At 73.6% G+C, this 100082-nt stretch carries 90 protein-coding genes, 2 tRNA genes and 2 riboswitches (1 of these 94 only partly in view); of the genes, 29 read left to right on the top strand and 63 right to left on the bottom strand.

Annotated elements, in window-relative coordinates:
• Positions 1-215: 215 nt before the first annotated feature.
• From infB to rimP, 4 genes are all read right to left on the bottom strand, one after another.
• Positions 216-3083, bottom strand: a complete 2868-nt coding sequence (infB, locus tag ACP7CD_RS08970; protein ID WP_031282722.1) for a translation initiation factor IF-2 — start codon at positions 3081-3083, stop codon at positions 216-218.
• Positions 3084-3287: 204 nt separating this feature from the next.
• Positions 3288-3638 (bottom strand): YlxR family protein, encoded by a 351-nt coding sequence (locus ACP7CD_RS08965; RefSeq protein ID WP_081615740.1) that lies wholly within the window; start codon positions 3636-3638, stop codon positions 3288-3290.
• Between the two features lie 196 nt (positions 3639-3834).
• Positions 3835-4815: a transcription termination factor NusA gene (gene nusA, locus ACP7CD_RS08960; protein ID WP_109222389.1), complete on the bottom strand. Its 981-nt coding sequence runs from the start codon at positions 4813-4815 to the stop codon at positions 3835-3837.
• 191 nt (positions 4816-5006) lie between these two features.
• The gene (gene rimP, locus ACP7CD_RS08955) at positions 5007-5522 is read right to left on the bottom strand and encodes a ribosome maturation factor RimP (protein WP_095651572.1); all 516 of its coding nucleotides are present in this window, start codon (positions 5520-5522) and stop codon (positions 5007-5009) included.
• Positions 5523-5622: 100 nt separating this feature from the next.
• On the opposite strand from rimP, the gene ACP7CD_RS08950 reads away from it, so the two are divergent.
• Complete coding sequence (locus ACP7CD_RS08950; RefSeq protein WP_426120028.1) at positions 5623-6648, top strand: hypothetical protein; 1026 nt, start codon at positions 5623-5625, stop codon at positions 6646-6648.
• Between the two features lie 21 nt (positions 6649-6669).
• On the opposite strand, the gene ACP7CD_RS08945 is transcribed toward ACP7CD_RS08950, so the two are convergent.
• From ACP7CD_RS08945 to rpsB, 18 genes are all read right to left on the bottom strand, one after another.
• Positions 6670-7437 (bottom strand): TSUP family transporter, encoded by a 768-nt coding sequence (locus tag ACP7CD_RS08945; protein WP_031282729.1) that lies wholly within the window; start codon positions 7435-7437, stop codon positions 6670-6672.
• A 49-nt stretch (positions 7438-7486) separates the two neighbouring features.
• Complete coding sequence (locus ACP7CD_RS08940) at positions 7487-9286, bottom strand: proline--tRNA ligase (RefSeq protein WP_115162536.1); 1800 nt, start codon at positions 9284-9286, stop codon at positions 7487-7489.
• A 148-nt stretch (positions 9287-9434) separates the two neighbouring features.
• Positions 9435-10289: a DUF4081 domain-containing GNAT family N-acetyltransferase gene (locus tag ACP7CD_RS08935; RefSeq protein ID WP_232035318.1), complete on the bottom strand. Its 855-nt coding sequence runs from the start codon at positions 10287-10289 to the stop codon at positions 9435-9437.
• An 18-nt stretch (positions 10290-10307) separates the two neighbouring features.
• Entirely contained in the window at positions 10308-11474 is a 1167-nt protein-coding gene (gene ispG / locus ACP7CD_RS08930; protein ID WP_017832938.1) for a flavodoxin-dependent (E)-4-hydroxy-3-methylbut-2-enyl-diphosphate synthase, read from the bottom strand.
• Positions 11475-11651: 177 nt separating this feature from the next.
• Positions 11652-12986 (bottom strand): M50 family metallopeptidase, encoded by a 1335-nt coding sequence (locus tag ACP7CD_RS08925; protein ID WP_035929719.1) that lies wholly within the window; start codon positions 12984-12986, stop codon positions 11652-11654.
• A gap of 198 nt (positions 12987-13184) precedes the next feature.
• Positions 13185-13784 carry a methionine ABC transporter permease gene (locus ACP7CD_RS08920; protein WP_081615817.1) on the bottom strand — a complete coding sequence of 200 codons (600 nt, stop codon included), beginning with the start codon at positions 13782-13784 and terminating at the stop codon, positions 13185-13187.
• A gap of 56 nt (positions 13785-13840) precedes the next feature.
• A complete protein-coding gene (locus ACP7CD_RS08915; protein WP_017834140.1) occupies positions 13841-14920 on the bottom strand; it encodes a methionine ABC transporter ATP-binding protein in 1080 nt (359 codons plus the stop codon).
• Positions 14917-15810: a MetQ/NlpA family ABC transporter substrate-binding protein gene (locus ACP7CD_RS08910; RefSeq protein ID WP_109268701.1), complete on the bottom strand. Its 894-nt coding sequence runs from the start codon at positions 15808-15810 to the stop codon at positions 14917-14919. The genes ACP7CD_RS08915 and ACP7CD_RS08910 overlap by 4 nt, the downstream gene beginning before the upstream one ends.
• Before the next feature lie 100 nt (positions 15811-15910).
• Positions 15911-16027: riboswitch (SAM riboswitch) on the bottom strand.
• Between the two features lie 44 nt (positions 16028-16071).
• Complete coding sequence (dxr, locus tag ACP7CD_RS08905; protein WP_232035319.1) at positions 16072-17346, bottom strand: 1-deoxy-D-xylulose-5-phosphate reductoisomerase; 1275 nt, start codon at positions 17344-17346, stop codon at positions 16072-16074.
• Positions 17347-17477: 131 nt separating this feature from the next.
• Positions 17478-17750 (bottom strand): GlsB/YeaQ/YmgE family stress response membrane protein, encoded by a 273-nt coding sequence (locus tag ACP7CD_RS08900; protein WP_017834137.1) that lies wholly within the window; start codon positions 17748-17750, stop codon positions 17478-17480.
• 223 nt (positions 17751-17973) lie between these two features.
• Complete coding sequence (locus ACP7CD_RS08895) at positions 17974-19605, bottom strand: solute symporter family protein (RefSeq protein ID WP_109222385.1); 1632 nt, start codon at positions 19603-19605, stop codon at positions 17974-17976.
• Positions 19606-19608: 3 nt separating this feature from the next.
• Positions 19609-19989 (bottom strand): DUF485 domain-containing protein, encoded by a 381-nt coding sequence (locus ACP7CD_RS08890; protein ID WP_017834135.1) that lies wholly within the window; start codon positions 19987-19989, stop codon positions 19609-19611.
• 164 nt (positions 19990-20153) lie between these two features.
• The gene (locus ACP7CD_RS08885; RefSeq protein ID WP_095651366.1) at positions 20154-20762 is read right to left on the bottom strand and encodes a DivIVA domain-containing protein; all 609 of its coding nucleotides are present in this window, start codon (positions 20760-20762) and stop codon (positions 20154-20156) included.
• Positions 20763-20787: 25 nt separating this feature from the next.
• Positions 20788-21744 (bottom strand): phosphatidate cytidylyltransferase, encoded by a 957-nt coding sequence (locus ACP7CD_RS08880; RefSeq protein ID WP_017834133.1) that lies wholly within the window; start codon positions 21742-21744, stop codon positions 20788-20790.
• Positions 21744-22301: a ribosome recycling factor gene (gene frr / locus ACP7CD_RS08875; protein WP_017834132.1), complete on the bottom strand. Its 558-nt coding sequence runs from the start codon at positions 22299-22301 to the stop codon at positions 21744-21746. The genes ACP7CD_RS08880 and frr overlap by 1 nt, the downstream gene beginning before the upstream one ends.
• A gap of 126 nt (positions 22302-22427) precedes the next feature.
• Complete coding sequence (pyrH, locus tag ACP7CD_RS08870) at positions 22428-23201, bottom strand: UMP kinase (RefSeq protein WP_017834131.1); 774 nt, start codon at positions 23199-23201, stop codon at positions 22428-22430.
• 232 nt (positions 23202-23433) lie between these two features.
• A complete protein-coding gene (gene tsf / locus ACP7CD_RS08865) occupies positions 23434-24264 on the bottom strand; it encodes a translation elongation factor Ts (RefSeq protein ID WP_017834130.1) in 831 nt (276 codons plus the stop codon).
• Between the two features lie 110 nt (positions 24265-24374).
• Positions 24375-25283, bottom strand: coding sequence for a 30S ribosomal protein S2 (gene rpsB, locus ACP7CD_RS08860; protein WP_109222382.1), 909 nt, complete (start codon positions 25281-25283; stop codon positions 24375-24377).
• A gap of 440 nt (positions 25284-25723) precedes the next feature.
• On the opposite strand from rpsB, the gene ACP7CD_RS08855 reads away from it, so the two are divergent.
• Positions 25724-26302 (top strand): M23 family metallopeptidase, encoded by a 579-nt coding sequence (locus ACP7CD_RS08855; RefSeq protein ID WP_081994350.1) that lies wholly within the window; start codon positions 25724-25726, stop codon positions 26300-26302.
• On the opposite strand, the gene ACP7CD_RS08850 is transcribed toward ACP7CD_RS08855, so the two are convergent.
• From ACP7CD_RS08850 to ACP7CD_RS08820, 7 genes are all read right to left on the bottom strand, one after another.
• Positions 26284-26532, bottom strand: coding sequence for a hypothetical protein (locus ACP7CD_RS08850; RefSeq protein ID WP_426120027.1), 249 nt, complete (start codon positions 26530-26532; stop codon positions 26284-26286). The genes ACP7CD_RS08855 and ACP7CD_RS08850 overlap by 19 nt on opposite strands.
• A gap of 139 nt (positions 26533-26671) precedes the next feature.
• A tRNA-Ile gene (locus tag ACP7CD_RS08845) sits at positions 26672-26745 on the bottom strand.
• Between the two features lie 33 nt (positions 26746-26778).
• Positions 26779-28074, bottom strand: coding sequence for a glycosyltransferase (locus tag ACP7CD_RS08840; RefSeq protein ID WP_126346415.1), 1296 nt, complete (start codon positions 28072-28074; stop codon positions 26779-26781).
• The gene (locus tag ACP7CD_RS08835) at positions 28071-29063 is read right to left on the bottom strand and encodes a DMT family transporter (RefSeq protein ID WP_232035321.1); all 993 of its coding nucleotides are present in this window, start codon (positions 29061-29063) and stop codon (positions 28071-28073) included. The genes ACP7CD_RS08840 and ACP7CD_RS08835 overlap by 4 nt, the downstream gene beginning before the upstream one ends.
• A gap of 166 nt (positions 29064-29229) precedes the next feature.
• Positions 29230-30087: a phage holin family protein gene (locus ACP7CD_RS08830; protein ID WP_017834120.1), complete on the bottom strand. Its 858-nt coding sequence runs from the start codon at positions 30085-30087 to the stop codon at positions 29230-29232.
• Between the two features lie 168 nt (positions 30088-30255).
• Complete coding sequence (locus ACP7CD_RS08825; protein WP_426120026.1) at positions 30256-30690, bottom strand: hypothetical protein; 435 nt, start codon at positions 30688-30690, stop codon at positions 30256-30258.
• Positions 30691-30783: 93 nt separating this feature from the next.
• Positions 30784-32073 carry a heparan-alpha-glucosaminide N-acetyltransferase domain-containing protein gene (locus tag ACP7CD_RS08820; RefSeq protein WP_109268699.1) on the bottom strand — a complete coding sequence of 430 codons (1290 nt, stop codon included), beginning with the start codon at positions 32071-32073 and terminating at the stop codon, positions 30784-30786.
• Between the two features lie 296 nt (positions 32074-32369).
• Between ACP7CD_RS08820 and ACP7CD_RS08815 the strand changes: the two genes are divergently transcribed.
• Together ACP7CD_RS08815 and ACP7CD_RS08810 are read left to right on the top strand one after the other, a co-directional pair.
• Positions 32370-32633, top strand: coding sequence for a hypothetical protein (locus ACP7CD_RS08815; protein ID WP_035926354.1), 264 nt, complete (start codon positions 32370-32372; stop codon positions 32631-32633).
• 305 nt (positions 32634-32938) lie between these two features.
• The gene (locus tag ACP7CD_RS08810; protein WP_095651362.1) at positions 32939-33658 is read left to right on the top strand and encodes a hypothetical protein; all 720 of its coding nucleotides are present in this window, start codon (positions 32939-32941) and stop codon (positions 33656-33658) included.
• A 345-nt stretch (positions 33659-34003) separates the two neighbouring features.
• Here ACP7CD_RS08810 and ACP7CD_RS08805 read toward each other — a convergent pair.
• The 9 genes from ACP7CD_RS08805 to ACP7CD_RS08765 all read right to left on the bottom strand — a co-directional run bounded on the left by ACP7CD_RS08805 (position 34004) and on the right by ACP7CD_RS08765 (position 43962).
• Positions 34004-34076, bottom strand: a tRNA-Asn gene (locus ACP7CD_RS08805).
• A 79-nt stretch (positions 34077-34155) separates the two neighbouring features.
• The gene (dnaG, locus tag ACP7CD_RS08800; RefSeq protein ID WP_035926361.1) at positions 34156-36036 is read right to left on the bottom strand and encodes a DNA primase; all 1881 of its coding nucleotides are present in this window, start codon (positions 36034-36036) and stop codon (positions 34156-34158) included.
• 105 nt (positions 36037-36141) lie between these two features.
• Positions 36142-37470 (bottom strand): MFS transporter, encoded by a 1329-nt coding sequence (locus ACP7CD_RS08795; protein ID WP_197723074.1) that lies wholly within the window; start codon positions 37468-37470, stop codon positions 36142-36144.
• A gap of 115 nt (positions 37471-37585) precedes the next feature.
• The gene (locus ACP7CD_RS08790; protein WP_017834111.1) at positions 37586-38917 is read right to left on the bottom strand and encodes a deoxyguanosinetriphosphate triphosphohydrolase; all 1332 of its coding nucleotides are present in this window, start codon (positions 38915-38917) and stop codon (positions 37586-37588) included.
• 30 nt (positions 38918-38947) lie between these two features.
• A complete protein-coding gene (gene dusB / locus ACP7CD_RS08785; protein WP_426120025.1) occupies positions 38948-40126 on the bottom strand; it encodes a tRNA dihydrouridine synthase DusB in 1179 nt (392 codons plus the stop codon).
• A 79-nt stretch (positions 40127-40205) separates the two neighbouring features.
• Positions 40206-40946, bottom strand: a complete 741-nt coding sequence (locus ACP7CD_RS08780) for a maleylpyruvate isomerase family mycothiol-dependent enzyme (protein ID WP_035926368.1) — start codon at positions 40944-40946, stop codon at positions 40206-40208.
• 24 nt (positions 40947-40970) lie between these two features.
• Complete coding sequence (locus tag ACP7CD_RS08775; protein ID WP_095651359.1) at positions 40971-41798, bottom strand: fumarylacetoacetate hydrolase family protein; 828 nt, start codon at positions 41796-41798, stop codon at positions 40971-40973.
• A gap of 116 nt (positions 41799-41914) precedes the next feature.
• A complete protein-coding gene (locus ACP7CD_RS08770) occupies positions 41915-43015 on the bottom strand; it encodes a cupin domain-containing protein (protein WP_095651358.1) in 1101 nt (366 codons plus the stop codon).
• 143 nt (positions 43016-43158) lie between these two features.
• On the bottom strand, positions 43159-43962 hold the full coding sequence (locus tag ACP7CD_RS08765; RefSeq protein WP_031283171.1) for an IclR family transcriptional regulator: 804 nt from the start codon (positions 43960-43962) through the stop codon (positions 43159-43161).
• Positions 43963-44120: 158 nt separating this feature from the next.
• Here ACP7CD_RS08765 and ACP7CD_RS08760 point away from each other — a divergent pair, with 158 nt between their 5' ends.
• Positions 44121-45428, top strand: a complete 1308-nt coding sequence (locus ACP7CD_RS08760) for an MFS transporter (protein WP_241975692.1) — start codon at positions 44121-44123, stop codon at positions 45426-45428.
• Positions 45429-45462: 34 nt separating this feature from the next.
• Positions 45463-46749, top strand: a complete 1287-nt coding sequence (locus tag ACP7CD_RS08755; RefSeq protein ID WP_336650017.1) for an FAD-dependent monooxygenase — start codon at positions 45463-45465, stop codon at positions 46747-46749.
• A 36-nt stretch (positions 46750-46785) separates the two neighbouring features.
• Here the strand turns inward: ACP7CD_RS08755 and ACP7CD_RS08750 are convergent, their stop codons facing one another.
• Together ACP7CD_RS08750 and ACP7CD_RS08745 are read right to left on the bottom strand one after the other, a co-directional pair.
• Entirely contained in the window at positions 46786-47766 is a 981-nt protein-coding gene (locus tag ACP7CD_RS08750) for a GNAT family N-acetyltransferase (protein WP_336650018.1), read from the bottom strand.
• Entirely contained in the window at positions 47766-49148 is a 1383-nt protein-coding gene (locus ACP7CD_RS08745; protein WP_017833819.1) for a glycine--tRNA ligase, read from the bottom strand. Before ACP7CD_RS08745 ends, ACP7CD_RS08750 begins: the two co-directional genes overlap by 1 nt.
• A 196-nt stretch (positions 49149-49344) precedes the next feature.
• Here ACP7CD_RS08745 and ACP7CD_RS08740 point away from each other — a divergent pair, with 196 nt between their 5' ends.
• Complete coding sequence (locus ACP7CD_RS08740) at positions 49345-49587, top strand: RNA-binding S4 domain-containing protein (RefSeq protein WP_035926391.1); 243 nt, start codon at positions 49345-49347, stop codon at positions 49585-49587.
• Here the strand turns inward: ACP7CD_RS08740 and ACP7CD_RS08735 are convergent.
• Entirely contained in the window at positions 49571-50257 is a 687-nt protein-coding gene (locus ACP7CD_RS08735) for an alpha/beta hydrolase (RefSeq protein WP_109268694.1), read from the bottom strand. The two genes, ACP7CD_RS08740 and ACP7CD_RS08735, sit on opposite strands and share 17 nt — an antisense overlap.
• 81 nt (positions 50258-50338) lie before the next feature.
• Here ACP7CD_RS08735 and ACP7CD_RS08730 point away from each other — a divergent pair, with 81 nt between their 5' ends.
• Entirely contained in the window at positions 50339-51220 is an 882-nt protein-coding gene (locus ACP7CD_RS08730) for an SGNH/GDSL hydrolase family protein (protein ID WP_017833822.1), read from the top strand.
• 34 nt (positions 51221-51254) lie between these two features.
• Here ACP7CD_RS08730 and metX read toward each other — a convergent pair whose 3' ends face one another.
• Together metX and ACP7CD_RS08720 are read right to left on the bottom strand one after the other, a co-directional pair.
• Positions 51255-52439, bottom strand: a complete 1185-nt coding sequence (gene metX / locus ACP7CD_RS08725) for a homoserine O-acetyltransferase MetX (RefSeq protein WP_109243392.1) — start codon at positions 52437-52439, stop codon at positions 51255-51257.
• A complete protein-coding gene (locus tag ACP7CD_RS08720; RefSeq protein ID WP_426120024.1) occupies positions 52436-53842 on the bottom strand; it encodes a bifunctional o-acetylhomoserine/o-acetylserine sulfhydrylase in 1407 nt (468 codons plus the stop codon). The genes metX and ACP7CD_RS08720 overlap by 4 nt, the downstream gene beginning before the upstream one ends.
• Before the next feature lie 76 nt (positions 53843-53918).
• A riboswitch (SAM riboswitch) is annotated at positions 53919-54034 on the bottom strand.
• Positions 54035-54176: 142 nt separating this feature from the next.
• Between ACP7CD_RS08720 and ACP7CD_RS08715 the strand changes: the two genes are divergently transcribed.
• Positions 54177-54815, top strand: a complete 639-nt coding sequence (locus ACP7CD_RS08715) for a VOC family protein (RefSeq protein ID WP_031283179.1) — start codon at positions 54177-54179, stop codon at positions 54813-54815.
• A 23-nt stretch (positions 54816-54838) separates the two neighbouring features.
• Here the strand turns inward: ACP7CD_RS08715 and ACP7CD_RS08710 are convergent, their stop codons facing one another.
• Positions 54839-55618 carry a CPBP family intramembrane glutamic endopeptidase gene (locus ACP7CD_RS08710; RefSeq protein WP_052132890.1) on the bottom strand — a complete coding sequence of 260 codons (780 nt, stop codon included), beginning with the start codon at positions 55616-55618 and terminating at the stop codon, positions 54839-54841.
• A 182-nt stretch (positions 55619-55800) separates the two neighbouring features.
• Here ACP7CD_RS08710 and ACP7CD_RS08705 point away from each other — a divergent pair, with 182 nt between their 5' ends.
• Positions 55801-56130 (top strand): glycosyltransferase family 2 protein, encoded by a 330-nt coding sequence (locus ACP7CD_RS08705; RefSeq protein ID WP_426120023.1) that lies wholly within the window; start codon positions 55801-55803, stop codon positions 56128-56130.
• 53 nt (positions 56131-56183) lie between these two features.
• Here ACP7CD_RS08705 and ACP7CD_RS08700 read toward each other — a convergent pair whose 3' ends face one another.
• Positions 56184-56459: a hypothetical protein gene (locus ACP7CD_RS08700; RefSeq protein WP_426120022.1), complete on the bottom strand. Its 276-nt coding sequence runs from the start codon at positions 56457-56459 to the stop codon at positions 56184-56186.
• A gap of 235 nt (positions 56460-56694) precedes the next feature.
• Here ACP7CD_RS08700 and ACP7CD_RS08695 point away from each other — a divergent pair, with 235 nt between their 5' ends.
• Entirely contained in the window at positions 56695-56949 is a 255-nt protein-coding gene (locus tag ACP7CD_RS08695) for a hypothetical protein (RefSeq protein ID WP_426120021.1), read from the top strand.
• A gap of 378 nt (positions 56950-57327) precedes the next feature.
• Entirely contained in the window at positions 57328-59499 is a 2172-nt protein-coding gene (locus ACP7CD_RS08690; protein ID WP_426120020.1) for a S9 family peptidase, read from the top strand.
• Between the two features lie 118 nt (positions 59500-59617).
• On the opposite strand, the gene ACP7CD_RS08685 is transcribed toward ACP7CD_RS08690, so the two are convergent.
• From ACP7CD_RS08685 to gatC, 4 genes are all read right to left on the bottom strand, one after another.
• Positions 59618-60730: an NAD(P)/FAD-dependent oxidoreductase gene (locus ACP7CD_RS08685; protein ID WP_426120019.1), complete on the bottom strand. Its 1113-nt coding sequence runs from the start codon at positions 60728-60730 to the stop codon at positions 59618-59620.
• A 153-nt stretch (positions 60731-60883) separates the two neighbouring features.
• Complete coding sequence (gene gatB / locus ACP7CD_RS08680; protein WP_017833829.1) at positions 60884-62398, bottom strand: Asp-tRNA(Asn)/Glu-tRNA(Gln) amidotransferase subunit GatB; 1515 nt, start codon at positions 62396-62398, stop codon at positions 60884-60886.
• Positions 62398-64044, bottom strand: coding sequence for an Asp-tRNA(Asn)/Glu-tRNA(Gln) amidotransferase subunit GatA (gene gatA / locus ACP7CD_RS08675; protein ID WP_426120018.1), 1647 nt, complete (start codon positions 64042-64044; stop codon positions 62398-62400). The genes gatB and gatA overlap by 1 nt, the downstream gene beginning before the upstream one ends.
• Before the next feature lie 4 nt (positions 64045-64048).
• Positions 64049-64345 carry an Asp-tRNA(Asn)/Glu-tRNA(Gln) amidotransferase subunit GatC gene (gene gatC / locus ACP7CD_RS08670; RefSeq protein ID WP_017833831.1) on the bottom strand — a complete coding sequence of 99 codons (297 nt, stop codon included), beginning with the start codon at positions 64343-64345 and terminating at the stop codon, positions 64049-64051.
• 138 nt (positions 64346-64483) lie between these two features.
• Here gatC and ACP7CD_RS08665 point away from each other — a divergent pair, with 138 nt between their 5' ends.
• A complete protein-coding gene (locus ACP7CD_RS08665) occupies positions 64484-65050 on the top strand; it encodes a hypothetical protein (RefSeq protein ID WP_017833832.1) in 567 nt (188 codons plus the stop codon).
• Positions 65051-65172: 122 nt separating this feature from the next.
• Here the strand turns inward: ACP7CD_RS08665 and ACP7CD_RS08660 are convergent, their stop codons facing one another.
• The 6 genes from ACP7CD_RS08660 to ACP7CD_RS08635 all read right to left on the bottom strand — a co-directional run bounded on the left by ACP7CD_RS08660 (position 65173) and on the right by ACP7CD_RS08635 (position 73331).
• Positions 65173-65886, bottom strand: a complete 714-nt coding sequence (locus tag ACP7CD_RS08660; RefSeq protein ID WP_035926415.1) for a transglycosylase family protein — start codon at positions 65884-65886, stop codon at positions 65173-65175.
• A gap of 455 nt (positions 65887-66341) precedes the next feature.
• Positions 66342-67181, bottom strand: coding sequence for an inositol monophosphatase family protein (locus tag ACP7CD_RS08655; protein WP_426120017.1), 840 nt, complete (start codon positions 67179-67181; stop codon positions 66342-66344).
• 2 nt (positions 67182-67183) lie between these two features.
• A complete protein-coding gene (ligA, locus tag ACP7CD_RS08650; RefSeq protein WP_426120016.1) occupies positions 67184-69478 on the bottom strand; it encodes an NAD-dependent DNA ligase LigA in 2295 nt (764 codons plus the stop codon).
• A gap of 57 nt (positions 69479-69535) precedes the next feature.
• Positions 69536-70522 carry a MaoC family dehydratase gene (locus ACP7CD_RS08645; RefSeq protein ID WP_426120031.1) on the bottom strand — a complete coding sequence of 329 codons (987 nt, stop codon included), beginning with the start codon at positions 70520-70522 and terminating at the stop codon, positions 69536-69538.
• A gap of 2 nt (positions 70523-70524) precedes the next feature.
• Positions 70525-71907 carry a 3-oxoacyl-ACP reductase gene (locus tag ACP7CD_RS08640; RefSeq protein WP_426120015.1) on the bottom strand — a complete coding sequence of 461 codons (1383 nt, stop codon included), beginning with the start codon at positions 71905-71907 and terminating at the stop codon, positions 70525-70527.
• A gap of 50 nt (positions 71908-71957) precedes the next feature.
• The gene (locus tag ACP7CD_RS08635; protein ID WP_115162514.1) at positions 71958-73331 is read right to left on the bottom strand and encodes an acetyl-CoA C-acetyltransferase; all 1374 of its coding nucleotides are present in this window, start codon (positions 73329-73331) and stop codon (positions 71958-71960) included.
• A 69-nt stretch (positions 73332-73400) separates the two neighbouring features.
• On the opposite strand from ACP7CD_RS08635, the gene ACP7CD_RS08630 reads away from it, so the two are divergent.
• The gene (locus ACP7CD_RS08630; RefSeq protein WP_017833839.1) at positions 73401-74174 is read left to right on the top strand and encodes a TetR/AcrR family transcriptional regulator; all 774 of its coding nucleotides are present in this window, start codon (positions 73401-73403) and stop codon (positions 74172-74174) included.
• 88 nt (positions 74175-74262) lie between these two features.
• Entirely contained in the window at positions 74263-76644 is a 2382-nt protein-coding gene (locus ACP7CD_RS08625) for an acyl-CoA dehydrogenase (protein WP_426120014.1), read from the top strand.
• Between the two features lie 153 nt (positions 76645-76797).
• Here the strand turns inward: ACP7CD_RS08625 and ACP7CD_RS08620 are convergent, their stop codons facing one another.
• The 7 genes from ACP7CD_RS08620 to ACP7CD_RS08590 all read right to left on the bottom strand — a co-directional run bounded on the left by ACP7CD_RS08620 (position 76798) and on the right by ACP7CD_RS08590 (position 82444).
• Entirely contained in the window at positions 76798-77295 is a 498-nt protein-coding gene (locus ACP7CD_RS08620) for an SRPBCC family protein (RefSeq protein WP_426120013.1), read from the bottom strand.
• A 1-nt stretch (position 77296) separates the two neighbouring features.
• Positions 77297-77671 carry an ArsR/SmtB family transcription factor gene (locus tag ACP7CD_RS08615; protein WP_035926432.1) on the bottom strand — a complete coding sequence of 125 codons (375 nt, stop codon included), beginning with the start codon at positions 77669-77671 and terminating at the stop codon, positions 77297-77299.
• An 86-nt stretch (positions 77672-77757) separates the two neighbouring features.
• Positions 77758-78732, bottom strand: a complete 975-nt coding sequence (locus tag ACP7CD_RS08610) for a hypothetical protein (RefSeq protein ID WP_426120012.1) — start codon at positions 78730-78732, stop codon at positions 77758-77760.
• A 90-nt stretch (positions 78733-78822) separates the two neighbouring features.
• On the bottom strand, positions 78823-79719 hold the full coding sequence (locus ACP7CD_RS08605) for a PP2C family protein-serine/threonine phosphatase (RefSeq protein WP_017833844.1): 897 nt from the start codon (positions 79717-79719) through the stop codon (positions 78823-78825).
• Positions 79716-80873, bottom strand: coding sequence for an adenylate/guanylate cyclase domain-containing protein (locus ACP7CD_RS08600; protein WP_017833845.1), 1158 nt, complete (start codon positions 80871-80873; stop codon positions 79716-79718). Before ACP7CD_RS08600 ends, ACP7CD_RS08605 begins: the two co-directional genes overlap by 4 nt.
• A 3-nt stretch (positions 80874-80876) precedes the next feature.
• Positions 80877-81557 carry a hypothetical protein gene (locus ACP7CD_RS08595; RefSeq protein WP_251356160.1) on the bottom strand — a complete coding sequence of 227 codons (681 nt, stop codon included), beginning with the start codon at positions 81555-81557 and terminating at the stop codon, positions 80877-80879.
• 2 nt (positions 81558-81559) lie between these two features.
• Positions 81560-82444 carry a biotin--[acetyl-CoA-carboxylase] ligase gene (locus tag ACP7CD_RS08590; protein ID WP_426120011.1) on the bottom strand — a complete coding sequence of 295 codons (885 nt, stop codon included), beginning with the start codon at positions 82442-82444 and terminating at the stop codon, positions 81560-81562.
• Between the two features lie 199 nt (positions 82445-82643).
• Here ACP7CD_RS08590 and ACP7CD_RS08585 point away from each other — a divergent pair, with 199 nt between their 5' ends.
• From ACP7CD_RS08585 to ACP7CD_RS08575, 3 genes are all read left to right on the top strand, one after another.
• A complete protein-coding gene (locus ACP7CD_RS08585; RefSeq protein WP_035926444.1) occupies positions 82644-82946 on the top strand; it encodes a YciI family protein in 303 nt (100 codons plus the stop codon).
• Positions 82947-83104: 158 nt separating this feature from the next.
• Positions 83105-84688 carry an acyl-CoA carboxylase subunit beta gene (locus ACP7CD_RS08580; protein ID WP_017833849.1) on the top strand — a complete coding sequence of 528 codons (1584 nt, stop codon included), beginning with the start codon at positions 83105-83107 and terminating at the stop codon, positions 84686-84688.
• A complete protein-coding gene (locus ACP7CD_RS08575) occupies positions 84685-84915 on the top strand; it encodes an acyl-CoA carboxylase subunit epsilon (protein WP_109243380.1) in 231 nt (76 codons plus the stop codon). The genes ACP7CD_RS08580 and ACP7CD_RS08575 overlap by 4 nt, the downstream gene beginning before the upstream one ends.
• Before the next feature lie 47 nt (positions 84916-84962).
• On the opposite strand, the gene ACP7CD_RS08570 is transcribed toward ACP7CD_RS08575, so the two are convergent.
• Positions 84963-86216: a CynX/NimT family MFS transporter gene (locus ACP7CD_RS08570; protein WP_426120010.1), complete on the bottom strand. Its 1254-nt coding sequence runs from the start codon at positions 86214-86216 to the stop codon at positions 84963-84965.
• Between the two features lie 41 nt (positions 86217-86257).
• On the opposite strand from ACP7CD_RS08570, the gene ACP7CD_RS08565 reads away from it, so the two are divergent.
• The 11 genes from ACP7CD_RS08565 to ACP7CD_RS08515 all read left to right on the top strand — a co-directional run.
• On the top strand, positions 86258-87994 hold the full coding sequence (locus tag ACP7CD_RS08565) for a DUF885 domain-containing protein (RefSeq protein ID WP_426120009.1): 1737 nt from the start codon (positions 86258-86260) through the stop codon (positions 87992-87994).
• A gap of 112 nt (positions 87995-88106) precedes the next feature.
• Complete coding sequence (locus ACP7CD_RS08560; protein WP_426120008.1) at positions 88107-89465, top strand: dicarboxylate/amino acid:cation symporter; 1359 nt, start codon at positions 88107-88109, stop codon at positions 89463-89465.
• A 157-nt stretch (positions 89466-89622) separates the two neighbouring features.
• Positions 89623-90831, top strand: a complete 1209-nt coding sequence (locus ACP7CD_RS08555) for a transcriptional regulator (protein ID WP_426120007.1) — start codon at positions 89623-89625, stop codon at positions 90829-90831.
• Positions 90832-90973: 142 nt separating this feature from the next.
• Entirely contained in the window at positions 90974-92521 is a 1548-nt protein-coding gene (exaC, locus tag ACP7CD_RS08550) for an acetaldehyde dehydrogenase ExaC (RefSeq protein ID WP_095651396.1), read from the top strand.
• 53 nt (positions 92522-92574) lie between these two features.
• Positions 92575-93648: an alcohol dehydrogenase AdhP gene (adhP, locus tag ACP7CD_RS08545; protein WP_426120005.1), complete on the top strand. Its 1074-nt coding sequence runs from the start codon at positions 92575-92577 to the stop codon at positions 93646-93648.
• 154 nt (positions 93649-93802) lie between these two features.
• Positions 93803-94438, top strand: a complete 636-nt coding sequence (locus ACP7CD_RS08540) for a Maf family protein (protein ID WP_426120003.1) — start codon at positions 93803-93805, stop codon at positions 94436-94438.
• 143 nt (positions 94439-94581) lie between these two features.
• Positions 94582-96375 carry an acetyl/propionyl/methylcrotonyl-CoA carboxylase subunit alpha gene (locus tag ACP7CD_RS08535; RefSeq protein ID WP_426120001.1) on the top strand — a complete coding sequence of 598 codons (1794 nt, stop codon included), beginning with the start codon at positions 94582-94584 and terminating at the stop codon, positions 96373-96375.
• A gap of 19 nt (positions 96376-96394) precedes the next feature.
• Positions 96395-97225 carry a thioesterase II family protein gene (locus ACP7CD_RS08530; protein WP_426119999.1) on the top strand — a complete coding sequence of 277 codons (831 nt, stop codon included), beginning with the start codon at positions 96395-96397 and terminating at the stop codon, positions 97223-97225.
• A gap of 10 nt (positions 97226-97235) precedes the next feature.
• Complete coding sequence (locus tag ACP7CD_RS08525; RefSeq protein ID WP_426119997.1) at positions 97236-97943, top strand: 4'-phosphopantetheinyl transferase family protein; 708 nt, start codon at positions 97236-97238, stop codon at positions 97941-97943.
• 767 nt (positions 97944-98710) lie between these two features.
• Positions 98711-99784, top strand: a complete 1074-nt coding sequence (gene sbnA / locus ACP7CD_RS08520; RefSeq protein WP_426119995.1) for a 2,3-diaminopropionate biosynthesis protein SbnA — start codon at positions 98711-98713, stop codon at positions 99782-99784.
• Positions 99709-100082, top strand: the beginning of a protein-coding gene (locus tag ACP7CD_RS08515; protein WP_426119993.1) for a Pls/PosA family non-ribosomal peptide synthetase. Its footprint extends 2797 nt past the window's final position; 374 of the gene's 3171 nt are visible here — the first part of the coding sequence; it begins with the start codon at positions 99709-99711; its stop codon lies off the right edge, out of view. The genes sbnA and ACP7CD_RS08515 overlap by 76 nt, the downstream gene beginning before the upstream one ends.

The raw sequence follows: 100082 nt of genomic DNA, 5'->3' as shown, positions 1-100082 counted from the left end.
GGGGGGGGGGGGGGGGGGGGGGGGGGGGGGGGGGGGGGGGGGGGGGGGGGGGGGGGGGGGGGGGGGGGGGGGGGGGGGGGGGGGGGGGGGGGGGGGGGGGGGGGGGGGGGGGGGGGGGGCGGGGGGGGGGGGGGGGGGCGGGGGGGGGGGGGGGCGCCCCCCCCCCCCCCCCCGCCGCGGGTGTCCCGCGCGCGGGGCGCGGGACTCGGGACGGGTCAGGCGCGCGGCTTCTCGCGCATCTCCCACGTCTCGATGAGGTCGCCCTCGTGGATGTCGTTGAAGGAGCCGAGCCCGATACCGCACTCGTAGCCCTCGCGGACCTCGGTCGCGTCGTCCTTGAACCGGCGCAGCGAGTCGATGGTGAGGTTGTCCGCCACGACGCTGCCGTCCCGGACGAGCCGGGCCTTGGAGTTGCGTCGGATGGTGCCCTTGGTGATGTAGGCACCGGCGATGTTGCCCCACTTGGAGGAGCGGTACACCTCGCGGATCTCGGCGGTGCCGAGCTCCACCTCCTCGTACTCCGGCTTGAGCATGCCCTTGAGCGCGCTCTCGACCTCGTCGATGGCGTTGTAGATCACCGAGTAGAACTTCATCTCGACGCCCTCGCGGTCGGCCAGCTCCGTCACGCGCTCGGCGGGACGGACGTTGAAGCCGATGATGATCGCGTTGTCCACGGTCGCCAGGTTGACGTCGTTCTGGGTGATCGCGCCGACGCCGCGGTGGATGACCCGCAGCTGGACCTCCTCGCCCACGTCGATCTTGAGCAGCGAGTCCTCGAGCGCCTCCACGGCACCGGACACGTCGCCCTTGATGATGAGGTTGAGCGTGTCGATCTTGCCGGCGGCCACGGCCTCGTCGAAGGACTCGAGCGTGATCCGCTTGCGGCGCTTGGCGAGCAGGGCGTTGCGGTCCGCCGCCTGGCGCTTCTCGGCGATCTGGCGTGCGGTGCGCTCCTCCGGGGTGGAGAGGAACGTGTCGCCCGCCCGGGGCACCGAGTCGAGGCCCAGCACCTGCACGGGACGCGAGGGACCCGCCTCCTCGACGGACTGCCCGTTCTCGTCGAACATGGCGCGCACCCGGCCGTACGCGGCACCGGCGACGATCGCGTCGCCGACGTGCAGCGTGCCGGACTGGACGAGCACGGTCGAGACCGCACCGCGGCCCTTGTCCAGGTTCGCCTCGATGGCCACGCCGCGGGCGTCCTTGTTCGGGTTCGCCGAGAGCTCGAGCGCGCCGTCCGCGGTCAGCACGATCGCGTCCAGCAGGTCGTCGATGTTGAGGTTCTGGCGCGCGGAGACGTCGACGAACATGGTGTCGCCGCCGTACTCCTCGGGGACCAGGCCGTACTCGGTGAGCTGGCCGCGGATCTTCTCCGGGTTCGCGTCGGGCTTGTCGATCTTGTTCACCGCGACCACGATCGGCACGCCGGCGGCCTGGGCGTGGTTGAGCGCCTCGACCGTCTGCGGCATGACGCCGTCGTCCGCGGCGACCACGAGCACGGCGATGTCCGTCACCTGGGCACCACGGGCACGCATGGCGGTGAACGCCTCGTGGCCCGGGGTGTCGATGAACGTGATCTGCCGCTCCTGGCCGTCGACCTCGGTGTCGATCTGGTAGGCGCCGATGTGCTGGGTGATGCCACCGGCCTCCCCCTCGATCACCTTCGTGTTGCGGATCGCGTCGAGCAGGCGGGTCTTGCCGTGGTCGACGTGGCCCATGACGGTGACGACCGGCGGGCGCGCCTCCAGGACGTCCTCGCCCTCGGCCGCGGCCTCGGCCTCCAGGTCGATGTCGAAGGACTCGAAGAGCTCGCGCTCCTCGTCCTCCGGGGAGACGACCTGGATCCGGTACCCGAGCTCCGCGCCCAGCAGCTGGAAGGTCTCCTCGTCGAGGGACTGCGTCTGCGTGGCCATCTCGCCGAGGTGGATGAGCACCGTGACGAGGGAGGCCGGGTTCGCGTTGATCTTCTCGGCGAAGTCCGTGAGGGACGCGCCGCGCCGCAGGCGGACGACCGTGGTGCCGTCGCCGTGGGGCACGGAGACGCCGCCGACGGACGGGGCCTTCATCTGCTCGAGCTCCTGGCGCTTCGCCCGCTTCGACTTGCGCTGCTTGCCGCGGGCACCGCCGCGCCCGAAGGCGCCCTGGGTGCCGCCGCGGCCGCCGCGGCCGGGGCCGCCGCCGGGACGGGAGAACCCGCCCCCGCCGCCGCCGGGACCGCCGCGGCGGGGACCTGCGCCGCCGCCGGCCGGCCGGGAGCCGATCGGGGCCACGCCGGTGGTGTGCCCGGGCATCATGTTCGGGCTGGGGCGTGCGCCGCCGGGGCGGGGACCGCCCTGGGGCCGCGGGCCGCCCTGGCCCTGCGGACGGGGACCGCCCTGACCCTGGCCCTGCGGGCGGGGACCGCCCTGGCCCTGGCCCTGGGGACGCGGTCCGCCCTGGCGCTCGGGACGGCCCGAGCGCATGCCCTGCTGGGCGGCGAACGGGTTGTTGCCCGGACGCGGACCCGCCGGGCGGGGAGCACCGGGGCGCGGCGCGGCCGAGCCCGGACGGGGCGCGGTGCCACCGGGACGCGGCGCGGCCGAGCCCGGACGGGGCGCTCCGCTGCGGCCCATGCCCTGCTGGCTGGCGAACGGGTTGTTGCCCGGGCGCGGGCCCGGAGCGGGGGTCCTGGCGCCCGGGGCCGCCGGGCGCTGCGGCGCGGACCGCTCCGGGGTCGAGGACGGCTCGGCGGAGCGCTGCTCGGGCGCCTTCTCGGCCGGCCGCTGCTCGGCGGCCTTCTCGGGCGCGCGCTCCGGCGCCTTCTCGGCGGGCTTGGCGGCCGCCGGGCCCGGGGCGGGCGCGGAGGTGCCGGGCCGGGACGAGGCGCCGGGCTTGGACGCGGGCTTGCCGGCGGGCGCCGGGGCCGCCGGGGCGGACTTCTCCGCCCGGCCGGCGAGGGCGGAGCGCAGCTTCTTGGCGACGGGCGGCTCGACGGTCGAGGACGCGCCTCGGACGAACTCACCCAGGGTCTGAAGCGTGGAAATCGCTTCCTTGGACGTTATTCCGAGCTCTTTCGCGAGCTCGTGAACGCGGGGCTTGGCCACTTCTCTCCTGTCTCGGTCCGCACCGAAACAGGCACGAACCACTTATTTTCCGTTGAGGCTCCCGGAGCATCGGCCGTCGAGGACGGCGCGGGGTCGCGGGAGGCCGTTGGCAGAGCACAACGAAGCACTCATCGCTGGGCACTCATCGGTTTTCCATCGGTTCTCTGACTCGCTTTCCAGTTCTTCACCCGCGAACGGACGTGGTCACCGGTCCGGTCGGACCGCGCGGGCTGCCGTCCGGGGACGGCTGTGGTCGGCACTCGTGCGTCCGGTCGCCGGGGCTGCCCCCGTGGACAGCAGGGCGTCCAGTGCGGGGGCGACCGCCTCCGTGTCCACGACCGCCCGGAACGCGCGCCGGAAGGCGCGCCGGCGCAGGGCCGAGTCCAGGCACTCGTGGGAGGGGTGGAGCCAGGCTCCGCGACCGCCGAGGCGGCCGTCCCGGTCGACCACGGCCCGGAGGCCGCTGTCGGTCGGTTCGGTCACCACACGTACGAGCTGGTCAGGGTGTTCGGTGGTCCGGCATCCGATGCACGTGCGACGGGAGTCTGCACTCACTCGCTCGGTACTCCTCGTCTCGCGCCGGGACGTCGGGGACGTCCCGTGCGGGCCGGGAGCGGGCGCCGGACAGGGACCACCAACGATCTGACCGCTGTCCAGTCTATCCCGGGGACCGCCCTGGGCCGAAACCGGGGGCGCGCGGGATCCCGGGGACCGCCCCGGGGCGGGGGCGCCGGTCCCGCCGCGGCGGGGCTCAGCGGCGCTCGGCGGCCTTCGACTCGGGCACGATGTCGATCTTCCAGCCCGTGAGCTTGGCGGCCAGGCGGGCGTTCTGGCCCTCCTTGCCGATGGCCAGGGACAGCTGGGTGTCGGGGACCACGGCGCGGGACGAGCGGGCCCGCTCGTCGAGCACGCTCACCCGGGTCACCTTGGCCGGGGACAGGGCGTTGGCGATGCAGCGGGCGGGGTCGTCCGACCAGTCGACGATGTCGATCTTCTCGTCGTGCAGCTCGTTCATCACGGCGCGCACGCGGGAGCCCATCTCCCCGATGCAGGCGCCCTTGGCGTTGATCCCGGACTGGGTGGCGCGCACGGCGATCTTGGTGCGGTGGCCGGCCTCGCGGGCGATCGCCATGATCTCCACGGAGCCGTCGGCGATCTCCGGCACCTCCATCTCGAACAGGCGGCGCACCAGGTCCGGGTGGGACCGGGACAGCGTGATGGACGGGCCCTTCATGCCGCGCTTGACCTCCACGACGAAGGCGCGGATGCGCGCGCCGTGCGGGTACTTCTCGCCGGGGGCCTGCTCGTGCGGGGGCAGCACGCCCTCCACGGTGCCGAGGTCGACCTGGACCATGTGGGGGTTGTGCCCCTGCTGGATCTGCCCGGAGACGATCTCTCCCTCCCGGCCCTTGAAGTGGCCCAGGACGGCGTCGTCCTCGACGTCGCGCAGCCGCTGGAGGATGACCTGGCGGGCCGTGGAGGCGGCGATCCGCCCGAAGCCGGCCGGGGTGTCGTCGAACTCCCCGACCGCCTCGCCGTCCTCGTCCAGCTCGGGCGCCCAGATGGTGACGTGGCCGGTCCGGCGCTCGATCTCGGCGCGCGCTCCCGGCAGCGCGCCGGCGGTCTTGTGGTACGCCAGCAGGAGGGCCTGCTCGATGGTGGGGATGAGCAGGTCCACGGGGATGTCGCGCTCACGCTCCAGCAGTCGGAGGGTGCTCATATCGATGTCCATGTCCGGCCTTCCTCACCTGACGGCCCCGGGGACGGCGCAGCGCACCGTCGGGGATGACGGGGCGCCGCCACGGGTCGTGCTCGCGCACTCGTCGTCGCACTCGGTTGTCGTCGCACTGCGGACCGCGGCGCCGGTGGGCGCCGCGGCGTCAACGGCACATCTTACACTCGTGCCGAGTGTGGCCGGGTCCGTCAGTCCGTGAACTCGACCTCCACCCTGGCCCGGCGCACGGCTTCGAAGGCCCAGCGCTCCGGGTCGAGCAGTCGGGCCGGCATCCCCTTCTTCACCTGGTGGCTGCGCTGCAGGACCACGCCGTCCTGGCCGACCTCGAGCAGGCGGGCCGTGAACTTCTCGCCCTCCACCGGGGTGACCCGCACCAGCCGGCCGATCGAGCGGCGCCAGTGCCGCGGGGCCGCGAGCTCCCTCGTGGCCCCCGGGGAGGACACCTCCAGCTCGTAGGCCGAGCCCGGCACGGGGTCCGTGCGGTCGAGGAGCTCGGACACGGCCCGGGAGACCGCGGCGATCCGGTCGATGTCCACGCTGTCGGTGCTGTCCTCCGGCAGGTCCACGAGCACCTGCAGCACGAGCCCGGTGCCGGCGGGCTTCAGGGCGACGTGCTCCAGGACGAGCCCCGACTCCTCGACCGCGGGGCCGATCAGCTCGGCCAGCCGCTGGTCGTCGGGTCCGGGGGTGCTCTGCTCGCTCACGGGGTCTCCTCGTGCTGTCGGGACGTCGGGGTCGGTCCTGGAGATCCTATGATGAACGCGGCCCTCCGCCGTCCCCCGCCGCGTCCCCCAGGAGCCCCCGGTGACCGATCCCCGCACGCCCGTCCCCCGGGTGCTCCCGCTGGTGCTGGGGGTCCTGCTCGCCACCGGGGCGGCCGGGGCGTGGTGGCTGGACTCCGCCCGGCCGGTGCCCCCGGACGAGGTCGCGCGCGCCGAGGCGTGGCGGGGAACCGAGGCGCTGCTCGCGGCGCCCGCCCCGGCGCCCGCCGCCGCGTGGGCGGACGTGCGCGCCGACCTGGCCCGGCAGCTCGAGGCCCTCGGTCCCGCGCCCGACGACCGCACGAGCGCCGCCGCCCGGGCCGGGCGCCCCTCCCCCGCCGGCGGCACCGGCGGCGTCAGCACCGGCGATGCCGGGGACGCCGCGGAACCGGGCGCCACGGCGTCCGCCGTGCTGCGGACGACGGCGACGGCCCTCGCCGGGGACGCCCTGGCCGCCGAGGACCCCGCACTGGCGCGGGTGCTCGCCGCGGCGGCGGTCTCGCGGGCCACGGCGGCCCGGCAGCTCGCGGCCCCGCAGGGCCCGGCGCCGCAGGTCCCGGCTCCGGCCGGCGCCGACCTGTGCGACGCCGCCGGGGACCCGGCCCCCGGCCGGACGACCGCTCCCGGGGCCGTCCTGTGGTCGGCGCTGGACCGCGCCGGCTACGCCTTCGAGGCGCTGGCCGCCCGCACCGGGACGGCCGCGGACGCCGCCGCCCCTGACGTTGCCGCCCCGGCCGGTGCCGTCCCCGCCGAGCTGACGGCCCGGGCGCGGGCGGACGTCGAGGAGCTCCTGGGGTCCCCGTCCGCCCGGCGGGTGCTCGCGGCGGACCCGGGGCTGCCGGCGGGCGCCTACGTCCTGCCCGAGGACGTGCGGGAGCACCCCGGCCGGGTCGCGGACACGGCGGCGCGGGACGTGCAGGATGCCGCCGCGCACGTGCTGGCCCGCGGGGACGCCGGCGACCGGTGCTGGGCGCTCGTGGCGCTCGAGCGCGCGACCGGGCTGCGCGCCGCGCTCACGGGGGAGGTCGACGCCCTGCCCGGCGTGGTCCGGGACGACCCGCCGCGGTGACCTCCCGCCCGGTGGGGCGGCTCAGGCTCCCCGCAGCACGTCGACGCCCAGCTTGAGGATGAGCAGCGAGACCACGGTGAGGAACACCACCCGGATGAAGCGGCTACCGCGGGCCACCGCGGTGCGCGCCCCGAGGTAGCCGCCCAGCATGTTGGACAGCCCCAGGACGAGACCCAGGCCCCACAGCACCGACCCGTGGCCGAAGAAGAACACGAGCGCGCCCACGTTGGTCGCGAGATTGACGATCTTCGCCTTGGCGCTGGCGGCCAGGAAGCTGTAGCCCAGCAGCGTGATCATGGCGATGACCAGGAACGAGCCGGTGCCCGGGCCCATCACGCCGTCATAGAAGCCGATGACGGTGCCGATCACCATCGCGGTGCCGTAGTGCCGCGCCCCGCTGTGGCGCAGCTCGGTGAGCTGCCCCACGGTGGGCCGGGCCACGGTGAACAGGAGCACGGCCACCAGCGCGGCGAGGATGATCGGGCGGAACACCGCCTCGGGCAGGGACGCGGCCAGCGCCGCCCCGCCGAAGCTGCCGAGAAGCGCGACGCCGGCCATGGGCAGGGCGGTGCGCAGGTCGGGGGACGTGCGCCGGTAGAAGGTCAGCGCGCTCGTCGCGGTGCCGAACACGGAGCCCATCTTGTTGGTGGCCAGGGCCTGGACGGGGCTGATCCCCGGGACCATCAGCACCACGGGCAGCTGCAGCAGGCCGCCGCCGCCGACCACGGCGTCGACGAAGCCCGCGGCGAGTCCGGCCGCCACCAGCAGGGCGACGACGCCGGGGTCCATCTGCTCCAGGCCCGAGGCCCCGAGCCAGGCGCCGAGCCCCTGCACGGGATCAGCCGCGCACGGCGGCGGCGACCACGGCGGCGACGCCGTCCCGGGGCACGTCCTCGTTGCTGCCGCTCGCGCGGTCCTTGAGCTCGAGGACGCCGTCCTTGAGGCCGCGGCCGACCACCAGCACGGTGGGCACGCCGAGCAGCTCGGCGTCGCCGAACTTCACGCCCGGGGAGACCTTGGGCCGGTCGTCGAAGAGGACCTCGAGCCCCTCCGCCTCGAGCTCGGCCACGACCTTCTCGGCCTCCTCCAGCACCTCGGGGCCCTTGCCGGTGGCGACCACGTGGACGTCCGCAGGGGCGACCTGGCGCGGCCAGAGCAGCCCCTTGTCGTCGTGGTAGGCCTCGGCGAGGGCGGCCACCGCCCGGGTGACCCCGATCCCGTAGGAGCCCATGGTCACGGTGACGAGCTTGCCGTTGCGGTCGAGCACCTTCAGCCCCAGCGCCTCCGCGTACTTGCGGCCCAGCTGGAAGATGTGCCCCATCTCGATGCCGCGGGCCGCCTCGAGCGGACCGGAGCCGTCCGGCGCGGGATCGCCGGCCCGCACCTCGGCGCACTCCAGGACGCCGTCCCAGGCGAAGTCGCGCCCGGCCGTGAGGTCGTAGACGTGCTGGCCGGCCACGTTCGCCCCGGTCACCCACCGGGTGCCGCGGACCACGCGCGGGTCCACGAAGAAGGGGATGCCGGTCGAGGACTTCTCGCCGAGCACGGCCTGGTCCGGGGACAGCCCCGGCCCGATGTAGCCCTTGACCAGCAGCGGGCAGGCGCGCAGGTCCTCGTCGCCGGCCTGCTCCACCAGCACCTCGCCGGAGACGTCCAGGGCGGCGCCGATGCCGGCCTCGATGCGCTTGAGGTCCACGGCGCGGTCGCCGGGCAGGCCGACCGCCACGAGCCGCCTGGCGCCGTCGGGCAGGACGACGGCGAGCACCACGTTCTTGAGGGTGTCGCCGGCGGTCCAGGGTCCCTCGGCGCGCGGGTGCAGCTCGTTCGAGCGCTGCACGAGCGTGTCGATCGTGGGGCTGTCCGGGGTCTCGAGCACCCGTGCCTCGGGGGCCCCGGCGGGATCGGTCTCCGCGGGCACCACGGTGGTCACCGCCTCGACGTTGGCCGCGTAGCCACCGGGCGAGCGCACGAACGTGTCCTCGCCGATGACCGTGGGGTGCAGGAACTCCTCGGAGCGGGAGCCGCCCATGGCCCCGGACTGGGCCGAGACGGCGACCACGGGCAGGCCGAGGCGCTCGAAGATCCGGACGTAGGCCTCGCGGTGCCTGGCGTAGGACTCGTCGAGACCGGCGTCGTCGACGTCGAAGGAGTAGGAGTCCTTCATGACGAACTCGCGCCCGCGCAGGAGACCGGCGCGGGGGCGGGCCTCGTCCCGGTACTTCGCCTGGATCTGGTAGAGGGTGACGGGGAGGTCCTTGTAGGAGGAGTACAGGTCCTTGACGAGCAGCGTGAACATCTCCTCGTGCGTGGGCGCGAGCAGGTAGTCGGCGTCCTTGCGGTCCTTCAGGCGGAAGAGGTTCTCCCCGTACTCCGTCCAGCGGTTCGTGACCTCGTAGGGCTCGCGCGGCAGCAGCGCCGGGAAGTGCACCTCCTGGGCGCCGATCGCATCCATCTCCTCGCGCACCACCTGCTCGACCTTCCCGAGCACCCGCAGGCCCATCGGCAGCCAGGTGTAGATGCCCGGGGCGGCCCGGCGGATGTAGCCGGCGCGGACGAGCAGCTTGTGGCTGTCCACCTCGGCGTCGACCGGGTCTTCGCGGAGGGTTCGCAGGAACAGGGAGGAGAGTCGCAGCGCCACGAGGGCTCCGTTTCTCCCGGGGAGCGCGGCGTGGTGCGGCCGGGCCCGGGCGTCGAGAGGGTGGGCGGCGCCGACGGCGCCGCTGATTCCGGTCAAATCTACACCCCCCGCCCGGGCCGGCCGCACCGGGATCGGCGGCCCCGGGCGCTCAGAGCAGGACGGTGGCGAAGGTCCCGACCCGCTCGAAGCCGACCCGCCGGTAGGTGGCGAGGGCCCGGACGTTGTAGTCGTTGACGTAGAGGCTGACCACCGGGGTGCGCCGGCGGGCGAGGCGCACGGCCGCCGCCATGCAGGGCGCTGCCAGCCCCCGGCCGCGGTGCGCCGGGTCCACCCACACGCCCTGCACCTGCGCCACGCCGCGGGCCACCGAGCCGAGGTCGGCCTTGAACACCACGCGGCCCCCCTCGTCGGTCAGCACGAGGCAGCGCCCCGCCTCGACGAGCGCGGAGACCCGGTCCCGGTACCCGCGGTCGCCGCCCGTGTACGGGGAGTACCCGACCTCCTCCTCGAACATGGCGGCGCTCGCCGGGAGCACGGCGGGCAGGTCCTCGGGGCGTGCCACGCGCACGCCGGGGTGCGGGGCGGGCGCGGGGTCCCGGTCGATGGCCAGCAGGGGCTGGACGGGGCGCAGGTCGAAGGGCCGGGGCCACGAGCGCTCCACCCGGGACCACAGCCCGAGGACCAGCTCGGCGGGCCCGAACAGCGAGGCGTGCCGGGACCCGCCCCGCCGCAGGTGCCCTCCGACGAGGTCCAGGCCCGGGCCGTCCAGGGACACGGGCACCACGTTCGTGCCCACCCAGCACGCGCCGGTCAGCTCACCGTCCGGCCCGGCGGTGCCGACCACGGGCGGGATCCGCGAGCCTCTGCTCCCGCGGTACGACTCGACGTGGGCGGCCACGAAGGCGTGGGCGACGGGGTCCGCCTCGAGCAGCCGGTCCAGCTGGGCCGGATCGACCTCCCCCGCCGGCACCAGCCGCGGCGCCGTCCTCCGCTGCGTCCTCACCCGCCCGTCACCGGCCCGTCAGCTGACGCTCACGACGGGGCTGCCCGCCGTGGTCTCCCCGTTCTCGTCCGTCTCCATCTCGGCGGCGATGCGGTTGGCCTCCTCGATCAGCGTCTCCACGATGAGGTCCTCGGGGACGGTCTTCACGACCTCGCCCTTGACGAAGATCTGGCCCTTGCCGTTGCCGGAGGCCACGCCGAGGTCGGCCTCGCGGGCCTCGCCGGGGCCGTTGACGACGCAGCCCATCACGGCCACCCGCAGCGGGACGGTGAGCCCCTCGAGGCCCGCCGTCACCTCGTCCGCGAGCGTGTAGACGTCGACCTGCGCGCGGCCGCAGGAGGGGCAGGAGACGATCTCGAGCTTGCGCGGGCGCAGGCCCAGGGACTGCAGGATCTGGTTGCCGACCTTGACCTCCTCGACCGGCGGCGCCGAGAGGGAGACCCGGATGGTGTCCCCGATGCCCTGGGACAGCAGGGCGCCGAAGGCCGTGGCGGACTTGATGGTGCCCTGGAAGGCGGGGCCCGCCTCGGTCACGCCGAGGTGCAGGGGCCAGTCGCCGCGCTCGGCGAGCAGCTGGTAGGCCCGGACCATGGTGACGGGGTCGTTGTGCTTGACGGAGATCTTGAAGTCGTGGAAGTCGTGCTCCTCGAACAGGGACGCCTCCCACACGGCGGACTCGACGAGCGCCTCGGGCGTGGCCTTGCCGTACCTGTCCATGATCCGCTGGTCGAGGGAGCCGGCGTTCACGCCGATCCGGATGGACACCCCGGCGGCCTTGGCCTCGCGGGCGATCTGGCCGACCTGGTCGTCGAACTTGCGGATGTTGCCCGGGTTGACGCGCACGGCCGCGCACCCGGCCTCGATGGCCGCGTAGACGTACTTCGGCTGGAAGTGGATGTCGGCGATCACCGGGATCGGGGACTTCATGGCGATGATCGGCAGGGCGTCGGCGTCGTCCTGGGACGGGCACGCCACCCGGACGATGTCGCACCCGGTGGCGTTGAGCTCCGCGATCTGCTGCAGGGTGGCGTTGATGTCCGTGGTGGGGGTGGTCGTCATGGACTGCACGCTCACCGGCGAGTCGGAGCCGACGCCCACGGACCCGACCCGGATCTGCCGGGTCTTCCGGCGCGGGGAGAGGACGGGCTGGGGCGCGGCGGGCATGCCGAGGCTGACCGGGGTCAAGGAGTTCCTCCGAGGAATCGAGGGCAGGAGCTGGAGCGGTGGCGCCGGGACCCGCTGGCCGGGCCCGTCACCGGTTCCCATTGTGCCCCATGCTCCGGGGCGGCCCCCGGTGCCGGGGTGCGATTCCTCCCACGCCGAACGCCCGCCGGCCCCGGGGGCGCGCCGGCCGGCCCGGGCTCAGAACAGCCGGACCGGTTTGACGATGTCTGCGTAGATCAGCAGCACGGACATCCCGATCATCAGCACGGCCACCGCGTAGGTCACCGGCAGCAGCCGGGCGGGGTCGAAGGGGCCAGGGTCGCGGCGGCCGAGCAGCCGGGCGCTCCCCCGGCGCAGCGCCTCCCACAGCGCCCCGGCGACGTGCCCGCCGTCGAGCGGCAGCAGCGGCAGCAGGTTGAAGACGAACAGGGCCAGGTTGACGGAGCCGACCAGGCCCACGAGGGAGGCGGCCTTGTCCCGCAGCGCGATCTCCTCGTGCGCGGCGATCTCCCCCGAGATCCGGCCGACCCCCACCACGGAGATCGGCCCGTCCGGGTCCCGGGGCGCGTCGGAGAACGCCGCCTCCCCCACCTCGTAGATCCGCTGCGGCAGGTGCAGGACCACCCCGGCGATCTGCTGCAGCCCGTCCAGCACCGCCCCGGGCACCGCGGTCAGCGGCTGCCGGACGGGCTCGCTCGTGGGGCTGATGCCGATGAACCCGACCTCCTCGTAGCGGGGGGCGCCGTCCTCGCCGGTCACGGCGGCGCCGGAGTCGTCCAGCACGGGGCGCGAGGAGAGGATGGGGGTCAGCGCCGCGGACACGGTCCGGCCGTCCCGCTCGACCACCACCGGGATCCGTTCGCCGGCCCGGTCCCGGATCCGGGCGGTGAGCTCGTCCCAGGAGCCGACCGGGGCGCCGTCGACGGCCGTGACGACGTCCCCGGGGCGCAGCCCGGCGGCGTTCGCGGGGGCCTGGGGGTCCTCCGGCCGGCACTCGGTCTGCCCGGCGGCCTGGCGCTCCGCGGCCACCACGCACTCGGACACCCACGCGACCGTCGTGGTGGGCGTCGCCGTCCCGAAGCCGGAGAGCAGGACGGCCAGGCACAGGGTCCCGAGCAGGAGGTTCATCACCGGGCCGCCGAGCATGATCACGATCCGCTTCCACACGGGCAGCCGGTAGAACACGCGGTCCTCGTCCCCGGGGAGGAGCTGGTCCGCAGCGCCGCCGCGGGCCTCGGCCGCCATCTGCTGGAACACGCCGGTGCTCGAGGCGCGGGCCGTCGAGCCCGCGCGCGCCGGCGGGTACATCCCCACCATGGAGATGTAGCCGCCCAGCGGGACCGCCTTGAGCCCGTACTCCGTCTCGCCGCGCCGGCGGGAGAGCACGGTGCGCCCGAAGCCGACCATGTACTGCGTGACGCGCACGCCGAAGAGCTTGGCCGGCACGAGGTGGCCGATCTCGTGGAGGGCGATGGAGACCGCGATGGCCGCGGCGGCCAGCAGCACGCCCACGAGGAACAGCACGACACCCATCCGTCGGACCTCCCGGGATCGTCGAGGGACCCCGGCGGGCGCCGGGGACGTCGGGGCCGTGCGCTCGGCACGGCGAGGACCAGTCTGCACCACGATCCTGGACGTCGGGCACCGGGCGCACCACAGGGCACGACGACGGCCGGCGCCCTCCCGGGAGGGAGGCGCACCGGCCGTCGGAGGGCTGCGGGGCGGGGCGCCTCAGCGGCGCAGGATCCGGCGGGCCAGCCGGTTGCCCACCACCTGCACGAGCTGGACCAGGACCACGATGACGGCGACCGCCGCCCACGTGACCTCGTCGTTGAACCGCTGGTAGCCCAGGCGCAGGGCGAAGTCGCCCAGGCCGCCGGCGCCGATGGCACCGGCCATCGCCGACATGTCCGTGATGCCGATGACCAGGAACGTGTAGCCGAGCACCAGGGGGCCCAGCGCCTCGGGCAGGATCACCGTGGTGATGATCCGGCCGCGGGAGACGCCCATGGAGCGGGCCGCCTCCACGACCCCGGGGTCCACGCTCATGAGGTTCTGCTCGACGATGCGCGCCACCGCGAACATGGCCCCGATGGTCATCGCGAAGATCGCGGCGTTGGGCCCCAGCCGGGTCCCGACGACCCCCTGGGTCACCGGTCCCAGCGCGGCCAGCAGGATGATGAACGGGATCGGCCGGACGAAGTTCACCACGAGGTTGAGGCCCTCGTGCACCGCCCGGTTCTCCAGGATGTTGCCCCGGCGGGTGACGTAGAGGCCGACGCCCACGAGCAGACCGAGCAGGCCGGCGAGCAGCAGCGTGACCGCCACCATGTAGAGGGTCTCCCCGAGCGCGGACAGCAGCTCGGGTCCCAGGACGGACCAGTCGTTCACGCGGCCACCTCTCTCAGGGTCGTGATGCGGGACATCTCGTCGACCACGGCCTGCACGGCCGCGTCCGCACCGGTCAGCTCGAAGGTCAGGGACCCGAACGACTGCTCCTGGAGCACGCTGATCCCGCCGTAGGCGATGGTGAAGCGGACCCCGCGGGCGGCGCCGTCCGAGAGCACCCCGCCGATGTCCACGCCGTCGCCGACGTCCACGATCACCAGGCGCCCCCGGTGGGCGCGGCGCAGCCGCTCGACCTCACGGGCGTCGGGCACCGAGTGCAGGACGGAGGAGACGAAGCGGCGGGCGGTCTCGGTGCGGGGCCGGGCGAAGATGTCCACGGTGGAGCCGTGCTCCACGACCTTCCCGTCCTGCATCACGGCCACGCGGTCGGCGATCGCGCGGACCACGTCCATCTCGTGGGTGATGATCACGATCGTGATCCCGAGCTCCCGGTTGACCCGCTGCAGCACCTGCAGCACCTCCTGCGTGGTCTCCGGGTCGAGGGCGCTCGTCGACTCGTCGGCCAGGAGCAGCTTCGGGCTGGTCGCCAGCGCGCGGGCGATGCCCACGCGCTGCTTCTGCCCCCCGGAGAGCTGCTCCGGGTAGTTGCCGGCGCGGGCGGCGAGGCCCACGAACTCGAGCAGCTCGGCCACCCGCGCCCGGCGCTTCTCCTTCGGCCAGCCGGCCCGCTTGAGCGGGTACTCGACATTGCCGGCGACGGTGCGGGAGGTGAAGAGGTTGAACTGCTGGAAGATCATCCCGATCTCCTGCCGCACGGGCGCCAGCTCGGTCTCGCGCCGGCCGGCCACCTCGAAGCCCTCCACGGTCAGGGAGCCCGAGGACACGGGCTCGAGCCCGTTGATCAGGCGCACGAGGGTGGACTTGCCCGCCCCGGAGTAGCCGATCACGCCGAAGATCTCGCCGCGGCGGACGTCGAGGGTGACGTCGTCGACCGCGAGCACCTCGCGCGCCGCCCGCCCCGAGCCGGTGCGGAAGGTCTTGGAGACGTTGCGGAAGGAGACGAGCACCTCGTCCGGGCGCCCGGGTGCGGGCGGCCCGGCGGGGACCGCCGCGCTCACTGCTCCTGGTCCTTCAGCTCCTGCTGGTAGCGCGCGGTCAGCTCCTGGAGCTCCTCCGGCTCCAGCTGCAGCGGCACGGCGGTGTCCTTGGTCTCCTCCATCTCGGCGTCGAGCACGGCCTGCTCGTGGTAGAGGTCCGCGACCTGCCGGAGGGTCTCGTCGTCGGCGAGCTCCTCCGTGGTGGTGAAGAGGTTGACGTAGGCGCGGGAGCCCTCGGACTCGGGGTCGTCCTGGGCGAGCGCGGACTGCGGGTCGATGTCGGCCCGCGAGAGGAAGTCGTTGTTGATGACCGAGCCGGCCACCGAGTCGAGCGAGAGCACCGTCTGCTCCGCGGAGACCGGGGTGACGCGCACCGTGGAGGCCTCGGTGTCGACGTCGAGCTCGGTGGGGATGAGGGTGTCGCTGGTCAGCTCCACGAGACCTGCGGCCTCGAGCACGAGCAGGGCCCGGGAGAGGTTCACGGCGTCGTTGGGCACCGCGATCTCGTCGCCCTCCTGGAACTGCTCCACGGAGTCGTACTGGTTGGAGTACAGGCCCAGCGGGTAGATCGAGGTCGAGCCGATCGGGGTGATGGAGCCGCCGGCCGCGTTGTTGTAGTCGGCGAGGAACGGGACGTGCTGGAACCAGGTCATCTCCACGTCACCGGACTCGGTGGCGGGGTTCGGCTGGTTGTAGTCGGAGAAGTCGACGTACTCGACGGTGATGCCCTGCTCCTCGGCCACCCTCTGGAGGGCGTCGTGGGTCGGGTCGGTGCCCACCACGCCGATGGTGACCTTGTCGTCGGCGAGCACGCCCTCGCCGGAGGACTCCCCGGCGGAGCCGCCGCAGGCGGTGAGGGCGAGGCCGAGGGTCGTGGCCAGGGCGAGGAAGGGGAGGCGCTGCGATCGCATGTGGTGCCTTTCCGTGGGTCCGGGGTGTCGGAGGTCTCCACCGGGGCCAACGGGTCCGGCGGCCACGGTCGAGGGCGCGCCGGAGGGCGCGTGCGCGGTCGGACCGTACTTGCCGCCGGCCGTCGTCGGCCGGTGCCGGATGGTTCACCTGGGGCACCCCACTACGGGAGAGGGTTGCCGCCCAGCAAGCCAGGGCTGCACGCTGGGACTCGTCATCCGCCTGACAGACTAGCACGTGCGGCGGGGCCGGGCCCGGCCCGGTCAGCGGGCGAGGACCTCGCGGGCCCGCCGGCGGGCCCAGCGCTCGGCCGCCAGCACGGCCTCGAGCTCCAGCGGGCCGTCGTCGTCGTGCTCGCCCAGCACCGCCTCGACGGTGTCCACGATGGCGGGGAACCGGATCCGGCCGTCGTGGAAGGCGTGCACCGCCTCCTCGTTGGCCGCGTTGAACACGGCGGGGAAGGTCCCGCCCCGCTCCCCCGCCGCCTTGAGGAGCTCGACGGCGGGGAACGCCACCGGGTCGAGGGGCTCGAAGGTCCACTCCGTGGCGCGCGTCCAGTCGCACGGCAGGGCGGCCCCGGGCACCCGGTGCGGCCAGGCCAGGCCGAGGGCGATGGGAAGGCGCATGTCCGGGGGCGAGGCCTGGGCGAGGGTGGAGCCGTCCACGAACTGGACCATGGAGTGCACGACCGACTGGGGGTGGACCACCACGTCGATGCGCTCGAGGGGGACGTCGAAGAGCAGGTGGGCCTCGAGCACCTCGAGGGCCTTGTTCACCATGGTCGCCGAGTTGGTCGTCACCATCAGGCCCATGTCCCACGTCGGGTGGCGCAGCGCGTCCCGGGGCGTGACCGTCTCGAGCTCCGCCCGGGACCGGCCGCGGAAGGGCCCGCCGGAGGCCGTCAGCACGAGCCGGTCCACCTCCCCGGCGGTGCCGCCGCGCAGCGCCTGCGCCAGCGCGGAGTGCTCGGAGTCCACGGGGATCAGGGCGTCCGGGTCCCCGGTGGCCGCGGCGGCGGCCTTGACGAGGGCGCCGCCGGCGATCAGGGACTCCTTGTTCGCCAGGGCGAGCCGGTGCCCGGCCCGCAGCGCCGCCAGCGTGGGGGCGAGGCCGATGGAGCCGGTGATCCCGTTGAGCACGAGGTCGGCGTCGGGGTGGGCGGCGGCCGCGGACGCGGCGTCGGGCCCGTGCACGACGTCCGGGCGGTATCCCCCGGCCCCGGCGGACGCGGCCCCGTCCGCGATGAGGCCGGCCAGCCGGGCGGCGTCCTGGGCGGTGCCGCTGGTCGCCACGAGCGCGGCGCGGGTCTCGAGGGCCTGCTCGGCGAGGAGCTCGAGGTGCCGTGCTCCGGCGGCGAGGGCGACCACGGTGAACGGGTCCGCGCCCTCGAGCTCGCGGGCGGCCCGCACGACGTCGAGCGCCTGGGTGCCGATCGAGCCCGTCGAGCCGAGGACGCTGATCCGGCGGGGGCCGGCGGCGGCCAGGGCGCGCAGCTCGGGTGTCGGGCGGGTGCGGGGCGAGGTGGCGGGGGGCGTCATGGCCCCAGTATCCCCCAGCGCCACTCCTCGGTGCGGTGCCCGCAGGGGGTGCCTGCGGACGGCCCGGAACGGGCCGAGGCCCCGTCCACCGGGAGCGGTGGACGGGGCCTCGGCGACCGACGGGGGTGGGGTCAGCGCGTGGCGCGACCCTTGCGGCCGGAGACCGCGCCCCAGATGAAGAGCACGATGAGGGCTCCCACGACGGCGGTGATGATGGTGCCGATGTCGAACGCGGACTCCAGGTCCCCGATGCCGATCAGCGAGCCGAGGAAGCCTCCGAGGAGGGCCCCCACGATGCCGAGGACGATCGTGACGATGATGCCGCCACCCTGGCTGCCCGGCATGATGAGCTTGGCGAGGGCGCCGGCGATGAGGCCGAGGATGATCCAGCTGATGATTCCCATGATGGCTCCTTATCCGTCCCGGGAGGGACTTTTATTGTACGCAACCGGCGAGTATCCCTGGAATACCCTGAGGTTGCTTCTGCGCCTCACCCTAGCCGACGGTCAGCCGCCTGTCTGTTCCCGTTAGCCAATCGACGCGTTCCTCCCGGACGCGGACCGGCCCGCCGGAAGCCGGGGCTTCGGGCGGGCCGGTGGATCCTCCCAGGTGGGAGCGGGGAATCCGTCAGTGGGCGACGGGCTTCTCGGCGCCGATGCCTGTGAGGGAGCGCACCTCCATCTCGGACTGCTTGATCGGGTCCTCGAGACGGCGCTCCGTCATGGAACCGATGAAGCCGAGCAGGAAGGAGGCCGGGATCGAGACGATGCCCGGGTTCTGCAGCGGGAACCACGCGAAGTCGGCCGTCGGGATCATCGACGTCTCGGTGCCGGACATGACCGGGGAGAAGACGATGAGGCCCACCGAGATGATCAGGCCGCCGTACATGGACCAGACCGCCCCCCGGGTGGTGAAGCGCCGCCAGTACAGGGAGTACAGGATGGTCGGCAGGTTCGCCGAGGCCGCGACCGCGAAGGCGAGCGCCACGAGGAACGCGACGTTCTGGCCCTGGGCGCCGATGCCGCCCGCGATGGAGACGAGACCGATGACCACCACCGTGGTCTTCGCCACCTTCAGCTCCTTGCGGGGATCGGAGTTCCCCTTCTTGATCACGCTGGTGTAGATGTCGTGGGCGAACGAGGCCGAGGCCGTGATGGCCAGGCCGGCGACGACCGCGAGGATCGTGGCGAAGGCCACCGCCGCGATGATGCCCATCAGCAGGGACCCGCCGAGCTCGAACGCCAGCAGCGGGGCCGCGGAGTTCACGCCGCCGGGTGCCGCCTGGATCCGCTCGGCGCCGATGAGGGCCGCCGCGCCGAAGCCCAGGATGAGGGTGAAGAGGTAGAACAGGCCGATCAGCGAGATGGCCCAGACCACGGAGGTGCGCGCCTCCTTGGCCGTGGGCACCGTGTAGAAGCGCATGAGCACGTGGGGCAGGCCCGCCGCGCCGAAGACGAGGGCCAGGCCCAGGGAGATGAAGTCCAGCTTGCTGGTCTCGCTCACGCCGTACTTCAGGCCCGGCTCGAGGATGGCCGGGTTGCCGGAGACGGCGACCGCGTCACCGAGCAGGGAGGAGAAGTTGAAGCCGTAGAGCGCCAGGATCCAGACGGTCATGACCGCCACGCCGGAGACCAGGAGCACCGCCTTGATGATCTGCACGTAGGTGGTGCCCTTCATCCCGCCCACGAGGACGTAGACGATCATGAGCACGCCCACGACCACGATGACCAGCGACTGCCCGACCCGCGAGCTGATGCCCAGCAGCAGCGACACCAAGGCGCCCGCCCCGGCCATCTGGGCCAGCAGGTAGAACGCGGACACGGCGAGGGTGGAGATGGACGCCGCGACGCGCACGGGGCGCTGGCGCAGGCGGAAGGACAGGACGTCCGCCATCGTGAACTTGCCGGTGTTGCGCAGCAGCTCGGCGATCAGCAGGAGCGCCACGAGCCAGGCCACGAGGAAGCCGATGGAGTAGAGGAACCCGTCGTAGCCCTGGAGGGCGATCGCGCCCACGATGCCCAGGAAGGACGCCGCCGAGAGGTAGTCGCCCGCGATGGCCAGGCCGTTCTGGGTGCCGCTGAAGCCACGGCCGCCGGCGTAGTAGTCGGCCGCCGTGGACGTGGACTTCGAGGCGCGGAGGACGATGACCATCGTGACGACGACGAACGCGCCGAAGATGGAGATGTTGATCCAGGGCGTGCCGACCGTCTCCGTGGTGGCGGCCGTCATGGGCGCGAGCGCGGTGTGCAGCTGGTGCATCGGTCAGTTCTCCTGTCCGTGGACGCCGCCGGTGGTGCCGAGGCTGGGCTCGAGACGCTCCCGGATGGCCGTGGCCTTCGGGTCCAGCTTGCGGTTGGCGAAGGACACGTAGGCCCCTGTGATGGCAAAGGTCGTGACGAACTGGAGCAGTCCCAGGACGACGCCGAGGTTGACGTTGCCGATGACCTGGATGGCGAACAGCTGCGGCGCGTACATGGCGAGCACCACGTACAGCAGGTACCAGACCAGGAAGGCGACGGCGAGCGGGAAGACGAAGCCGCGATGGGTCTTCCGCAGCTCCTGGAACTCTGGCGACCGCTGGGCCGCGGGGAAATCGATGTCGGCGACGAGGTCGTCGGCGTCGATGGGTGGCTGGGTGGACATGGGCTACCTCCTCATGTGATGTGGCCCACACTAAGCCGTTGTATGCACAGGAGCAAGGCGTGACACCCAAAAGTTGCTTTTCAGGGGTCGGGATGAACACGGAACGGCGTTTCTGGACGAGGCCCAGTCCAGCATGTATACACAGAGGCTTCGGAGAGCCTGTTTCAGCGAGAGGCCAGGAGCAGCTGGACGGCGCGGTCCAGGAAGGCGTCCACCTGCTGCTCCTCGTAGCTGCGCTCCCCCTGCGCGGGCGGGAACACGGCCCGGCGCAGCTCGGCCGGCGCGAGGTCCGCGGCGCCCTCCAGCCGGGCGCCCAGGCGCTCGCAGAGGACGTCCACGTGGGCCGCGGAGTAGCCCTGGGCCCGCGGCCGGGAGGGGCGCCGGAAGCGCTGCGTGCGCGGCCGGTCGAGACGGTTCCGGAGCAGCCGGGTCAGGGCGTCGACGTGCTCCTGCCAGGCCTCGGGGCCCCGGTCGCGCAGGCACTGCTCGCGCTCGGCCGCGGCCAGCGCGTCCTCGGCCGCGTCCAGCAGCCCGTCGACGGCCTCCGGCCGGTAACCGCCCCGCGCGTCGGCGAAGACGGCGGCGCGCACCTGAGTGCTCAGCACGGCCCCGGACCGGTGCGCCGGTCCGGGGCCGGGCGGCGCGTCCTGCAGGGCCGCGTGCACGCCGGCCAGGAGCTCGTCCACCTGGACGACGTCGTAGCCGCGCTCGGCCTCGGTGCACCGCGGGATGCGGGCGGTGGCCGGCCGGGCTCCGGGGCGGTCGGGAGGCATGGGCTGCGGGTCCTGGACGCCGGGCTCAGGCGCTCGCGGCGAAGAGCTCGAAGAGCAGGTACCCGGCGGGGACGGCGAAGAGGATGGAGTCGATCCGGTCCATCACGCCCCCGTGGCCGGGCAGGAGGGTGCCCATGTCCTTGATCCCCAGCTCGCGCTTGACCATGGACTCGGAGAAGTCGCCGAGGGTGGCGGCGAGCACGAGCACCGCGGCGAGCACGGCGCCCTCCCACCAGGCGTGGTCGAGCAGCAGCACGGCGCACAGGACGCCGATCAGCACCGAGCCGCCCAGCGACCCGGCGAAGCCCTCCCAGGACTTCTTGGGGCTGATCCGCGGCGCCATGGGGTGGCGGCCCCAGACCACGCCCACGGCGTAGCCGCACGTGTCCGAGCCGACGGCCAGCAGGATGACCGTGAGCACCTTCAGGGGGCCCGCCTCGGTGTGGTAGAGCAGCAGGGCGATGCTCAGCAGGAAGCCCACCCAGACCAGGGCGAACACGGAGCCCATGATGGACAGGATCATGCCGTCCCGGCCCCCCAGGGCCCGCCAGACGATCACGAGCGTCAGCCCCACGATCACGGCCATCATCAGCGCCTCGCCGCCACCGGCGAACGCGGCGACCGGCATCAGCACGCCCGCGGTCACCGCCGGGACGCGCGGGATGACGATGCCTCGGTAGCGCAGGGACCGGCCGACCTCCCAGACGCCGATCCCCGCCGCCGTCCCGGCGAAGAGCGCCAAGACGAGGGGCTGGACGAACAGCCCGACGAGCAGGGTCCCGATGAGCACCACGGCGACGCCCACGGCGGCCGGCAGGTTCCGGCCGGCGCGGGAGGGGGCGGTGTGCCGGCGCCCCGGCGTGCCGGGGGTCGTCGCGGCGCCGGCCCGGACGGGCGCCGGCCGGGCACGCGGGGAGAAGGCCCCCCCGGCGGTTCCCGGGGAAGCCTTCGTCTCCTGGTGCGGTCGCGGCTGGTCCGGCATCAGACCTGCAGCAGCTCCGCTTCCTTGTTCTTGAGCATCTCATCGATCTGGTCGATGTGCTTCTTGGTCGCGGCGTCGAGGTCCTTCTCGGCGCGCTTGCCCTCGTCCTCGCCGATGTCGCCGTCCTTGACGGCCTTCTCGATCTGGTCCTTGGCGTGCCGGCGGATGTTGCGCACGGAGACGCGCGCCTCCTCGGCCTTGTGCCCGACGACCTTGACGTACTCCTTGCGCCGCTCCTGCGTCAGCTCCGGCATGACCACGCGGATGACGTTGCCGTCGTTGGCGGGGTTCGCCCCGATGTCCGAGTTGCGCAGCGCCTTCTCGATGTCGTTGAGGGCGGAGCGGTCGTACGGCGTGATGAGCAGCGTGCGGGCCTCGGGGTTCTGGAAGGAGGCGAGCTGCTGGAGCGGGGTGGGAGTGCCGTAGTACTCGACCAGCAGGCTCGAGAAGAGGGAGGGGTTGGCCCGGCCGGTGCGGATCGCGGCGAAGTCCTCCTTGGCGCCCTCCACGGCTTTGCCCATCTTGGTCTTCGCTTCGGACATGGTCTCTGAGATCACGTAGGGGCTCCTTCGTCGTGTCGCACGGAGTCCTCCGCGCGGGGTCGGTTCGGCCGGTCGCCGCGCGGGAACCACGCCGCCCGGCCGTGCTCGCCCCAGTCTAACCGGGGGCCGCCCGGCGCCGGCTCACGCGGTGACGAGGGTGCCGATCTGCTCCCCGAGGATGGCGCGGGTGACGTTGCCCTCGCCCTCCATGCCGAACACGCGCATCGTCACGTCGTTGTCGCGGCACAGGCTGAAGGCCGTCTGGTCCATGACGCGGATGTCGCGGGCGAGGGCCTCGCCGTAGGTGAGGGTGGACAGCCGCTGGGCGTCCGGGTTCGTGCGGGGGTCCGCGGTGTAGACGCCGTCCACCCCGTTCTTCGCCATGAGGACCTCGTCCGCGTGGACCTCCAGGGCCCGCTGGGCCGCGACGGTGTCGGTGGAGAAGTAGGGCAGCCCGGCGCCGGCGCCGAAGATCACGACGCGGTCCTTCTCCATGTGCCGGATGGCCCGGCGCGGGATGTAGACCTCGGCCACCTGCTCCATCTTGATCGCGGACTGCACCCGGGTGTCGACCCCGCACTGCTCGAGGAAGTCCTGCAGGGCCAGGCAGTTCATGACGGTGCCGAGCATCCCCATGTAGTCCGCACGGGAGCGGTCCATGCCGGCCTGGGAGAGCTCCGCGCCGCGGAAGAAGTTGCCGCCGCCCACCACGATGGCGGTCTCGACCTGGCCCACGGTGGCCGCGATCTGCTCGGCGATGTCGCGGACCACGCGCGTGTCCACCCCGATGGAGCCGCCGCCGAAGACCTCGCCCGAGAGCTTCAGCAGCACCCGGCGGCGGGCGGGGGCGACCCGGGGGTCCCTGCTCAGGCGCAGGGCCTCGTCCTTGATCTCGGAGGCAGAAGTGGTGGGCATGGTTCCTCCCGGCGACGACGGAGCTGCGTGGACCGGCTCGGCCCCGCGAGGGTGCAGCTGGCGCGGGGGGCGGGCCTCCCTCAGCATACAGAACGCGTCCGCCCCCGGGGGCCGGCCCCCGGGGCCTCGAGGGCGTCGTCGCAGGCGGGACCGGGAACGACGACGGAGGCGTCCCTGCCGTGCAGGAACGCCTCCGTCGCGAGCGGGCGCCGGGCGCCCGGGAGAGGACCGGTCAGGCGCCGACGCGGAAGCGGGCGAAGGCCGTGGCGGTCGCACCGGCCTCCTCGAGCACCTTGCCGACGGTCTTCTTGGAGTCCTTGGCGAAGTCCTGGTCCAGCAGGACGACGTCCTTGAAGTAGCCCTTGAGGCGGCCGTTGATGATGTTCGGCAGGATCTTCTCCGGCTTGCCCTCGGCGCGGGCCGTCTCCTCGGCGACGCGCTTCTCCGACTCGACGGTCTCGGCGGGCACGTCCTCCTGGGAGAGGAACGTCGGGGACATCGCGGCGATGTGCACGGCGACGTCGTGGGCGACCTGCCCGGCGTCGGCACCGGCCACGGCCAGCAGCACGCCGACCTGCGCCGGGAGGTCCTTGGAGGTCTTGTGCAGGTAGACGGCCACGTTGTCGCCCTCGACGCGGGCGATGCGCCGGACGACGACCTTCTCGCCGAGCAGGGCACCGGTCTCGGTGACGAGCTCGGAGACGGCCTTGCCGTCGACCTGGGCGTCCATGAGGGACTCGAGCGTGGTGGCGTCGGCGGCCACGGCGGCGTCGAGCACCTTGTTGCCGAACTCGACGAACGGGGCGGACTTCGCCACGAAGTCGGTCTCGGAGTTGACCTCGACCATGTACCCGACGGTGCCCTCGACGCGCGCGGCGACGAGGCCCTCGGCCGTGGCCCGGCCCTCGCGCTTGGTGACGCCCTTGAGGCCCTTGACGCGGATGATCTCCTGCGCCTTCTGGAGGTCGCCGTCGGCCTCGTCGAGCGCCTTCTTGACGTCCAGCATGCCGGCGCCGGTGCGCTCACGCAGGGCCTTGATCTCGGTGGCGGTGTAGTTCGCCATGGAAACTCCTCACTCGGTCGGTGGTGCCGGCCGGGGCGGGCACGGGCCCGCCCCGGCCGGCCTCGGGCGGGGACGGTGCCCCGCCGGGGGAAACGGACGGTGGACGGAGACTACTCGGCGGCGGTCTCGGTCTCGGCCGGGGCCTCGGCGGGAGCCTCGGTCTCGGCCGGGGCCTCGGTCGCGGCGGCGGTCTCGGTCTCGGCCGGGGCAGCGGTCTCGGCCGGGGCCTCGGTCGCGGCGGTCTGCTCGGCGGCGTGCTGCTCGAGCAGCTCGCGCTCCCACTCGGCCATCGGCTCGGCGGCCTGGTCGGCGCCGCCGGACTTCTTGTTGTGGCGCTCCATGAGCCCCTCGGCCACGGCGTCGGCGATCACGCGGGTCAGGAGGTTGACGGAGCGGATGGCGTCGTCGTTGCCCGGGATCGGGAAGGCGACCTCGTCGGGGTCACAGTTGGTGTCGAGGATCGCGACGACCGGGATGCCCAGCTTCTGGGCCTCGTCCACCGCGAGGTGCTCCTTCTTGGTGTCCACGATCCAGATCAGGGAGGGGGCCTTGGTCAGGTTGCGGATGCCGCCGAGGGTGCGCTCCAGCTTCTCCTTCTCGCGGCGCAGGAGCAGGAGCTCCTTCTTCGTGTACTGCGAGCCGGCGACGTCGTCGAAGTCGATCTCCTCGAGCTCCTTCATGCGCTCGATGCGCTTGGAGACCGTGGCGAAGTTCGTGAGCATGCCGCCGAGCCAGCGGTGGTTCACGTAGGGCATGCCCACGCGGGTGGCCTGCTCGGCGATGGCCTCCTGGGCCTGCTTCTTGGTGCCGACGAAGAGGATGGTGCCGCCGTGGGCCACGGTGGTCTTGACGGCCTCGTAGGCGCGGTCGATGAAGGACAGCGACTGCTGGAGGTCGATGATGTAGATGCCGTTGCGCTCGGTGAAGATGAAGCGCTTCATCTTCGGGTTCCACCGGCGGGTCTGGTGGCCGAAGTGCACGCCGCTGTCGAGGAGCTGGCGCATGGTAACGACGGACATGTCGTCTCCTGGTCTCTCGTGCGGGAGGGCGTGCGACGACGCCCGGCCCGCGGGTTCGGTTCTCGGCTGCGTCCGGCGGACGAGCCCCTGGTGCAGCGGTGGACGGACCCTGCGGGTCCGTCTCCCGGCCGCCGTGCCGCACCCCGCCGGGACGGGGAACGCGGACCGGGGCGGCCGGACCGGGACGGGAGGTCCCGGCGGCGCTGCGCGCGAAGTCAGCTGCTCGCCACCGCGCCGTCGGCTCCGGCGTCGGGGCCGGGTCCGGGTGGGCGCGAGGGCGCGCCACGAGGGGCGCCTCAGAGCACACTGCGGGATCGAGTGTACTACAAGGGCCTCGTCCGCCCTGCACCCGGCCGGGGGCTGCCGGAGGGGCCCCGGGACCGTCCACAGCACGCTGCCGGGTGGCCCTCCGCCCGGCCCCGGTGGCGGACAGTCGGGACATGCCCACCGGACCCTCCCCGCTCCTCCGTCTCCTGCACCGGACCCCTGCCCGGACCGGGCCGGCCGGCGTGGTGGGGCTCGCGATCGTGCTCGTGCTGGGGGTGCTGCTCCCCTCCCCCGGTTCGGCGGCCCAGGGGTGGGCGTGGCCCCTGTCGCCGCGGCCGGCCGTGGTGGGCGAGTGGGTTCCGCCCGCCCAGCGGTGGGCGCGGGGCCACCGGGGCGTGGACCTGGACGCGGGCCCGGGCGCCGCCGTGCGCGCCCCGGCCGCGGGAACGGTGGCCTTCGTGGGGTTCGTGGTGGACCGCCCGGTGCTCACGCTCGACCACGGCGGGGGTCTGCGCTCGAGCTTCGAGCCCGTCGAGTCGTCCCTGGTCCCCGGGGACCGGGTGCACCGCGGCCAGGTCGTGGGCGTGCTGCGCGGCCGGGACCACTGCGGCCCGGGGACCTGTCTGCACTGGGGCGTGCGCCGGGACGGCGACTACGTCAACCCGCTGCAGTTCGTCGGCGCGCTCGAGCCGTCGGTGCTGCTCCCCGTGCCCGAGCGGCTGCGCGCGGCCGCTCAGCCCTCGTCGTCCTGAGCGTCGTCGACGCCCTCCTCGACCTCCTGCTGGACCTGGTCGGCGCCCTCCTCGACCTGGCCGGCGCCCTCCTCGACCTCCTGCTGGACCTGGTCGGCACCCTCCTCGACCTCCTGCTGGACCTGGTCAACGCCCTCCTCTACGTCCTCGGTGGAAGTGTCGCAGCCGGTCAGTGCGGCGAGCGCCAGGGCGGCGACGGACAGGAGGCTCCACGGCGTGCGTCGGCTCATCTCGGCGTCCTCTCGGTGGGTGGTGCGCGGATCGGACCACCAGTGCACCACATCCGCAGGGGACGCGCACCCGGTGGACGGGACGTGCGGACGGAAGCACCCCTCCCACCGGGGGACGCGCGGTGGAAGGGGTGTCGGGTAGGGCCGGTGGGGCTTGAACCCACGACCGAAGGATTATGAGTCCTCTGCTCTGACCAGCTGAGCTACGGCCCCGCGCCGGGACGGGCCCGGCGGCGCAGCACCACGTTACCGCACGAGCGAGGCCAGCCTGGTCCGGATCCGTCGCGGGCCCGCGGCGGGGGCGCGCGCCGACTCCTGGTGCTCGCGCGCTCCCGGAGCAGGAGTGCGCACGGACTCCGGGTGCTCGCCGCGGTAGAGCCGCAGGAACGTCTCCAGGGTCCGCGGGAAGCTGTGCTGCGCGACCTTGCGGCGGCTCTCCCGGCCCATCCGGGCGCGCTCCTCGCGCGGGGCGCCCAGGACGAGGGCGAGCTTGCGCGCCAGGTCCTGGGCGTCGCCGGGGGCGAAGAGCCAGCCGTTGACGCCGTCCTCGGCCAGGTGCGGCAGGGCCCGCGCGTCGGCCAGGACCACGGGCCGGGACGCCGCCATCGCCTCCAGGGTGACCAGCGACTGGAGCTCGGCCGTGCCCGGCTGGCAGAACACGTCGGCCCGCAGGTAGGCCGCGCGCAGGCCCTCGTCCGGGACGTAGCCCAGGAAACGGACCCGGTGGGCGACCCCCAGGGCCCGCGCCAGCTTCTCGAGCGCGGGCCGCTGCTCGCCGTCGCCCACGATCTCCAGGTGGGCGTCGAGCTCGGCGGGCAGCACGGAGATCGCCTCGATGAGCACGTCCACGTTCTTCTCCACCGCGAGCCGGCCGGTGAACAGAACGGTCGGGTGCGCGGCCGGCTGCCGCCGCTCGCCGTCGTGGGCCTCGTAGTCGGCGATCCGGATCCCGTTGGACACGGCGAGCACCGTGTCGGGGAAGCCGTTGCGGCGCATGGCCTCCACCGCGAGCGGGGTCGGTGCGGTCACCACGTCGCAGGCGCCGAACACCCGCACCATGTCCCGCCACGACACCGCGCGGTAGCGGTTCAGCACCCATGCCGGGAACGGCAGGAACGGCTCCAGGTTCTCGGGGACGAAGTGGTTGGTGGCCACGGTGCGGATGCCCCGCCGCCGGGCCTCCCGCACCAGCATCCGGCCGAGGATGTAGTGGCACTGGACGTGCACGACGTCGGGGCGCACCTCGTCCAGCACGCGGCGGATCTCCCCGGCCACCTGCCACGGGAAGCACAGGCGGAAGTACGGGTGGGTGAAGGCCCGGTGGGAGCGGAGCCGGTGCTCGACCACGCCGTCGTCCTCGGCCCGGTACGACGGCCCGGGGTCCGGCCGTGCGCACAGGACGTGCACCCGGTGGCCCTGCTCGTGCAGGCCCCGGGCCAGACGGTGCCCGAACTGCGCGGCCCCGTTGACGTCCGGGGGGTAGGTCTCGGCGCCCAGGAGGACGATCAGGGGGCGTGCGGCGGAGGCGGTGTGGGCGCTCAAGCGTGTCTTCCCGGTCGGTCGTGTGCGGGGCGGTCGGATGCCGTGGGGCGGTCGGATGCTGCGGGGCGTGCGGCGGAGCCCGAGGGGGGCTGCGCCCGGTCCTGCCGTGCGCGTTCGGCCCGGCGCTCGAGCACCTCCGGGTGGTGCTGTGAGAGCACGGCGACCCCGACTATAGCAACGCCGCCTGCCGCGGCCATGAGCATCCCGACCGGGACGGAGAAGCCCGGCACCGCCTCGCCCAGCACCAGCAGCCCCAGGAGCACGCCCACCATGGGGTCGATCACGGTCAGCCCCGCGATCACGAGGTCCGGCGGACCCGACGCGAAGGCCGTCTGCACGAACCACCCGCCCAGCACGGCGGCGACGACGGCGGTGCCCGCGGCCAACCAGTTGACGTCGTCCAGGGGCGTGCCGGCGCTGCCCTGGATGCGGATCAGGGTCAGCCGCACGAGCACCGCCACGAATCCGTAGAGGATGCCGGCGCCCACCACGTAGAACGTCCCGCCCAGGCTGCGGCCGAACATCGCCGCGGAGACCCCCAGGACGCAGATCAGCACCACGAGCATGACCACCACGGTGTGCTCGGCCCACCGCGAGATGCCCCGGGCGGGGTCGGTCGCCGCCACGGCGCACGTCACGAAGACCGCCCCGCCCGCGGTGCACAGTCCGATCGCCGTCCAGGTGCGCCGGTTGATCCGCAGCCGGCGGTGCCGTGCGTGCAGCAATGTGGTGATCACCAGGGCCACCACGCCGATCGGCTGGACCACCGTCACGGTGGCGAGCCCCAGGGCGGTGACGTTGAGGCCGGTGCCGAGGCCCAGCAGGGTGAGACCCAGCAGCCAGCGGGGACGGCGCAGCAGGACCGCGATGCTGCGCAGGCGCAGCCGTCCCTGCGCGACGTCCGCCACGGCACTGCCCTGCTGCTGCGTCCCGACGGCCAGGCACACGGCCGAGAGCAGCGCCAGGGCGACCGCCAACCACTGGCTCATGGCATCCACCGATCTGTCGTCACGCCCGGGAGTCTATCGAGCCGGCCCGCCCGTCCGGCCCGGGGCGCGTGGACACCCGGTGAACGCACGGGGAAGGCCCGGAAGCCTGTGGCTTCCGGGCCCTCGACCGGTGCGCTCGTCCACGGGGAACCCATGGACGGCGACGTCACCGGAACAGCTTGCGGAGGAAGACGACGAACGCGCTCCCCGCAACGGCCAGCACCGTGAGCGGCTGCCACCGCTCGCCGAGGCCGGACCCGGCGGACGAGCCGGAGGTCGAGCGGGACTTCGCGCCGCCCTGGGCGAGCAGGCCCTTCACGTCCTTCGGGGTGGTCTTCACGGTGCGGCTGGTGCGGTCCACGAACCCCTTGGTGGTGGACTGGATGGTCTCGGCACGGCCCTGCACGTCGTCGCGCAGCGTCTTGAGGTGCTCGCGGCGCAGCTTGAGCCGGTGCCGCAGCTGCTCCTCGGTGGGCGCCGGGGGCTTCTGCTGGGCCGGGTCCTGCGCGGCCTCCCGCTTCTCCTGCTCCTTGCGCTCGCGGGCCAGCTGCTCCTCGCGCTGGACGCGGCTCTCGGTGTAGGCGGAGCCCTCCTTGACCACGCCGAGGTCGTACTTGACCCCGAAGAGCGCCTTGCGCGGCACGAGCGGAAGGGCCTTCTTGATGGTGGACACCCCGATGAGCGCCGCGACGGCCAGGATGATCAGGAACAGCACGGCGAGCAGCAGGGCGGCCAGCCAGGCCGGCATGATCTGCGACAGACCCGCGATCGCCGCGCCGACCAGGGCGATCGTGGCGAGCAGCAGGAACACGAGGCCGACGACGACGAAGGCCGCGCCCTTGCCCAGCGTCTTCGCCTTCTCCGTGAGCTCGAGCTTGGCGAGCTGCGCCTCGTCCTTGAGCTGCTTGGGCAGCAGCCTGGCGAAGACCTTGACGACATCGAGGATCGACGCCGATCCGGGATCGGAGTGCTCCGACCCCGCTCCCGACGCTCCGCCCGTGCTGGGGCCTACCGAATGACTCATGCCCGCCTCCGTTGATGATGAGAAAAGTACGTGGACTGAGCACCAAGCTACCATCGGGGACGCCGCCGGCGGGCGCGCACGGGGTCGCGGCTCAGCCTGCCGGGACGTGCGGGAGGGCCCGTCCGGTTCCCCGGACGGGCCCTCCCGTCGGTGCGTCGGAGTCGGGTGCTACTTCTTCCCGTCCCGGCCCTTGCCCTTGTCGCCCTTGTCCTTGTCCTTGTCCTTGTCCCAGTGCCGGTCCTCGTCCTGCTCGAAGTACACCCTCACGTACTTCTTCTGGCAGACCTTGTCCGACTTGCCGGTGCGGTCGACCTGGCGGGCGTCCCTGTAGTACTCGCGCCAGTCGCCCCCGTGGCACTTCTCCTTGGCGATGGACGCGGCCTTCTCGAGGCTCTTGTCCTCGTAGCGCTTCGTCTTCCAGTCGCCGCGGTGCTTGTACTTGACGACGACGTCGACCTCGCCGTTCTTGCGCTCGTCCTTCTTGCTGTGCCCCTTGTCGTCGCCCTTGCGATCGTCCTTGCCGTCAGCGAGCGCCGGACCTGCTCCCCCGATCAGCAGTCCCGCCACGGCGACACTCGCTACCAGCTTTTCCAGAGTTTTCACTGTGTTCCCCCTTGGTGAATAAGGTGAGATCAACTTAATTCGCTTCTGACAAGGCACTCAATAGCAAACGGTGACGTTCCGGACGCGGTACGGTCACGGATCGGAACTACTGTCCGGTTCGCCCGGCGGTCGGCTCCCACCGGTGCCGGGCTCCTCGACGCCCCGGGGGCCGGAGGACGCGACGAGGGACCGGCGCCGCGCGCCCTTCGTGACGGCGCCGAGCGCCCGCTCCAGCGGCCCCTGCCCCATGGTCCGCTGCCACGTCACGGCGAACAGGACCGCCGACACGAGCTGGACGGCGAGCCACAGGTGGGGCCGGTCCTCGTGGACCTCGAACGACAGGACGACCAGGTGCGCGGTGTACAGGGTCAGGGTCATCGAGCCCATCGCCGACAGCGGCAGCAGCCAGGCGCCGACCACGCGGGAGATCAGCAGGAAGGCGCCCAGGACGGCCATGCCCGTGCCGAGGCTGACCGCGATGGCCAGGGGGGTGTTGGTGTGCGGCGCGTCGACGGCGAGCGACCACCAGGTGTCGGTGGGCAGCCAGTCCTCGCCCCAGATCAGGATCTCGTCCAGTTGCCTCGCGTCCCCCGACGAGGAGGCCAGCAGCCGTTCGTAGCCGCCGAGGCCGTGGAGCAGGACGTACGAGGCCGCCTGCGCGCAGACCGACAGACCCAGGCCGACCGCCAGGAGGCGCAGCTGGGTCGCCCTCCTCCGCAGATCGAGCCGGCCGAGCCCCATGCCGGTCAGCAGGTAGGTCAGGTAGGCGAGCGCCGGATAGGTGCCGGTCAGCAGCAGCTGGGCCGCCGTCGCCCCCGGCTCCGTCAGCAGCTCCCCGAACGCGGGGTTGTCGGCGACGGGCTCGGGCAGTGCGTCGCGCAGCGACTGCATGAGCACCGGAGCCACGAGCAGGAAGACCGCCGCCGAGCCGAACAGCGGCTTCGGGCCCGCGCGCAGGAAGGGCACGGCCAGGAGGAAGAACACGCCGTAGTAGATGAGGATGTTGTCCGCCGGCAGGTCGTCGGCCAGCAGGGATCCGATGGCCAGTCCCAGCACCGCGATCAGCACCGCCCGCACCACGAGCGCCACACGGTCCGCGCCCAGCTCCCGGCCACCGTGCGGGCGGGGTCCACCGGTGGACAGGGCGAGTCCCACGCCCGCCAGCAGCGCGAACAGCGCCGCCGAGTCCCCGGAGAAGAGGATCTGCGACCAGGTCGGCTCGCCGGTCTCGTCGTCGGAGGACGGCAGGACGTGGACGGACATGAGACCGATGAGCGCCAGACCGCGGGCCGCGTCGACGCCGGTCAGACGCCTCGACGGCTTCCCCGCGGCGCTCCGGCCCCGGTTCGCGGCGGGTCCGGCTGTCCTGGCCGACCGACGCATGATTCCTCCCGAAATGTCGGGCCCCGTCCGGAAGCCGCACGGAGGATCCCGTCCGGTGCGTCCAGGATCTCGACTCGCCCGGGACCGCCCTGGACCCAGGGTGCGCCACGGACTTCCGTCCTGGCTAGGAAGAACATAAGGATTCCATAAGACATGCGTGCGGCTCGGAGCGGGACCGACAGCCCGTTTCCCGCCGCTTCCGCCCTGTCGGGCAAAGAGCGGGCATTACTTTCGCGATCGGATGCGAGTCAATGGAAGGGAGCTTGATCCGAGCTCCCGCCGGAAGGACGACCACCATGACCGCCATCCCCCGGGCCCATCCCGCCGAGTCCCTCGTCCGGGCCGGCGTCGTCGGCGCGCTCGCCGCCCGCGGCGTCACCGTCACCTCCGTCGAGATGCTGTTCGACGGCCAGGAGTGGGCCGTGACCGTGTCCCACCACCCGCCCGACATGTCGGAGAGCGATGTGCGGGTGGCGGTCTGGACCGCCGTCCTCAACTACACGGCCGTCTTCGACGTGCCCGCGCCCTCCGACGGGGTGCGGATCAGCGTCACCGGCTGACGCGCGACGCGCCGGGGCGTCACGGCCATGAGGTTGGCCGCGTCGTGGGTGCGACACCGTCGAGGTGCCCCTGAACGCCACGGACGAGCAGGTCCGGGCCGCAGCCCGCGAGCTCGCCGCCGAGTACGCGCACTGGAGGCAGTGGGTAGCACTCCTAGGCGGTCACCGACCGGCCGGGAGTGATACCGGCGGCGAATGCGCTGGAGAAACCATAGGGCTGTCTCAGCATCACCACAGGGCCAGTCCGTACAAATGGATCATGACCCGGGGCTACCGTATCCGGGTCAGACCCCGAGGAGACCCCCGTGGAGCACGAGCCCCCTGTCGAGCACGACGCGGACGCAGAGGTCGCCGCCGCCCTGGAATCCCGCCATCCGGGACTGCAGTTCCGCCGTGACGAGGACGGGGCGCTGCACCGCTTCAGTGACATCCCGCTCACGGCCACCGGCGTGCTGTCCGGTCGCCCCTTCGTCTTCACCTACCGGGGCGACCTCGCCCGTTTCCGAGTGTGGCCCACCGGCACCCAGACCCCGAGCGTCCATGACCACCGGCCCTCCGGGTTCCCGAAGCTGGAGTCCTCCCGCGGCAAGATCGTCGGCGACCCGCTGTCCAGCTCCCTGACGGCCGACCAGCTCATCGAGGTGCTCGGCGAGATGATCAAGATGGCTCTCACCCATCTGAAGCCGGGCCCCGACTCCCTCCTCCCGGTCACGATCACCATGCCGGGTAGGCTGCTGGAGCCCGAGCAGGTCACCGCGCTGCTGGCGCCGTTCACCGGCCGGGACCTGCCGCCGCAGGAGGCGTTGCTGGACTGCGCAGATCTGAGCAGCTTCTCCCTGGAGGCCCTGGGCCTGCTGGCGGAGCGCACTGCCGACCTGTTCAACATCATCACCCTGGTCGGGGCCAGTACCGAGCTCGCCGAAGCGTTCACCGACGATGCGCAAGCAGAGGCGATACGCCACATGAAGCACGCCCTGATGGCTCGGCGCCGGGCCGAGCGCGAAAGGCGCGAGGGGCGCGGCTGAGACGGGCTGTCAGCACACATGGTCTCCTGACCCGCGCGCGGCCGCCCGACACCAGAGGACTCCCTGATGACCCTCACTCGCCCCCAAGGAGGCGGCCACCGCCCTGGAGGACCGATTCCTTCGCCCTGCTCCTGAAGCACCGGGGCGATCAGTTCCCACAGGCGGTCATCGACCATCCACGACTGCGTCCTCGTCGTCGTGCAGGCACTGTGAACCACTCACACACGAGTGAGCAACGACGGACCGGGTCCTGAGACCAGGTCCCGGTGTCCCCAGGATGCAGCCGTCGTCGGGGACGACGGAGGCCCTCACCGGCGTTTCCGCCGGTGAGGGCCTCCTGTGCTGCTCCCCCGACTGGACTCGAACCAGTAACCCTTCGATTAACAGTCGAATGCTCTGCCAATTGAGCTACGGGGGACCGTGCACGCGGACGTGCAACGAGCCATCACTTTACCGTTCCCGCCGGGCTTCGACAAATCCGGTTCCGCCCGGTGGCGTCAGTCCTGGCGGAGGCCGCGCCGCTGCATCTCCAGCTCCAGCAGCTCCCGCTGGAGCTCCTGGTAGCGCTCGCGCTGCCCGGTGGGATCCGTGCGCTGGAGCTCCGCCAGCCGGTCCGACTTCCGCCGGTTGATCTGCAGCTCGAAGAGGCGGTTGAGGATGTCCGCGGTGTAGCGCTCCAGCTGTTGCTGCGTGGTGGCCGGCAGCGGGGTCACGGCGAGCTCGGCGAGGTAGCCGTGCAGCGGCTCCGGAAGGTGTCCGCGCACCCCGTCCACCCATGCCTGCCCGCTCGGCACGGCGGCCCCGTCGCCGAGGAGCTCGGCGCGCGCGGCGAGCACGGCGTCGTGCACGGCCCCGTGCACGGGGTAGCGGAAGGCGCTGAGCCCGAACTCCTCCCAGTGCCGCGCGAGCATCAGGTCCGGGCACTGGATGACGGTCTCGAGGGCCTCGCGTTCCATCCGGGCCACGGGCTCGCGCGGGTCGGGCAGCTCGACCGGGGCCGGCCCGGACGACTCCGGCTCCGCCGGCCGGTGCGGCGCGGGGGCCTCCTCCCGCTGGGCGCGGCCGGCGGCGTCGACGGCCCGCTGGACCTCCGCCGGCTCGAGCCCGAGCCAGCCCGCGAGCTGCCGCGCGTAGGCGGGGCGCAGGGAGCGGTCGCGGATCCGCGCCACGATGGGCGCACAGGCGCGCATCGCCCGGATGCGGCCCTCGATGGTGTCCAGGTCGAAGTTCTTCAGCGTCGCCCGGATCGCGAACTCGAACAGGGGGCGGCGGTTCTCCACGAGCTCGGCCACGGCGGCGTCCCCGCGGGCGAGCCGGAGGTCGCAGGGGTCCATGCCGTGGGGCTCGACCGCCACGTAGGTCTGCGCCACGAACTTCTGGTCCTCCTCGAACGCGCGCAGGGCGGCCTTCTGCCCGGCGGCGTCGCCGTCGAAGGTGAAGACGACCTCTCCCCCGCCGCCGTCGTCGGAGAGGAACCGCCGGACGATCTTGATGTGCTCGGCCCCGAAGGCGGTGCCGCACGTGGCCACCGCCGTGGTCACGCCCGCGAGGTGGCAGGCCATGACGTCGGTGTAGCCCTCGACGACGACGAGGCGCCGCTGCCTGGCGATCTCCCGCTTCGCGAGGTCGATGCCGTAGAGCACCTGGGACTTCTTGTACAGGGCGGTCTCGGGGGTGTTGAGGTACTTCGGGCCCTGGTCGTCGTCGTGGAGCTTGCGGGCGCCGAAGCCGATGACCTCGCCGGCGACCGCGCGGATGGGCCAGACGAGCCGGCCGCGGAACCGGTCGTAGAGCCCGCGGTTGCCCTCGGAGAACATCCCGGTGAGCTTGAGCTCCTGGTCCGTGAAGCCGCGCTCCCGCAGGTGCTTGAGGAGGTGGTCCCAGCCGCGGGGCGCGTAGCCCACGCCGTAGCGCCGGGCCGCCTCGCCGTCGAAGCCCCGCTCGCCCAGGAACTGCTGGGCGGGGGCGGCCTGGCGGGTGTAGAGGTTGCGCTGGAAGAACTCCGCGGCGACCTTGTGCGCGTCCAGCAGGCGCTGGCGGCGGCCGACCTCCTCCTTGTTCGGCCCGGAGCCCTGCTCGTAGTGCAGCTCGTAGCCCACCCGGGCCGCGAGCTTCTCCACGGTCTCGGAGAAGGTGGTGTGGTCCATCGTCATGAGGAAGGAGATGACGTCCCCGGACTCGTCGCAGCCGAAGCAGTGGTAGGTGCCCATCTGCGGCCGCACGTGGAAGGACGGGGTGCGCTCGTCGTGGAACGGGCAGAGCCCCTTCCAGGAGCCGATGCCGGCGCTCTTGAGGGTGACGTAGCCGTCGACGATCTCCTTGATGTCGGTGCGCGCCCGCACCTCGTCGATGTCCTCGCGTCTGATCAGTCCTGCCACACCGCCAGTCTAGGCGCGCGGCCGGACGGCGGAGGGCCGCCCCGGGCCGCGCGGTGGATCGCCGTGCGGCCCGGGGCGGCCCGTGGAGCGGGAGCCGTCAGCGGCTCAGCGGGAGCGTTCCCGCAGGTCCTGCCGGGTCCGGGTGCCGGTCAGGGCGAGGCCGCCCAGGGCGCCCACCGCGGCGAAGGCGAAGAAGCCCCACGGGTAGGCCAGGCCCGCCGTCAGCAGGGTGCCCCCGATGATCGGGCCCGAGATCGCCCCGAGCCGGCCGACCCCGGCGGACATGCCCAGCGCCGTGGCGCGCACGCGCGGCGGGTGGTTGGCGGCGGTGAACGCGTAGACGAGCACCTGGGAGGAGAACACGAAGCAGCCGGTGACGAAGACCATGGCGTAGATCCCGAGCAGCGGCAGCTTGATCGCCAGGGCCGCGAGCAGCGCGGCCGAGCCGAGGAACCAGATGATGCCGGCTGCGCGCGGGGTGATCCGGTCGGCCACCCGGCCGGCGACCGCCAGCCCCGCGATGGCGCCCACGTTGAGGATCAGCAGGAAGCCGAGGGAGTTGCCGAGGTCGTAGTCGGCCGCCCGCATGATCTGCGGCAGCCAGGTGTTGAGCCCGTAGACGAGCAGCAGGCCCATGAAGGAGGCGACCCAGATGGCGATCGAGTTCCGGCGCCAGCCGGTGGAGAGCAGCATGGTGGCGCCGACCTTCTCGGCCTGCTCCTCGGCGGTGTGGTGCTCGAGGTGCACGCCGTAGTGCTCGGCCACGGCGCGGGCCTCGGCCATCCGCCCCTTGGACGCGAGGAACGAGGGGGACTCGGGGAGGAACACGAGCATGAGAGGCACGAGGACGAGCGCCGGCAGGGAGCCCAGGACGAACATCTCCTGCCAGCCGAACTGGACGACGACGACGATGGCGAGCGCCGCGGTGAGCACCGCGCCCACGTGGTAGCCGGTCATCACCAGGGTCGTGGCGTTGGAGCCCCGGCCGAGGCGGGCGAACTCGGTGACCATCGCGATGGCGGTGGGCAGGCAGCCGCCGAGGCCCAGGCCGGCGAGGAAGCGCAGGAGGCCGAAGACGAACACGCTCGGGGAGAACGCCGCGGCGAAGGTCAGCAGGGAGAACATGACCACGGCGCCGATGAGCATCTTGCGGCGGCCGAGCCGGTCGGTGAGGTAGCCCATGGTCAGCGCGCCGATCATCATGCCCACGAGGCCGACGGTGGCCACGGCGGTGCCCTGCGCGGTGGTCATCCCGAGCTCGTTGTTCTCGAGCATGGACGGCAGCACCGCGCCCAGGACCACGGCGTCGAAGCCGTCCAGCAGCACCGCGATCCAGCACAGCGGCGCCACCCACGCCCGGGAGCGGAGGACGGGCCGGGCGCCCGGGGAGGAGGGGGACGCGGCCTGCGGGGCGGGTCCGGTGGAGTTTTCCATGACGATCAGACCTTTGTGAGGAGGAGCACAAACGCGCCGAGTCTAGGGAGCGGCGCCGCGTGCGACCCAGCGCACAGTCATTGAACGGGATCGGCCGCCGCTCCGGTGGGACGGCTCACCAGAGCGGCTTGTCCCCCACCCGCCAGTGGGTGCCGCGGATCCGGTCGTGCAGGGACACGGCTGACAGGTCGGTGAGGGACGCGATCTGGTCCACCACGAGGCGCAGGCGGGCGGCCTCCGTGCCCGGCCCGTCGCCGAGGTCGTGCCAGTCGGCGGTGAAGGCGGGCGAGAGGAAACGGCCGTCGGAGTCCATCAGCGCCCCCACCAGGATCGAGAGCACCTCCTGCTGGTTGTCGTAGATCGGCTGGGCGTCGCGCACCGTGATGACGTAGGTCGTGGCGATGCCCTTGAGCACGCCGATCTCCTCCGTGGTCCCCTCCGGCACCACGAGCTGGGCGTCGTAGCGGGTCAGCGGGTCCTCGCCGTAGATGTCCCGGGTGGCGCCGACCGCGGACATCGCGAAGCGGCCGATGAGCTGGCTCGTCATGTTCTTCAGCCGGGCGAGGTCCTTGCGGGACCCGTCCATCTCCCGGACCCACAGGGACGAGTCCTCGAGGCGGGTCAGGGCGGCGTCGAGGGACTCCGGCGCGGCCTCGGGCAGGTACCAGCGCCGGGTGAGCTCGAGCACCCGGTCCCGCTGGGTGGTGTCGGCGAGCCAGCCCAGCTGCACGAGCCCGGAGGCGATCGCGTCCTCGACGTCGTGCACGGAGTAGGAGATGTCGTCCGAGAGATCCATGACCTGGGCCTCGAGGCACTTGGTGCGCGCCGGGGCGCCGTCGCGCAACCACGCGAACACCGGCAGGTCGTCCGTGTAGACCCCGAACTTCGGGGACCTGGTCCCGTCCGGGCGCAGCGGCGCCTCGTGGGCCTCCCAGGGGTACTTGCACACGGCGTCCAGCACGGCGCGGGTGAGGTTCAGGCCGGCGGGCCGCCCGTCGTCGTCGAGCACCTTGGGCTCGAGCCGGGTCAGCAGGCGCAGGGTCTGCGCGTTGCCCTCGAAGCCGCCGATGTGCTGGGTCAGCCGGTGCAGGGCCGCTTCCCCGTTGTGCCCGAACGGCGGGTGCCCGAGGTCGTGGGAGAGGCAGGCGGCGTCGACGACGTCGGGGTCGCAGCCGAGCATCCGGCCCAGCTCCCGGCCGATCTGGGCGACCTCGAGGGAGTGGGTCAGGCGGTTGCGCACGAAGTCGTCGGTGTCCGGGGAGACGACCTGGGTCTTGGCCGCCAGCCGCCGCAGCCCCGAGGAGTGCAGGATCCGGGCGCGGTCCCGCTCGAAGTCGGAGCGGTACTTGTTGTGGTGGTCCTCCGCCACCCAGCGCGCGACGTCGCGGGCCTCGTAGCCCGGGGCGGGCGCGCCGGTGCGGTCGATCTCGATGGACGTGTGGGGCATGCCCGGTCCTTTCCGTGTGGTGGGGACGGCTCAGCCGCCGGAGACGTCGAGCTCCGCCGCGACCAGCCCCAGCCGCTCGGCGTCCCCCAGCTCGCGGGAGCCCAGCCAGCCGTCCGGCAGGTGCGGCTTCTTCGGGGAGCCGGCGCGGCCGCGCGGGCCCTCGACCGCCTCGCCCGGGTAGCCGAGGGACAGGTCGAGCTCGTCCAGCAGCTCGCGCAGGGTCGCGAGATCCGGCACCTGGGCCATCCTGGCGCGCAGCTCACCGCCCACCGGGTAGCCCTTGAAGTACCACGCGACGTGCTTGCGGATGTCGCGCAGCCCCTTGGCCTCGTCGCCGAACATCTCCACGAGCAGCTCGGCGTGGCGGTAGATCGTGCGGGCGACCTGGTCCACCCCGGGGCGGAAGCGGTCGGGGCGGCCCTCGAAGGCGGCCTGCAGGTCCCCGAAGAGCCAGGGCCGGCCCTGGCAGCCGCGGCCGACGACCACGCCGTCCACGCCGGTCTGCTCGACCATGCGCACGGCGTCCTCGGCGCTCCAGATGTCCCCGTTGCCGAGCACGGGCACGTCCGGCAGGGCCTCGCGCAGCTGCGCGATGGCGTCCCAGTCCGCGGTCCCCGAGTAGTGCTGCTCGAGGGTGCGCCCGTGCAGGGCCACGGCCGCGACGCCGCTGTCGCGGGCGATCCGGCCGGCTTCGAGGAAGGTGAGGTGGCCGTCGTCGATGCCCTTGCGCATCTTGACCGTCACGGGGACGTTCCCGCGGGAGGCCTCCTGGACGGCGGTGCGCACGATCGCGGTGAACAGGTCGGTCTTCCAGGGCAGGGCGGAGCCGCCGCCGCGCTTGGTGACCTTGGGGACGGGGCAGCCGAAGTTCAGGTCGATGTGGTCGGCCCGGTCCTCCTCGACGACCATCCGCACGGCCTGCCCGACGTGGACGGCGTCCACGCCGTAGATCTGGATGGAGCGGGGCGTCTCGTCCGGGTCGTGGTCGATGATCCGCATCGACTCGGGCCGGCGTTCCACGAGGGCGCGGGCCGTGACCATCTCGGTGACGTACAGGCCGCCGCCGTACTCGCGGCACAGCCGGCGGAACGCCTTGTTGGTGACTGCGGCCATCGGCGCCAGCACCACGGGGACGTCGATCGTGAGCGCGCCCAGGTGCAGGGGCGGCAGGTCGAGCCGGGCGGGGTGGTTCTCGGTACGGGTGTCCATCACCGGGGAATTCTCTCACGGACGGCAGCGGCGCAGGGCCCCGGGGTGCTCCCCGGGGCCCTGCGCCGGCCGGCGCGGGTCAGATCCAGCGCGGGTTCGCCACGTCGGCGCCGGCCTCGAGGCGGGCCCCGCCGCGCCCGGAGGCCCACTGCGCGACCGCGGCCAGGTCCCCGCGCACCAGGATCCCCGCGTCCTGGCCGGCGCCGGCCCCGAGCTCACCGAGCTCCGGGGCGTCGGAGACCTGGATCCGCAGCCCGGGGTCCTTGTCCTGTCCCGCCCAGTTGCCGGTCACGTCCTTCAGCAGCCGGGTCAGGACCTCGGCCGGGACGTCCGAGAAGCGGGCCCCGTTGTCGAGGTCGACCGCGTGGATCCAGACCTCGCGGTTGCGCATCCAGACGGTCTCCGTGGCCGGCACGGTCCTGCCCTGGGCGGTCCGCACCTCGTGGCCCCACGCCGCCTCCGGGGTGTCCCGCCACTCGACGTTCAGGGACACCGAGGCGTGGTCGTTCAGGTGGCGCAGCGCCCGGGACGGCAGGGTCGCCCCGTAGGCGATCTCCTGGTTGCGGGCCTGAGGGGAGGAGTACATCGGGGTCTCCACCCCGGTGTTGGCCCACTGCACGAGCCGGGTCAGGGCGCGGGCGTTGTAGCCGACGTGGGCGAGGACGTGCCGGCGGGACCAGCCGGGCAGCAGCGAGGGTCCGTCGAGCTCGTCGTCCGTGAGCTCGTTGACCTTGCGGGACCAGAACGCCGTGCCGCGGCGCACCAGCAGCAGCTGGGCCTTGAGGTCCTCGTCGGTGGTGAGGTCCTGACGGGCGACCATGGCTGACTCCTCTCGTGCCCGCGCTCAGGCGGGGTCGACGATCTTGTTGGTGAGCACGCCCAGACCGTCGATCTCGACCTCCACCACGTCGCCGGACTTCAGGAAGACCTGCGGGTTGCGGGCCCGGCCCACCCCGCCGGGGGTGCCGGTGAGGATGATGTCCCCGGGGTTCAGCGGCAGCATCGTGGAGAAGTAGGCCACGAGGTGCTCCGGGGTGAACAGCAGGTCCCCGATCGAGTGCTCCTGCATGGTCTCGCCGTTGACCCGGGTGTGCAGGACGGCCTGCTTCGGGTCGAACTCGTCGGCGGTGACCATGACGGGGCCCACCGGGGTGGACTTCGCCCAGATCTTGCCCTGCAGCCACTCCTTGGTGCGGAACTGCCACTCGCGCATGGAGATGTCGTTGGCGGCGGCGTACCCGGCGATGTACTGACCGGCGTCGGCCTCGTCCACCTTGTACGCGCGCTTGCCGACGACGACGACGAGCTCGCCCTCCCAGTCCAGCTGGGGGTCCTCGGCGACGGCCTCGATGTCGTCGTTCGGGCCGGTGAGGGTCTCGGTGAACTTGGCGAAGATCGTGGGGTAGGACGGCAGGTCGCGGCCCATCTCCTGGATGTGGCTCTTGTAGTTGAGCCCCACGCACAGGACCTTGCCGGGGTCGGCGACGATCGTCTCGAGCTCGGCGCCGGCGGCCGGGTGCGTCGGCCCGGAGGCGTCGGCGGCGATCTGCTGCCAGTTCTCCTCCGCGAGCAGGGCGCCGAGGTCGGGGCAGCCCTCGATCTCGGTGAACACCTCGCCGTCGAGGCGGGCGGCCGTGGTGGTCCCGTTGGTGCGCAGGGTTGCAAGCTTCATCGGTCCGTGTCTCCTGGGTCGGGATGTGGGGGTCGGTGTGCGGCGGCGCCCGGCGGGGCGCCACGGACGTGGTCCGGCGCGCGGGGCGGTCCGCTCCGCGCGCCGGAGGTGCGGTGCTACTTCTCCTCGCCCTCCACGAAGGTGCGGTTGAAGTTCAGCTTCTCGACGATCGGCTGGTCGCCGAACTTGAACAGGTCGAACCCGGTCTCTGCCTGGATCTGCCAGGCTGTCCAGGACGGGACGACCACCAGGTCGCCCTTCTCCACGACCCGGACCTCGCCGTCGAGCACGAACCGGCCGCGGCCCTCGAAGACCTGGTAGACGCTGGAGCCGACCTCCCGCGTCGTGCGGGTCTCGGTGCCGGGGCGGAAGCGGTGGAACTCGGCCCGGATGGTGGGCATGACGTCCCCGCCGGTGGTGGGGTTCACGAAGCGCACGGCGGCGTGCCCCTGCTCCACGGTGGCGGGGTAGCCCTCGTCCTCGATGGCCAGCTGCTCGGTGAGCGCCCGGTCGGTGTGCTCCCACCGGTAGGCCCCGATCGGGGAGGACACGGTGTTGCCCAGACCCGACAGGGGCCGCAGGCCCGGGTGGCACCACAGCCGCTCGCCGCGGGAGAACTCCGGGGTGGACTCGTCGGTCACCCGGTCGATGCCGAACTCGAAGAACGCGGTGTCGGTGTAGTGCACGAACGGGATGTCGAGGCCGTCGATCCACGCCATGGGCGCATCGAGCTCGTTGTGGTGGCCGTGGAAGTTCCAGCCCGGGGTGAGCAGGAAGTCCCCGCGGGACATCCGCACCGGGTCGCCGTTGACCACGGTCCACACGCCCTCGCCCTCGACCACGAAGCGGAAGGCGTTCTGGGAGTGCCGGTGCTCGGGCGCCACCTCGTGGCCGCCGAGGTACTGGATGGCGCACCACAGGGTGGGGGTGGCGTACGGGCGCCCGCCCAGACCGGGGTTGGCCAGCGCGATGGCCCTGCGCTCCCCGCCGCGGCCCACGGGCACCAGGTCCCCGGCCCGCTCGGCCAGCGGCAGCAGGTTCTTCCACTCCCACACGAACGGGACGGCCGCCGAGGCCGGGGCCTCCGGCATGAGGTTGCCGATCTCCGTCCACAGCGGGACCATGTGGCCCGACTCGAAGTCCTGGTAGAGGGCGTCGAGCTGGGCCTGCTCCTGAGGCGTGGGGGCCGGGACCGTCATCTGGTTGTCGTGACTCATGGTGAGCTCCTCGGTGCTCGCGGGTCGCGGGGCGGACCACCCTGCGCTGTGATGTGAGTTACTGGCCACGCTAGAGCAGGCACCGGCGGGACCGGCAATGAATTCTGCTGGATGGAAACTTCCTCCGGTGCTCCACGGCCGCTTCACCGGGGCCGGCCGGACTCGATCTCCGCGGCGATCTCGCCCTCGATCTCCCGGCACACCTCCCGCAGCGCCCGGATCACCGCCCGGTCCTCGATCACGCCGGCCCGCTGCACGGGCACGGACACCGACAGGGCGGCCAGGGGGCGCCCCTCGGGATCGCGCACGGCGCAGGCCACGGCGGAGACGCCGCGCTCGGCCTCCTCGCGGTTGAAGGCCAGTCCCACGGAGCGGATCATCGCCAGGGACCGGACGAAGGAGCCGAAGGCGGCCTCGTCCAGGTACTCCCCCACGGTCCGGGCCGAGCCCGTGCGGAACAGCCGCGCGAGGTCCTCCTCGGAGAGGTAGGACAGGAGGAGCTTGCCCGCGGAGGTGGCGGCCGCCGGGAGGACGGCGCCGCGCCGGTCGCCGACCTTGAGCAGCCCCGCCCCCTCCACGGAGCTGAGGAAGCGGACCGTGGTGCCGACCCTGACCATGAGGTTCGTGGTCTCGTGGGTCCGTTCGCTGAGCAGCTCCAGGTAGGGCTGCACGAGAGCGCGCAGCCGGCTGTGCGAGCCGGACTCGGGGACCGAGACGCCGAGCCCCGGCCCCGCGAGGTAGCGGCGGGAGTCGTCCTGGACGGCGAAGCCGCGGTAGACGAGCATCGACAGGAGGCGGTGCGCGGTGGAGGGGGCGACGCCCAGCTCCTGCGCCACGTCCTTGAGCCGCACCCCGCCGGAGTCGCGCAGCATCTGGAGCAGGCGCAGGACGTTGTCCACGGACTGCAGGGAGTAGGCCGGCTTCCGCTCCAGGTCCTGGTTCTGCACGGGCCCAGTCTAGGCGCCCGCCGCACCCCGATGGAGATCCACGACACACCGTTTGTTCCATCCAGCAGAATAAGTTTCGGGGCGTGCCGGTCACGGGCACATCCTGGTGTGACGCGCCGCACGCCGGTGGCGCCCCTCACCTGTGAAACGGAGTCCCGATGTCCGCAACGGCTCTTGCCGCCGCCGCCCCGCCCGCCCCGGTGGGCCGGCGCGCCCGATGGATCGCCGTGCTGGTCTGCTGGCTGCTCATCGTCTTCGACGGCTACGACCTCATCGTCTTCGGCACGGTCAAGCCCTCCCTCATGGAGGAGTGGGGGATGTCCCAGGCGACCGCCGGCACGGTGGGCTCCTCGGCGTTCCTCGGCATGATGATCGGGGCGGTCTTCGCCGGGCGGCTCTCCGACGGGCTGGGCCGGAAGAAGACGGTCGTCTGGTGCACGGTGGTGTTCTCCCTGGCGACCGTGGCGTGCGCCGTGGCCCCCGACGAGTGGGTCTTCGCGCTGCTGCGCCTCGTGGCGGGGCTCGGCCTGGGCGGTCTCGTGCCCTCGGCCAACGCCCTCGCCGCGGACTTCATCCCGCCCCGGTGGCGCTCGGCCATGGCCACGCTCATGATGTCCGGCGTGCCGATCGGCGGCTCGCTCGCCGCCCTGACCGGCATCCCCGTGATCCCGGCGGACTGGCTCGGCTGGGAGGGCTGGCGGTGGATGTTCGTCTTCCCCGTCCTGGCCCTCGTCGTGCTCGTGCCCGTGGCCCTGAAGGTGATCCCCGCCGACCCCGGCCCGGAGCAGCGGGCCGCCGCGGCCGCCGCGCAGATGCACGGGCCCGGCTTCGGGTCCCTGCTCCGCCCGCCCCACCTGACCATGAGCATCCTGTTCGCCGCCGCCACCCTCGCGACCCTCTTCGCCTGGTACGGGCTGGGCACCGAGCTGCCGAACCTCATGCGGCTGCAGGGCGCGCAGATCGGCGGGGCCCTGACGTTCGCGCTCGTCCTCAATCTCGGCGCGGTGCTGGGCTCCGTGCTCACGGCCTGGGCCGGGGACCGGTTCGGTCCGGTGCTCACCGGCGCCGTCGCCTCGGGCGCCGCCGCGGCCGGGCTGCTCGTGATCATGGTCGTCGGCGACGAGCCGGTCTGGCTGATCTACCTGATGCTCGTGCTCGCCGGTGTCGGCACGCACGGCACGCAGTCCCTGATCATCGGCGCCATCACCCTGTACTACCCGGACAGCCTCCGCGGCACCGCGCTCGGCTGGGCCCTGGGCGTGGGGCGCATCGGCGCCGTCCTCGCCCCGCAGACGGCGGGGCTCGTGCTCGGCGCCTACGCCGACCCCGCCGACGGCGTCCACCCCGTGTTCCTCCTCTTCGCGGGTGCGGCGGCCGTCGCCACGGTCCTGCAGTTCGCCCTCCTGCCCGTCATCACCAAGGCCCGCCAGGCGCCCCGGGTCGTACGGACCCAGCCGGTCGCCTGACACCGTCCAGCACAGCTCGAAAGGAATCACCACCATGGCACAGCACACCAAGGTCCTCGTCATCGGAGGCGGCATCGGCGGCTTCGGCAACGCCCTCGCCCTGCGCCGGCTCGGCGCGGAGGTCGAGCTCGTGGAGCAGGCCCCCGAGTTCGGGGAGGTCGGCGCCGGCCTGCAGATGTCACCCAACGCCACCCGCCTGCTGCGCGAGTGGGGGGTGCTCGACCGGGCCGTCGAGACCGGCGTGGCCCCCCGGTACATCGTCTTCCGCGACGCCCTCACGGGCGAGGAGCTGCTCCGGGAGGACGTCACCGGCGAGTACTACGAGCGCTACGGCGCCCCCTACATCGTGGCCCACCGCTCGGACCTGCACCGCCTGCTCATGGAGGAGTGCGCCGAGCTCGGCGTGAACCTGCACAACAACGTCCGGGTGGCGAAGACCGAGAACGTGGAGGTCGACGGGCGCGCCGTGGCCCGGGCGACCGCGGACGACGGCCGGGTCTTCGAGGCGGACGCGATCGTCGCCGCGGACGGGATCAGGTCCGTGGTCCGCGCGCAGCTCTCCGACGACCAGCCCGTCGGCTCCGAGTACGTGGCCTACCGCGGCGCGCTGCCGATCTCGCAGATCACCCACGCCGGGGACATGGAGGCCGTGGTCGTGTGGATGGGCCCCGAGTGCCACCTCGTGCAGTACCCGCTGCGCCAGGGAGAGCTGTTCAACACCGTGGCCGTCTACCGCTCGCCGTCCTTCGCCGCCGGTCAGCTCGTCTACGAGGGCGACGCCGAGCTGCGCGAGGCCTACCGGGACTGCGTGCCGGAGGTCCGGGCGGCGCTCGACAACCTCAGCCACGTGCAGCGCTGGCCCATGTTCGACCGCGTGCCGATCGAGAACTGGGTGGACGGCAACATCGCCCTGGCCGGCGACGCCGCGCACCCGATGCTGCAGTACCTCGCCCAGGGCGCCTGCCAGGCCCTCGAGGACGCCGCCGCCCTGGAGGCCATCGCCGCGCGGTCCGTGTTCGCGGACCCGGAGCACCACGACGCCTCCCGGTGGAACGCCGTGTTCCGGGAGTACAACGCCGTCCGCCAGCCGCGCACCGCGCGGATCCAGACGACGGCGCGGGTGTGGGGCGAGTCCTGGCACCTCACCGGCCCGGTCGAGCGGACCGTGCGCAACATGCTGTGGAAGTCCGCGGACCGGCACGGCATCTGGGACTACACCGACTGGCTCTACGGGGAGCAGGACTACACCGGCGCCGAGGTCAGCGCCGAGGCCGGCGACCGGGCCGAGGTCCGGCGCGTCGACGCGAGCACGGCCGGCTGAGCACGTCCCCGCGCCGGCCGGACCCGGCACCGGCGCTCAGTCCCCGGGCTCCGCGAGGACGACGGAGGTCTCCACGACCGTGGCGGCGCCGGCCGCCAGGAGGTTGTCGACGACGGCGGTCAGCGGCTCCATCGACCCGTCCACCTGGAACTGCACGGGGTGGTGGTGGGCCAGCAGCGCGAGCAGCTGCTCGAGCGCGGGACCTGCCGCGGCGTCCCCCGGCGTCCAGCCGAGCACGACGTGGGCGGGCTCGTCCGGCGCGTCCTCAGGGGCGGGGACGCCGGGGGCGGCGTCGAGCTCGACGGGCCGGTAGCTCACGGCGAACGCGGAGATCCTGCCCCGCTCCCCCGGGCCCACGCCGTTGCGCAGCACGAGCGCCCCGAAGGCGTGCGCGGCGTCGGAGAGGAACAGCTGGTTGACCCGTCCCACGGACAGGTCCGCCGGCTCGTCCCAGGCGTGCACGGCCCGGTAGAACGCCCACAGCGCCCGGGTCAGCTCGACCGAGCCGGTGGCCAGGTCCTCGACGGCCTGCGCCGGTGTCCCGTCGGGGTGCTCCCGCAGCGGCTGGAGGGGCAGGGCCCCGGCGGCCACCCGGACCACGCGCGAGTCCTGGACGGGGTCCAGGCCGGCGGCCCGGGCGAAGCGCTCGCCGGCCGAGCCGGGCGCCGCCTTCGTGCGCAGGGCCTGCACGCCCGAGGGCGAGCCCGCCGCCTCGGTGCGCAGCCGCTCCAGCAGGGCCCGTCCGAGCCCTTCGCCGCGGCGGTCGGGGGCGACCTCCACGTAGGCCCACAGCCTCGAGGGGTGCAGCGCCGACTCGTAGACCGTGCCGGCGGCGACCGGCACGCCGGAGTCCTCCGCCACGACCGTGCGGGACCACGGGGCGTCGTCGTCGGGGCGCAGGGTCGCCCGGAAGGCGGCGGCCTGGGGCGTCTCCGGGTCGGGCCACACCTCGAGCAGCCGCAGGTCGTCCCCGTCCCGCCAGGGCCGCGGCCCGGGGCCGGTCAGCGCGCCGCTCATCAGCGGACGAGCTTCCCGGCGAGGTAGGACTTCACCTGGTCGAGGGCCACGCGCTCCTGGGTCATCGCGTCCCGCTCGCGGATGGTCACGGCCTGGTCCTCGAGGGTGTCGAAGTCCACCGTGATGCAGAACGGGGTGCCGATCTCGTCCTGGCGGCGGTAGCGGCGCCCGATCGCCCCCGAGTCGTCGAAGTCGATGTTCCAGTTCCGGCGCAGCTCGGCGGCCAGGTCCTTGGCCTTCGGCGAGAGGTCCTCGTTGCGGGACAGCGGCAGCACCGCGGCCTTGACCGGGGCCAGGCGCGGGTCCAGCTTGAGGACCGTGCGCTTGTCCACCCCGCCCTTCGAGTTGGGGGCCTCGTCCTCGGTGTACGCGTCCACGAGGAAGGCCATCATCGACCGGGTGAGGCCGAAGGACGGCTCGATCACGTACGGGACGTAGCGCTCGTTGGTCTGCTGGTCGAAGTAGCTGAGGTCCGTGTTGGAGTGCTCGTTGTGCACGCCGAGGTCGTAGTCGGTCCGGTTGGCCACGCCCATGAGCTCGCCCCACGGGTTGCCCTGGAAGCCGAACCGGTACTCGATGTCGATGGTGCCGGCGGAGTAGTGCGCCCGGTCGTCCTCGGGGACGTCGTAGCGGCGCATGTGGTCCGGGTCGATGCCCAGGTCCGTGAACCAGTTCCAGCACGCCTCGACCCACTCGTCGAAGAAGTGTCCGGCCTCGGACGGGTGGGTGAAGTACTCGATCTCCATCTGCTCGAACTCGCGCGTGCGGAAGATGAAGTTGCCCGGGGTGATCTCGTTGCGGAACGCCTTGCCGATCTGCCCGATGCCGAACGGCGGCTTCTTCCGGGCGGCGGTGACCACGTTGTTGAAGTTCACGAAGATGCCCTGGGCGGTCTCGGGCCGCAGGTAGTGCAGGCCCTCCTGGTTGTCGACCGGGCCGAGGAACGTCTTGAGCAGCCCGGAGAACTGCTGCGGATCGGTCCACTGGCCCTTGGTCCCGCAGTTGGGGCAGGGGATCTCGGCCATGCCGTTCTCGGGGGCGCGGCCCTTCTTCTCCTCGAAGGCCTCGACCAGGTGGTCCTGGCGGGCGCGCTTGTGGCAGGAGGTGCACTCCACGAGCGGGTCCGTGAAGGTCGCCACGTGACCCGAGGCCTCCCACACGGCCTTCGGGAGGATGATCGAGGAGTCGAGGCCCACCATGTCCTCGCGCCCGCGCACGAAGGTCTGCCACCACTCGTGCTTGATGTTCTCCTTGAGCTCCGCGCCGAGGGGCCCGTAGTCCCAGGCGGAGCGGGAACCGCCGTAGATCTCACCCGCCTGGAACACGAAACCGCGGCGCTTGGCCAGCGAGATGACGTTGTCCAGCGTGGACTTGGGGGCCATGTGGGATTCCTCCAGGGTCTCGCCCGACCGCCGGCTGCGGACGCGCGTGGTGGGTGGTGTGGCCCGGCGGTGCGCCGGGCGGGGACCGGCCGTCGTCGGCCGTCACGAACGAGGACGCCGCGGGCGACGTCCTCGTCCCAGGGTAGCCAATTCCCGCCGTGCCCGCCGACCGGACGGGACCTGGGACAATGGGGGCATGACGACTCCCCAGCAGCCCGGCGGCCCCGACGAACTGCCCATCCGCGACGACATGATCCGGCTGGGCCAGGCGCTCAAGCTGGCGAACCTCGCCGAGGACGGGGCGCACGCCCGGGGCCTGGTGGAGGACGGTCAGGTCTCGGTCAACGGCGAGGTCGAGACGCGGCGCGGCCGGCAGCTGCACCCGGGGGACGTCGTCTCCGCCGGGGGCGCCTCGGTGCGGATCACCGCGGGCGGCTGACCGGGCGGTCCGGGTCCCCCAGCACCACCTGGGTGAGGTACTCGCGCACGTGCCCCACCTCCTGCGGGCTGATCCCGTGGCCGACCCCGGTGTAGTGCACCTTCATGACGTCGGCGTGCTCGAGCGCCCACTCGGCGGTGGAGTCGACGAGCTCCTGCGGGATGACCGGGTCCTGCGGGTCACGGCCCCAGAACATCCGCAGCGGCCGCTCCCGCAGCTGCTCGTCGGCGAACAGGGGGTGCTCGCCGGGGACCACGAAGCCGGAGAGCCCCACCACGGCGGCGATCTCGCCCGGCATGTGCCGGGCGAGGGACGTGGCCATGGCCATGCCCTGCGAGAACCCCAGCAGCGTGGTGCTGGGGTGGTCCGCGGCCAGCTCCCGCAGCCACGCCGCGACGGGCTCCACGGCCTCGGCCACCCGGTCGAGGGAGAAGCTGAGGTCCGCGGCGAGCGGGAACCACTGGTAGCCGAACCCGGCGGGCTGGGGAGCGCGCACGGACGCCACGCTGAACTCGCCTGGCAGGGCCGGGACGAGACCCATGAGGTCCTGCTCGTGCGAGCCGTAGCCGTGCAGGAGCACGAGCAGCGGGGTGCCGGGGCGGGCGTCGGCGTCCCTGCTCCACACGGCGAAGGGGGTGGCGGTCCCGGTCGGGACGGTGGCGTCGGTCATGGCACCAGTGTGCCACCCGGTCCCGGGGCCCGCGGCGCGGGCGCGTGGACGCCCGCCGGGCCCGGTGGTAGACCGGGAGGCATGACCGAGACGACGCCGGGGCCCCCGGACACCGCACCTCCCGTCCACCCGTGGCGCCGCATGGTGGCGATCGGCGACTCGTTCACGGAGGGCATCGGGGACCCGGACCCCGGCTCCCCCGGCGGGCACCGCGGCTGGGCGGACCGGGTCGCCGAGGAGCTGAACCGCCTCGCCCCCGGCCTGTCCTACGCCAATCTCGCGATCCGCGGCCGGCTCTTCCGCCAGATCGTCGACGAGCAGGTGGCACCGGCCCTGGAGCTGACCCCGGACCTCGTGACGGTCTGCGCGGGCGGCAACGACATGCTGCGCCCCGGCGGGGACCCGGACGCGATCGCCGAGGAGATGGACGACGTCGTGGGCCGGCTCGCGGCGAACGGGGCGACGGTCGTGCTGGTCGGCGGCCCGGACATCGGCGCCACGCCCGTGCTGCGCGGGATCCGGGGCCGGATCGCGGTCTACAACGAGAACGTGCGCGTGGTCGCGTCCCGGCACGACGCCGTGCTGGTGGACCTGTGGGGGCTGCGGGAGCTCGCGGACCCGGCGATGTGGGACCCCGACCGGCTGCACTTCTCGCCCCTGGGCCACCACCGGATCGCGGTCGAGGCCCTGGACACCCTGGGCCTCGCGCACGGCCTCGTGCCCGAGGTGGTGCCCGACCGCCCGCCCTCGTCCTGGCGGCAGGCCCGCGGCGAGGACCTCGTCTGGGCCCACCGCTATCTGCGCCCGTGGGTGGCCCGCCGGATCCGGCGCACCAGCTCCGGGGCGCAGGTCCGGCCGAAGCGGCCGCACTTCGGCACCCCCACCGTGCCCGGGGGCGGCGTCGCGCCCGGCGAGGGACCCGGGGCGGGCCCCGGCGACGACCGGGGTGCCGCGGACGGCTGAGCGAGCGGGAACGGCTGAGGACCCCCGTCCCGGCTCAGCGCTCGGGCAGCACGGTCTCCACGAGCAGCTTGCCGAGCTGGGGAGCCTCGATGAGGAAGCCGTCGTGGCCCGAGGGCGAGGTCAGGGTGTGCCGCCGGACGTCCCCGGGCAGCGCGGCGGCCAGGACGTCGGACTCGCGGGGCAGGTAGAGCCGGTCGGAGTCCACCGCCGCCACGAGCCACTCGCACGAGGTCACGGACAGCGCCTCCTCGAGCGTGCCGCGGCCCCGGGCGACGTCGTGGGACATGAGCGTCTCGTTGACGGCGAGGTAGCTGTTGGCGTCGAAGCGGCCCGCCAGCTTGGACGCCTGGTGGTCGAGGTAGCTCTCCACCTGGTAGCGCCCCCGCCCGCCGGCGTGCGTGTCGATGACCTGCTCCTCGGCCTGCGGCGAGCGCCCGAACCGGTGGTGCAGCTCGTCGGCCGAGCGGTAGGTGATGTGGGCGATCCGCCGGGCCAGTCCCAGGCCCGTGACGGGCAGCGGGCCGTCGTAGTAGTCCCCGCCGCGGAAGTGCGGGTCCTGGCGGATCGCGAGGTTCTGCGCCTGGCCCCACGCGAGCTGCTCGGCGCTGGACTGGGCGCACGCGGCGACCACCGCGCACGCCCGGACGCGGTCCGGGTAGGTCACGGCCCACTCCAAGGCGCGGGCCCCGCCCATGGAGCCGCCGATGACCAGGCGCCAGGCGTCGATGCCGAGGGCGTCGGCCAGCGCCGCCTCGGCGTGCACGGAGTCCCGGACGGTGATGAGCGGGAAGCGGGAGCCCCAGGGGCGGCCCTCGGGGTCCACGCTCGGCGGCGTGGGGGTCGCCGGGCCCGTGGACCCGTAGCAGCCGCCCACGATGTTGGTGCAGACCACGAACCACCGGTCCGTGTCGATGGCGGCGCCGGGGCCGATCAGGCCCTCCCACCAGCCGCCGCTCTCGGCGGCGCGCCGCTCGGCCTCGGGGGCGCCGGGGCGGGCCCGGCCGGCCGCCACGTGGGTGTCCCCGGTGAGGGCGTGCTCGACGAGCACCGCGTTGGAGGCGTCCGGGGCGAGCGTCCCCCACGTCTCGTAGGCGATCCGGACGTCGGGCAGCCGGAAGCCCGACTCGAGCTCGAGCTCGCCGATCCCGGCGACCCGCGGCACGCCGTCCTCGCGGACGGCGGTCCCGGCGCCGGAGCCCCTCACGACCGTCACGGTCACTCCTGTCCTCCCTGCGCGGCCGCGGCCGCGGCGAAGCCCTGCTCCAGGTCCGCCAGGATGTCGTCGATGTGCTCCAGGCCCACGGACAGGCGCACGAAGCCGGGCTCCACGCCGGCGGCCAGCTGCTCCTCGGGCAGGAGCTGGCTGTGCGTGGTGGACGCGGGGTGGATCACGAGGGAGCGCACGTCGCCGATGTTGGCGACGTTCGAGTGCAGGGTCAGGGCGTCCACGAAGGCGGCCCCGGCCTCCCGGCCGCCGTCGAGGACGAAGCCCAGGATCGACCCGGCGCCCCGGGGCGCGTACTTCTGCGCCCGCTCGTGCCACGGGGAGGACTCCAGCCCGGCCCAGGACACCGAGCGCACGTCCTCGCGGGCCTCGAGCCAGCGGGCCACCGTCCCGGCGTTGGCCACGTGCCGCTCCATCCGCAGGGACAGCGTCTCGATGCCCTGCTCGATGAGGAACGCGTTGAACGGGGAGATCGCCGAGCCGAGGTCGCGCAGCAGCTGCACCCTGGCCTTGAGGATGTAGGACAGGTTGACGCCGAAGGGCCCCTCCGCGCCCAGGGCCTCGGCGTAGACGAGGCCGCCGTAGGACTCGTCCGGCTGGTTGAAGCCGGGGAAGCGGTCCGGGTAGCGGCCGTAGTCGAAGGCCCCGGAGTCGACGATCACGCCGCCGATGGCCGTGCCGTGCCCGCCGAGGAACTTGGTGGCCGAGTGCACCACGACGTCCGCGCCCCAGCGCAGGGGCTGGACGAGGTAGGGGGTCGCCACGGTGTTGTCCACGATGAGCGGGACCTCGTGGTCGTGGGCGATCCCGGAGACCGTCTCGATGTCGAGGACGTCGTTGCGCGGGTTCGGGATCGTCTCGGCGAAGAAGGCCTTCGTGTTCGGCCGGACCGCCCGCCGCCACGCCTCGGGATCGTCGGGGTCGGAGACGAAGGTGGTCTCGATGCCGAGCTTGGGCAGCGTGAACTTGAAGAGGTTGTAGGTCCCGCCGTACAGGCTGGGGCTGGCCACGAGGTGGTCTCCCGCGCCGGCGACGTTGAGCACGGCGAACGTCGTCGCCGACTGCCCCGCGCTGAGCATGAGGGCGCCCACGCCGCCCTCCAGGGCGGCGATCCGGTTCTCCACGACCTCCGTGGTCGGGTTGCCGATCCGCGTGTAGATCGGGCCGAGCTCGGCGAGCGCGAAGCGGTCGGCGGCGGCCTGGGCGTCGGGGAAGACGAAGGACGTGGTCTGGTGGATCGGCAGGGCGCGCGAGCCGGTGACCGGGTCGGGGCTCTGCCCCGCGTGGATCTGCCGGGTCTCGAAGGCCCAGCCCCCGGGGTTCTCGGGGGTGGGGCGCTCGGCCGCGTCGGTGCGGGCGGCGGAGGCGTCGGTGCTGGAGGCGGGGAGATCGGACATGCCGTGGGACTCCTTGTGGATCTCAGGGGTCCCGTCCCGGCCGAGGCGGTGCGGCCGGGAACGGCCGGGCGCCGGGGACCCGCGCTTGCTCGCTCGCCGGACGCGAGGAGCCTGGTCTTCACCCAGGGCACCCCACCGCGGTGGAGGGTTGCCGGCCAGCTAGCTGGGGCTTGGACGCTGGCGCTCATGACCTGGACAGCATTCTCCGGATCAGGCCCGCACGGCGTCAAGCCGGGGTCGGGCGTGACGCCCCGGCCGGGGTGCCGCCCGCACGGTGCCCGGCGCGTCGCGGACCGATTTGGAGACGAAACTCACAGGGTGCCACGATGTGCCCATGAGAGTCGACCACGTGTCCTACGCCTGCCGCCCGGAGGGCCTGGAGGCCACCACCGAGCGCATCGCCGACCAGCTCGGGATCGAACCGGTCAAGGGCGGGGTGCACCCCCGTTTCGGCACCCGCAACATGATCCTGCCGCTCACGAACCACCAGTACGTGGAGGTCGTCGAGGTCCTCCAGCACCCGGCGGCGGAGAAGGCCCCCTTCGGGCAGGCCGTGCGGGCCCGGTCCGCGGCCGGCGGCGGCTGGCTGGGCTGGGTCGTGGAGGTCGAGGACCTCGCCCCCTTCGAGCAGCGCCTGGGGCGCCGCTCCGTGCCCGGCCACCGGGTGTTCCCGGACGGCCGGTGCCTGGAGTGGCACCAGATCGGCGTCAAGGGCCTGATCGCCGATCCGCAGCTGCCGTTCATGATCCACTTCGACTCCGCCCCGGAGATGCACCCGTCCCAGGCGCGGATCACGGACGTCGGGCTCGCGGGGATGACCATCGCCGGTGCCCCGGAACGGGTCGCCGAGTGGCTGGGCGCCCCCGTCGAGACCGCGCTCGAGGACCTCGAGGTCGACTGGCGCTATCCGGACGGCACCCCCGGGGTGCTCTCCGTCTCGTTCAGCACCCCGGACGGCGCCGTCACCATCTGAGGCCGGGCACCGCGGGGCGGGGCTCAGCCCAGCAGCCGGGCTGCCCCGAGGAAGCCGACGGCGTCCAGCAGGAAGTGCGCGACGACGAGGGGCATCACCCGGCCGGTGCGCCGGTAGAGCTCCGCGAAGACGAGGCCCATCACCACGTTGCCGAGGAAGGGCCCGATCCCCTGGTAGAGGTGGTAGCTGCCGCGGAACAGGGCCGTGACCACCAGCACCACGGGCCAGCTCCACCCGATGCGGGTCAGCCGGTCGGTCAGGAACGCGACCACCACGACCTCCTCGACCAGGGCGTGGCGCACGGCCGAGAGCAGCAGCACGGGCACCGTCCACCAGTGCGGGGCGAGCCCGGACGTGGTCACCTCCGCGGTGACGCCCAGGGCCCGGCCGGCGCCGTAGAGCGCCAGCGTGCCCAGGCCCATGAGCAGGAAGAGCACGGTGCCGAGGCCCAGGTCCGGGAGGGGCATCCGGGCGTCGAGGCCGATCCGCCGGCGGACGGTGCCCAGCGCCCCGGCGGAGCCGGCTAGCAGGTAGAGCGCGAGCAGCACCGGCACCAGGTCCAGGGCGATCCCGGTGAGCTGGCGCAGCAGGTCGATGAGGGGCTGCGGGCTCAGCGGCGGGTTCATCGTGGCCTGCGCCTCGGACAGCGGTCCGCGCGCCAGGTGCTCGGCGAGGGACAGCGCGGCCCAGAGGGCCGAGGCGCCCAGGGACACCCCGAGCACGAGGAGCACCTGCAGCCACAGGTCGGCGCGGGTGGAGCCGAAGGCGGGCGGTCGCGGGGCGAGGTGGGCGGGGGTGCTCATGCGGCCATTCTGGCACCGGCCCGCCGGCCGCCCCGCGCAGCCCGCGCCGGGCGCCCCCGGGCCCGTCCTTGTTGCCTCGGCGGCGCGGCCCGTCCTCTGAGGGACGCCCGGTCACGGGGCTGTCCCACCGGCAGGCGGAGAAGGGGAGGGCGCAGGCGGCGTGGCACAAGCGCGACAGCTACGTGGCCATCTACCCCTCCCGCCCCTCTGCCGGCCTGTTCCGCAATAAGGCGTTACAGGAGGTGGGCGACTGGGACGAGCGGCTGGGCAACTACTTCGAGGACACCGCCATGCTCGCCAAGGTCCAGGCGGCGAACTCGATGTACGTGTGCCCCAACCCGACGATGCTGTACCGCACCGGCCAGCCCGGCTCCCTCTCCCGGCGCCTGGTGAACCGGGAGGGGTGGCAGACGTTGGACCGGATCGCCCTGGCCTACGAGGGGTTGCCGCAGTTGGCGCCGGAGCCGCCGTTCCCCACCCCGAAGATCGGTGACATGAGCATCTTCGGCTAGGCAGGCGACGGCCCCCGCACCCGGTGGGTGCGGGGGCCGTTCTGTGTCCAGGGCTAGTTGCGCTGGTTGCCGATGTTGGTGTCGAGGTTCTGGATCTCCCAGCCGTACCCGGGGCCGTCGTCGTCCTGGGCCTGGTCGCTGACGTACTCCCCGCGACTGGTGTTGCCCGGGTAGGCGTTCTCGGTCTGGTTCGCGCACCGCACCTGCTGTCCCCAGTTCTCCGTCGCGCGGTCGCACGGGTTGGACGGGGCGGCCTGGGCGGCGACTGGGGCGGCGAGCATGGCAGCGGCGAAGGCGGCGGCGACAGTGCCACGGATGATTCTGGACATGGTGGATCCCCCTGAAAAGCGGTGTTCTGACGGGTACGCCCCTCCCCCGGGACGCTGGCTCCACCGTGGCAGGCCCGCCCAGCTACTCCCCAGGAACATCACGGCATCGTGACCGGCCCGTGACCTGATGACAGGTTCGCACTGCATTTGTTGCACTCTGGGCGCTACAAACGCAGCACCCTCCGACACCCCCGGCCTCTCCCCGCTCCCGGCCTGATTCCTTTACGGGGGGGCCATGAGCACCCCCCACTCTGAGCTCGGCCACCCCGGCGGCTTCAAGCCCACCGGCGTCCCCGCCGGACGCACCCGGCAGAAGTACGCAGTCGAATCCCCGTACGACTGGGCCGCTGAGCTCCAGTTCCCCGCCTCTGTGGTCACGTACGACATGATGCGCACGGAGACCCACCCGGCGGCGGCGCTCGAGGCGGTGCTGCAACCGATCCTCACCGCGGACTGGCACCTGGACGACCGGGGGTGCCGGAGCAGGTGATGAACCTATGCAACACGGAGCTGGGGCTCAACCACGACGACGCGCTCTCCCGGGTGTAGCACCAGGGGGTGCGCATCATCGAGCACCTCACCGAGACCGCGACGACTATGCTGTGGGCCGGCTTCTCCTGCTCGGAGCTACTATGGAACCCGGCGGAGCCCACCCCGGCGCAGGTCGCCCTGGGCAGCACCAACGAGGTGGTGCCCCTGCGCAAGCCGGCACCGCTCCCGAACGGCACCCACCGACCCGAATACGCGGCCGGGTCCCGGTCAGACAGATCACCCCTCGCTCCGGGCACCACCGGTGGAGGTCTCCAGAACGGTGGCTGTCACCGAGGCCGCAGAGGGGCCACCGCGTGTCTTCCCTAGGATGGGGGCCATGACTGTCCTTCCCCCGCAGATCCGCCAGCAGCCCGTCGAGCGCGCCTTTCACGGCCACGTGTTCTCCGACCCGTACGAGTGGATGCGGGACAAGGACTCCCCCGAGGTGCTGGCCCACCTCACCGCGGAGAACGAGTACGCGGAGTCCGCCACCGCCCACCTCACGGGTCTGCGGGAGACGATCTTCGGGGAGATCAAGGACCGCACCCAGGAGACCGACCTGTCCGTGCCCAGCCGGCGCGGCGCCTGGTGGTACTTCGCCCGCACCGTGGAGGGCGGCGCGCACCAGGTGTTCTGCCGGGTCCCGGCCGTGACCACCGGTGACGTGATCGCGGACTGGACCCCGCCCGTCGTCGAGCCCGGCACCCCCATGGCCGGGGAGCAGGTGCTCCTCGACGCCAACGCGGAGGCCGCGAAGCACGAGTTCTACTCCCTGGGCAGCTTCGACGTCTCCGAGGACGGGGAGCTGCTGGCCTGGGCCGAGGACGTCACCGGCGACGAGCGCTTCACCCTGCGGGTCCGGGACCTCACCACGGGGGCGCTGCTCGCCGACGAGATCCCCGGGACGTTCTACGGGTCCTTCCTCACCCCGGACGCGCGCGCCGTGTACTACACGGTGGTGGACGAGTCCTGGCGCCCCCACCAGCTGCGCCGGCACGAGCTGGGCACCCCGGTGGCCGAGGACGTCGTCGTCCACGAGGAGGCCGACCCCGGCCTGTGGCTCGGGGCGGGCCTGTCCGCGGACCGGCGCTGGATCGTGGTGGAGGCCATGTGCTCCGAGTTCTCGGAGCAGCTCATCCAGCCGGTCGCGGACCCGGACGCGCCGCTGCGGGTGGTGCTGCCCCGCACCGACCGGGTGCTCTACGAGGCGGAGCCCCTGTTGCTGGACGGGCGGGAACAGATCCTGCTGACCCACGACCACGAGGCCCCGAACTCCCGGATCTCCCTCATGGACCCGGCCGACCTCGGCCGCCCGGTCGCGGAGGTGGCCCTGCGCGACGTCGTGCCGGCCTCGGACACCGTCCGCGTCAACGGCTGCGCCGTGACGGCCACGCACCTGGTGGTCTCCGTCCGGGCGGACACCACGCTGCGGGTCCGGCTGCTCCCGCTCGCCGGCCTGGGCACTGACGCCCAGGCCGCCCCCGTGGAACCAGCCTTCGCCGAGGAGCTCTACACCGCGAGCGTCTCCGCCGCGGAGCACGACGCCCCCGTGGTGCGCCTGTCCTACACGTCCTTCACGACGCCCCCGCGCGTCTACGACCTCTTCGTGGCGGGTGCCACCGGGGGCGACGGCGCACTGCCCGCCGAGCCGCTGCTGCGGCGCGAGGCCACGGTGCTCGGCGGCTACGACCCCGCCGACTACGCGGTGGAGCGGGACTGGGCCACCGCGGCCGACGGAACCCGCATCCCCGTCTCCCTGGTCCGCCGCGCCGACCTCGACCCCTCCGTGCCGGCACCGGTGCTGCAGTACGCCTACGGCTCCTACGAGCACAGCACCGACCCCGCGTTCTCGGTCTCCCGGCTGTCCCTGCTGGACCGCGGCGTGGTCTGGGCCGTGGCCCACGTGCGCGGCGGCGGGGAGCTGGGACGGACCTGGTACGAGCACGGCAAGAAGCTGCACAAGACGAACACGTTCACCGACTACGTGGCGGTCACCGACCACCTCGCCGCCCGGCCGGACGTCGACGAGCGGCGGATCCTGGTGATGGGGGGCTCCGCCGGCGGCCTGCTGGTGGGCGCGGTGCTCAACCTCGCCCCGGAGCGGTACTGCGGGGCGCTGGCGGCGGTGCCGTTCGTGGACCCGCTGACCTCCATCCTCGACCCGTCCCTGCCGCTCACGGCCCTCGAGTGGGAGGAGTGGGGCAACCCCATCGAGGACGCGCACGTCTACGGGTACATGCGCGACTACTCCCCCTACGAGAACGTCCGGCCGCTGCCCTACCCCCCGGTCCTCGCGGTCACGAGCCTCAACGACACCCGGGTGCTCTACGTGGAGCCCGCCAAGTGGGTCGCCGCGCTGCGGGAGGCCTCGACCTCCGGCGAGCCGGTGCTGCTGCGCTGCGAGATGGCCGGGGGCCACGGCGGCGCCTCGGGGCGGTACTCGCAGTGGAAGGACACGGCCTGGGAGTACGCCTGGGTGCTGGACCGGATGGGCCTCGCCGGCGCCTGACCCGGGCCGGCGGGTCCCGCGCGCGGTCTGCCCCGCCGGCCCCCGCGGCCGAGCGGCACGGCGCCCGACGGCACGGCGGCCGACGGCACGGGACCCGCCGCGCCGGACCCCCGGGGGCTCAGCGCCGGAAACGGCCCGGGTCCAGGGCGGCGGCCGTGTCCCGGGAGCACCACGGACCCACGGCCCCGTCGAGCAGCAGGTCCGCGGCGGCGCGGGCCATGGCCGTGCTCGTCTGAAACCCGTAGCCACCCTGGCCGGCCAGCCACAGGAGCCCCGGGACGTCAGCGTCGGCGCCGCACACGGGCACGCCGTCCGGGGCCTCGGTGCGCAGACCGGTCCAGGCCCGCTCGATCCCCGTGGCGCCGAGGGAGGTCACGGTGTTGAGCCGCCCCAGGAGGTCCTCGACGTCCTCGAGCACCGGCTGCGCGTCGCAGGGCTCGCTCGGCACGGCCTCGGACGGGGAGACGAGCGCGCCGTCCCCGGCCCGCCGGTAGTACCAGCCGGAGTCCGCGGCGACGACCATGGGGTGGTCCGGGGCCAGCGGCTTCGCGAGCCGCACGAGGGCCGCGGTGCGCCGCAGCGGGCGCAGGCCCAGCGGGGCCGCGCCGAACAGGCCCGCCACCTCGTCCGCCCAGGCGCCCGCGGCGACGACGACCTGCCGGGCCCGGATCCGGTCCCCGCCGGCCGCGACCCGCCAGCCGGCGCCGTCGGGGTCCGCCGCGGTCACCGGGGCGCCGGTGAGCAGCCGGGCGCCCGCCGCCGCGGCCCGGTCGCGGTGCCAGGCCACGAGCGCGGCGGCGTCGGTGCGCACGGAGGTGCTGTCGAGGCGGCCGGCCTCGACCGCGTCCGCCGGGGAGCAGGCCAGCTCGGGGCACAGCTCCACGAGCTCCGCCCGGGACAGCAGCCGCGTCCCCGGGGCGCCCTCGGCGCGCAGCCGGGCCTCGCTCCCGACGAGGACCATGCGGCTGGGCCAGGCCAGGGGCCGCGGCGTGGCCGGGTGCGGGTCGAGCAGCCGGGCCACGGTCGCCCCGGTCAGCTCCCGGACGGGGGCCGGGCCGTAGCTGGGGATCAGCTGCTCGGCCGAGCGCCCGGAGGTGTGGTGGGCCAGGACGGGCTCGGTCTCCGCGAGCACGATCCCGGCGCCGCTCCCCCGCCGCTCGGCCAGTTCCGAGGCCAGGGACAGTCCGGCGATGCCGCCGCCGATGATGAGCACGTCGCACGCAGGGTCCATGCGCCCATGCTCGCACGCCGCGCAACGAGGGGTCGCGTCCGGACCCCGCCGCGCGGCGAGGGGTCGCTTCCTGCCGGAATCCTTTGCTGATTCCCACAGGAGGCGACCCCTCGGTGTTCCGCGCGCGCGGTCCTGCGCGGGCGCGGGCGGCGGTCAGCCCTGCACGCCGAGCTTCTCCAGGATCAGCTCCCGCACCCGGCCCGCGTCGGCCTGGCCGCGGGTGGCCTTCATGACGGGGCCGATGAGGGCGCCGACGGCCTGGACCTTGCCGGCCTGCACCTTCGCCACGACGTCGGGCATCTGCGCCATGGCGTCGTCGATCGCCGCGGTCAGCACGGAGTCGTCGGAGACCACGGCCAGGCCGCGCCGCTCCACGACCTCCGCGGGCGAGCCCTCGCCCTCCAGGACGTGGGCGAGGACCTTCTTGGCGAGCTTGTCGTTGATCTTCCCGGCGTCGATGAGCCCGTTGAGCTCGACGACGTGCTGCGGGGTGACGCCGAGCTCGGCGATCTCCACCTCCCGCTGGTTGGCCAGGCGGGCGATCTCGCCCATCCACCACTTGCGGGCCGCGGCCGGGGCGGCGCCGGCGGACACGGTCTGCTCGATCTCGTCGAGGACCCCCGCGTTGACGACGTCCCGGAACTCCTCGTCGGAGAAGCCCCAGTCGGTCTTGAGCCGCTTCCGGCGCTCGGCCGGGGGCTCGGGCAGCTCGGCCCGCAGCCGCTCGATCCACTCGTGGTCGGTGACGACCGGCACGAGGTCTGGCTCCGGGAAGTAGCGGTAGTCGTCGGCGTCCGACTTGGGGCGCCCGCTCGTGGTGGAGCGGGTATCCTCGTGCCAGTGCCGGGTCTCCTGCACGATCGTGCCGCCGGAGTCGAGGACCGCCGCGTGGCGCTGGATCTCGAAGCGCACGGCACGCTCCACGGCGCGCAGCGAGTTCACGTTCTTCGTCTCGGAGCGGGTGCCGAACGTGGCGCTGCCCTTGGGCATGAGGGACACGTTGGCGTCGCAGCGGACGTTGCCGCGCTCCATCTTCGCGTCCGAGATCCCGAGGTTCTTCACGATCTCCCGGATCAGGGCCACGTACACGCGGGCCAGCTCGGGCGCGCGGGTGCCGGCGCCCACGATGGGCTTCGTCACGATCTCGATGAGCGGGACGCCGGCGCGGTTGTAGTCGACCAGCGAGAAGTCGGCGCCCTGGATGCGCCCGGCGGCGCCGCCCATGTGCGTGAGCTTCCCGGCGTCCTCCTCCATGTGGGCGCGCTCGATCTCGACCGTGAACACGGTCCCGTCCTCCAGCTCCACGTCGACGGAGCCGTTCTCGGCGATCGGCTCGTCGTACTGGGAGGTCTGGAAGTTCTTGGGGGTGTCCGGGTAGAAGTAGTTCTTCCGGGCGAAGTGGGAGACCGGGCGGATCTCGCAGCCCAGGGCGAGCCCGAGCTTGATCGCGGACTCCACGGCCACCCGGTTCACCACGGGGAGCACCCCGGGCAGGCCGAGCGAGACGGGGGTGACGTTGGTGTTCGGCTCGTCCCCGAAGACGTTGGGGGCGGCGTCGAACATCTTGGTCCGGGTGTTGAGCTCCACGTGGACCTCGAAGCCCAGCACGGGGTCGTACTTCTCCATGGCCTCGTCGAAGGACAGGACCTCTTCGGTGCTCCGGTTCATCAGCGGGCTCCTCCCCGGACGGGTGCGGACAGATCGGACGCGGCGGGGCCGCCGGCCAGGTCCCGGACCAGGGCGGCGGTGTCCGGCAGCCGCTGCCAGAGCGGTCCGCCCCAGCGCTGCTCGAGCAGGGCCTCCAGGCCGGCGCCGGCGCGGTAGAGCCGGGCGTCCTGGCGTGCGGGGGCCATGAACTGGATGCCCACGGGCAGCCCGTCCTCGGGGGCGAGGCCGCCGGGGACGGAGATCGCGGGGACCCCGGCCAGGTTGGTGGGGATGGTGGCGATGTCGTTGAGGTACATCTGCATGGGGTCGGCGGACTCGTCCACGGCGCCCCGCTCGAACGCGGTGGTCGGGGACGTCGGGGAGACCAGCACGTCCACCTGCTCGAACGCGGCCGCGAAGTCGCGCTGCACGAGGGTGCGGACCTTCTGCGCCGAGCCGTAGTAGGCGTCGTAGTAGCCCGCGGACAGCGCGTAGGTGCCCAGGATGATGCGGCGCTTGACCTCGGCCCCGAAGCCGGCGGCGCGGGTGGAGCCCATCACGCGCTCGATGGTCAGGGGCCCGTCCTCGGGCAGCACACGGTGGCCGAAGCGCACGCCGTCGTACTTGGCGAGGTTCGAGGAGACCTCGGAGGACATGATGAGGTAGTAGGCCCCCAGGGCGTACTTGAAGTTCGGGGTGGAGACCTCCACGACCTCGGCGCCCGCGGAGCGCAGCAGCTCCACGGCCTCCTCGAAGCGCTGCTGGACGCCGGGCTGGAAGCCCTCGCCCGTGAGCTCCTTGACCACGCCCACGCGCAGGCCCGCCAGCCCGCCCTCGGCGGCGCCGGCCCGGGCCTGGGCGGCGAGGTCGCCGACCGGGTCGGGCAGGGACGTGGAGTCCTGCGGGTCGTGCCCGCCGATCACCTCGTGCAGCAGCGCGGCGTCGAGCACCGTGCGCGCCACGGGGCCCACCTGGTCCAGCGAGGAGGCCATGGCGATCACGCCGTAGCGCGAGACCCCGCCGTAGGTCGGCTTGACGCCCACCGAACCGGTCAGGGCCGCGGGCTGGCGGATGGACCCGCCGGTGTCCGTGCCCAGGGCCAGCGGCGCCTGGAACGCGGTCACGGCGGCGGCGGACCCGCCGCCGGACCCGCCGGGGATGCGGGACAGGTCCCACGGGTTGGCGGTGTCGCCGAAGGCGGAGTGCTCGTTGGAGGAGCCCATCGCGAACTCGTCGAGGTTCGTCTTGCCCAGCAGCGGCATCCGGGCGGCGCGCAGCCGCCGGGTCACGGTGGCGTCGTAGGGGCTCATCCAGCCCTCGAGCATGCGGGACGCCGCGGTGGTGGGCTGCCCCTTGGTGACGATGAGGTCCTTGACCGCGATCGGCACGCCGGCGAGCTCGGGCAGCTCCTCGCCGCGGGCACGGGCGGCGTCCACCTCGGCGGCCACGGACAGGGCCTCCTCGGTGTTGACGTGCAGGAAGGCGTTGAGCCCGGTCCTGCCGCGGCTGCGGTCGGCGGGGTCGACGGGATCGCCGTCGGTCTCCCGGATCCGGTCCAGGTGGGCCTGGACGGCGTCGACGGAGGTGATCTCGCCGGCGGCGAGCCGGCGGGCGAGCTCGGCGGCGGAGAGACCGACGGGCCCCTGGGGCGTTCCGGTGCTGCTCATGCGGCTACTCCTCGTCCAGGATCGCGGGCACCTTGAACTTGCCCTCGGCGGCGTCCGGTGCGTTGAGCAGCGACTCCTCGGCGGTGAGGGTCTCGCCCACGACGTCCTCGCGGAAGACGTTCTGCAGCGGGATGGGGTGGCTCGTGGCCGGGACGTCCGGGCCGGCCGCCTCGCTGACGGACGCGACGGAGTCGACGACGAGGTCGAGCTCCTTCGCCATGGACCGCAGCTCCTCCTCGGTCATCTCGATGTGCGCGAGCTTCGCCAGGTGGGCAACCTGCTCGCGGGTGATCGCAGACATGCGCACTCCTGCTCGTGATCGGGGGTGGTTTCCGGTCCAGTCTAGCCGCGCGGCACTCCCCTCCTTCCCGGCCGGAGGGGGCCCCGCAGGGGCATACCCTGGAGGGACGCACCGACCACCGCACAGGAGCACCCGGACATGGCCAAGAGCACCCCCGCCCGCACGAAGAAGGACCGAGGCGCCAAGAGCGGGCGCCCCGGCGCCCGCTCCGGGAAGGCCGCGCGCGCGACCTCCGCGACGGACGCCGCCAACGCGTGGCGCCAGCGGGTCAGCAAGGACGCCGCCGCAACGATCGACACGGTCATGGCCCACGTCCAGGCCGTGGCCGAGCAGCAGCTGGGGCAGCACGGGGCGTTCCCTCCTTTCCTCGTCACCGCGCGCAAGGACGGCGAGTACGAGCTCGACAGCCTGCCGGCCGAGGACGCGGAGGAGCTGAGCCCCGAGGCCGCCCTGGACGCCCTGCGGGCGCGGGCGGTGGAGCTGCGGGACGACCTCCTCTGCGCCGCGGTCGCCTTCCCCGTGACCCTGCCGGACCGCTCCGGGCAGACGGCCGTGGCCGTGGAGACCCAGCACCGGGAGGGCGAGTCCCTGACGGTGATCCAGCCGTACCGGGTCAAGGGCGCGGAGCGCTCCGTGAGCTTCGGCGACGCCGGGGCCGAGCCCGCCGAGCCGTGGCTGTGGAGCCGGCCCGAGCGCACGCCGTGAGCTGAGCGCACGGTCGGCGCCGTGCCGGTGCCCGCCGAGCATGCGAGAGGGCCCCTCCGATCGGAGGGGCCCTCTCGCATGCTCTCGCGCGGCGCGGCCGCGCGGTGCCTGTCCGGTGGGGATCAGGCGGGGATGTTCAGCACCTGGCCGGGGAAGATCAGGTTCGGGTCGGCGATGGTGCCCTCGTTCGCGGCGTACAGGTCCTCCCAGTTCTCGATGCCGAGCTTGTCGGCGATGGAACCGAGGGTGTCGCCGGCGACCACGGTGTAGGTCTCGGCGGAGACCGAGGCCGGGGCCACGGCGGCGGCGGGGGCCACGTACTCGACGACCGGGGCCTGGACGGCGGCCGGGGCCTCGACGGGAGCGGCCACGGGGCCGGGCTCGGGGGCGGCGACCGGGGCGGGGGCCGGAGCCTCGATCGGGGCCGGGGCCTCGACGGACTGCGGAGTCACGGACGCGGAGCCCATCGGGTTGGCGGAGGGAGCGGCGGAGCCGGACAGGCCCAGCTTCGCGGAGCAGGCGGGCCACGCGCCCCAGCCCTGGCCGTCGAGAACGTTCTCGGCCACGGCGATCTGCTGCTCACGGGAGGCGTCCTGCGGGGCGCCCTGGCCACCGAAGGCGGCCCAGGTGGAGGGGGTGAACTGCAGGCCGCCGGAGAAGCCGTTGCCGGTGGAGGTGCCCCAGTTGCCACCGGACTCGCACTCGGCGAGGGCGTCCCAGGTGGAGGCCGGAGCGGCGTTGGCCGGGAGGGCCATGGCGCCCACGGCGGTCCCGCCGAGGATCAGAGCGGCGGCACCGCGACGGACGTTGCGACGAACAGCGAAAGCGTTGGTCATGATGCTCCCTGGGCCACCTGCGCTCGTTTCCGTCCCCGGATGTCTTCGCGCCGTCGTCTACCCGTCAAGGTGTTGGTGGGTAAGTGCTTACAGGTGTCTGCCCTTCAGACGACGTGCGGTGTTACGGCAGCACCCAGCATGGTGTGGTGGCGCGCCGGGAGTCGGACTCCAGGCACACCGGATCCCCGGAGGAATCCTCGGGGAAGCTGATTATCACGATAGCGTAACGATTTTCGTTGCGCTACCCCTTTCGGCCCGTCGTGAGGTATCACACGTTCGCGGTCTGCAGGGGTGCCGGCCCGTGAAGGACGCCGGCGCAGGAGTTCGCACTCCGGGAAGCGGAGGGCATGCCCTCGGGAAGAACGCTTCGAAGGTCACGCTATGGCAACGTTTTGGTCTCGGTCAAGTGACGAGAGCCATCTCACACGTTCAGCGGGCCGGGCCCCGGCCCGCGCTCAGCCCGGAATGCCGCGCTCGCGTGCGGTGATCCAGGCCGCGAGGCGGTCGGCGGCCGGCACCTCGCCCGCCGCCGGGGAGGGCAGCTCCGGCCGGGTCACGAGGGCGCCGGCCTCCTCGGCGATGAGCGCGCCGGCGGCCCAGTCGTGCTCGTGCAGACCCTGCTCGCCGTACCCGTCGAGCGCGCCGTCCGCGACCAGGCACAGGTCCAGGGCCGCCGAGCCCAGGCGCCGCATGTCCGTGTACTGCCGCATGGTGGCGGCGAAGGCGGGGAACTGGCGCTCGCGCCGGTCGGCGTCGAAGGAGAATCCGGTGCCGTAGAGCCGGCCCGTCCGGTCCGGCACGGGACCCTCGAGCCGGCGGGACGCGCCGTCCTCCTCCACCCACGCGCCGGCCCCGCGCACGGCGAAGTAGGTGCGGCGCAGGGCCGGGGCGTTGACGGCGCCCACGAGCCAGTTGCCCTGGGCGTCGGCGGCGGCCACGGACGTGCAGTAGTAGACGATGCCGCGGATGAAGTTGGTGGTGCCGTCGAGCGGGTCCACCGACCAGCGGATCCCGGAGGGGTGCTCCGGGCGGTGCGTGCCCGACTCCTCGCCGGTGACGGTGTCGTGCGGGCGGCGGTCCAGGATGGTGCGCAGCACGGCCTGCTCGGCGGCGACGTCGAAGCGGGTGACCCAGTCCCCCTCCCCCGACTTGCCGGTGACGCCCAGCCGGCCGGCGTCGCGGCCCCGCAGTACCTCCGCCCCGGACTCGGCGGCCGCCAGGGCCAGCTCCAGCAGCTCCTCCAGGTGGGCGCCGGTCGGGCCGAGGCCCTCCAGCGCGTCGTCGTGGCGTCCCATGCTCAGGCCCCGTCCTCGTCGTCCGTACCGTTCTCCGTGCCGTTCTCCGTGCCGGCCGGGGCGTCCTCGGAGGTGCTCCCGGCCGCGCCGGCGAGCGCGTCCGGCCCCTCGGCGAGGAGCCGTTCGAACCCGGCCTCGTCGAGCACGGTCACCCCCAGCTGCTCGGCCTTGTCCAGCTTGGTGCCGGCGTTCTCGCCCGCCACCAGGAAGTGCGTCTTCTTCGACACGGAGCCGGAGGCCTTGCCGCCGCGCACCAGCACCGCCTCCTTCGCGGAGTCGCGGCTGAAGCGCTCGAGGGTGCCGGTGATCACCACGGTGGTGCCCTCGAGGGTCCGCGGCACGGACTCGTCCACCTCGTCCTCCATGCGCACGCCCGCGGCCGCCCAGCGCTCCAAGATCTCCCGGCGCCACGGCTCGGCGAACCACTCGGTGAGGGCCGCGGCGATCACGGGCCCCACGCCGTCGGCCTGGGCCAGGGTCTCCTCGTCGGCGTCGCGGATGGCCGGCAACGAGCCGAAGGCCGTGGCCAGGGAGCGGGCCGCGGTCGGGCCGACGTGCCGGACGGACAGGGCCACGAGCACGCGCCACAGCGGCTGCGCCTTGGCCTTCTCGAGCTCCTCGAACAGCTTGCGGGTGGTGGCGGTGGGCTCGGAGGGCTTCTTGGCCGTGCCCTTCGTCCAGAAGTAGGGCACGAGCTCGGTCTCGCCCGTGGGCGTGCCGCGCGATTTCTTCTCCCGCCGGATCCGCACCTCGCGCAGGTCCTCGGGGGTGAGGTCGAACAGGTGCGCCTCGCTGGTCAGCGGCGGGGTCTCCGGCTCGTCGGGCCGGGTCAGGGCGAGGGCGGCCTCGTAGCCGAGGGCCTCGATGTCGAACGCGCCGCGGCCGGCGGCGTGGAAGACCCGCTCCCGCAGCTGGGACGGGCAGCTGCGGGCGTTGGGGCAGCGGATGTCGACGTCGCCCTCCTTGGCCGGGCGCAGCTCCGTGCCGCAGGACGGGCAGTGGGTGGGCATCACGAACTCGCGCTCCGTGCCGTCCCGCAGCGCCACCACGGGCCCCACGATCTCGGGGATCACGTCGCCCGCCTTGCGCAGCACCACGGTGTCCCCGATGAGCACGCCCTTGGCCCGCACCACGTCCTGGTTGTGCAGGGTGGCCATCTCCACGGTGGACCCGGCGACCCGCACCGGCTCCATGAGCCCGAACGGGGTGACCCGCCCGGTGCGGCCCACGTTGACCAGGATGTCCTTGAGCCGGGTGTGCACCTCCTCGGGCGGGTACTTGTAGGCCACGGACCAGCGGGGCACCCGGGAGGTGTGCCCGAGCCGGAACTGGGTGCGGCGGTCGTCGACCTTGACCACGATGCCGTCGATCTCGTGGATGAGGTCGTGGCGGCGGCGGCCGTACTCCTCGATGAACGCGAGGACGTCCTCCGTGGAGGGCAGCACGCGGTAGTACGGGCTGACGGGCAGGCCCCACCGCTCGAGCAGCTCGTAGACCTGGGACTGGGTGTCGGCGTGCAGGCCCGTGGCGGCGCCCACCCCGTGCACGTACATGGACAGCCGGCGCCGGGCCGTGACCGCCGGGTCCTTCTGCCGCAGTGAGCCCGCCGCGGCGTTGCGGGGGTTGGCGAAGGGCGCCCGGCCCTCGGCCACGATGGCGTCGTTGAGGGCGCGGAAGTCGCGGGAGGAGATGAACACCTCGCCGCGGATCTCGACCTCCTCGGGCACGTCCTCCCCCGTGAGCACGGTGGGGATGGTGGCGATGGTGCGCACGTTGTGCGTGACGTCCTCGCCCGTGGTGCCGTCCCCCCGGGTCGCGGCCCGCACGAGTTCGCCGTTGCGGTAGAGCAGGTTCACGGCCAGCCCGTCGATCTTCAGCTCGGTGAGCCACGCGGACTCCGGGGCGTCCGGCAGCGCCTCGATGGAGGCGGAGGCCTTCGCCAGCCAGGCCGTGAGCTCGTCGATCGAGAAGACGTCCTCGAGGGAGTACATCCGCGCGAGGTGCGTCACGGGCGTGAACGCCGCGGAGACCTCGCCGCCGACCTCCTGGGTGGGCGAGTCGTTGGCCACCAGCTCGGGGTGCAGCGCCTCGACCTCCTCGAGCCGCCGGTAGAGCTCGTCGTACTCCGCGTCCGAGATGGTGGGCGCGTCCTCGACGTAGTAGGCGGTCCGTGCCGCGCGCACCCGGTCCACGAGCTCCGCGTACTGCTCCTTGAGGTCCTCGCTGGGCGGGGCGGGGTTGAGGTCCTGGCCGGTGGCGTCGACGGGTCGTGCGTCTGTCCTCTGCTGTGGGCTCACCCGACCATTGTGGCCCACGCGCCGGACGCCACCGTCGACCGGGCCCGCGGCGGCGGGTCAGCCGTCCAGCCGCGCCACCGTCCCCGTGAAGTGCGGGCGCCTGCGCCGCGGGTCCCACCCGGCGAAGCGCGAGCCCCGCCAGCCGGGCCCCCGGCCGTCGTCGGTAATCGCGACCGCGACCGTGCCCGGGAGCAGGACCGGGGCCGCGAACTCCACCGTCCAGCGGAAGGGCGTCCCGGGCGGCACGCCCACCTCGGCGAGGGCGCGCGAGGCGGAGTACATGCCGTGGGCGATGGCGCCCTTCATGCCGAGCGCCCGGGCGCTCGGGCCGGAGAGGTGGATGGGGTTCCAGTCCCCGCTCACCGCGGCGTAGTCCCGCCCCGTGCCGGCCGCCAGGCGCCAGTGCCCGGTCGGCGCCGGGGGCACGAACTCCGCGCGCGGGGTGTCGTCGGCCGTCCCGGGCACGCGCACGCCCCGGGCGAGGTAGGTGGAGCGGCCCGTCCAGACGGTCTCGCCGTCCCGGCGCGCGAGGCGGGCGACGACGTCCACCTGCGCGCCGGAGCGGTGCGGGCGCAGCCGCTCGGCGGTGGCGGTGACCGTGAGGTGCTCCCCGACCGCCGCGGCCCCGCGGTGCTCGACCTCGTTGGCCAGGTGCACCATGCCGAGGACCGGCAGCGGGAAGTCCGGGCGGGTGAGCACGCTCATGGCCACGGGGAACGCCAGGGCGTGCAGGTGCCCGGAGAAGGCCTCGGTGCCGCCGGGGCCCTCGCGCAGCGGCGCCCCGACCGCGCGGCAGAACGCCTCGTGCCCGGCGGGGTCGACGACCACGTCCTCGACGACGTGGGCCACCGCCGGCAGCTCGAGCGGGGCGTCGCCGGTGCCGCGGCGCGCCCCGGCCGGCCGGCCGGACAGCCGGCCCGGCACCCGGTCGGCGAGGGCGCGCGGCAGCAGGTCCCCGGCCGCCCCCGCCGCCGCACGGGCGTAGAGCCCGCCCAGCGAGGGGACGCCGGGCAGGACCGCGGTCTCGTGCCGGTCGGCGGCCATGCTCACGCCCCCACCAGGTTCTGGCCGCACACGCGCAGCGTCTGCCCGTTGACGCCGCCGGCGGCGTCCGAGGCGAGGAACAGCACGGCTTGGGCCACGTCCTCCGGCAGCCCACCCTGCTGCAGGGAGTTCAGCCGGCGCGCGACCTGGCGGCGGGCCGCCGGGATCCGGGCGGTCATCTCCGTCTCGATGAACCCGGGGGCCACGGCGTTGATGCTGCCGCCGCGCCGGGCCAGCAGGGGTGCGGTGGCGGCGACCATCCCGATCACCCCGGCCTTCGAGGCGGCGTAGTTGGTCTGGCCGCGGTTGCCCGCCACACCGCTCGTGGAGGCCAGGCAGACGATCCGCGGCGCCTCGCCGAGGCCCTCCCCCGCCAGGAGCTGGTCGTTCATCCGCAGCTGCGACTCGAGGTTCACGGCCAGCACCGAGGCCCAGCGGGACTCGTCCATGTTGGCCAGCAGCTTGTCCCGGGTGATCCCGGCGTTGTGCACCACCACGTCCAGGTGCCCGAAGCGCTCCCGGGCGAGCCCGAGGATCCGCTCGCCGGCGTGCTCGTCCGTGACGTCGAGCTGGAGGGCCACGGCGTGGATCTCGTTGGCGAGGGCGGCCAGGGGCTCGCCCGCGGCGGGGACGTCCACGACGACGACGCGCGCGCCGGCGCCGGTGAGCGTGCGGGCGATCTGTGCGCCGATGCCGCGGGCGGCGCCGGTGACAGCGGCGACCCTGCCCCGCAGGGGGGCCTCCCAGTCCGCGGGCAGGGCCCCGGCGTCGTCCCCGACCGTCACGAACTGCCCGGAGACGAAGGCGCTGCGCCCGGAGAGCAGGAACCGCAGGGCGCCCAGCACGCTGGGGGCCTCGGGGGCGACGCCCTCGGCGAGCAGGACGCCGTTGGCGGTGGCCCCGCCGCGCATCTCCTGGGCGGTGGAGCGCAGCAGGCCGACGACGGCCTGGCGGGCCGCGGCGACGGTCGGGTCGAGCGGCTCCGCCGCCGCGGGCGTGGCCGAGGCCGCGCCCGTGCCGATGCCCGGGGCGGGCCGGGACACGGTGACCACCCGGCCGCCGGGGGCGAGCGAGCGCAGCGCCCCGCCCAGGCCGAGCGCGGGCTCGGCCAGCTCGGCGGGCCGGGCGAGCTCGGTCAGGGCCAGCACGACCGCGCCGAAGCGGTGGACGTCGTCGGGGTGGCGGCGCACGTCGAGGTCCCAGCCGAGCAGGGCCGCGGCGATCCGGTCGGCTTCCTCCCCCCGCCCCAGCACGAGGACGGGCCCGGGCACGAGCGGGTCCCCGGCGCGGTGGCGGCGCAGCCGGGCGGGGGCGGGCAGCCCGAGCTGCCGGGCGAGCCGGCCGCCGGGGCCGGAGCTGACGAGGTCGAGATAAGTGTCTGCCATGGGGTCGGGGTCCTTGCTGTGGGGGTCGGCGGGGTGTCGGGGGCGCGGGCTCAGCGGGCCTCGAGGACCGCGGTGACGCCCAGGCCGCCGGCGGCGCACACCGAGATGAGCCCGCGGGCGGGGCGGCCGGTCTCGTCGGCGCGCTCGCGCAGGAGCTTGGCGAGGGTGCCGACGATGCGCCCGCCGGTCGCGGCGAACGGGTGCCCGGCCGCGAGCGAGGAGCCCGTGACGTTGAGCCGCCTGCGGTCCACGGTGCCGAAGGCGCCGTCCAGGCCCAACCGCTCGCGGCCGAACTGCTCGTCCTCCCACGCGGCGAGGGTCGCGAGCACGGTCGCGGCGAACGCCTCGTGGATCTCGACGAAGTCGAAGTCCTCGAGCGCCAGGCCCTGGCGGGCCAGCAGGCGGGGCACGGCGTAGGCGCCGGCCATCAGCAGGCCCTCGTCGCCGTGCACGAAGTCGACGGCGGCCGCCTCGACGTCCACGACGTCGGCGAGCACGGGCAGGGAGCGCTCCGCGGCCCAGTCCTCGGAGGCGAGCAGCACGGTGGAGGCGCCGTCGGTGAGGGGCGTGGAGTTGCCCGCCGTCATGGTGGCCCCGGCGTCGAGGGACTTCCCGAAGACCGGCTTGAGCCCGGCGAGCTTCTCGACCGTGCTGTCCGGGCGGAGGTTGTTGTCCCGGGACAGGCCGCGGAAGGAGGTGACGAGGTCGTCGAAGAACCCGCGCTCGTAGGCGGCCGCCAGGTTGCGGTGGCTCGCGGCGGCGAGCTCGTCCTGGGCCTCGCGGGAGATCCCCCAGCGGGCGGTGGTGAGGGCCTGGTGCTCGCCCATGGACAGCCCCGTGCGCGGCTCGCCCGTGCCGGGGGCCACCGGTTTGAGGTCGGCCGGGCGCAGGCCCGCGAGGGCCTTGAGCTTCTGCGGGGTGCTCTTGGCCCGGTTGAGCTCGAGCAGGGTCCGGCGCAGCCGCTCGCTCACCACGACGGGCGCGTCCGAGGCGGAGTCGACGCCGCCGGCGACGGCCGAGTCGATCTGGCCGAGCCGGATCTTGTTGACCAGCGTGGAGACGGCCTCCATGCCGGTGGCGCAGGCCTGCTGCACGTCGAAGGCCGGGGTGCGGGGGTCCAGGACCGAGCCGAGCACGGACTCGCGCGTGAGGTTGAAGTCCTTGGGGTGCTTGAGCACGGCGCCGGCGGCGACCTCGCCGATCCGCTCCCCGGCGAGGCCGTAGCGGGCGGCCAGGCCGTCCAGGGCGGCGGTGAGCATGTCCTGGTTGCCGGCGTTGGCGTAGGCGCCGTGCGCCCGGGCGAAGGGGATGCGGTTGGCGCCGACCACGACCGCACGGCGGGCCACGCCGGTGCGTCCGGCGCCGCTGGGGGTCGTGTGCTCAGCGGTGGGCTCGACGGTCTGCTCGGGGGTGGACTCGCTCACAGGTAACTCCTCGGTGGTGTTGTGATGATGATCACGTCACGAAAGACAATACCTGATACTCTGGGTATCGTGAAACAGGTCGACGCCACTGACTCCGCCGCCCCGGGCGGCACGCCCGCCACGGACGGACGCTCCTCCCGCTGGGCCCGGCACCGCGCGCAGCGCCGGATCGAGCTCATCCGCACGGCGCGCAGCGCCGTGGACGAGCTCGGCGCGCAGGCGTCCATGGAGGAGATCGCCACCGCGTGCCAGACCTCCAAGTCCGTCTACTACCGGTACTTCGGGGACAAGGCGGGACTGCAGCGGGCGGTCGGCGAGTACACCGTGACGCGGATGCGCGACCGGCTCGAGGAGGCGGCCCGCGCGGCCGGCTCCTTCGAGGACTCGGTCGAGGCGATGGTCGCGGAGTACCTGCTCAGCATCGAGCGCTCGGCGTCGGTGTACCGCTTCGTCGTGGCCCTCTCCCCCGACCCCGGGCGCTCGCGGCACGACCGGCACCGGGCCGAGCGGGCCCGCGGCGAGCGCTCCGGCAAGGAGGACGCCCCGGCCGGGGACGGCGGCGAGCGCTGGCTGATCCAGGAGTTCGCCGAGTCCGTCAGCGGGCTGCTCGCGGAGGCCCACGTGCACCACACCCCCGCCGAGCGCCGGCTCGAGGAGCCGGTGCTCAGCTACTGGGCCGCGTCCACGATCGGCATGGTCCGCGGCGCCGGCGAGGCCTGGATGAACACCCCCGAGGGCACGCGGCGACCGTCCCGCGAGCGGATGACGGAGCTGATCGTGGGCTGGGCCGTCGACGGCCTGCGCCCGCCCGGCGCACCCGTGCCGGAGCCCCCCTCGACCTGACCACCGCCCGGGCCGGCACGGACCCCGGCCGGCCCCACCACCCCGTGACCGCACCGGCCACCGCCGGTCACCCACGACAGGAGCGAACATGACCACCACCGTCGACCGACCGACCACCGCCGCAGCCGGCTCCGCCGCCGGGCCCGCCACCGCGGACGGCGCCGGGCTCCCGGGGCCCGCCGTGGACGTCGCCGCCCTCGGCGAGGTGCTGCTCGGGCGCTGGGCCGAGGTCCGGCGCGAGACCCGCCGGATGCTGCTCGACGAGCGGCTGCACCAGCAGCCGGGCCTCACCCACCACGAGCACCGCGAGCGGGTCCTGGGCCAGCTGCACCTGCTGGTGGAGCACGGGGCGATGAGCCGCGGGCTGCCGGAGGAGTACGGCGGGCACAACGACCCGGGCGGCAACGTCTCGGGCTTCGAGGAGCTGCTGCTCGGGGACCCCTCGATGCAGATCAAGGCCGGGGTGCAGTGGGGCCTGTTCGGCTCCGCGGTGCTCAACCTCGGCACCGAGGAGCACCACCGGCGCTGGCTCGCGGACATCCGGGACCTGAAGATTCCGGGCGTGTTCGCGATGACCGAGATCGGCCACGGCTCCGACGTCGCCTCGATCGGCACCACCGCCACGTACGACCCCGCCACGGAGGAGTTCGAGATCCACACCCCCTTCACGGCGGCGTGGAAGGACTACCTCGGCAACGCCGCCGTGCACGGGCGCGCCGCCGTGGTCTTCGCCCAGCTGGTGACGCTCGGCGTGAACCACGGCGTGCACGCGTTCTGGGTGGACCTGCGGGACGCGGACGGGAACTTCCTGCCCGGCGTGGGCGGCGAGGACGACGGCCACAAGGGCGGGCTCAACGGGATCGACAACGGGCGGCTGCACTTCACCCGGGTGCGGGTCCCGCGCACGCACCTGCTGGACAAGTACGGGGCCGTGGCTCCGGACGGCACCTACAGCTCGCCCATCGCGAGCCCGGGCCGCCGGTTCTTCACGATGATCGGCACCCTGGTGCAGGGCCGGGTCTCCCTCGACGGCGCGGCCGTCCTGGCGAACAAGGCCGCGCTGAGCATCGCGATCCGCTACGGCAGCGAGCGCCGGCAGTTCAACGCGTCCTCCGACGTCCAGGAGGAGGTGCTGCTGGACTACCAGCAGCACCAGCGGCGGCTGCTGCCGCGGCTGGCGGAGACCTACGCCATGCACTTCGCCCACCAGGAGCTGCTGCACAAGTACGACGACGTCTTCTCCGGCCGCGAGGACACCGACGAGAACCGGCAGGACCTCGAGACGCTCGCCGCGGCCCTGAAGGCGCTGTCCACCTGGAGCGCCCTCGACACCGTCCAGGAGTGCCGCGAGGCCTGCGGCGGGGCGGGGTTCCTGACCAAGAACCGGCTCACCTCCCTGCGCCACGACCTGGACGTCTACGCGACGTTCGAGGGCGACAACACGGTGCTGCTGCAGCTCGTGGCCAAGCGGCTGCTCTCCGACTGGGCGGACGAGTTCAAGCACGTCGACGTGGGCGTGATGGCCCGCTATGTGGCCGGCCGGGCCACCGAGGCCACCTACCACCGGTCGGGGCTGCGCAAGCTCGGCCAGGCCTTCCGGGATACCGGGGACGTGCGCCGCTCGGTCAACGCCCTGCGCGAGGAGTCGGCGCAGCGCGCGCTGCTCACGGACCGGGTGCAGACCATGGTGGCCGAGATCGCGGAGAACCTGCGGCCCAGCGCCAAGCTCCCCCGCGCGGAGGCCGCGGCGCTGTTCAACGAGAACCAGCACAAGATCATCGCCGCGGCGCGCGCCCACGCGGAGCTGCTGCAGTGGGAGGCCTTCACCCGCGGCCTGGAGCAGGTCGAGGACCCGGGCACCCGCACCGTGCTCACCTGGCTGCGCGACGTCTTCGGGCTGCGGCTCATCGAGAAGAACCTCGCGTGGTACCTCTCCTACGGCCGGCTGTCCATGCGGCGCGGGCGCAGCCTCGACGAGTACATCGACCGGCTGCTCGCCCGCCTGCGCCCGCATGCCCTCGACCTCGTGGCCGCGTTCGAGCTCGAGCCGGAGCACCTGCGGGCCGAGATCGCCACGGGGATCGAGGCCCGGCGCCAGGAGGAGGCGGCCGAGCACTACCGGCGGCTGCGCGCCTCGGGCAGCGCCCCGGTCAAGGAGCGCGCCCCCCGCCGGGAGACCGCCACCCCCGCCGCCGGGGCACCGGGCGAGAAGGCCCCGGAGGAGGCGAAGCGGGAGCGCCGCGCCGAGAAGCAGGCCGAACGGCGCACGGAGCGCCGGGCGGAGCGCAAGCACGAGCGCCGGCTCGAGCTGAAGCCGCTGAAGAAGGCGGCGCAGCGGGCCGCGGCGTCCGCGCAGCGGGCGGCCGAGCCGGGCCGCAGGTCCGCGGAGGGCCGGGAGCCGGCGGAGGGCCGTGAGCCCGCCTCCGGCACCGCGCCGGCCGAGGGCGCTGCCGTGACCCAGGACGCCTGACCGGTCGGGCCCGCCGTCGCACGCCGTCACCGCAGGCGGTCCCGGCGGTGACGACGCCGCCCCGGAGGCCCCGGGGCGGCGTCGTCGTCCGGTCCCGCGGCGCGGGCGAGGACCGGGGAGGGCTGCGCCGTCGGCGGCCGGGCCCCCGGCGGCTCAGCGGGGGACGGCGCCGGCGAGGAGGCCGTCGATCTGGCCCATGGCCTCCCGCATGCCCTCCTCCATGCCCATCGCGGACATCTGCTCCAGCTGGTCCGCGCTCTCGAAGGTCGAGACCGTGGTCATCCGCGTCCCGCCGTCGACGGCCTCGAACGTCACGACGCCGTGGGTGGCCCCCAGCGCGGGGTCGGGCTCGCCGTCCTCGCTCGCGAAGCCGTCGTCGAACTCCAGCCGGTGCGGGGCGTCCACGGCGGTGACCGTCCACCAGCCCCGGGCCTTCTCCCCGTCGGGGCCGGTCATGTAGTAGCGGCACCGCCCTCCCTCGGCGAGCTCGTGCTCCTCGAAGGTGGCGGGCCACTCGGGAGGGCCCCACCAGCGCTCGAGCTGGCGCGGGTCGGCCCAGACCTCCCAGACCCGCTCGACGTCCGCGGCGAACTCCGCGACGAACGTCAGGGTCAGTGCCTCGGTGTCCTTTTGCACGTCGATGACTGGCATGTCATGCTCCCTTCCTCCTGGGCCCCGGGTCCCCCGGGGGCGTCTCCTCGGCGAGGAGGTCCTCGATGGCGCGGGCCCGCCCGCGCCAGATCTGCTCGTAGTCCGCCAGCAGCGCCGCCGCCCGGCGCAGCGTGGCCACCCCGGCGTGCACCACCTGCTCCCGGCCGCGCCGCTCCTTGGTGACCAGCGAGGCCCGCTCGAGCACCGCCACGTGCTTCTGCACGGCGGCGAAGCTCATCCGGTAGTGCGCGGCCAGCGCGGAGACCGACTGCTCCTGCCGCAGCACCCGCACCACGATGTCCCGTCGCGTCGAGTCCGCGAGGGCCCGGAAGATGCGGTCGACCTCGTCGTCCGTCAGCTCATTTCGTACAACCATTTGGTTGTATGTTAGGGCGCCCGGTGCTCCGGCGCAAGAGGTCCGGACCCCGGGACCCGGGTGTGACCTCCGGGGCCGCGCAGCGCTCAGTAGAGACCCGCCGCGCCGGTCAGGTGGCGGTGCAGACCATGGGCCACGATCGTGTTGCCCAGCGCGTTCAGGTGCCGGCGGTCCGCGGCGACCACCGAGCGCGGGGGCAGCCCCAGGCCCAGCCACCGGCGGTCCGCGGGCGAGGCCCCGATCCGGTGGGCCCGCAGCGCCGCCAGGGACCAGAGACCGGGATCGCGCAGATCGGCCATGGTGTCGTAGAACCGGTCGCCGTACTCGGCCCGGAGGGCCGCGTTCACCGCGCGCACCTCCTCCCACCCCGCGGTGCCGGGACGGTCGGCCGCGGTGTGCCAGTGGCCCATCACCACGGACGTGCCCGGCTCGACCCCCCACGCGGCACGGGTGTCGGAGAGCACCTGGTCCGGGGCCTCGATGTTGTTCTTGCCCGTCCACAGCAGGTGGACGTGGCCCCGGTGCTCCTCCTCCAGCGCCGTGCGCCAGCGGGCCTCCGACGCGGGCGCCACCTCGAGCTCGGCCCCCGGGACCGCCCGGCGCAGCACCACGTCCCCCTCGTCCCGCCCCACGGCCTGGATCGTGCACGGCAGACCGGAGACGGTGCCCGGGATCGCGAGGTGGACGCTGGGCACCCGGCCGTCCACCGTGGGCACGACCAGCGACCCGTGGGCCGGGATCCGCCCCACCCCGTAGCCGGAGCCCAGCAGGGGCAGGTAGGGGTGGGCGCTGCTGCGCATCGCCAGGGTCTGCCACGACCGGTCGCCGCTGACCGCGCGCGAGGTCCCGGGCACCTCCAGCAGCTGCGAGAGCAGGTCGTCGATGCGCACCGCGGGGAAGCCCCGCGGGCGGTCCCGGTGGAGGGCGCTGGCCGCCGAGGAGGAGCCCCACAGCACGAACGGCCGCCGGCCGGCGGGGAGCTCCGTCAGGGCGCCCCCGAAGGCCCCGGAGGCGGCGAGCACCAGGCCGGAGAGGACGAACGAGCGGCGCGAGAGAACCATGTTCTCAAAGGTAAACAGGCCTGGTGGGAGCGGTGCCGTTGTGACGGATCATGATGCCCCCCACTTCGGGGGACGCGGCGTGCGCGTGGCTCAGAAGCCGGGGGCGTACTCCCCCGGCCGCACGGCGTCGGCCACGATCACGGTGACGTTGTCCCGCCCGCCGGTGCGCAGCGCGGCCTGCAACAGGACGTCGGCCGCCTCCTTCGGGTGGGGCACCGAGGCGAGCACCCGGGCCATGTGGGCGGGGCTCAGCTCGTTGGTCAGCCCGTCCGAGCACAGCATCAGCCGGTCCCCGTGCCGGGCCGGGAGCACCCACACGTCCGGCTCCCACACCTGGCCGGTGCCCAGGGCGCGGGTGATCACGTTGCGGCGCGGGTGCACGAGCGCCTGGGAGGCGGTGAGCTGCCCGATCGACACGAGGTACTGCACCTCGGAGTGGTCCACGGTCAGCTGCTCGATCCGCGGCCCGCCCTCGCCCTCGCCGGCCCGCCCCCCGGGCTGGGGCGAGACCAGCCGGTAGGTCCGGGAGTCGCCGGTGTTGAACACGACCCACAGCATGCGCCCGTCGATGCGCAGCAGCCACACGCCGGTGACGGTGGTGCCCGCCCGGCCCTCGACCGCGTGCTGGATGTGCTGGTCCGCCTGCCACAGCACGGAGCGGACCCGGCGGACGGCCTCGATCGCGTCCTCGGGGATCTCCGGGTCCAGCCGCAGCTCGCGCTCCACGACGGCGCGGAACCGGGCGATGTCCCGGGGCGGCTCCGGCTCGAGGACCTCGAAGGAGCGGAAGTCCTCCAGCTGGAACAGGGGGGACGCCCCGAGGGTGCGCACGCACAGGGCGCTGGCCACCTCACCGGCCTCGTGCCCGCCCATCCCGTCCGCCACGGCGCACATCGCGGCCGTGACCACCAGGGCGTCCTCGTTGGACTCCCGGCGCAGGCCCCGGTCCGTGGACGCGCCCGCGCGGATGACGAGGGGTGCGCTCATTCGAAGTCGACCTCCAGCCCGGGACCGGCGCCCTGGGAGAGCGCGACGGGCTGGACGTCGCCGAAGCCCCGCACGTTGCGGGTGGGCTGCGGCAGGAGGATGAAGCGGTCGTCGCCGGAGAGCACCGCGGCGGTCGAGGCGTCCACGAGCACGGAGCCCGGCTCGGTCAGCGACACGAGCCGGGAGGCGAGGTTCACCGTGGGCCCGTAGATGTCCCCGAGCCGCGGCAGCACCCGCCCCCAGACGAAGGCCACGCGCGCCTGCGGCAGCTCGGGGTCGTCGCGGATGGCGCGGGCCAGGGCCAGGGAGATCTGGGCCCCGCCCTCGGGGGTCTCGGCGAGGAACATGACCTCGTCCCCGATGGTCTTGATGAGCCGGCCGCCGCCCACGGCGATCACCTCCGCGCAGCGGTTCTCGAAGCGCTGCACGAGGTTCGCCAGGGTCCGTTCGTTCATCTGCCGGGACAGCGAGGTGTAGGAGACCAGGTCCGCGAAGCCCACCCCGCGCGCGAGCGGGAGGACGGCGGACGCCCCGTCGTCGGACGTGGGGCCGGTGGCGGTCGAGCCGTCCGGGCGCTCCACGCGCATCGCGAGCCGCTGCACGGCGGCGTTCATCTGCCGCCGCCACGAGTAGACGAGGAGGTTCTCGATCGCGTCGATGAGGTCGGGCAGCAGGTGCAGCAGCTGCCGCCGGGCGGCGGCGTCGGTCATGCCCCGGTGGACGACCATGTCCTCGACGAGCGCCTCGACCTGCCACACGACCATGCGGTCGGTCATCTGCCCGATCGAGCGCACCAGGGACAGCGCCGCCTCCTCGGTGACCTTCTCCTCGAGGACCATGGTGGACAGCACCCGGAGGGCCTCGGAGTCCTGCTCGGTGAACCAGAGGTCGTCGTCGGTGAGGTTCGGGAAGCCCAGGGCCCGCCACACCTTCCGCGCGGACAGCAGGGACAGCCCGCCCCGGCGCGCGGCCTCCCGGCGGCGCAGGTCGCGCTCGGAGCCCAGGAGGGTCTGCTCGAGGGCCTGCACGGCGGCCTTGGACTCGTCCGAGCGGTACAGGTTGGCCTGGACGGGGTTGTGCAGGTTCAGGTTCAGCTGTGCCGTCTGGGGGCCGAGCTCCGGCTCGCCCTGGTTCTCCGGGTCCTCACTCGCCACACGTCACTCCTGTTCCTGGTGGACGGCCCGCCGGCTCCACGGTCGGCGCGGGGCGCCGGACGGGCCCGGGCGTGGTGCCACGACCGCGTCGCGGTCCACTCTAGTGGGACGGAGCCACGGCGCACCCCCACCGGGACCGGGATCCCCCGCCCGGCCGGCGCCGCCGCCTGCCGACCACTCGTCCTCGGCGGCCCGGCGGATCAGTCCGGCCAGGCGCTGTGCCTCCGGGGCGTGCTCCAGGCGCAGGCCGCCGAAGGGCCCGAAGTCCGCCACGACGCGCCCGTCGTGCCGGCCCAGGGCCGGACCGCGCCGGCGCTCCACCGAGACCCGGCGCAGCTGCTGCAGGGGCAGCGACACGGTCCTGCGGGCCCCGCCGGGGCGCAGCAGCACGAGGTGGCGGGTGGTGAGCACGTAGCGGGTGCGCCACCACCGCACCAGCGGGCGCAGGCAGCTGCGGAGCACCACCCAGCCGGCCGCGACGAGCAGGGTGAGCTCCACCCCGGCGTGCACCGTGGTCCACGGCTCCGCCACGGGGCGCCAGCGCAGCTCGAGGGCCCGCTGGGCGAAGGAGAGCGTGAACACCGTGAGCAGCAGCACCAGGAAGGGCCGGGTCAGCCGGGCGCCGTGGGCGCGTGTGGACACGAGCACGCGCTCCCCGGGCTGCAGGGCGGGACGGGCGGGCACGCTCAGGCCGTCCCGGGGGCGTCCGGGGCCGGGCGCAGGTGCACCACGTCGCCCGCCGTCACCTCGCGCTCGGCGCCGCCGTCCTCGCGCACGAGCAGGCCCCCGTGTTCGCCGAGGCCCGTCGCGGTGCCCGTGACGGGGGCGGCCCCGCCGGGCAGCTCGGCGCGCACCGGGCGGCCGATGGTCTCCATCCGCTCGGTGATCCGGGCGCGCAGCGGCCCGTCCGGGCGCACGGCGGCCTCCGGGTCCGCGCAGAACTGCCGGTAGACGGGGACGAACGCGCCCAGCACGGCCCGCAGGACGGCGGCGCGCTCGATCTCGCGGCCGGTGGCGCGCCGGACGGACGTGGCCGTGTCCACGGGCAGCTCCTGCTGGGCGACGTTGATGCCCGTGCCCAGGACCACCGCCGGCGGGTGCTGCGCGTCCAGCACGAGACCCGCGAGCAGCCCGGCCGTCTTGCGTCCGTCCACCAGGACGTCGTTGGGCCACTTGATCCGCGCGCCGGCCGCCGCGAGCCCGTCCAGGGCGTCGACGACGGCCGCGGCCATCAGCAGGGTCAGCCACGGGAAGTGCTGGGTGGGCAGCGGGCGGCCGCGCGCGTCCGCCGGGCGCAGCAGGAGGCTGAAGGTCAGCGCGGTGCCGGGCTCGGTGGTCCACACCCGGTCCAGCCGGCCGCGCCCGGCGCTCTGGTGGCCGGTGAGCACGAGGGACAGGTCGGTCCACGGCCGGTCCGGGCGGGGCCCGCGCGCCTGCCGGGTGACGGCGGCCGTCAGGTGCTCGTTCGTGGAGCCGACCTCGTCGAGGACGTCGATCCGCCCCAGGCCGAGGTCCGCCAGGGCCGCGAGCAGGGCGGGCTCGCGCAGGTCGGCGGCGCAGGGGTCGGGCACGGCGCTCCTCGGGTCGGTCGTCACGGGTCGGTCGTCACGGGCGGGTCCGCACGGGCCGGGGCGGTCGGTGCTGTCCGGCCGGGCGCCGTCCGCGTAGTGTTCGGACCACATCCACAGTAGTAGCCCCGTTCCCCGGGAACCGGCTGGACGGTCCCGTCCGGCCGGGCGGGGCCGCGGCACGACCCCCGGGAGAGCCACCGTGAGCGCAGCCGAGAACCGCACGACCTTCGCCGTCACCTACGTCTACGGCGGGCCCGCCGACGTCCTGGCCGCGCGCCGGCCGGAGCACCGCCAGTACCTCGGCGGGCTCGTGGAGCAGGGGCACCTGCTCGCGTCCGGTCCCTTCGACGACGACGGCGCGCCCGGCGCGCTGCTGGTCTTCGCCGCCGAGGACGCCGGGGCGGTCGAGCGGCTCACCGACGAGGACCCGCTGGTGCGCCACGGGGTGGTCACCGAGCGGACCGTCCGCCCCTGGAAGGTGGTCCTCGGCAGCGTCGGCTGAGCACCGTCCCGTGTCCCCCGGACCCGGGCACGGATTTTGTAGGAGTTCTACAACGGAGGCCCCCGCGGCCGCGGACTAGAGTGAGCAGGTCCCCTGACCACCCCGGACCGGACCGATCGGCCCGCCGGGCCGGCCGCGTACCAGACCACGAGGTGCCTGTGACCCACGACCTGACGACCACCGCCGGCAAGATCGCCGACTTCCACGACCGCAGGGCCCGCTCCGAGGTGCCCGCGGGGCAGGCGGCGGTCGAGAAGCAGCACGCCCGCGGGAAGAACACCGCCCGCGAGCGCGTGGAGATGCTCCTGGACGAGGACTCGTTCGTGGAGTTCGACGCCCTCGCGACCCACCGCTCGACCGCCTTCGGGATGGCGTCGAAGAAGCTGCCCGGCGACGGCGTGGTCAGCGGCTACGGCACGGTGGACGGGCGCCTGGTGGCGGTCTACTCCCAGGACTTCGCGGTCTTCGGCGGGTCGCTGTCCCAGGTCAACGGGGAGAAGATCGTCAAGGTCCAGAAGTTCGCCCTGCGCAACGGCTGCCCGGTCATCGGGATCAACGACGGCGGCGGGGCACGGATCCAGGAGGGCGTGGCCTCCCTGGCCATGTTCGCGGACATCTTCAACATGAACGTCCGCTCCTCCGGGGTGGTCCCGCAGATCTCGCTGATCATGGGCCCGTGCGCGGGCGGGGCGGCCTACTCCCCCGCCCTGACCGACTACATCGTGATGGTCGACAAGACCTCGCACATGTTCATCACCGGACCGGACGTCATCAAGACGGTCACGGGCGAGACGGTGGACATGGAGACGCTGGGCGGGGCGCGCCAGCACAACGCGACGACCGGCACGGCCACGTACCTCGCCGAGGACGAGCAGGACGCGCTGGACTTCGTGCACGAGCTGCTCGAGTTCCTGCCGGCGAACAACCTGCAGGAGGCACCCCTGGTGGACCACGACCAGGAGGACGAGGTCACCGACCAGGACCTCGCCCTGGACGTGCTGGTCCCCGACTCCGCGAACCAGCCCTACGACATGCGCGCGGTGGTCGAGGCGATCGTCGACGACGGGCACTTCCTGGAGATGCAGGCCCTCTACGCCCCCAATGTGATGATCGGCTACGCCCGGGTCGAGGGGCACACCGTGGGCGTCGTGGCGAACCAGCCCATGCAGTTCGCCGGCACCCTGGACATCGCGGCCTCCGAGAAGGCGGCCCGGTTCGTGCGCCACTGCGACGCGTTCAACGTCCCGATCCTCACCCTCGTGGACGTGCCCGGGTTCCTGCCCGGCACCGATCAGGAGTTCAACGGCATCATCCGGCGCGGCGCCAAGCTGCTCTACGCCTACGCCGAGGCGACCGTCCCGCTGGTCACCCTGATCACCCGCAAGGCCTATGGCGGGGCCTACATCGTGATGGGCTCCAAGAAGCTCGGCGCGGACGTCAACCTGGCCTGGCCCACCGCGCAGATCGGTGTGATGGGCGCCCAGGGCGCCGTGGAGATCCTCTACCGCCGGGACCTCAAGGCCGCCGCGGACAACGACGAGGACGTCGAGGCGCTGCGCGCCGAGCTGGTGCGCAAGTACGAGGAGAGCCTGCTCAACCCCTACCAGGCCGCCGAGCTGGGCTACGTGGACGCGGTGATCTCCCCGTCCGAGACCCGGGTGCAGGTGCTCAAGGCCCTGCGGGCCCTGCGCGACAAGCGGGCGTCGATGCCCACCAAGAAGCACGGGAACATCCCGCTGTGACCCTCCGTGAGCCCGCCGAGGGCACCCCGTCCCTGCGCTTCACGGCCGGCAGCCCCACGCCGGAGGAGGTCGCCGCCGTCACGGCCGTCCTGCTCGCGCGCCGGCACGCGGGCGAGGAGGACGCGAAGGGCTCCCCGGGGCGCCGGGACCAGTTCCGCCGGATGCGGCTGGGCCTGAAGCTGCGCCCGGGCCGCGGCGCGTGGCGGCGGACCCGGCCGGAGGAGTGACCGGGCCGGAGGAGTGACCCGCACGCCGTGACCCTGGTGGCGCCCGGTCACGGCTCCCGGGGGATCCGCCGGGAGACGACGAGCGCCACCGCGATGCCCGCCAGGGCGAGCACCGCCGTCACCGCCCACGTCAGGTCCCAGGAGCCGGTCGCCTGCGCGACCGAGGCGACCGCGGGCGGGCCGGCGAACTGGCCCAGGGCGTTGAACTGCTGGCCCAGGCCCAGCGTGGTGGCCACCGTGGTGGGGGTGGGCGCGACGCGCATGAGGCTGGCGATCGCCGTGGTCGGCACCACTCCCCCCACCGCGGAGAACACCAGGACCGCGCCGTACCGGGCGCCGAAGCGCACGTCCTCGTCCAGCAGCGGGGCGATCCCGAACGCGACCACGGCGGCCAGGCCCAGCACGGCGAAGCCCGTGCACCACAGCACCACGGGGCGCACCCCGCGCTGCAGGGCCCGGCCCGCGCCCAGGTTGCCCACCACGTTGACCCCCGCGGCGAGCGCGCTGAGCCCCGCGGCGGCGCCCGCCGCGATCCCGGCCTCGGCGTACATGGAGGGCAGGAACTGCACCACCCCGTTCCACTGGGCGGTGTAGAGCCCGAAGACCGCGGCCACGAGCCACGGCCCCGGTGCGCGCAGGGTCAGCCCGAGGCGCTGCCGCACCCCGTGCACCACCGTGTGGGCCGGGTCCGGCGGGAGCACGGCGAGCACCAGCACGCCCAGGAGCGCGGAGCCGGCCGCGGCGGCCGCCCACCAGGTGCGCCAGCCGAGGGCTTCGCTGAGCAGCCCGCCGAGCAGCAGGGAGAGGGCCGCGGCGACCGGGATGTGACAGCCCCACAGCCCCACCAGCAGGGACACCCGGGCCGGGGCCACGGTGCGCCGGATCAGGGCCGGGGCGCAGATCGACACGAGCATGAACCCCACGCCCTCCAGCACCCGGGAGCCCAGCAGCGGGCCGTACCCCGTGGAGAGCAGTCCCGTCACGGAGCCCGCGGTGAGCAGGCCCAGGCCGAGCACCAGGCCCCGGCGCAGGCCGATCCGGTCCCCGGACAGACCCACCACCACGCCCAGCAGCATGCCGGCCACCTGGACGGTGGAGAGCAGGAACCCGCCCTGCACCAGGCTCAGGCCGAGCTCGGCGGAGAGCACGGGCAGCGCCGGGGCCAGCTTCCACACGTGCAGGGCGCCCACCACCCCCGCGACCACCACGAGCAGGGCGGGCCCGGTCCCGGCGGTCCCCGAGGGCCCGGCCGGGACGGGCGCGGGGGGCGCGGAGTTCGCGCGCGGCGCAGGAGCGGACATGCTCCGCAGTCTAGGGAGCGCCCGGCGCTACTGTGACGTGCATGACCGATCAACGGCCCGACCCCCTGACCGGCGCCGGCCCCGCGCCCCTCGGCACGGGGCGGCGCGAGCCCACGGACGTGGACGCCGTGGCCGAGCGCTGGTTCGCGCGCGCCATGGAGCTGGACCCGGCCCAGGCCACCGTGCACGGCTTTCCCGGGCACGAGACCGAGTACCGCGACTTCGGGCCCGAGGGCCTGGAGGCCCACGCCGACGCCGCCCGCCGGACGCTGGCGGAGCTCGAGCGCGCGGCCCCGGTCGACGACGTCGACCGGATCACCGGCCACGCCCTGCGCGAGCGCCTGGGCCTGGACCTGCTCCTGCACGAGGAGGGGCTGCGGGGCTGGGAGGTCAACAACATCTCCTCCCCGGTGCAGGAGATCCGGGAGGTCTTCGACGACCTGCCCCGGAGCACCGCCGAGGACTGGGCGCACCTCGCCGGCCGGCTGCGCGCCGTGCCCGCCGCCGTGGACTCCTACGTCCTGGGCCTGCGGCACGCCCGCTCCCTCGGCCGCTCGGCCTCCGCGGCGCAGCTGCGCAACGCCGCCCGGCAGTGCACCGGCTACGCGGCGCGCCACGGCTTCTTCGACCGGCTGGCGCGCAGCCCCCGCGTCCCCGAGGCGCTGCGGCAGCAGGTCGGGGAGGCGGCCGAGGCGGCGCGGCACGCCTACCGGGGCCTCGCCGCCGTGCTGGGCAGGGAGCTCGCCGCGGACGCGCCCCGCACGGACGCGGTGGGACCGGACGTGTACACGCTGCGCCTGCAGGAGTTCCTGGGCGCCGTCCTGGACCCGGCCACGGTCTACGCGTGGGGCGTGGAGCAGCTGCGCACGATCGTGGCGGAGCAGGAGCAGCTCGCCCGCCGGATCGCCCCCGGCGCCACGGTCGCCGAGGCCATGGCGGCCCTGGACGCCGACCCGGCGCGGCAGCTGCACGGCACCGACGCGCTGCAGGCGTGGATGCAGGACCTCTCCGACGCCGCCGTGGACGCCCTCGCGGACACGCACTTCGAGCTCACCGGTCCCATGCGCCGGCTCGAGTGCCGCATCGCCCCGACCCACGACGGCGGGATCTGGTACTCGATGCCCAGCGCCGACTTCTCCCGCCCCGGGCGCATGTGGTGGTCCGTGCCCGAGGGCACCCGGACCTTCACCACGTGGGAGGAGACCACGACCGTCTACCACGAGGGCGTTCCCGGCCACCACCTGCAGTTCTCCACCGCGCTCGCCAACTCGGGCGAGCTCAACCGGTGGCGGCGGATGGGCGTGTGGGTCTCGGGCCACGGGGAGGGCTGGGCGCTGTACGCCGAGCGGCTCATGGACGAGCTGGGCCACCTGCAGGACCCCGGGGACCGGATGGGGATGCTGGACGCCCAGCGGCTGCGGGCGGCGCGGGTGGTGTTCGACGTCGGCTTCCACTGCGGCTACCGGATCCCCGCGGAGCTCGGGGACGCCCTCGGCGGGGCCCGCCCCGGCGAGGTCTGGACGCCCGAGGACGGCTGGCAGTTCCTGCGCTCGAACATCGTGATGGCGGACCCGATGCTGCGCTTCGAGTGGATGCGCTACATGGGCTGGCCCGGGCAGGCGCCGTCCTACAAGGTGGGCCAGCAGCTGTGGGAGCAGGCGCGGGAGGCGGCCCGCGCCGCGGCGGGCCCGGAGTTCCTGCTCAAGGACTTCCACACCCGCGCCCTGCGGGTCGGCTCGGTGGGCCTGGACACCCTGCGGTACGCGCTCGCCCTGTGACCTCCGTCATTCCGGCGTCACATTTCGTCACCGTCATTCGGTGTTGTATATTCCCGCGCCCTATCGTGGCCACATGATTTCCGCAGAAAGCACTCGACGGCTGCCCCGGTGGATGACTTCCTTCGGCCCGCAGATCGTGCTCGCCCTCCTCCTGGGCGTGGTCCTGGGCACCGTGGCCGACGCCCTGGGCGGCGACCCCGACACGGACCCCAACTGGCTGATGACCGCCCTGGACACCATCGGCACCAGCTACGTCAGCCTGCTCAAGGCCGCCGTGGTCCCGCTCATCGTGACCGCGGTGATCTCCTCGATCGCCAACCTGCGGGAGGTCTCCAACGCCGCCCGGCTCGCGTGGAAGACGCTGCTGTGGTTCGGGATCACCGCCCTGATCGCCGTGACGGTCGGCCTGGTGCTCGGCCTGGTCGTCCAGCCCGGCGCCGGCAGCGGCGCGGCCGCGCCCGCCGAGGCGTACACCGGGACGCAGGGCTCGTGGCTGGGCTTCCTCACCGGCCTGGTCCCCGCCAACTTCCTGGGCCTGCAGGTCTCCTCCTCCGTGGTGGACCCGGAGACCGTCCAGACCTCCCTCGGCTTCAACGTGCTGCAGGTGCTCGTGGTCTCGGCCGCCGTCGGCATCGCGGCGCTCAAGGTGGGCGCCCCCGCCGAGCCCTTCCTGGCCGTGGTCCGGGCCGCGCTCGCCGTGGTGCAGAAGGTGGTCTGGTGGATCATCCGCCTCGCCCCGCTGGGCACCCTGGGGCTGATCGGCCGGGCCGTGTTCGAGTACGGCTGGACCTCGATGGGCGGGCTCCTGGCGTTCGTCGCGACCGTCTACGCCGGCCTGCTGGTCGTGGCGTTCGTGGTCTACCCGGCCCTGGTCAAGGCGCACGGGCTCTCCGTCCGGCAGTACTTCTCCGGCGTGTGGCCGGCCGTGCAGCTGGGCTTCGTCTCCCGCTCCTCGGTCGGCACCATGCCCCTGACGCAGCGCGTCACCGAGCGCAGCCTCGGCGTGCCCCGCGCCTACGCGTCCTTCGCCGTGCCGCTCGGGGCCACCACCAAGATGGACGGCTGCGCCGCGGTCTACCCCGCGATCGCCGCCCTGTTCGTCGCGCAGTTCTACGGGATCGAGCTGGACGTCACGCACTACGTGCTCATCGCGCTCGTGTCCGTGCTGGGCTCCGCGGCGACCGCCGGCACCACGGGCGCCACCGTGATGCTCACCCTGACGCTGTCCACGCTGGGCCTGCCGCTCGACGGCGTGGGCCTCCTGCTGGCCGTGGACCCGATCATCGACATGGGCCGCACCGCGCTCAACGTGGCGGGACAGGCCCTGGTGCCCACGATCGTCGCCCACCGCGAGGGGCTGCTGGACCGGGAGCTCTACGACGCCCCGCGCTCCGGCGACCCCTTCGTCCCCGAGGACGCCGCCCCCGAGGACGCCGCTCCCGAGGAGGCCGCGGCGACCGGGGCCCGCTGAGCCCCGGCGCCGCCGTCCCCACCGCGAGGGGCGGGGAACTGCGAGAATGCTCGACGCATTCCGGCAGTTCCCCGCCCCTCGCTGTTCCTGGACGCGTCACGGGCTACCCTGGGACGGGCATGAGAGCTGGGTCACAGCACGGGACAGGAGGCGGCGCGTGGGCGCACCGGCGGACGGACCGACGACGACGGACCCGCTGCTGCGACTGTCCTGGGCCCGGTCGCTGGACCACCTCTCGGCGCCCGAGCGCTGCACCCCGCGGGTCGTGCTGGACGGCCCCGACGTCCGGGAGGCCCGCTCCCCGCTGCGCCTGCTGATGCCCGTGCTCGACGAGCTGCTCACCCCGCTGGCCGAGGACACCGGCCTGGTCGTGGCCGTCACGGACCCCGGCGGCGTGATCCTGCAGGTCCGGGGCAGCGCCGCGACCCGGCGGCGGGCCGAGTCCATGGGCTTCGTCGAGGGCGCCGACTGGTCCGAGCCGGCCGTGGGCACCAACGCCCCGGGCACCGCCCTGGTCCTGCGCCGGCCCGTGACCGTGCACCGCGAGCAGCACTTCTACCCCGAGGCCCGGCCCTGGACCTGCACGGCCGCCCCGCTGCTGCACCCCGTCACGGGGGCGCTGCTGGGGGCGGTGGACCTGACGGGCGGGGACGCCGCCGCGGCCCCCGCCACCCGGGCGCTGGTCGGCGCGGCGGTGCGCGCCGCCCGGGCCGAGCTCGCCCTCGCCCTGCGCTCCGCCCGCCGCTCCGAGACCGCCGCGGCGGCACCGTCCGCCGCCCCCGCCCACGGCGCGTTCCTGCGCGTGCTCGGCGACGCCCCGCCGGCGCTGGTGCTGGACGGGCAGGCCCTGGAGCTCACCGAGCGCCACGCCGAGATCCTCCTGGCCCTCTCTCGCGCCGGCAACGGCCTGTGCACCGCGGAGCTGTCGGAGCAGCTGTGGGCCGGCCGGGCGCAGGAGACCACGGTGCGCGCCGAGGTGCTGCGGCTGCGCCGGCTGCTCGAGTCCCGGGGCGGGCCGGCGATCGCCTCCCGCCCCTACCGGCTCGAGACCCCGCTGCCCTCGGACGCGGGCCGGGTGCTCGAGCTGCTCGCCCGGGGCTCGCACCGCCGGGCGCTGCGCGAGTACACCGGGGCGCTGCTGCCCCACTCCGAGGCGCCGTCCCTCGTGGCCCTGCGCCACCGCCTCACCGGGCTCCTGCGCGAGGCCGTCCTGACCGACGGCTCGGCCGAAGCCGTGCGCGAGTACCTCACCCTGCCGGAGGCCGCCGACGACGCCGAGGCGTGGGCGCTGCTGCTGCGCCTCCTGCCGGCCCGCTCCCCCGCCCGCGCCGAGGCCGTGCTCGAGCTGGAGCGGCTGCGCCGCTGACCGGCCCCGGCGCCCGCCGCACCGTGCGTGCAACGTGCGTGCAACGTGGCCCCTCGTAGCGTGATCCGCATCACACGATGGTGCGGACGAGGCGGTCCGCACCCGTGCCACTCGCACCGTCACGCACCAGGAGCAGGTCACCATGAGCGTTGAAACCCAGTCCCTCACCACCGTCTACGCGCAGCCGGGCACCGAGGGCTCGAAGGTCACCTTCAAGCCCCGCTACGAGCACTGGATCGGCGGACAGTGGGTGGCCCCGGTCAAGGGCCAGTACTTCGAGAACATCTCCCCGGTCAACGGCAAGCCCTTCACGGAGGTGGCCCGCGGCACCGCCGAGGACATCGACGCCGCGCTCGACGCCGCGTGGGCCGCCGCCCCGGCCTGGGGCAAGACTCCCGTGGCGGAGCGGGCCCTCGTGCTGCACCGGGTGGCCGACCGGATGGAGCAGAACCTCGAGATGCTCGCCGTCGCCGAGACCTGGGACAACGGCAAGCCCGTGCGCGAGACCATCAACGCGGACATCGCCCTGGCCATCGACCACTTCCGCTACTTCGCCGGGGCCATCCGCGCCCAGGAGGGCACCCTCTCCCAGCTCGACGACAACACCACGTCCTACCACTTCCACGAGCCCCTCGGGGTGGTCGGCCAGATCATCCCCTGGAACTTCCCGATCCTCATGGGCGTGTGGAAGCTCGCCCCGGCCCTGGCCGCGGGCAACGCCGTGGTGCTCAAGCCGGCCGAGCAGACCCCGGCCTCGATCATGGTGCTCATGGAGCTGCTCGCGGACATCCTGCCCCCGGGCGTGGTCAACGTGGTCAACGGCTTCGGCGTGGAGGCCGGCAAGCCGCTGGCCTCCAGCCCCCGGATCCGCAAGATCGCCTTCACCGGCGAGACCACCACCGGCCGGCTGATCATGCAGTACGCGTCCCAGAACATCATCCCGGTGACCCTCGAGCTCGGCGGGAAGTCCCCGAACATCTTCTTCGAGGACGTCGCCGCCGCCCAGGACTCCTTCTACGACAAGGCGCTGGAGGGCTTCGCGTTCTTCGCCCTCAACCAGGGCGAGGTCTGCACCTGCCCCTCGCGCGCCCTGATCCAGGGCTCGATCTACGACCGGCTGCTCGCCGACGGCGTGGAGCGCGTCAAGGGCATGGTCCAGGGCAACCCGCTGGACCTCGACACCCAGGTCGGCGCGCAGGCCTCCAACGACCAGCTGCAGAAGATCCTCTCCTACATCGACATCGGCAAGCAGGAGGGCGCGAAGGTCCTCGTGGGCGGCGAGCGCAACGTCCTGGACGGGGACCTCGCCGAGGGCTTCTACGTCTCCCCCACGGTGTTCGAGGGCGAGAACTCGATGCGCATCTTCCAGGAGGAGATCTTCGGGCCCGTCCTGTCGGTCACCCGCTTCACCGACTACGCCGACGCCATGGCCACCGCCAACGACACCCTCTACGGCCTCGGCGCCGGGGTCTGGGCCCGCAACGGCAACCTGGCCTACCGCGCCGGCCGCGACATCCAGGCCGGGCGCGTGTGGGTGAACCAGTACCACAACTACCCCGCCCACTCCGCGTTCGGCGGCTACAAGTCCTCGGGCATCGGCCGCGAGAACCACCTCATGATGCTGGACCACTACCAGCAGACCAAGAACCTGCTGGTCTCCTACTCCGAGGACGCCCAGGGCTTCTTCTAAACCGCCCTCACCCGTCCCGTCCCGACCGTCCGTCCCGTTCCAGGAGGAGCACCATGAACGCCCAGCAAGCCCCGACCGTCCAGGAGTCCGCGGCCACCGCGGTCCCCGGTACCATGACCGCCGCCGTCGTCACCGCCTTCGGGCAGCCCCTCGAGGTCAAGGACCTCCCGGTCCCCGAGCCCGGCCCCGGCCAGGTCCTCGTCAAGCTGATCTCGACCGGTGTGTGCCACACCGACCTGCACGCCGCCCACGGCGACTGGCCGGTCCAGCCCACCCCGCCCTTCGTCCCGGGCCACGAGGGCGTGGGCACGGTGGTGGCCCTCGGCCCGGGGGTCACGGAGGTGCAGGAGGGCGACCTCGTGGGCAACGCCTGGCTGGCCTCGGCGTGCGGGCACTGCCGCAACTGCCGCACCGGCTGGGAGACGCTGTGCGAGGAGCAGGTCAACGGCGGCTACAGCATCGACGGGTCCTTCGGCCAGTACATGCTGGTCGACGCCCGCTTCGCCGCGCAGATCCCCGCGGGCGCCGACCCGTACGAGGTGGCGCCGGTGCTGTGCGCCGGTGTCACCGTCTACAAGGGCCTGAAGATGACCGAGGCGCGGCCCGGGGAGTGGGTGGTGATCTCCGGCATCGGCGGCCTGGGGCACCTGGCCGTGCAGTACGCGGTGGCCATGGGCCTGCGGGTCGCGGCGGTCGACGTCGCCGACGACAAACTGGCCCTCGCCCGCAAGCACGGCGCGGAGATCACCGTCAACGCGTTCGCGGAGGACCCGGCCGAGGCCGTGCTCGCGCAGATCTCGGGCGGCGCGGACGCCGTGCTGGTGACCGCCGTGCACCCGGCCGCGTTCGGCCAGGCGATCGGCATGGTCCGCCGCGGCGGGACGATCGTGTTCAACGGCCTGCCGCCCGGGGACTTCCCGGCGCCGATCTTCGATATCGTGCTCAAGGGCCTGACCATCCGCGGGTCGATCGTGGGCACGCGCCAGGACATGGTCGAGGCCCTCGACTTCTACGCGCGCGGTCTGATCCACCCGACCTACAGCACCCGTCCGCTCGAGGACGTCAACGCGATCCTCGACGAGATGGAGAAGGGCAAGATCGAGGGCCGCGTGGTCGTCGAGTACTGAGCCGGGCGGACGCGAGGTGTCGCGTCCTGGCCCGGGCGATCGCGAGGGGTCGCGTCCTGTCGGTGAGAGAACGTCTCACCAGCAGGACGCGGCCCCTCGCGCGCGGTCAGAGCCGATCGCGACCTCGCGCGTACGCCCTGCGTATCCTGGGACTGTGACTCCCCGCCTCGTCCTCGCCTCCCGTTCCCCCGCCCGCACCAAGCTGCTGGCCGACGCCGGGATCGACCACGACCGGCTCGTCTCCGACGTGGACGAGGACGCCGTGGTCCGGGAGCGCGGGGTGACCGGCGCCGAGGAGACCGCGATGGTCCTGGCCCGGGCCAAGGCGGAGGCCGTGGCGGCGCTGCCCGAGGCCGCCGGCGCCCTCGTGGTGGGCTGCGACTCGGTCTTCGAGCTCGACGGCGAGGTGCACGGCAAGCCCCTGGACGCCGCGACGGCGACCGCCCGGATCCGGGCCATGCGCGGGCGCTCGGGGGTGCTCCACACCGGCCACTGGCTCGTGGACACGCGCAGCCCGGCGGACGGCGGGACCGGCTGGAGCGGCGGCGCGCCCGCCAGCGCCGAGGTGTTCTTCGCGCAGATGTCCGACGACGAGGTCGCGGCCTACGTGGCCACCGGCGAGCCCCTGGAGGTGGCCGGGTCCTTCACCATCGACTCGCTCGGCGCGGCCTTCGTGGAGCGGGTGGAGGGCGACGTGCACGCCGTCGTCGGCCTGAGCCTCAGCACCCTGCGCACGCTGCTCGGCCGGGCGGGCGTCGGCGTGCCCGAGCTGTGGACCGCCGGCCGCTGAGAATCGCTCCCCGCCGGAACCGGTCTGCGCTTTGTAGGACTCCTACAGAAACGGCGTCGCATTTCCGGTCCGCCGCCGGGTGGTTGGGCGATTGCTCACGACGGGGAATACAGTGCATCGGAGGATTCGACAAGGAGTGAGACGTGACCGGTAAGAACCCCGCGGACGGCGCCATCCGCCCCATCACCAAGGTGCTCGTCGCCAACCGCGGCGAGATCGCGGTGCGCGTGATCCGCGCCGCCCGCGACGAGGGCATCGCCTCCGTGGCCGTGTACGCCGACCCGGACCGGGACGCCCTGCACGCCCGCACGGCGGACGAGGCGTACGGGCTCGGCGGGTCCACCGCCGCGGACTCGTACCTGGTGATCGACAAGATCCTCGACGTCGCCGCCCGCTCGGGCGCCGACGCCGTGCACCCCGGCTACGGCTTCCTGTCCGAGAACGCCGAGTTCGCCCTCGCCGTGCTCGAGGCCGGGCTGACCTGGATCGGGCCCCCGCCCGCGGCCATCGCCAAGCTCGGCGACAAGGTGGCCGCCCGCCACATCGCGGAGAAGGTCGGCGCCCCGCAGGTCCCCGGCACCACCGACCCGGTCGGCTCCGCCGAGGAGGTCCTCGCGTTCGCCGACGAGCACGGGCTGCCCCTGGCCATCAAGGCCGCGTTCGGCGGCGGCGGCCGCGGCATCAAGGTGGTCCGCAACCGCGACGACATCCCGGAGCTCTACGAGTCCGCCGTGCGCGAGGCCACCGCGGCGTTCGGCCGCGGCGACTGCTTCGTGGAGCGCTTCCTGGACGCCCCGCGGCACGTCGAGACCCAGTGCCTGGCCGACGCCCACGGCAACGTGGTGGTCGTCTCCACCCGCGACTGCTCCCTGCAGCGGCGCAACCAGAAGCTCGTGGAGGAGGCGCCGGCGCCGTTCCTGTCCGAGGAGCAGAACCGCCTGCTCTACGCCTCCTCGAAGGCGATCCTGCGCGAGGCCGGCTACCAGGGCGCGGGCACGTGCGAGTTCCTGGTGGGCCAGGACGGCACCATCACGTTCCTGGAGGTCAACACCCGCCTGCAGGTGGAGCACCCCGTGTCCGAGGAGGTCACGGGCATCGACCTGGTGCGCGAGCAGTTCCGGCTGGCCCGCGGCGAGGCCCTCGGCTACGACGACCCGGAGGTCCGCGGCCACTCGATCGAGTTCCGCATCAACGGCGAGGACCCGGGGCGGCACTTCATGCCCTCCCCCGGCACCATCGCCGCCCTCGACCTGCCCGGCGGCCCCGGCGTCCGCGTGGACTCCGGCGTGCAGGCCGGCGAGACCGTCGGCGGGAACTTCGACTCCATGCTCGCCAAGCTGATCGTCACCGGGGCCACCCGGCAGCAGGCGATCGAGCGCTCCCGCCGGGCCCTGGCGGAGCTGCGCATCGAGGGCATGCCCACCGTGGTCCCCTTCCACCGCGCCGTCGTGGCCGACCCCGCGTTCGCCCCCGCGGACGGCGCCCCCTTCTCCGTGCACACGCGGTGGATCGAGACGGAGTTCGACAACACCATCCCGCCCTTCGAGGGCGTCCCGCAGGCCGGGCCCGAGGCGGAGGAGCGCCAGGCGATCGTCGTCGAGGTCTCCGGCAAGCGCCTCGAGGTGGTCCTGCCCGCGCTGCCCGGCACGGCCAAGCCCAACGGGACCGCGGCCAAGCCCCGCAAGTCCCGCTCCGCGCGCGGCGGCGGCACCGCCGCGGCGAGCGGCGACAGCCTGAGCTCCCCGATGCAGGGGACCATCGTGAAGATCGCGGTGGACAACGGGGACGAGGTCGCCGAGGGCGATCTCGTGCTGGTGCTCGAGGCCATGAAGATGGAGCAGCCGCTGACCGCCCACAAGTCGGGCACGGTCTCGGGGCTCTCCGTGAGCCCCGGGGACACCGTCTCCGCCGGCGCCGTCCTGGCGACCATCTCCTGACGCGGGCGGCCCGGCCCCGATGAGCACCCCACCGACCGGCGCCCCCGGGCGCTGCCTCGTGGACCTCTCCGCGCAGGACCGGCTGCGCAGCGGCGCCCCCGCCCGGACGCCCCGGCTGCGGGTGCTCTGCTGCCCGCCCTCGGGCGCGGCCGCCGGCTACTGGCGGTTCCTGGTCCGCGAGGACGTGCACGTCCTCGGCGTCCAGTACCCCGGCCGGGAGAACCGCTTCCGGGAGCCGGCGGCGCCCTCGGTCGCCGCCCTCGCCGCGGAGGCGGCCGAGGCCGTCGCCGCCGCGCCGTGGGCCGCCTCGGACGTCCCGCTCGTGGTCCTGGGCCACAGCATGGGCGCCTCCGTCGCGGCCGAGCTCGCCTCGCTCCTCGAGCACCGGGAGGGGATCCGGGTGTCGCTGCTCGCACTGTCCGCGAAGACCGCCCCGGGCGCCGTGGACGCGGCGGACGACGGGGACGAGGACCTGCGGGCCGGGCTCGACCCGCAGGACCCGGGCGCGGACGAGGCGCTCGCCCGGTGGCTGCGGCGGCTGGGCGGCACCCCCGAGGCGGTGCTGGCGAACCCCGAGCTGCTGGCCCTGCAGCTGCCCGCCCTGCGCGCGGACCTGCGGGTCTCGATGGCCCACGACCGGCTCCCCGCCCCGGTCGGGGCGCCCCTGCTGCTGCTGCGCGGCACCGAGGACCACACGGTGGACGCCGCCGGCATGGACGCCTGGCGCCCCGTCAGCACCGGGGCCGTGCAGCGGCGCGAGTACCCCGGCGGCCACCACCCGCTCGCCGGGAACCGGCACCGCCTGCTCGAGGACCTCGAGGCGTGCGCCGCTCCCGGCCGGTCCCGGTGAGCCCGTCGTCGTGACGACCGTCCCGCCGGCCGTGCCCGGCACGGTCGAGCTGTCGGTGCCGGACGCCCCCGCGGACGTGCGGGTGGTGCTCGCCCGCGTCGCCGCGCTGGCCGGCTGGGCGGAGTCCGTCCGGGACTGCCTCGACGACGACGAGCGGGCCCGGGCCGCGGCGTTCCGCCACGAGAGCGACCGGCGGCGGTTCGTGGTCGCCCACTGCGTGCTGCGCCACGAGCTCGCCGCCCGCACCGGCGCGGCCCCGGCCTCGCTGCGCCTGGGACCGCCCGTCCCCGCCCAGGGGCCCCGGCCCAAGCCGAGGCTCGAGGACCACGCCCTGCGCTTCTCCCTCTCGCACAGTGGCGACCAGGTGCTCGTGGCCACCGCCGAGCGCGAGGTGGGGGTGGACGTCGAGCAGCTCCAGGACCCGGTCGCCGCCGAGCAGGTGATCCCCCTGCTCCACCCCGCCGAGATCACTGCCCTGCGGGCCCTGCCCGCCGCGGACCGGCCGGCCGCCGTGACCACGGTGTGGGCGCGCAAGGAGTCCCTGCTCAAGGCCATGGGCTCGGGCCTGTTCCGCGAACCCTCCGTCGACGAGGTCGGGGCGGGTCCCGTCCCCGGACGGCCTGTGGCCGGGTGGCGGATCCTGGACCTGGCTCTTCCACCGGCCACCGGTTCGGACGGCGCGGAGTCGCGGGCGGCGCTGACCGTTCGCGTCCCGTGACCGTCACCGCGTACAACCACCGGTGGACAGGATTTCTCCATCCGGAGGCGGACTACAACGTCTGACCCGTCGGTCATCCTTGAAGCATGTCGGGCCCCCTTCGGGGAACAGGGTCCGGCGGGAGCGGCGAACAACTCACTCGCCCTGTGCCGTGCTTGCTCGAGATCCCGGAGCGGAGCACCTTCCGGACCCAGCTCTCCATCACGTCAGGATCATCCGTCACGTGCCGTTGTCGGCACCCGGATGCCCGCGCTGACGAGGAGAGCCGGTTCCGCGATCATCCGGACCCCCAGCGGGGCCGTGTCCGAATCGTGTCCGTCATCTTCGCAAATGTTGGTCGAGGCCCCCTGACCTGGGATTACTTTGGTGACGTCGAACCATACACAGGGCCCAACGGGCGTTCGGGGGAACGCGCCACCGGCCGGCACCAGTCGCGAAGCGGATCTCGCTTCTCCACCGGATGGGACAGACCCATGAGAAGAACCACCTGAGCAGTCACGACCGCCGCCTTCGCGGCTGGCACCACTGTCCTGCGGCTCCTGCCGCGAGTGGGGGACTCACAGCCGTCGATCGCTCCGGGCTCTGAGCGCAGCGTTGCACCGATCCGTCGAGGCCGCGCCCCGCAGGACGGAGCCCTCGTCGACCGGCATGCCGAGAAGAGGGTCCTTGCGGTGCCCGTCAGCCGAGCTACGAGCCGACCCGAATGCAGAACGCCGTCCCCGCGCCCTCCTCACGGACCGAGCGCACGGCGAGAGAACGAGGAACACATGTCCATCATCAAGGCTCCGCACCTGTTCAACGAGGAGAGTCTGTTCATCGATCTGGAGGGCGTGCTGAGCCGCCACCTCTATCTGAAGATCGAGGGGTTCAACTTCGCCGGCTCGATCAAGCTCAAGCCCGCCAGGGAGATGGTCGAGCGGGCCGAGCGGGAAGGGAGGGTCGGCCCCGGCTCCGTGCTCGTGGAGTCCTCCTCCGGGAACCTCGGCGTCGCACTCAGCATGATCGCCGCCAGCAAGGGGTACAGCTTCGTGTGCGTGATCGACCCGCGCTGCAACCCCGCGACCCGGCAGCTCATGGAGTCACTCGGGGCGCACGTCGACCTGGTCACCGAGCCGGACCCTGTCGACGGTTTCCTCGGCGCCCGCCTCAATCACGTCAAGGAGCTGTGCCGGTCCGACGAGCGGTACGTCTGGCTCAACCAGTACACCAACCCCGGCAACTGGGGAGCGCACTACCGCTGGACCGCCCCCGAGATCGAGGCCCAGTTCCCCGAGCTCGAGGTGCTGTTCGTGGGGGCCGGGACCACGGGCACGCTGATGGGCTGTGCGCGCTACTTCAAGGAGCACCGGCCCGACGTCCGGATCGTCGCGGTGGACGCCGCCGGCTCGGTCTCGTTCGGTCGCCCGCCGGCCACCCGTCTGATCCCCGGGCTCGGCATGAGCGTGCGGCCGCCCCAGCTCGACGAGTCCCTGATCGACGACGTGGTGATGGTCGAGGAGCTGGACACGGTCCGCACCTGCCACCGCCTGGCCGGGCGCGGGTTCCTGCTAGGGGGCTCCACCGGGACCGTGGTCCACGGCGCCATGACGTGGCTCGCGGCCCACCACGCCGAGGACGTCACCGCGGTGGCCATCTCTCCCGACCTGGGCCGCCCGTACCTGGACACCATCTACCAGCCGGACTGGGTCCTCGACCACTTCGGGGCCGAGGCGCTCGCCGGCTCCGACTCGACAGCCGCTCTGAGCCGTCCGCACCACCAGGTGTCATGGCGTCGGCAGGCGGCAACCACACCGGTGACCGGTTCATCGGCCACCTCCTCGCCGAGGAGTCTCTCGCAGTGAAGAAGCTCGCCGACGCCCCCCCGGCGTCTCCCCTCCCCACCATCTCAGTCCCTACGATGCCGTCGAGGCGAGAAACTCCATCCGCACCGGCCGTCGAGAAAGTCGACGCGGACTTGCCGCTGGAGCGTCGGCTGGCGGTTCTTCTCGCCTCGGTGCTGAAGAAGGACGACGTTCCCACGGACAGTCACTTCTTCGACGACCTGGGTGCGGACTCCCTGGTGATGGCGCAGTTCTGCGCCCGGGTGCGCAAGCAGCCGGACCTGCCGGCCGTGTCGATCAAGGACGTCTACCAGCACCC

The organism is Kocuria sp. LHG3120, assembly GCF_049897445.1.
GTDB lineage: Bacteria > Actinomycetota > Actinomycetes > Actinomycetales > Micrococcaceae > Kocuria > Kocuria rosea.
This window is presented reverse-complemented; position numbering and strand designations above follow the sequence as displayed.

Bases quoted from the DNA above. Each gene is read 5' to 3' on its own strand.
- ACP7CD_RS08620 (WP_426120013.1), bottom strand. From the start codon at position 77,295: ATGCCAGTCATCGACGTGCAAAAGGACACCGAGGCACTGACCCTGACG.
- ACP7CD_RS08715 (WP_031283179.1), top strand. From the start codon at position 54,177: ATGAGAGTCGACCACGTGTCCTACGCCTGCCGCCCGGAGGGCCTGGAG.
- ACP7CD_RS08530 (WP_426119999.1), top strand. From the start codon at position 96,395: ATGAGCACCCCACCGACCGGCGCCCCCGGGCGCTGCCTCGTGGACCTC.
- ACP7CD_RS08735 (WP_109268694.1), bottom strand. From the start codon at position 50,257: ATGACCGACGCCACCGTCCCGACCGGGACCGCCACCCCCTTCGCCGTG.
- ACP7CD_RS08615 (WP_035926432.1), bottom strand. From the start codon at position 77,671: ATGGTTGTACGAAATGAGCTGACGGACGACGAGGTCGACCGCATCTTC.
- ACP7CD_RS08755 (WP_336650017.1), top strand. From the start codon at position 45,463: ATGGCACAGCACACCAAGGTCCTCGTCATCGGAGGCGGCATCGGCGGC.
- ACP7CD_RS08695 (WP_426120021.1), top strand. From the start codon at position 56,695: ATGAGCACCCCCCACTCTGAGCTCGGCCACCCCGGCGGCTTCAAGCCC.
- ACP7CD_RS08890 (WP_017834135.1), bottom strand. From the start codon at position 19,989: ATGTCCACCCAGCCACCCATCGACGCCGACGACCTCGTCGCCGACATC.
- dusB (WP_426120025.1), bottom strand. From the start codon at position 40,126: ATGGACACCCGTACCGAGAACCACCCCGCCCGGCTCGACCTGCCGCCC.
- gatB (WP_017833829.1), bottom strand. From the start codon at position 62,398: ATGAACCGGAGCACCGAAGAGGTCCTGTCCTTCGACGAGGCCATGGAG.
- ACP7CD_RS08640 (WP_426120015.1), bottom strand. From the start codon at position 71,907: ATGGCAGACACTTATCTCGACCTCGTCAGCTCCGGCCCCGGCGGCCGG.
- gatA (WP_426120018.1), bottom strand. From the start codon at position 64,044: ATGAGCAGCACCGGAACGCCCCAGGGGCCCGTCGGTCTCTCCGCCGCC.
- nusA (WP_109222389.1), bottom strand. From the start codon at position 4,815: ATGGACATCGATATGAGCACCCTCCGACTGCTGGAGCGTGAGCGCGAC.
- tsf (WP_017834130.1), bottom strand. From the start codon at position 24,264: ATGGCGAACTACACCGCCACCGAGATCAAGGCCCTGCGTGAGCGCACC.
- ACP7CD_RS08730 (WP_017833822.1), top strand. From the start codon at position 50,339: ATGACCGAGACGACGCCGGGGCCCCCGGACACCGCACCTCCCGTCCAC.
- ACP7CD_RS08645 (WP_426120031.1), bottom strand. From the start codon at position 70,522: ATGGCCGCCGACCGGCACGAGACCGCGGTCCTGCCCGGCGTCCCCTCG.
- ACP7CD_RS08895 (WP_109222385.1), bottom strand. From the start codon at position 19,605: ATGCACCAGCTGCACACCGCGCTCGCGCCCATGACGGCCGCCACCACG.
- ACP7CD_RS08830 (WP_017834120.1), bottom strand. From the start codon at position 30,087: ATGAGTCATTCGGTAGGCCCCAGCACGGGCGGAGCGTCGGGAGCGGGG.
- ACP7CD_RS08775 (WP_095651359.1), bottom strand. From the start codon at position 41,798: ATGAAGCTTGCAACCCTGCGCACCAACGGGACCACCACGGCCGCCCGC.
- ACP7CD_RS08850 (WP_426120027.1), bottom strand. From the start codon at position 26,532: ATGAGCCGACGCACGCCGTGGAGCCTCCTGTCCGTCGCCGCCCTGGCG.
- pyrH (WP_017834131.1), bottom strand. From the start codon at position 23,201: ATGCCCACCACTTCTGCCTCCGAGATCAAGGACGAGGCCCTGCGCCTG.
- ACP7CD_RS08880 (WP_017834133.1), bottom strand. From the start codon at position 21,744: ATGCCGGACCAGCCGCGACCGCACCAGGAGACGAAGGCTTCCCCGGGA.
- ACP7CD_RS08570 (WP_426120010.1), bottom strand. From the start codon at position 86,216: ATGTCCGCTCCTGCGCCGCGCGCGAACTCCGCGCCCCCCGCGCCCGTC.
- ACP7CD_RS08665 (WP_017833832.1), top strand. From the start codon at position 64,484: ATGGCCAAGAGCACCCCCGCCCGCACGAAGAAGGACCGAGGCGCCAAG.
- ACP7CD_RS08760 (WP_241975692.1), top strand. From the start codon at position 44,121: ATGTCCGCAACGGCTCTTGCCGCCGCCGCCCCGCCCGCCCCGGTGGGC.
- ACP7CD_RS08560 (WP_426120008.1), top strand. From the start codon at position 88,107: ATGACTTCCTTCGGCCCGCAGATCGTGCTCGCCCTCCTCCTGGGCGTG.
- ACP7CD_RS08710 (WP_052132890.1), bottom strand. From the start codon at position 55,618: ATGAGCACCCCCGCCCACCTCGCCCCGCGACCGCCCGCCTTCGGCTCC.
- ACP7CD_RS08625 (WP_426120014.1), top strand. From the start codon at position 74,263: ATGACCACCACCGTCGACCGACCGACCACCGCCGCAGCCGGCTCCGCC.
- exaC (WP_095651396.1), top strand. From the start codon at position 90,974: ATGAGCGTTGAAACCCAGTCCCTCACCACCGTCTACGCGCAGCCGGGC.
- dxr (WP_232035319.1), bottom strand. From the start codon at position 17,346: ATGACGCCCCCCGCCACCTCGCCCCGCACCCGCCCGACACCCGAGCTG.
- ACP7CD_RS08835 (WP_232035321.1), bottom strand. From the start codon at position 29,063: ATGAGCCAGTGGTTGGCGGTCGCCCTGGCGCTGCTCTCGGCCGTGTGC.
- ACP7CD_RS08660 (WP_035926415.1), bottom strand. From the start codon at position 65,886: ATGACCAACGCTTTCGCTGTTCGTCGCAACGTCCGTCGCGGTGCCGCC.
- ACP7CD_RS08690 (WP_426120020.1), top strand. From the start codon at position 57,328: ATGACTGTCCTTCCCCCGCAGATCCGCCAGCAGCCCGTCGAGCGCGCC.
- ACP7CD_RS08700 (WP_426120022.1), bottom strand. From the start codon at position 56,459: ATGTCCAGAATCATCCGTGGCACTGTCGCCGCCGCCTTCGCCGCTGCC.
- ACP7CD_RS08655 (WP_426120017.1), bottom strand. From the start codon at position 67,181: ATGGGACGCCACGACGACGCGCTGGAGGGCCTCGGCCCGACCGGCGCC.
- ACP7CD_RS08720 (WP_426120024.1), bottom strand. From the start codon at position 53,842: ATGTCCGATCTCCCCGCCTCCAGCACCGACGCCTCCGCCGCCCGCACC.
- ACP7CD_RS08910 (WP_109268701.1), bottom strand. From the start codon at position 15,810: ATGCGATCGCAGCGCCTCCCCTTCCTCGCCCTGGCCACGACCCTCGGC.
- ACP7CD_RS08750 (WP_336650018.1), bottom strand. From the start codon at position 47,766: ATGAGCGGCGCGCTGACCGGCCCCGGGCCGCGGCCCTGGCGGGACGGG.
- ACP7CD_RS08855 (WP_081994350.1), top strand. From the start codon at position 25,724: ATGCCCACCGGACCCTCCCCGCTCCTCCGTCTCCTGCACCGGACCCCT.
- ACP7CD_RS08795 (WP_197723074.1), bottom strand. From the start codon at position 37,470: ATGGAAAACTCCACCGGACCCGCCCCGCAGGCCGCGTCCCCCTCCTCC.
- ACP7CD_RS08900 (WP_017834137.1), bottom strand. From the start codon at position 17,750: ATGGGAATCATCAGCTGGATCATCCTCGGCCTCATCGCCGGCGCCCTC.
- ACP7CD_RS08685 (WP_426120019.1), bottom strand. From the start codon at position 60,730: ATGGACCCTGCGTGCGACGTGCTCATCATCGGCGGCGGCATCGCCGGA.
- ACP7CD_RS08790 (WP_017834111.1), bottom strand. From the start codon at position 38,917: ATGCCCCACACGTCCATCGAGATCGACCGCACCGGCGCGCCCGCCCCG.
- rpsB (WP_109222382.1), bottom strand. From the start codon at position 25,283: ATGTCCGTCGTTACCATGCGCCAGCTCCTCGACAGCGGCGTGCACTTC.
- ACP7CD_RS08610 (WP_426120012.1), bottom strand. From the start codon at position 78,732: ATGGTTCTCTCGCGCCGCTCGTTCGTCCTCTCCGGCCTGGTGCTCGCC.
- ACP7CD_RS08770 (WP_095651358.1), bottom strand. From the start codon at position 43,015: ATGAGTCACGACAACCAGATGACGGTCCCGGCCCCCACGCCTCAGGAG.
- ACP7CD_RS08815 (WP_035926354.1), top strand. From the start codon at position 32,370: ATGACCGCCATCCCCCGGGCCCATCCCGCCGAGTCCCTCGTCCGGGCC.
- ACP7CD_RS08780 (WP_035926368.1), bottom strand. From the start codon at position 40,946: ATGGTCGCCCGTCAGGACCTCACCACCGACGAGGACCTCAAGGCCCAG.
- ACP7CD_RS08885 (WP_095651366.1), bottom strand. From the start codon at position 20,762: ATGCCTCCCGACCGCCCCGGAGCCCGGCCGGCCACCGCCCGCATCCCG.
- ACP7CD_RS08605 (WP_017833844.1), bottom strand. From the start codon at position 79,719: ATGAGCGCACCCCTCGTCATCCGCGCGGGCGCGTCCACGGACCGGGGC.
- sbnA (WP_426119995.1), top strand. From the start codon at position 98,711: ATGTCCATCATCAAGGCTCCGCACCTGTTCAACGAGGAGAGTCTGTTC.
- ACP7CD_RS08920 (WP_081615817.1), bottom strand. From the start codon at position 13,784: ATGGTGGCGGTCACGCTGCTGCTCGCCGGCCTGCTCGGTCTGCTCGTG.
- ACP7CD_RS08925 (WP_035929719.1), bottom strand. From the start codon at position 12,986: ATGGGTGTCGTGCTGTTCCTCGTGGGCGTGCTGCTGGCCGCCGCGGCC.
- ACP7CD_RS08740 (WP_035926391.1), top strand. From the start codon at position 49,345: ATGACGACTCCCCAGCAGCCCGGCGGCCCCGACGAACTGCCCATCCGC.
- ACP7CD_RS08820 (WP_109268699.1), bottom strand. From the start codon at position 32,073: ATGCGTCGGTCGGCCAGGACAGCCGGACCCGCCGCGAACCGGGGCCGG.
- ACP7CD_RS08945 (WP_031282729.1), bottom strand. From the start codon at position 7,437: ATGGACCCCGGCGTCGTCGCCCTGCTGGTGGCGGCCGGACTCGCCGCG.
- adhP (WP_426120005.1), top strand. From the start codon at position 92,575: ATGAACGCCCAGCAAGCCCCGACCGTCCAGGAGTCCGCGGCCACCGCG.
- gatC (WP_017833831.1), bottom strand. From the start codon at position 64,345: ATGTCTGCGATCACCCGCGAGCAGGTTGCCCACCTGGCGAAGCTCGCG.
- ACP7CD_RS08745 (WP_017833819.1), bottom strand. From the start codon at position 49,148: ATGGCCCCCAAGTCCACGCTGGACAACGTCATCTCGCTGGCCAAGCGC.
- ACP7CD_RS08565 (WP_426120009.1), top strand. From the start codon at position 86,258: ATGACCGATCAACGGCCCGACCCCCTGACCGGCGCCGGCCCCGCGCCC.